Raw genomic sequence first — 111,176 nt, forward strand, 5'->3', positions numbered from 1 at the left:
TTGCTTTTCCCCGCCGCAATTCCGGACGCGAAACCGGGGACCACTCTCGCTGGAATTGCTTTGCCCTTACCGCAATTCCGGACGCGAAACCGGGGGCCACTTTCGCTGGATTTGCTTTGCCCTTACCGCAATTCCGGACGCGAAACCGGGGGCCACTTTCGCTGGAATTGCTTTGCCCCGCCGCAATTCCGGACGCGAAACCGGTGTCCACTTTCGCTGGAATTGCTCTAATCAATAGCCCTGAAGGCGGACAGCGCCTCGCCGACCAGCGGGTTCGGAAACCGCCGCTGCAGGGTGACCGCGCAGAAGGTCTCCGTGATTCCCTCGAGCCGGGCATATTCGACGAGCGCCCCACTGGCCAGTTCATCGCGCACGACGATGGGCGGAATCACCGCCAACCCGGCACGCGCCCGCGCCAGCAGACGCAGCATGGCCATGTCGTCGGCCTCGGCCGCGATCTTCGCAACCACGCCAAGCCGGGCCAGCAGGGCATCGAAGGATGCTCGCAGCGCCGATTCCGGCGTCGGCAGGATCAGCACTTCCCGTTCCAGCAGATCCTTCACGGTGCGGCCCGCCAGCCTGCTGTCGGGTGCGCCGATCAGGCTTACCGGCTGCTCCGCGAGCTTGTGCACCAGGTAGGGGCTGACGGCGTCGCGCGCCGGAACGAGATTGGTCAGAACCACGTCTATCGCCATGGCCTCCAGAGCGCGGAGAAGATCGGGCTGCGCACCGGAGCGCAGCACGACCTCGACATCGTCCCGCCCGATCACCGGGTCGAGGAAGGCGATCTGGAAGTTGCGCGACAGGGTCGCCAGGGCACCGATCCTCAGCGCCTGCCGCCTGGTCCCGGCGGTCCGGAGCGTCGCCGCCAGGTCTTCCGCGGCACGGAAGATTTCCTCGGCGTGGTCGAGCGCGATGCGGCCGGCCTCGGTCAGGACCAGGTTGCGTCCGCTGCGCTCGAACAGGTCGTGTCCCAGCGACCCTTCAAGGGCCTTGATCTGCGTTGAAACCGCCGACTGGGAGATGTTCAGGGCGCGCGCGGCCCCGGTGAGGGTCCCATCGCGCGCCACGGCGCGGAAAAGCCTGAGATGATGAAGGTTGAGCGTCGCCATTCTTCGATAATACAGAACGTTTCTGAAGATAATATGAAATTTTCTTGATGCTTTCCATTCCCTACAGAGGGGCACGCCATTCGTGTCACCAACCTGCCGGAGAGGGTTCATGGCATCCACCCTGTCGCTATCCTATCTCTCACCCCTCGTGCTCCTTCTCGTGGCCGTGCTCGCCTTCGCCCGTCCCGGGCGGCGCCCCGGCGGCCTGCCTCGCTGGTCGGAGATGGCGGCCTTCGCCGCGCTCGTGCTGACGGCCGCCGGGTTTTTCCAGTATCTTGCCAACGGCGCCTCGCGTCTCGGGATCCTCGACGGACCCGCCTTCACCGGCCTGCGGGCCGATTCCGTCAGCCTCGCGCTCGCCCTTCTCGTCTCGTTCATCGGCTGGATCGTGATCCGCTACAGCCGGACCTATCTCGACGGCGAGGACCGCGAAGGCGCGTTTCACGGCCTCATGCTGGCAACGCTGGCCGCGGTGCTCGTCTTCGTCCAGGCCGCCAGCCTTTCGGTGCTCTCCGCAGCCATGATCGCCGTCGGCCTGACGCTGCGGCGGCTGCTGGTGTTCTACCCCGCACGGCCGGAAGCGCGGCGGGCGGCCACCAAGTTCGCTCTGGCCTGGCACGCCGGGGATGCGGCGCTCGCCCTGGCCGCCGTGCTGATCGCCCTGTCCTTCGGCACGGGGGATCTCGCCGCGCTCGGCACCGCCGCGGCCTCCCACGGCACCGGCATCGGCGCGACGCTCGGGGTCGTGTTCCTGGTTCTTGGCGCAGCCCTCAAGACCGCAGCCTTTCCGCTTCACGGCTGGCTGACCGAGGTGATGGAAGCGCCCACACCCGTCTCGGCGCTGCTTCATGCCGGCGTCATCAATTCCGGCGGCGTGATCCTGATCTCCCTGGCCGGCGTGGTGCAGGCGAACCCCGGGGCCATGGCCGCGCTGGTGCTTGCCGGCGGCTTCACCGCGCTCTTCGGCGCCACCGTGATGCTGACGCAAAGCGCCATCAAGACCTCGCTTGCCTGGTCGACGGTCTCGCAGATGGGGTTCATGCTGCTTCAGTGCGGCATGGGCCTGTGGCCCCTCGCGCTGCTGCACATCATCGCCCATTCGCTTTACAAGGCCCATGCCTTCCTGTCGTCGGGCACTGCGGTGTCCTCGGTCGCGGCGCTTCGCCGTCCCGGCCCCGTGGCCATCCCGGGCCTGTCGGTCGTGGTCCGGTCCTTCGTGCTCGCCCTGGTTCTGTATGGCGCCATCGCGGCGCTGTTCACCTTCGTGCTCGGCCCGAAATCCGCCCAGGCCCTCGCGCTTGGCGCGATCCTCATCTTCGGCGTCGCCTATCTCGTCGCCCAGGGACTTGCCGACCTGGCGCCGGCCGACCTGACGCGACGCACGGTGCTGGCGTCCGTCGCCGCGGCCATCGCCTATTTCTCCTTCCAGGCCGCCGCCAAGGGCGTGTGGGGAAGCACGCTGCCCCCGGCCCCATCACCCGGCCCGCTGGAATGGGCGCTGATCGTGCTGGCGATCCTGTCCTTCGGCCTCGTCGCCTTCGCCCAGGCACTCTTTCCCCTTTGGGCCCATCACCCGGCCACGACCGGCCTGCGGGTGCATCTCGCCAACGGCCTCTACCTCAATGCCCTGCTGGACCGCGCCATTGGCGGCTTCCGCAAGGCCACCACCTGACCTGATGGAGACGATCATGTTCATGAACCATTCCCGGATCGTGCCGGCCCGGCTGGCCGAGATCATGAAGGCGGCAGAAGCCGCGGCCCGCGCGATCCCCCCGGCCTTCCCGCTGGAAGCCACGGTTGCCGTCAACCCGTTCCTCGGCCAGGCGGGCGAGGACCTGGCGACGGCCTCGGCAAGGCTGATGCGCGTTGCCGGCATCGAGGCGACGCAGAGCGCGACGGACCATGCCCGTGCGCTGGACGAGGGGCGGATCACCGATGGCGATCTCGCCGACGCGCTGGACGCCTCACCCCATGCCTCGAAGCCGGCCTCCGTCAATGCGCTGAAGGCGATGATCACAAGCCAGCGGGATGCCGAACCGGCCACGGCGCTGCCGACGATCGCCGACCTGGCAGCGGCCGCGACGGGCACGGACTGGCCAGCGCTCATCGAGAAGACCGTGGGGCTGTGGGCGGCCGGGCATTTCGACAAGGGCCAGGCCCTGTGGGCGCCCGCGCCCGGCGCCGATGCCTACGCGGCCTGGCGGACCTGGGCCATCCATGACCTGACGCCGGAGATCGCGGGCCTTGCCGGTTTCTGCGCCCATGTCAGCGCCGCGCCGGACACCGCCGAGCGCGCGATCCTGCGGGCTGCCGACACGATCGGCCTGAGCGATGCGGCCGCGGAAACGGCCTTCCACCGGCTCTACATGGACCTCGGCGGCTGGTCGCAGCATGCCCGCTGGCTCCTGTGGCGGGCAGAGATGGAGGGCGGTCACGACGAGACGCTCGCCGGCCTGCTCGCGATCCGCCTCCTCTGGGAAGAGGCCCTGCTGCGCCATGTGCCGGGTGTTGCCGACTCCTGGGCGCAGACGGTCGCCGCGCATGGTGAGCCTGTCCGGCCATCGGCCCGGCAGATCGCCCTGGCCATTTTCCAGGACGCGGCCGACCGGGCCCATCAGCGGCGCCTCGCCGCAGTGCTGGATGGCACCGCCACCGGCGCAGCGGGCGGAAAGAGCCGGCCGTTCCTGCAGGCGGCCTTCTGCATCGACGTGCGGTCGGAGGTGTTCCGCCGCGCACTGGAAAGCCTGGACCCGGGCATCGAGACGATCGGCTTTGCCGGTTTCTTCGGCCTGCCGGTCTCCCACAAGGCCAGCGGATCGGATGTCGCCGAGGCGCACCTGCCGGTACTGCTGGCGCCGTCCGTGCAGACGACGAGCCATTGCGGCGCGGCCTGCGAGCACGACGTGCGGATCGCGGCGCGCACGGTGCGGGCCTGGGGCCGTTTTCGGCAGGCCGCGGTCTCGTCCTTCGCCTTCGTGGAATCGGCCGGGCCGTATTACGCGGCAAACCTGGTGAAGGATGCACTTGGCCTCGCCGGCAAGACCGCGACCGCGGAACCGGCGCCGCGGATCAGCGGCAGCCTGCCGGCGGAGGAAAAGGCCGGCACGGCGGCCAGGGTGCTCAGGGCGATGGGCCTGACCGGCACCTTCGGCAAGGTGGTGCTGCTGCTCGGCCACGGCGCCCAGGCCAGGAACAATCCGCATGAGAGCGCCTATCACTGCGGCGCCTGCGGCGGGTATACCGGCGAGGTGTCCGCGCGGCTCCTCGCCGGGCTTCTCAACGATCCGGAAACGCGGAACGGGCTGACGGCCCACGGCATCGACATTCCCGGCGACACCCTGTTCGTTGCCGGGTTGCACAACACGACGACCGATGCGGTCATCCTTCACCGCGACGATGCCGCGTCCGGTCCTGGCGGCGACCTGCGGACCGTCGCCAACTGGCTGAACGAGGCCGGACGGATCGCTCGCGCCGAGCGGGCGCCGCGGCTGCCCGGTTCCTCGGCCGGGACGATTGCCGCCCGTGCCATGAACTGGGCGGAGGTGCGCCCGGAGTGGGGCCTCGCCGGCTGCGGCGCCTTCATTGCAGCCCCGCGCGCGGCGACGGCGGGCAGGAACCTTGGCGGCCGCGCCTTCCTGCACAGCTACGACTGGCAGGCCGACACCGGTTTCGGCACGCTCGAACTGATCCTGACCGCCCCGGTGGTCGTGGCAAGCTGGATCAGCCTGCAATACTACGGTTCCACCGTTGCGCCGTCCGTGTTCGGCGGCGGCAACAAGCTGATCCACAACGTGGTCGGCGGTATCGGCGTGACCGAGGGCAACGGCGGACGCCTGCGCCCCGGCCTGCCGCTGCAGGCGGTGCATGACGGCGACAGGCCGGTGCACGAACCGCTGCGCCTGACGGTGCTGATCGAGGCACCTCGCGAGGCCATCACGGACGTGCTGCGGCGGCACCCGGATGTCCGGGACCTGTTCGACAACGGCTGGCTGCATCTCTTCGCCCTGAAGAACGGGCGGATCGATGCCCGCTACCGGCCGGGGCTGCGGTGGTCAGGCGAGACACAAGAGGCAAAGGCGGCGTGATGCACCGCGTCTGCCCGGCGCATGGTGCGGCTTTGCCTGCGGGGCAATGAGCGGCATCAATGCCGGGCGGACGTTTGCTGTCATCATTTCCGGACATCCTGCCCCTGTTCCGGAGACGCACGTGGAGAAACGCTACACCTGGGTGAAACGCCCGCCGTTCGGCCGGAAGTTCCCCGCCACGCTCGCCGCCCTCGCCTGCGTGGCGATGGCCGCGCCGGCCCCACCGGCGCATGCCAATGCCTCGGTCGGTCACCTGGCAACCGGCGGCCTCGTGCTGTCGCGCACGGAAGCTATTGAAATGGCGTCGGAGGATCTTTTCATCTCGATGAAGGAAATCCGGGTCACCTACCGCTTCTTCAATCGCACGGACGCCGATGTCACGACCCTGGTCGCCTTTCCGCTTCCCGACATCCGCGTGCCGTCGCAGGAGGACAATTTCGTCATCCCGGAACCCGATGCCACGCAGAATTTCCTTGCCTTCGACGCCGAAGTTGATGGAAAAAGGATTGCCCTCCAGGTCGAACAGCGTGCCGAAGTCCTGGGCGTCGACCAGACCGTGCTGCTGCGAAGCCTGAACCTGCCGGTCTCCCCCTATGACGCAAAGTTGCCAGGGCTCCTCGCCCGGCTATCCGAACCCGCCCGGAAGCAATTGCGGGAAAACGGGCTGATCGACGATTCGAACCTGACCTCGGGCCTGCCGGTCGAGTTCCGCATCCGGCCGCTCTGGACCACCCGAACGACCTACTATTGGACGCAGACCTTTCCCGCCCGAAAGGACATCACCGTTGCCCTTCGCTACAAGCCTTCGGTCGGCGGCGCCGCGCAAAGCTATATCGGCGAGGACTACATGAGCAGCGAGAGCCGGCGCGCCTACGAGCAACGCTATTGCATCGGGGAAAGCCTCGTGAGCACGGTGCGGCGGGCGCGCTTGCGGGACAAGGGCCGCAAGCTGTTCTTCGCCGAGGAGTGGATCGAATACATCCTTTCGACAGGCGCCAACTGGGCCGGGCCGATCGGCACGTTCACGCTGACGGTCGACAAGGGCTCGACCGGGAACCTCGTCAGCCTCTGCATGGACGACATGCGAAAGGTCGGTCCGACGCTCTACCGCGCCGAAAAGAAGGATTTCCGGCCGCGACGCAATCTCGACGTGCTCTTCCTCGTGCCCCGCCGGCTGCCCTGAGCATCAACGCGGGCTGTCGCAACCAGCATTTCGAAGCTGCCTGGAGCATCTCCGGAGCCGTTCGTGCGCCCGATGTTCGCCCGCCGCGGTCTTTTTTTGCAGGACCGGGCAGGAAACCGGCGCCCGCCTTTGCCGGGATTGGCTTAACCTCTCCCGCGAGACACCTGACACTTCACCAGACCAAAGGAGACCCGATGGGACCCATCGACATCATCCCCGACATCCACGGCCAGCACGCCAAGCTGATGACCGCACTCGACGCCCTTGGCTGGCGGCGCACGCCGGCCGGCTGGATCCATCCCGACCCCGACCGGAGCATCGTCTTCCTGGGAGACTTCATCGACCGCGGCCCGAACAACGAGGCAGTCATCCGCACGGTCCGCGACCTCATCGACGCCGGAAAGGCCCGCGCCGTCATGGGAAACCATGAACTCAACGCCATTCACTACCACACGGTGAATCCGGTGGATGGCGAACCGCTGCGCCTCCACTCCCAAAAAAATGAAAAGCAGCACGGGAGCTTTCTCGCGGAATTCCCGTTCGACAGCGCCAAGGCGAAGGAGGCCATCGGCTGGATGCGCGGCCTGCCACTCTTCCTCGAGGACGACGGTTTCCGCGCGGTGCATGCCTCCTGGATGACGCCGACCATCGACCGGTTGCGCGACCTTACGACCACCGGCGTGCTGTCGGAAGAGCAGTTCATCGAGGCGGCAACAACAGACAACGAACTGTTTCATCTCGTCGAGGCCACCACCAAGGGACCGGAAGGCCGCCTTCCGGATGGCCATTCCTTCGAAGACAAGGATGGCCAGCTTCGCCACCACGTGCGGCTGCAGTGGTGGAAGGCCGACGCGGCGACCTGGCGCGACATCGCGATGTCGGTGCCCGATCCCGCTGTCCTGCCGGATGAGCCACTGACGGGCACCCTGCTGGAACAGACCTATGCAGCCGGAGACCGGCCGGTGTTTTTTGGCCACTACTGGCTGACGGGCGACCCGGTCCTGCAGGCGCACAACGCCCTCTGCCTCGACTATTCGGCCGGCAAGGACGGCCCGCTGGTGACCTACGAGTGGCTTCCCGGCGATGGCGCGCTGACGACCGACCGGATCCGCGTTCACGCAGCGAACAGGTGAACGAGACCGGTCCGGCACGGGCCGGCCACGCGGGATGCCACGCGGCCGGATCGAGGTATTATTGACCGGCACCGGGCAGCGTGACCCGGTAGAAGGGAAGCCGTGCGGCGCTGCTGTCCGCCACCGGTTCCTGCGCCGTGCCCGCTTCCGGTTCCAGCGAGCGGAGATAGGCCGCGATTGCCACGAGGTCATCCTCCTTCATCGCGGCATAGGCCGGGAAGGGCATGACCGGCGCGAGGACGAGGCCGTCCGGCGCCGTTCCCGTCCTCAGCGTGCGGATGATGTCGGCTTCGCTCCAGCCGGCAAGGCCGGACGCGTGGGGCGTCAGGTTGGATGGCCAGAACACGCCGAGGCCGGGTATCTCGAACCCCACCGTGCCGCCGCTGAGACCCGCGCCGGGGACCGGGGCACCACCCGGTCCGCGCGGTGCGTGGCACCCCGCGCAATCCATGATCGAGACGAGGTAGGCGCCGCGGGCCAGCCGGTCCGATTGCTCGCCGGCTCGCGGTGCCATGACCGGGAGTGCCAGGGCCGCAGCCGCGCAAAGCGCGATTCTCGCGATTGTTTTCATGCTGTCTGCTCCTTTTCGCGTCCGGGTTCAGGCTGCCGGCCGCGCAGCCGCCGGCCCGGTCAGCGAGCGGAAGCGGCCGTGCGGGTCATGGAGACGGCAAAGGGCGGCCAGGCGGGCCACCACGGCCGGCGAATGGATCGACACGGGACGGTCTGCGCGTTCGAGGTCGGATTCGCCGACGTAGGTTCCCGTCGCGACCGGTTCGATGGCGCCCATGGTCCGGCGCAGCCAGGACATGTTGGCCGCGTCGTCCGCTTCGCGGTCCCAGATGGTGTAGACGCTGGCGAACACCTCCCCGATGCGCGAAAAGGCGGCATCGCCGGGCGCCTTCGCGTTGGGCGAGCGCAGAGCCACCAGCGCGAAGGAGTGGGGCGACGGCCGGCGGGCATAGTCAGCGACCATGCTCGCCAGGATCCGGGCAAAGGACGCGTCGGACCAGAGCGTGTCGACGGCATAGCGCTTGCCTTCCGGCGTCGAGACCGAGGTCAACTGGTAGAGCACGTCGAAGGGTGTCGGCATGGCGTCCATGCGCTCCATGGCCGTGGCCGGCGCGTCGGCAAAGAGGCGGTCCAGGATGGCGCGGGCCTCCGCCTCGCTTGCCGCGAAGGCCGTGGCGATGACGGCCAGCACGAAGGCACCTTCCGGCGCGTTGGCTTCCGGCGGAGGGGCCGACACCTTGACGGTGAACTCGAGGTTGGCCGGCGCATGGCGCATTGCCCGTTCCGCCCATTCGCCCACGCCCGCGGCATCCCCCGGCGCATAGACATGGACGCTCGACAGGATGGCCTTCGGCGCCTCGAACAGGCGCACCTTGTATCCGGTCACGACGCCGAAGAATTCCGGGCCGGCGCCGCGCGCCGCCCAGAGAATGTCCGGGTGGTGTTCGTCGTCGGCGTGGACCAGCCTTCCATCGGCGAGCACGACATCGACGCCGACGACGGAAAAGCAGGCGATGCCCCACTCGCCCGCATTCCAGCCGACACCGCCACCCAAGAGATAGCCGCTGACCGGCACCGTGGCGCAGTGGCCAACGGGAAAGGCAAAGCCATGGCGCGCCAGCGCGGCGGCCAGGCGTTCGTTGGTCACGCCGGGACCGACGAGCGCGGTGCCCGCCCTGACATCGATCTGGAGATGATCGAGCGCGCTCACGTCGACGACGACCTCGCCCTTCAGGGCAATGCCGGTGAAATTGTGACCGCCGCCGCGCGGCGATACGGAGAGACCGTTGGCCGCGGCGAAGGCCATGGCCCTGGCGACATCGGCGGCTTCCGCGGCCCGGACCACGTAGCGGGGCCGGAGCTGCGGCTTGCGGCCGTTCCAGACGAGGTCATCGCAGATCTGGCGCGAGGCCGGGTCGAAGATTTCAATGGCGGCGCCACGCAGGCCGCGCTTCAGTTCCTGTATGTTCATTGTCTCGTTCCATGTCCTGACGGCAGCCGCCGGCAGCCGGATTCCGTCCGCCGCGCGCTGCGTTGCCGTGCTTGTTTTCAGGGAGATGCCGCATTGCTTTCGCCGCGGCACCGGCATCAGGACCCCTGCCAGAAGGCCGGCCCGATGCATGGCCGGAGAGATACAGCCGGCCGGCGACGGACGCCTGCTAAGAGATCCATCGTGAAATGCTAAAAGATTGCTATCCGGCGGAAAGCGTGCCGGCGGCGCTGAGGTTTTCCAGCTTCAGGCTGCACTGCGTGACGAGACGGAAGCGGCCGCGACCGCTCTTCTCGATCCGCAGGCAGGCCTGGCGCTCCTCCAGCCGCTTGCGCAGCAGGATGAGGCGCGCGTCGAGGTTCTCGGCGAATTCCGGCAGGCGCAGCGTCGGGTCGATGCGCAGTTCGCGGGTGGTGAATTCCGTCCGGCCGGTTTCCTTGAACTCGCCGAGCAGGCGCCAGAGGATGGCGCCCGCGACCCCCTTGATGAGGTAATCGTGACCGATGAAAATGCTCTGGTCGGGCGCGTGAAACCGCACGGCGACCGAGTTCTCGCCGGCCGCCGGTCCAGACACGGCCTCGACTTCCGCCACGGCGGCCTCGTCCTTCAGTGCGCCGATCAGGAGGCCGAGATGCCCGGCAAGCAGCAGCAGGGCATCCTCCTCGTCGTAGCCGAAGCGCATGGTCTCCTCGGCCTCGGCAAACAGGATGCCGAGCAGGTCATCCTTCAGGAGGATCGGCAGGGCGATCTGGCTGCGCGGGCTTTTCAGCCCCGGGAACGGGATTTCCGTCGGCACGCCGCTCAGGATGCCGGCGCGCCGCGCGGTATGCACCATGGCGGCGCCGTAGCGGTATTCCATGGTCATGTGGCCGATGCGGATCGGCGCCTTCTCGCGGGCTGCGACGCCGATGACGCCCTCGCCGAACGCCACTTCCGAGCCGACGCCGGAACTGGCATAGCCGCGGGAGGCAACGGTATAGAGGCGCTCCGTCCCGCCTTCGGCCATCAGTACCATGGCATAACGGATGGCGAAATGCTGCTCGAGGCCGGCGAGCGCCGTGTCCAGCAGGTCTTCCAGGTCGTCGCACCGGTCAAGCCCGGCCTGGCAGGCGCGCAGATCGGCCAGCAACTGGTGCTCCGGCGGCCCGGGCAGCAATTGCCAGCACGGCACCTCCTCAACGGAAAAGACCCGGTAGATATCGGCGCCGAGCAGGCGGAAGACACCATCCATGCCGTGATGCGACGCGATGCCTGCCAGCTTGGCCTTCATGGTTTCGAAGACCGCGCCCTGGCTGCGGGTCTCGAGGAACTCGAGCGCCAGGCGATGGGTGACCAGCGTCACCGGATCGGTGATCATCACCGACGCCTTGCGGGTTGCCAGGACGTTGCGGCGCGTCTTGTTGAAGAACTGGTAGCTGAGCGCAACGTGGCCGCTGTCGACGAAGTGAACCTGCGAGATCATCGACACGTTGGGCATGCCGTCGCCGTCGCAGGTGGTCAGCACGGATGCGACGATCCCCTCCATCGAGCGGCGCAGCGGCTTGAGATCGACCGCGGTCATGGTACGGACACCGGTGCGCCGGCGCCCGGTCCCGGCGTCTGCATGAAGGCCTGGCAAGGCCGGAAGGAGATCGCCACGACATCGGCCATGTCGGCATTGACCCAGCTGTTGGCGACCTGCGGCGGCAGGCCGATCTCGATCAGTTCATCGCGAAAGACCATGCACTGGCGCAGGATCTCGGGGTGATCGCCGGGATCGGCGTCGCGCACCCCGGCCCCGTGCGCCTTGACCTGGAAAGAGGCGTGATCGATGGCGCGGCTGAAGGTGACCGCCACTCTGGCCCCCTCGGCGATGGCGGCGAGCAAGGGCGCGTTGGTCGCCCTCTTGGCGAAGACGCGGATGCAGCCGGCCGGATCGATCCGCGCGCCGAGCCCGATGCCGGACAGCGGATTGCCGTGCCGGTCGCAGCAGCCGATGACCACGCTGACGCCGCCCTGGGCGAGCGCAACGAGGTCCGAGGGCAGGAGATCGTGCGCCGATCGGTTCGAAGGCGCGCTGCCGTCCTGGTCACTGGCAGGGTTTCCACCGTCTGTCATTCGTCACGACCATCCACCGTTGCCCGGAAGATGAATCTCTGCGTCGCTTTTCGCGCCTTGTCCATCGCTTTGTGGCGGGGGAGCGTTGCCGGGGTTTCAGACCCTGAGGACGAGCGACCCGGTTGTCCGGCCGGCTTCCAGCTCCCGGTGCGCATCGGCTGCCTGGTCGAGGGCAAACACGGTAGGCGGATCGACGACGAGGTGACCGGCGTCCAGGGCACGGAACAGCCGTTCGGCCTGCCGGGCCATCTCGGCACGGGTTCCGGTGTAGTGGCCATAGTTCGGACGCGACAGGGTCACCGACTTCGACGCCAGCGGACCGATCTCCCTTGGCCCGATATCGCCGGAGGCCTGGCCGAAGCTGACGAGATGGCCGCGCAGGGCGAGCGCGGCGATCGAGGCATCGAAACTGTCCCGCCCGATGGCGTCGAAGATGACGTCGGCACCGTGATCCTGCGTGATCTCCATCACCGCGTCGACAAAGCCGCCGCCGCGGCCGACGATCACCTCGTCCGCTCCCATCGCCCTGGCGCGCGCGGCCTTCTCGTGGGTCGACACCGTGGCGATGACGCGCAGGCCCAGCGCGCTTGCCCACTGGACCAGCAGGGAGCCGACCCCGCCGGCGGCGGCATGAACCACAGCGATCTCCCCGGCCCGCGCGACGTGCACGTCGTGGAGCAGGAAACCGGCCGTGACGCCTTTCAGGAGGCCCGCCGCGGCGATGGCGTCGGGAAGCGAGGCAGGCAGGCGGACGACGAGGTCTGCCGCCATGGTGCGGATGCTGGCATAGGCGCCGGTGGGTCCGCAGGCATAGGCGACGCGGTCGCCGGGCGAAAGGTGGTCCACCCCCTCGCCGACGGCCGTCACGGTGCCGGACGCTTCCATGCCGGGCACGCCGGGCGGACGGACGAGATCGAAATAGCCGGTCCGGCAGTAGATATCGATGAAATTGACGCCGATGAAGGATTGCCGGATCTGCACTTCGCCCGGTCCGGGCTGCACCGGGTCCAGCGGGCGCACCTGCAGCACGTCCGGACCGCCGTGGCGCTCCATGACGATGGCGCGTTCCGATGCCGCCCGCGGCGTGACAGGTGTTTCGCGCGGCGGCGTCCAGGGCGCGGTCCGCTCGTGGCTTCGCTCGACCGCCATGCCGCCGTTCGGCCGGGTCGGCGTTGGCCGTCCCTGCCGCAGCCATGTTTCCAGTGCCCGCATTCCCGCGAGGTAGATCCCGTTCGCGACGAGATCGCGCAATTCGGTCTCCCGTGCCGGGGGCGTACGGAAGCGGGATTCCCACTTCCAGAAGGTCTGGCCCGTATCCGTCACCGGCCTGAGCGTCACGGTGGCGACATAGCCGAACAGCGGCAGCGGGGCTTCCAGCAGGCAGTAGGAGAAGGTGCGCGCGCGGTCATCCAGCGAGATCAACTGCTCGCGCAGGAAGCCGCCATCGGCCAGCGTGAAGGCCCGCACGGCGCCGACCTGGTCGGCGGGATGACCGTCCTCGATGCGGCTGGTGGCGATGGCCGGGTGCCAGGCATGATGGCTGTTGAAGTCGCGCAGGATGCGCCACACCTCGTCGACGGGCGCATCGATCACAGCCGTCTGGCAGACCCTGACCATCGCTGCCCCCTATGCCCTCAAGACTGCCGTCCGGCCATCTGCCGTTTCAGGCTGGCGAAGGCGGCCTGGAACACGCCGTTGCCGATCTGCTGTTCCAGCTCGGCTTCCCGGCCGGGCGCGCAATCGAAATCGGCGGTCCACTCGGCAAAGGCCATGTTGCCATCGGTCACCGGCGTGACCGATAGGCGCGCGACGTAGTTCTCGACGCCCATCGGGCTTTCCAGGATCGAGTAGGTGCAGCTCATGTCGTAATCGGACAGGGCCAGCAGCTGCTCGCGGATCCGGCCGCCATCCTTCAGGGTGAAGTTGCGGATGCAGCCGACCTTGTCGGAGGGCTGCATCTGTTCGATGCGGCTGTCGGCGACAAAGGGCGTCCAGTTCGGGAGACCGTTGAAATCGCGGACGCGGTTCCAGACGGCGGCCGCAGGCGCCTCGATCACGGTGGAGACATAGACATGAGGCATGTCAGGTCTCCTACCGGTCGCGGTCGCGGTCATCGTCGTCGGACGCAGAACCGGCATCCTTGCCGGCCTTCCGGCCCTCCGCCTTGCTGACCAGGCTGGTCATGTCCTTGGCATCGCGCAGGACGTCGGTCATGCGGCCCATGGAACCGCCCTCGATGCCGATCTCCTTCATCAGGTTGTCGATCATCGGTGCCTGCACCCGGTACCGCAGGGCGGAGTCGATCACCTCGTCGGTGACGTTCTTCCGGCCTCCCTCGCCGCCGCCATGCATGCCATCGACGTGGAGGATCTTGATGCCGTCGATCTTCTCCATCGGACGCACGCTTTCGCGCACGATGCCTTCGAGGCGTTCCAGCAGCTTCTCGCGGATGCGGGCCTGGCGCGCCGGCTCGGACAGGGCGTTTTCCGACTCGTTGAGCGCGCGTGCGCCCTCGGCATCGACCTTGTAGCGCTCGGAGGCGGCCATGGCGGCGATCTTCTCGGCTTCCGCATTGGCCAGCGCGGCTATCTTCTGGGCCTCCGCCAGGCTCTTGGCGGCCTTCATCTCGGCATCGGCCCTGGCGGTGACGCGCAGCGCCTCGGCTTCCGATTCCCGCTGCGCGGAGATGATGTCGGTCAGCTTGCGCCGTTCGGCCACCTCCTTCTCGCGGGCGGTGAGCGCCTGCTCCTCGGCCTGCACGGCCTTGGCGCGGACCGCAGCAGCAGCAGCCGTCGCGGCCGAGCGCTCCTGCGACTTCTTGGCCAGTTCGATGACCTTGTCGACTTCCGCCATCTCGACCATGCGGTCGCGCTCGATGCCCGCGGTGCGGATCTCGCGCTCGTTGAGAATCCGGGCCTCCGCCACGGCGCGCTGCGTGGCGAGGCGGGCGCGCTCGACCTCTTCCTGCATGGCGATCTCGGCTTCCTCGAACGCCTGGCGCTTGGCCAGCTGCAGCGCGTCGAGCGTCTTCTCGCGTTCGATGCGGACGGCATCCAGCGCCTTGTCCTGGGCGATGCGCTCGGCCTCGGTGAGCTGGGCCTGGACGATCTCGTTGCGCTGTTTCTCGGCCTGTGCCGTGGCAAGGTCGATGGCCTTCTCGGCGATGGCGACCTGGCGCTCCAGCGCGTGGATCTCGATGGCCTTCTCGCGGGCGATCTCCATCTGGCGGGCCTCCAGTTCGCGCTGGATGCGGGCCTTCTCGATTTCCAGTTCCAGGGCGATCTGCTCGCGCTCGGTCTGTTCGCGGGCCTTGAGTTCCACCTCCTCGATGGCGCGGCGGCGGGCGATCTCGCGGCGCTGGGTGTCTTCCTCCGACTTGATGCGCTCCTCGGTGACGGCACGTTCCTGGGCAAGGCGCGCCTTCTCCACCGCCTCGCGGGCGGTCAGTTGCGCCTGTTCCGATTCCTGCTCGCGCTGGGCGCGTTCACGCGCCAGCTCGGCGCGCTGCTCGGCACGGCGGATCTCCAGTTCGCGTTCCTGCTGCAGGCGCGCATATTCCTGGTCGCGGTCGATCTCGTAGACCTGCTTCTGGGCGGTCAGGTTCTGGTTGCGGATCTCGACCAGCGTGCGCTGCTCGATCTCGTTGCGCATCTTGCGCCGCGCCTCGATGGATTCCGTGATCTGGGTCAGACCCTCGGCATCGAAGGCGTTGGACGGATCGAAGTATTCAAGGCCGGTCTGGTCGAGGTCGACCACGGCGACCGATTCCAGCTCGAGACCGTTGCCGGCCAGCGATTCGGCGGCGAGATCGCGCACGGCATTGGCGAAATCGCCGCGCTGCTCATGCATTTCCTCCAGCGACATGCGCGCGGCGACCGTGCGGATGGCGGAGGCGAACTTGCCTTCCAGCAGGCTGCGCAGACCGTCGTCCTGCATGGTCCGGCGGCCCAGCGTCTGGGCGGCGGCCGAGACGGCGTCCTTCGACGCGCCGACGCGGACGAAGAACTCCGCCTCGATATCGACCCGCATCCGGTTGCGCGTGATCAGCGCCTGCTCGTGCTCGCGCTTCAGGTCGATGCGCATGACGTTCATGTTGACGGGCGTGATCTCGTGCAGCACGGGGATGACCAGCGCACCGCCGTTGACCACGACCTTCTCGCCGAGAAAGCCAGTTCGCACGAAGGCGATGTCCTTGGTCGACCGGCGGTACAGCCAGCGCAGGATGTAGACCGCGATCACGATCGCGATGACGGCCAGGATCAGCCAGAGCAGTGCCGCTCCCAAGACTTCGCCAGACATTGTTGTCCTCCCTCAACACATGGGTGACCGAGGCCTTTGGCCTCAGAAGGTCACCGCCTTGAATTTCCGCGTCTGCTCGGTCAGGGCCACTTCCGTCGGAAGCCGCTCCATCGACGACGCGCCGTAGAATCCGTGACAGTTCCGCGTGCGGTTCAGCACGTAGCTGGCATCCTCCGGCGAGGAGACCGGCCCGCCGTGCACCAGCACCAGCACGTCCTTGTTGACCTTCAACGCCGCCTCGGCCCAACTGTCGACGAGAGCCGGGCAGTCCTCCAGCTTCAGCGCCGTTTCGGCACCGATCGAGCCGCCCGTGGTCAGGCCGAGGTGGCAAACGACGATGTCGGCGCCGGCGCTAGTCATTGCCGCGGCCTCTTCCTCGTTGAAGACGTAAGGCGTCGTCAGCAGGTCCAGGCTGTTGGCAAGGCGGATCATGTCCACTTCCAGGCCATAGGACATGCCGGTTTCCTCCAGGTTCGCCCGGAAGGTTCCGTCGATGAGGCCGACGGTGGGAAAGTTCTGGACGCCGGCAAAGCCGACATCCTTCACCTGGCGCAGGAAGTGATCGAAGTTGCAGAAGGGATCGGTTCCATTCACGCCGGCGAGCACGGGCGTCTTGCGGACGACGGGCAGGATCTCGTTCGCCATTTCCATGACGATCTCGTTGGCATTGCCATAGGCCAGCAGGCCGGACAGAGAACCGCGCCCGGCCATGCGGTAGCGGCCGGAATTGTAGATCACGATCAGGTCGATCCCGCCCTGCTCCTCGCACTTGGCCGAGAGCCCGGTGCCGGCGCCGCCGCCGATGATCGGCACGCGGTCGCGTTTCATCTGGTGGAGCCGTTCAAGGATTGCCTTGCGTTCGAACCTGGCCACTACGCTGTCCTCCTCAAGGGGTTGCAGACCGAAAGGAAGGCGCTCACCACGGCGGAGGAGAACGCCTCGTCATTGATATTCGCGTTGACGCGCACGATCCTGCGGCGCGCGGTCTGGCGCACGGTGCCCTCGAGCGCGTCGAAGAGTGCCTTGTCGGCGGCCGGGTCGTGGAAGGGGCCGCCCGGCTTGTCGAGCACCGAGACGCCGCCTTCGGGGATGAGGAAGATCGCCGGGCCTTCCATCTGGTTCATGCGCTCCCCGATCCACTGGCCGAAAGCGCGGTTTTCCTCGGCGGTGGTGCGCATCAGCGTCACGGTCGGGTTGTGAATGACGAAGTTGCGCCCGGAAAAGCGTTCGGGCACGGTCTCGCGCGCACCGAAATTGACCATGTCCAGCGCGCCGGCCGAGCCGACCCAGGGCAGGCCGGTCTCGATGGCGGCGCCGAAACGGTTCCGGTCTGCGGGGAACACGCCGCCGACCAGCATGTCGGCGACCTCGGTCGTCGTGAGATCGACGAAACCGGCCAGCAGGCCGGAATGGCCGAGCGCTTCCATGGCCCGCCCGCCGGTACCCGTGGCATGGAAGACGAGGCAGTCGAAATCGGGTTCTAGCGCCTTCGACACCGCCTGGACGCAGGGCGTGGTGACGCCGAACATGGTCAGGCCGACAGCCGGGCGGGCCGCCGCGCGCTTCGCCACCTGTTCGGCGCCGCCCGGAAGCCGCGCGATCATGCCGGCGAGCGCATGGGCGGCATTGGCCAGCACCCGCTCTGTGATCTGGTTGAGGCCCTGCACGTCGGCGACGGAGTGGAACATGTTGATGTCGGTTGCGCCGACATAGGGGCGCGTATCGCCCGCGGCGACCGTGGAGACCATGATCTTCGGAATGCCGACGGGAAGGACGCGCATGCCCGCCGTGGCGATGGAAGTGCCGCCGGACCCGCCGGCGGAAATCACGCCGCCGATATCGCGCTCCCGCGCCATCCAGCTGGCGAAGGCCTCCGCCATGGCGGACACCGAACGTCCGCGATCGTCGGTGAAAACGGCATTGGTGCCGCCGGGATGCATGGCCGCAACCTGCATGGGGGTGACATTGCAGCGCGACGGCTTGCCGGAGGTCGACAGGTCGACCGTCTTGACGCGGATGCCGACCTTCTTCAGCGCGTCGGCGATGAAGCCCAGTTCCTTTGCCTTCGTATCGAAGGTACCGGCGACAATGGCCGTCTTGCCGACCCGCTCGGCATAGGGAATGGCGAAGACCGCCTTGCCGGGATCATCAGGCTGGCTTTTCCCGACAGCCGCCTCGCGCAGGCTGCTGGCCGGCAGGCCCCAGCGGTTGGGCATGGACGACAGCGTCTGGAAGTTGTCGCGGCCCGCAGCCGCGCCCTTCTCCCGCTCGACCGTGTAGACCTGGGCGATCAGATCGCTCGCCGCCTCGCGCGGGGTTTCTTCGGGTGGCGGAGCGTCTTCCTCGTGGCGGCCGACACCCAGAAGGCGCTGCTGCAGGTCGCGGTCGGCCGCCAGCACGCTGGCTTCCATGATGCGGCTGATCCGGCCGTTGACCATGATGGCGACCGTATCGGACACGGAGGTCGCAACGCCGATGTTCTGCTCGATGACGAGGATGGACATGTCGCCCTCCTCGGCAAGGGTGACCAGCATGGCCTCGACCTGGTCGACGATGACCGGCGCCAGGCCCTCCGTCGGCTCGTCCATCACCAGAAGCTGCGGATTGGCCAGCAGGGCGCGGGAAATGGCCAGCATCTGCTGCTCGCCGCCGGAGAGCTGCGAGCCGCCGTTGTTGCGCCGTTCGGCGAGCCGCGGAAAGGTCTGGTAGACCCGGTCCAGCGTCCAGGCGGCATCCTCGCCGCGGGAGGCAACGAGGCGCAGGTGCTCGTCCACCGTCAGGCTCGGCCAGACGCGGCGTCCCTGCGGCACGTAGGCAATGCCGGCGCGATGGATCTGGTGCGGCTCCATCCGGCCGATCTCGCGGCCATGCACGCGGATGCTGCCCGAACGCGCCTCCTTGAGGCCGGTGATCGTGTTGCACAGCGTGGTCTTGCCCATGCCGTTGCGGCCGACGACGCTCATGACGCCGTGATCGAGGGTCAGCGACACGCCCTGCACGACATGGGCTTCGCCGTAATAGACGTGCAGGTCCTCGACGACGAGGGCGGCCTTGCGGGTCGGGGCGGTGCGCCGGTCAGCCATGGCCGCCTCCCAGGTAGATCTCCTGGACCTGGGGATCGTTCTCGATCTCCTCGGGCGTGCCCTCCTTGAAGAGACTGCCATTGTGCATCATCGAGACGTATTCGGAGACGCGCAGGGCGACATCGAGATCGTGCTCGATGATGATGTAGCCGATGTGCCCCGGCAGCGCGTTGAGAATGGCGATGAGGTCGCGCCGCTCGGTCGGCGACAGGCCGGCGGCCGGCTCGTCGAAGAGGATGAAGCGCGGCGCGCCGGCAAGCGCCAGAGCGATTTCGAGCTGGCGCTGCTGGCCATGCGACAGGGTGCCGACGAGCAGGCCGGCCTCGCCGTCGAGATGGACGGCGTGAATGATGGATTCGGCCTGTGCCATCGCCCCGTCCGAGGGCGACGGCCGCAGCAGCGAAAAGCGGTTGTTGGTCACGCCACGGCAGGCCAGGTAGACGGAATCGCGAATGCTGAGGTTCGTGAAAAGCTGGGAAATCTGGTAGGTGCGGCGCAGGCCGCGGCGGATGCGTTCATGGGCGGGAAGATGGGTGATCTCCTCGCCGAAGAAGCGGATCCTGCCGAAGCTCGGCAGGAAATCGCCGGTGATCGCGTTGAAGAGCGTGGTCTTGCCCGCGCCATTGGACCCGAGCACGGCGCGCCGCTCGCCGGCCCGGATCTTCATGGAAACGCCGGAGAGCGCGACCAGGGCGCCAAAATGCCGGCCGACATTGTCGAGTTCCAGCGCGTTGGCGCCGGTTCCCTGCAATCTCGATGCGGCAATGCTGACGTTCATGGTCGCGGTCTCCTTCAGGCTGCCGTCACGGGCAGCTCGGGTTGTCGCGGCTGACCTTGCCGAGCGCGCGGAAGTCCGCCTCGTCGATGCCGAGCGTCTGGTTGACCTGCGGCGTAACCTTGATGAGCTTGTTGAGCAGGGTGCCATCGGCGGCTTCGCTCACCTCGGTCAGGAACATGTCGGCGATCGCGTTGCGGTTCTTGTCGAGCGACACCTTGCCGGTCGGCGTTTCGAACGACAGGTTCGACAGGACCTCGCGGAACTTCTTGCCGCCGTCCGACAGGTCACCCTTCACCTCGTCGAGGGCGAGCAGGGCCGCCTTCATGTTGACGTAGTAGGCGTGGGCGAAGAGCGAGGGCGACGGGAATGCGCCATCCTGCTTCTTGTAGGCCTCGACGAAGGCCTTCCACTCGGGCGAGTCGTTGGTATCGGCCGTCGGGCCGGCCGCCGGCGTGCCGACCAGGATGTCGTGCAGGCGTCCCTTGGCCGTCAGCACCGTCTGGTCGACGGTGATGGACCCGCCGATCAGCGGCGCCTGGCCACCGGCCTGCTGATACTGGCTGAGGAAGTTGACCGCGTCGGCACCGCCGAGGGCCACGTAAATGGCGTCGACGTCATCGGGAATGGCGGCGATGACCGAGGAATAGTCCTTGTTGCCGATCGGCACCCACGACTTGGACGGAACCTTGCCGCCGGCCTTGCAGAACTCGGCCATGAAGCCGAAGACCTGCGTGTAGGGGAAGGAATAGTCTTCCGCCACGGTCGCGACCGTCTTGTAGCCCTTGTCGTTGTAGGCGTAGGTGCCGAGACCGGCCATCCACTGCGCACCGTCGGTGGAGAAGCGGAAGAAGTTTTCCGCCGGATCGCGGAACGTGGTGTCCTGCGCGGCCGAGGAGCCGTTGAGGAAGGTCACGTCGGGCTGGGTCTTGGCGTATTCCTTGACCGCGATGCCCTCGTCGCCGGAGAGCGGGCCGACGAGGATCTTCACGCCATCCTGCTCGACGAGCTTGCGCGCAGCGCGCACGGCGCTGTCGGGAGAGGCGTCGGAGGAACCGCGGATGATCTCGATGTCGTTTCCACCGGCCTTGCCGCCGAATTCCTGCACGGCGGTCAGCGCGCCGCGTTCGCTGTCCTCGCCCAGGACCGTGAAGGCCCCTTCAAAGGTGGCCAGCACGCCGATCTTCATGCTCTCGGCCTGCGCGATCGAGATCGCGGGAGCCGTCAGTCCGGTCGCGACAGCCAGCGCCAGCATTGTCCGTCTTGTCATGCTCATGTCATTCCTCCCATGGAAACCGTTCACTCCCGGACCCCGGACCGTTCCGGTCCCGGGCCCCATGCATCCCGGTCCGGACGCGGCTTCACGCGCTCCCAGAGTCCGAGAATTCCGTCTGGCGACAGGAAAACCACCGCCAGGAAAAACAGGCCGATCAGCGTGTTGAACCGTTCGGCACCGACGAGATCGATGGCGAAGGTCTGGATCAGCACCACGACCACGGCGCCGATGAACGGGCCGACGGGATGGCGCAGACCACCGATGATCGCGATGATGAGAATGTTGATGGCCGGGCCGACCGCGATGGAGCCGGGCGAGATGCGGCCGTTGAACCAGGCCAGCAGGACACCGGCCGCGCCAGCGATCAGGCCGGAAAGCCACCAGGCGAAAACCTTGTGCGCGGTGACGTTGTAGCCGATGGCGCGCATGCGGCGCGGGTTGTCGCGCACGGCCTGCAGCGTCAGGCCGAAGGTCGACCGGGCGCCATAGAGGACGGCGGCATAGGCCACCACCGCATTGGCCAGGCACAGGTAGTAGAAGGGCACGGGATCGCGCCAGTAGAGACCGAAGACCTCGGGAGCGCGCAGGCCGGAATAGCCGGGGAAGCCGTTGAACAGGGCGTAGTTCTGCTGCGTGAAATAGAAGCAGGCGGTGGCGATCGCCAGCGTGATCATGATCGTGTAGATGCCCTCTGTGCGCACCGCGACCCAGCCGAAGGCGGCCGAGAGCACCGAGGCGAAGAGGATGGCCATGGGCGTGATGACCCACCACGGCCAGGCGAAGCCGTGAACGCCGGAATTGTTCTCGCCGAAGATGGCGATGACATAGGCGGCAGCGCCCGCGATGGTGATCTGCGCCAGGCTGACCATGCCGCCGTAGCCGGCCAGCAGCATCAGCGACAGGGCGATCATGCCAAGGATCAGCGAATAGCCGCCGATCTGGGTGAGGAAAAAGTCCGACGCCATGGCCGGGTAGACCAGCAGGAAGAGCAGGAGCAGGCCATGGGCCGGCGTGACGAGCTCGCGCCAGCCGCTGCCGCGAAGCTTCTCCGTGCGCTGCGTCTCCACCAGGCTCATAGCGATTTCCCCATGATGCCCTGCGGGCGCACGCTGAGCGTCACCACCATGATGACGAAGGTGATGACGACGCCGTAGGTCGGGAAATAGACGAGCCCGATCTGCTCGGCGAGGCCGATGATCAGCGCACCGATGGCCGCGCCGGTCACCGATCCCATGCCGCCGACGATGACCACGACCAGCGAGGCCAGCAGGTAGCGGACGTCCTCGCCCGGCGCGACGGACAGGGCGGAACCGCCGACCACGCCGGCGAACCCGGCGAGGCCCGCGCCAATGGCAAACACCGCGGCAAAGACCAGGTGCACGTTCTTGCCCGAGGCGGCCAGCATGTCGCGGTCATCGACGCCGGCGCGGATCATCATGCCGATCCGCGTTCGGTTGAGCATCAGCCACAGCCCGATGCCGATGACGACGGCGATGGCGAGCACCACGAGGCGGTAATAGGGATAGACGAGATAGACGGCCGCGCCATTCGACCGGTAGGCGGTGATGACCGGCAGCTTGATGGCGCCGGTGAGCCACTCGGGCACCAGGATCTGGTAGGTCGTGCCGCCCCAGACCGCCAGCATGAGGTCGGCGGCGACGATGGAGATACCGATGGTCACCAGGGTCTGGCGCAGGTCATCGCCCTCGAGGCGGCGGAAGACCACGACCTGCATGACCAGGCCGATGACGGCCATGATGACGAAGCCCGCGGCGACGCCAAGCAGCCAGAAGCCGGTGCGGTCGGCGACCTCGTAGCCGACATAGGCGCCCAGCAGGTAGAGCGAGCCATGCGCCAGGTTGACGTTGCGCATGAGGCCGAAGACCAGCGTGAAGCCGCTGGCGACGAGGAAATAGAGTCCGGCGAGCGTCAGGCCGTTGAGGATGGCGCTCAGGAACGCCTTCTTGGAGATCAGGATCGCGTCCAGCCAGTCGGGCCACTGGGCGAAGACCAGCCACAGGAGAAGGGCCGCCACCAACAGGGCGACGACGCCCCACGCCTGGCGGCGTGAGGCGCGGGCACCCCGGAAAAGATCGTCGCGGTTGGTGTTCGACGCGTCGCTCATGCCGGCCTCAGGCGATCAGCCTGCGGCGGGCTTCGTTGACGCGCGGCGCCTTGTGGAACTTGCCGTCCTTCATGATGGCGAGCAGGCGGGTCTTGTCCTGCAGGATGCGCACGTCGGCCAGCGGGTCGCCGTCGACCAGCAGCAAGTCGGCAAGGTAGCCTTCCTTGACCAGGCCAAGCTCGTTTTCCATGTCCATGATCTGGCCACCGTACTTGGTGGCCGCCTGGATGGCCTCCATCGGCGTGAAGCCGAGCATCTCGACGAAGGTCTGCACGTCCCTGGCATTGGTGCCCTGCGGGGTCCAGGCAAAGCCGTAGTCGCCGCCGATGCAGATGCGGATGCCGCGGCGGTGCATTTTCTTCATCGTGTCGATGCACATGGCCAGTTCGCGTTCGTAGAGCTCGGTCAGCTCCGACCCGGGCTTGATGCCCCACTCGGCGGCATGGCGTGCGGTGTTGATCAGCCAGGCGATGCCGGGCGCCACGAAATGCCGGTCCTTGGCGGCTTCCAGCATGTCGAGCGCTTCCTCGTCGCAGAAGGACGCATGGTAGATGTTGCGAATGCCGTGGCGGACGCACTGCTTGACGGAATTGGCCGAGCGCGCATGGGCCGAAAGCACCTTGTTGCGGCACTTCGCCTCCTGCACGGCCATGGCCACCTCTTCCTCCGACATGGGCGTTTCCTCCGCCCCCATGCCGGTGATCTCCTCGCCCGACAGGTTCAGCTTGATGGAATCGACGCCGTACTTGATCAGCGTGCGCACCACGCGGCGCACCTCTTCGGGACCGGAGACCACGATGCCGAGGTTCAGGCCCTCGTGGGGGATGTGCGAGGGCGCGGAATCGCCGAGCCCGCCGACGGTGGTGATCTCGGGGCCGGCCGCCAGGTAGCGCGGTCCGGGGAAACGTCCCTCGTTGATGAAGCGCTTGGCGACGACATCGAGGCGCGGCTTGGCCGCGGCGGCGCCCCGTCCGGCCGTGAAGCCGGCGTCGAGCACCAGCTTGGCCATCTCCATGGTGACCAGCATGTGCTCCTCGAGTTCCATCATCTGGATCGGCTCGATGCCCGGCGCGTTGTTCCAGGACAGGTGCAGGTGCGCGTCGATCATGCCCGGCATCAGCGTGGCGCCCATGCCGTCAATCACCGTCGCGCCGCCATAGCCGGCCGACGAGGAAAAGCGCGACGAGCCGCGGGTGATCGACTTGATGCGGTTGCCCTGCACCAGGACATCGCCGCTGAAGGGCATTTCGCCGGTCGCGTCGAGGACGCGCACGTTGGTGAAGAGAACCGATCCGTTGCCGTTCATGCTGTCTGCCATGGTTCACTCCTCATTGCCTCCGGGGCCGGCCCGGACCGTGTCACTGATTCAGGCCTTCGCGCAAAAAGGCGGTCGCGATGCGCTTGCATTCGTCGGGTTTCTCCAGCGGGGCCCAATGGCCGCAGGCCGGCAGGATACGCACCGGGGCCCCGCCGATATCCTCCGACAGCTGCCAGGCGGCCTGGGGTGGCGAGACGCCGTCCTCCTCGCCCGTCACGATCATCACCGGCATGCGCAGGGCCGCGGGATCGGCGCGCCGGGCGCCGGCCAGGGCCTCGCAGGAGCGGGCAAATCCTTCCGCACTCTGGCGCATGTGGCTTTCGCGCACGAAGGCGAAGGCGGCGGCATCGGTTTCGGCCGCGCCGGTGGCCATGCCACCGGCCGTCACCTGGTCGGCCACGGCCGCCATGCCTTTTTCGCGCACCAGTTTCGCCCGTCCGCGCAGGCGTTCGCGTGCCGCGTCGGCCGGTTCGATGATCGGCCCGAACAGGAGCAGGCTTCGAACGAGGTCGGGGCGCTTCATGCCCAGGTGCTGTGCCACCAGCGTGCCGAAGGAATGACCCACAACGTGGGCCGAGGCGATGGCGAGATCGTCCAGCATCGCCGCCAGGCTGGAGACGAGCAGGGCCACGTCGATCGGACCGTCCGGAACGGCGGAGCGTCCGGCGCCGGGAAGGTCGGGCCGGATGACGTCCATTCCCGACAGGGCCGGCAGCAGCGGCTGCCAGGTGTTGGAAGTCCCGCCGAGGCCGTGGATCATGAGCACGGCATCGCCGTCCCCTTCCCGCTCCACCTGCATGCCGCGCGCGGTCAGCGTTGTCATGCCGCCGTCTCCAGGAAGCGGTTTTCCAGCGTGCCGATGCCCGCGATCTCGACGCGGACGACGTCGCCGTGCGCGAGATAGCGCGGCGGCTTGAAGCCGATCCCCACTCCTGCCGGCGTTCCAGTGGCAATGATGTCGCCGGGCAGCAGCGTGACGCCGGCGGAAATGGTCTCGATGATCTTCGGGACCGAGAAGATCAGATCGCGCGTGTTGGCATCCTGACGCAGCTCGCCGTTCACGTAGCAGCGGACGGCGGTGTCGGCGAGATCGATCCCGTCGGCGGTCACCGCGAACGGCCCCATCGGGCAGTAGGTGTCCTGGGACTTGCCGATAAGCCACTGGCTGTAGCGGCCCTGGAGGTCCCTGGCCGTGACGTCGTTGACGATCGTGTAGCCCCAGACATGGTCGAGCGCGTCTTCGGCGCGAATGCCGCGCCCGCCCCTGCCGATGATGACCGCGAGCTCGGCCTCGTAGTCCACCGCCGCCGTCACCGACGGATCGAGGCGGACCGGGCTGCCATGGGCGACCACGGTTTCCGGCACCTTGGAGAAAACGATCGGCTCCTTCGGGATCTCGCCGGCGGCAGCACTGGAATCGAAGCCGCTGGACGAGAACTCCCTGGCATGCTCGCGATAGTTCTTGCCGACGCAGAAGATGTTGCGGCGCGGCCGGGGAAACGGCGCCTCGAGGCGCACCTCGTCCAGGCGCACCGGCGAGAGGCGGTCGATCGCCCCGAGGTCCGCCTCCACGAGCGCGCCCAGACCGTTGCGGGCGGCATCGACCGACAGTGCGAGAGGCGTGATCTGCGTGCCGGCATCATCGACGATCCCGACGCGGCGCTCGTCACCGAGACTGAAACAAGCGAATTTCATCCACCCTCCCGACTGAACCATTTTTTTATTGGTTTACAGTTAAAACAAGGCTATTCTAGTTTTATCAGGCGTTCAAGAGGGAAATATTGAACCAATTTATCGGATTTTGCCTTGCAGCAAGTGCAGTGCAGCATTTCCTTTAATGCACCATTTATCTCTTGGTTCAATCAATGACTAAGATGCGACAAACAAAAGCGGATTCCATCGAAATCGATCTACGCAGCCGGATCGCAGCAGCGGAGTGGATGCCGGGCGACCAGCTTCCGGACGAACGGACGCTGGCCGATCATTACGGCGTCGCACGCAACACGATCCGGAAGGCCATCGGGCAGCTCGAAGCTGAAAACCTGCTGGAGCGGAAGGTCGGACGTGGCACGCATGTGCGCGAAAAGCCCGACGAGACGACCGACCGGATCCTGAAGAGCTTCCTCGAGGCCAGCCCGTCGGACATCCTGAACCTGCGCCTGTTCATCGAACCGCACGCGGCCTCGGCGGCGGCCCGCAACATCTGCGAGTCGGACCTGGAGGCCATCCGCCACGCGGCGCAGAAGGCCGAGGAGGCCGAGGACCTCGACGACTACGAATTCTGGGACAACGAGTTTCACCGGCTGATCAACACCGCGGCGGGCAACCGCTTCCTGGCCGATTTCTTCGCACTTCTGACCATCATCCGCTACACGCCGACGATGATGGAGATCCGCCGGCAATGGTTCACAGCCGAACGCCGGCTGGTCTACGACCGCGAACACCGCGACATTGTCGAAGCCCTGACGAACTGGGACGGCGAGCGGGCCGCCAGCGCCATGCGGAGCCACCTGCTGTCGCGGCGGCGCAACTATTTCGGCCAGTAGAACGAGGACCGGGACCATGTCGATGACGCGGATCATGCAGGCGGTCGCCGCCAGCCAGGGAAGTTCCGACCTGTTTGTCCTGCTGCGCCGGCTGATGGATGCGGGACCGACCGACACGCTGCTCGTGCGCCAGATCATCGAGCCGCAGGCCGCTGCGGCCGCGGTATCCAATGGCAACGGCGCCGATATCGAGGCCATCCGCGCGGCCCATGAAAAGGCCCTGAACGCGGCAACCCTGCATGACTTCGAGCATTGGGACGCGGTGCTTCACCGCAGCATCTTCGCCGCAACCCGCAACGAGCTCCTGATCAACCTCCAGGACGTGCTGGCCGCGATCCGTGAAAAGCCGTCCTGGCTCCGGATCAAGAACAAGGTGATCACGCGGGCCGTCCAGCAGAAATACACCCGCGAACACGGCGCCATCGTCGAGGCCATTGCCGCGCGCAACGCGCAGGCCGCCCATGATGCCATGAAGCTGCACCTGCAAAGCGTCACGCTCGACATGTTTCCGCAGTAGCCCGAACGCCGGCCAGAGACGGCCCGTGCGTCAACCCGGCATGGGCAGGAGGCCCGGGAGGGCTAGCGGGGCCTGCTTGAGCCACAGCGTGGCGCCGGAAGCGCCAACCGTTCCGGCAAGGTCCATCCCGGCCGGAAAACGGCCCCAGCTCTGCGCCTGCCACCGTTCCCCGGACAGGTCCAGGCTGCCGGCGAGGACCAGGACCTCCAGCCCTTCGCCGGTGGAAAGGTGCAGCGGCGCATCCGGGCGGCAGTCCTCCAGGGTCACGCGCTCGATGCCATCATCGAAAAGGACGCGGGCGGCGGCGACACCGGGGCGCAGCGGCGCCGGATCGCCCTCGCCCGGCTGGCGAACGAGCTGGAGGTCATCGGCCTCACGGAACTGCCAGAGACGGACGAAGATGGTGCAGCCGTCCGCCGAGGCCGGGCTGTGGGAGGTGCCGGGCGGATTGCGGAAATAGCTGCCGGCGGGATAGTCGGCGTGCTCGTCCTGGAAGGTGCCTTCCAGCACGAGGATTTCCTCGCCGCCATTGTGGACATGGGCCGGAAAGGCGCTGCCCCTGGCATAGCGCACGATCGACGTGGCGCGGGCAACCTCGCCGCCGACGCGGTAGAGCATGCGCCGGTCCACGCCCGCTGCGGGGCTCGGCACCCAGTCGAGCCGCCCCGCATGGACGATGACGGGCCGTGTCAGGTCGTCGTTGATCCGCATCGTTTCTCGCTCCCGGTTCGCTGATCAACCTAGGTTGCTGCCGCGCCGGGTCAAGGCGACAGCCGCCCTTCACCGCCCGGGGGCGCCGATCACCTCGAAGCGGTCGACGTCGACCATGCCGTGGTCAGTGATCTTGAGATGCGGGATCACCGGCAAGGCCAGGAAGGCGAGTTGCAGGAACGGCTCCTCCAGCGTCACGCCGAGATCGCGGGCGGCGGCGCGCAGGACGACGAGATCGTCGCGAACGGCCTCGAAGGGTTTCAGGCTCATCAGGCCGGCAATCGGCAGCGCCACCTCGGCGACGACCGTGCCGTCGCGCACGACGACGAAACCGCCCTCGATCTCGCCCAGACGGTTGGCTGCCAGTGCCATGTCGTCGTCGCTCGTGCCGACGACGGCGATGTTGTGGTGATCGTGGCAGACGGTGGAGCCGATCGCACCGCGTTCGAGGCCGAACCCCCTGACGAAGCCGGTAGCGCGATTGCCGTTGCGCCCGTGCCGCTCGATCACGGCGATCTTGGCGAGATCACGGGCCGGATCGGCCCGCTTGAGGCCGGCCTGCGGCACCATGTCCTCGACCAGGTGATGCGTGATGATCTTGCCCGGCTCGATGCCGATGACATGGGTTTCGGCGCTGTTGGCGCGGTGCGCCAGATCGCCCGCCTCGACGCGTCCGGCCCGGACCGAAGCGCGCGCGACCGGCTCGACGGTTTCCCTTGCGGCGAACAGCGCCTCGTCGACCACCCGGCCGGCCGAAAGCACCATGCCGGCATGGCAGTTTTCCAGGCTGTCGAGCACGACGAGGTCGGCGCGCCAGCCCGGGGCGACCAGCCCGCGGTCCTGCAGGCGAAAGGCACGTGCCGCCGAAATGGAAGCCGCGCGGTAGACGGCCAGCGGCGGCGCGCCGCAGGCGATGGCATGGCGGATCATGTAATCGAGGTGGCCGTGCTCGGCGATATCGAGCGGATTGCGATCGTCGGTGCACAGGGCGATGAAGGGTGAATTGCGCTCGGTGATAACCGGCATCAGCGCGTCGAGGTCCTTGGACACCGAGCCTTCGCGGATCAGCACGTGCATGCCCTTGGAAAGCTTCTCCATCGCCTCGTCTGCGGCCGTCGTCTCGTGGTCGGTCCGGATGCCTGCGGCGAGATAGCCGTTGAGCGCGAAGCCGCGCACCAGCGGGGCGTGGCCATCCTTGTGGCGGTCGGCAAAGGCCTCCAGCTTGGCCATGCAGGCCGGATCGCAGGCCAGGACGCCCGGGTAGTTCATGAACTCAGCCAGGCCTATGACCTTCGGGTGGTCCATGAAGGGCACGAGATCGGCCGCTTCCAGCCTCGCGCCGGAGGTTTCCATCTCGGTCGACGGGACGCAACTCGACAGTTGCACGCGCAGGTCCATGGCGACGCGTTCGGCGCAGTCGAGGAAATAGCGGATACCCGTCGTGCCGGCGACGTTGGCGATCTCGTGGGGATCGCAGATGGCCGTCGTCACGCCGCGCGGCAGGACGCAGCGATCGAACTCGAAGGGCGTGACGAGCGAGCTTTCGACGTGGAGGTGCGTGTCGATGAAACCCGGGACGACGATGCGCCCGGAGATGTCGATCTCGCGCTTGCCGTCGTAATGCGCGCAGGTGCCGACGATGGTGTCGCCGCAGATGGCGATATCGCCGGGCACCAGGTCACCGGTGACGAGATCGAAAAAGCGGCCACCCTTGAGGACAAGGTCCGCCTTTTCCGCGCCCTGCCCCTGCCGGATTCGCCTTGCCAGTCCGTTCGCGTCCATCACCTGAAGCCTTTCCTTGCCGCAACCACCCGGGCATTGGAGCGAAAAGGCGATGGGGGCGCAATGGCCGGATGCACGATCGCCAAAGAAAAAGCCCGGCTCCTCGCGGAGCCGGGCCTGGTCGTCCGATCCGTGATCGAAATCAGTTGACGGCGTCTTTCAGACCCTTGCCAGCCGAGAACTTCGGCACGTTGCGTGCCGGGATCTCGACGGCCTTGCCGGTCTGCGGGTTGCGGCCGGTGGTGGCCTCACGACGCGAAACGGAGAAGTTGCCGAAACCGACGAGGCGAACGTCGCCGCCGTTCTTCAGTTCAGCCGCAATGGCTTCAAAGACCGCATCCGTCGCGGACTGGGCATCGGCCTTCGAAAGGCCGGCCTTTTCGGCAACAGCAGCAACCAGTTCGTTCTTGTTCATTGGAAGTCCCTTTTAGTTAGTGCTCCTCGACCGGGATTACGACTCAACCGGCTGCGCAGGACCATATTCAGATGTGGCCGGCAAACAAAGCCGAAAACGCACGGGCGACGCCCCAAATCCCCGGATTTCTGGGGATTCCCAAGAGAAAAGCCGGATCGAAGACCCGGCTTTTCCTAATTTAGCTATGCAGTAGGCTCAATGGGCCACGCCGACCGGTTCGCCCTGGTCATCCGCCTTGGCCGGCGGCGCATCGACCGGTTCCTTCCACTCGATGGCTTCCGGCATGCGGACGAGGGCATGTTCGAGCACCTCGCCGGCCCGGCTGACGGGAACGATCTCCAGACCTTCCTTCACGTTGTCGGGAATGTCCGGCAGGTCCTTGGCGTTGTCCTCGGGGATCAGCACCTTCTTGATGCCGCCACGGTGGGCTGCCAGGAGCTTTTCCTTGAGACCGCCGATCGGCAGCACCCGGCCCCGCAGCGTGATCTCGCCCGTCATGGCGACATCCTTGTGCACGGGAATGCCGGTCAGGACCGACACGATGGCGGTCATCATGCCGATGCCGGCCGACGGGCCGTCCTTCGGTGTCGCGCCTTCCGGCACGTGGACGTGGATATCCCGCTTGTCGAAGAGCGGCGGCTCGATGCCGAAATCGATGGCGCGCGAGCGGACGTAGGAGGCCGCCGCCGAAATCGATTCCTTCATCACGTCACGCAGGTTGCCGGTGACGGTCATCTTGCCCTTGCCGGGCATCATGACCCCCTCGATCGTCAGCAGTTCGCCGCCGACCTCGGTCCAGGCCAGCCCGGTGACGACACCGACCTGGTCCTCGCCTTCGATCTGGCCGTAGCGGAAGCGCGGCACGCCGAGGAAATCGTCGAGATTGTCCTCCGTCACCTGAACGGACTTCTTGTTGTCCTTAAGGATGGTCGTGACGGCCTTGCGGGCCAGCGTCATCAGTTCCCGCTCGAGGTTCCGCACGCCCGCCTCGCGGGTGTAGGTGCGGATGATCCCGCGGATCGCCTCGTCGGTGACCGAGAACTCCTTGGGCTGCAGCGCATGGTCGCGCACGGCCTTGGGCAGGAGGTGGCGCTTGGCGATCTCCACCTTCTCGTCCTCGGTGTAGCCTGCGATGCGGATGATCTCCATGCGGTCCATCAGCGGCCCGGGAATGTTGAGCGTGTTGGCCGTGGTGATGAACATGACGGGCGACAGGTCGTATTCGACTTCAAGGTAGTGGTCCATGAAGTGCGAATTCTGTTCCGGGTCGAGCACCTCCAGCAGGGCCGACGACGGGTCGCCACGGAAATCCATGCCCATCTTGTCGATCTCGTCGAGCAGGAAGAGCGGATTGGCCTTGCCGGCCTTCTTCATCGACTGCATGACCTTGCCGGGCATGGAACCGATGTAGGTGCGGCGGTGACCGCGGATCTCGGCCTCGTCACGCACGCCGCCGAGCGCCATGCGGATGTACTCGCGGCCGGTCGCCCTGGCGATCGACTTGGCGAGCGAGGTCTTGCCGACGCCGGGCGGGCCGACGAGGCACAGGATCGGGCCTTTCAGCTTGTTCTGGCGCGACTGGACCGCGAGATACTCGACGATGCGGTCCTTGACCTTGTCGAGGCCGAAATGATCCTCGTCCAGCACGTCCTGGGCGAAGTTGAGGTCCTTCTTGACCTTGGACTTCTTGCCCCAGGGCAGCGAGAGCAGCGTATCGAGGTAGTTGCGCACCACGGTGGCTTCCGCCGACATGGGCGACATGGAGCGCAGCTTCTTCAGCTCGGCATGGGCCTTCTCGCGGGCTTCCTTGGAGAGCTTCGTCTTGGCGATGCGCTCCTCGATCTCGGATGCCTCGTCGCGGCCGTCCTCGCCTTCGCCGAGCTCCTTCTGGATCGCCTTCATCTGCTCGTTGAGATAGTACTCGCGCTGCGTCTTCTCCATCTGCCGCTTGACGCGGCTGCGGATGCGCTTCTCGACCTGGAGCACGGAAATCTCGGCTTCCATGAAGCCCATGGCCTTCTCGAGGCGCTCCTTGACGGAGAGCGTGGCCAGCATTTCCTGCTTCTCGTTGATCTTGACCGCGAGGTGGGAGGCGACCGTGTCGGCGAGCTTGGAGAAGTCCTCGATCTGCGACGCCGCGCCGACGACCTCCGGAGAGATCTTCTTGTTCAGCTTGACGTAATTCTCGAAGTCGGCGACCACCGAACGGGCCAGCGCCTCGAGCTCGATCTGCTCTTCTTCCGGTTCGGCCAGAACCTCGACGTCAGCCTCGTGGAAGTCCTCGCGGGCGGTGAACGCGGTCACCTTCGCGCGGGCACTGCCCTCGACCAGCACCTTGACGGTGCCATCGGGAAGCTTCAGCAGCTGCAGCACGGTGGCCAGCGTCCCGACGTCGTAAATACCGTCCGGACCCGGGTCATCGACCGAGGCATCCTTCTGGGTGGCAAGCAGGATCTGTTTGTCGCCCGCCATCACATCCTCGAGGGCGCGGATGGATTTCTCGCGGCCCACGAACAGCGGCACGATCATGTGGGGAAAGACCACGATGTCGCGCAGAGGCAAAACGGCGTAGCGGCCGTTTTCAGCCCCGGAACCTCCGGCTTGGGTCGTTTCTGCCATGTTCTTTTCCTTCCTGGCCCATCGGGCCCTGCTGCAACGCTTCAAGCCACCCCTTCTTGTTGCGGCGGCGGGCTTCCTGCGTCCAAACGGACCGGCGCTCCGGTCCCTGTTGCATAAGTGGAGAAGGCGTATCCTGTTTTCAAGGCGACGCACATACACGTGATTCCAAGACTACCCCGACAGCCAGCGAAGGCCAATTGATCCGGATCGCGAATTCACCGCCTTTGCAAGAAAAAGGCGGACCCATGGGCCCGCCTCGCATCGTTCGGTGTCCGGAGCCGATCAGGCCGAGGTCTTGCCCTTGGCCTCTTCGCGTTCGGCGTAGATGTAGAGCGGACGGGCATTGCCGGCCACCACCTCGTCGGAGATCACGACTTCCTGCACGCCTTCCAGCGACGGCAGTTCGAACATCGTGTCCAGCAGGATCGATTCCATGATCGAGCGGAGGCCGCGGGCGCCGGTCTTGCGCTCGATCGCCTTGCGGGCGATGGCGCGAAGCGCGTCCTCGTGGAAGGTCAGTTCCACGTTCTCCATCTCGAACAGGCGCTGGTACTGCTTGATCAGCGCGTTCTTCGGTTCCGACAGGATCTGGATCAGCGCGTCCTCGTCGAGGTCCTCAAGCGTCGCCAGGACCGGCAGGCGGCCGACGAACTCCGGGATGAGGCCGAACTTGAGCAGATCCTCCGGCTCGACAAGGCGGAACAGCTCGCCGGTGCGGCGGTCTTCCGGATTGTCGACGCTGGCGCCGAAGCCGATGGAGGTCTTGCGGCCACGATCGGAAATGATCTTGTCGAGGCCGGCAAAGGCGCCACCGCAGATGAACAGGATGTTGGACGTATCCACCTGCAGGAACTCCTGCTGCGGATGCTTGCGGCCACCCTGCGGGGGAACCGAGGCGACCGTGCCTTCCATGATCTTCAGCAGGGCCTGCTGCACGCCCTCGCCCGAGACATCACGCGTGATCGACGGGTTGTCCGACTTGCGCGAAATCTTGTCGATCTCGTCGATGTAGACGATGCCGCGCTGGGCACGCTCGACGTTGTAGTCGGCGGACTGGAGCAGCTTGAGAATGATGTTCTCGACGTCCTCGCCGACGTAGCCGGCCTCGGTCAGGGTCGTCGCGTCGGCCATTGTGAACGGCACGTCGATGATGCGGGCCAGCGTCTGGGCCAGCAGGGTCTTGCCGCAACCGGTCGGGCCGATCAGCAGGATGTTCGACTTGGCCAGTTCCACATCCTGGTTCTTCTGGGCGTGGGCGAGCCGCTTGTAATGGTTGTGCACGGCGACGGAGAGCACGCGCTTGGCATGGCCCTGGCCGATCACGTAGTCGTCGAGAACGTCAAGGATCTCCTGCGGGGTGGGAACACCCTCGGAGGACTTGACCATCGAGGACTTGTTCTCCTCGCGGATGATGTCCATGCACAGTTCGACGCACTCATCGCAGATGAAGACCGTCGGTCCTGCGATCAGCTTGCGCACCTCGTGCTGGCTCTTGCCGCAGAACGAACAGTAAAGCGTGTTCTTCGAATCGCCACTGTTGCCGCTGACTTTGCTCATATCACCTGTCCTTCCAAGCGCTCCGTCAGAGAGCCTGCCCATTTCGAAGTCAAACCTGAACGGCGAGACAACGGTATGGAATCACCTAATCTACGAGCCAAGCACAAATTCCGGAATCCGGCAATGACCCGCCCTTCAACCATGAAGCCTAGCGCTCCCGGTTTCAACATATACTTAACGTAGGCGTTTTGACGGCAAATGCCACCTTTGGCGGACGGCGCCGCCATCGGGGTTTCGGGCAGCCGCCGCGCGCGGGACGTGCCGGCCGCCTCCGTCGGGCCGGCGATCACTCGCCGGCACCGTCCACGGCATCGCGCGTGGTGATGACCCGGTCGATCAGGCCCCAGGCCTTCGCCTCGTCGGCCGTCATGAAATGGTCGCGGTCGAGCGTGTTCTCGACGGTGTCGTAATCGTTGCCGGTGTGCGTGACATAGACCTCGTTGAGGCGCTTCTTCAGCTTGATGATGTCCTGGGCATGGCGCTCGATGTCGGAGGCCTGGCCCTGGAAGCCGCCGGAGGGCTGGTGCACCATGATGCGCGCGTTCGGCGTGGCAAAGCGCATGTCCTTGTGACCGGCACACAGCAGCAGCGAACCCATGGACGCGGCTTGGCCGATGCAGAGCGTGGACACGGCCGGCTTGATGAACTGCATGGTGTCATAGATGGCCATGCCGGACGTCACGACGCCGCCGGGCGAATTGATGTAGAGGGAGATTTCCTTCTTCGGATTCTCCGCTTCCAGGAACAGGAGCTGGGCGCAGACCAGCGTAGCCATGCCGTCCTCGATGGGACCGGTGATGAAAATGATGCGCTCCTTCAGCAGGCGCGAAAAGATGTCATAGGCGCGCTCGCCGCGATTGGTCTGCTCCACGACCATCGGAACGAGGTTCATGGCGGTTTCGACGGGGTCCCTCATCGCGATCACTTTCCTTTGTCGGCTGGGCCGGACGGGCGGACGCCCGGGGCCATGAATCAAACTGTCTCTTGCTCTCCGGCCCTAGATAATGGCTCGGCCTACCGGGGCGCAAGGGCAGGCGGCAAGACCCGCGGCGAATAACGGTTCCCGCGGGGCCTGCCAAGCAGTTTCACGCAAGGAAAAACAACCGAAGGCTAATATTCGATGAATGGCGCCGCATCCATTCACGCCGTGCCGATCATGCCCCGGTCAGATCCCGCGCCGGACCCGTTCCGTTTCACCGGCGAAGGGGATATGACAGCGTCATGCGCGACCTGCCCTCCTCCTTCCGGCTTTCCGGGACCCGCCTTCACCTCGATCCGCACGACGATGCCTTCGTTCAGGACCCCTACCCGAGCTACGAACGGCTGCAGGCAGAAGCGCCCGTCTTCTACTGGGAAGACTACGGGCTGTGGTGCGCGGCCGGGTTCGCAACGGTCAACGCGCTGCTGCGCGACCGGCGGCTCGGCCGGGAAAACCGCTGGGGTGCGCCGCTGACCTGCGGCGCGGAACGGGCGCACCTGGCCGATTTCGACGCCGTGGAACGCCACTCGCTGCTGGAGCGCGAGCCGCCGGTGCACACGCGGCTGCGGGCGCTGGTCAACAAGGCCTTCGTGTCGCGCCAGGTGGAACGGCTGCGTCCGTCCATCCGGTCGCTGGCGGAAGAGCTGGCCGATGGGCTTCAACCGGGCGACGACCTGATCGCCCGCTTCGCGACGCCGATCCCGGTCGCGGTGATTTCCGACATGCTGGGCGTGCCAAGGGACATGGCCCCGCGCCTGCTGGACTGGTCGCACCGGATGGTGGCCATGTACATGCACGGGCGCAGCCGCGCCGACGAGGACAGCGCCAACCGCGCGGCGGCGGAGTTCTCACGCTTCCTGCGCGAACTGATCGCCGGGCAGGACCGCGGCCGGGGCGACGATCTCCTGTCGGTGCTCATGGCGGCCCGCGACCATGGCGAGAAGCTTTCGGAAGACGAGCTGGTGACCTCGGTCATCCTGCTGCTCAACGCCGGCCACGAGGCGACCGTTCACCAGGCCGGCAATGCCATCGCCACGCTCCTGGCGCAGGGCGGCGACCCGCGCCGGTTCTTCGCCTCGACGGTGCAGACAACAGCGACGGTCGAGGAGTGCCTGCGCTTCGATGCCCCGCTGCACATGTTCACACGCTTTGCCTACGAGCCCGTCGACCTCGGACCGGTGACGCTCGCGCCCGGCCAGCAGGTCGGCCTCCTGCTCGGCGCCGCCAACCGCGACGGGGCCGCCTTTGCCGAACCGCACCGGTTCCTGCCCGGGCGTGCGGACCAGAAGAACGTCACCTTCGGCGCAGGCATCCATTTCTGCATCGGTGCGCCGCTGGCCCGGCTGGAACTGCAGGAAGCGCTCGGCGTGCTGTTCGAACGTCATCCCGGTCTCGCGCTCGCCGGGCCGCCGCGCTATCGCGACGCCTATCATTTCCACGGGCTGGAACGGCTGATCATCGCCTGACGCGGACCGGATCCCCGGCCATTTGACGATGAAGACAAATTGGCCGGCCCGCATCAACGCGGAATTAATCCCGTCAGGGCATGTATTCTTTCGTGCGGGAAAGATGATCGGTGGAAACGCCGGGGGTAAGTCGTGTTTGGAAACAATCAGAAAATCTTCGACGTTGCTGTCGAACTGGTCGACGGCATGTCGCTGACGGGGAAGGTGGTGACCGCGGCGGGGTCCTCGCTGGAAGGCGTGCTGTCGCGCGAAACGCCGTTTCTCGATTTCACCGCCGCGGACGGACAACGGCAGTTCCTGGCCAAGCACCGCATTGCGGCCGTGACGCCGCTGGAACCGTTGCGCAAGCCGGAACTCAGGCCGGCCGATCCCGACCGGCTGGACTGTTTCGAGATGCTGGGGCTGACGCGCGGCGTTTCGCTGGACGATGCCCGCGAGGCATTTCACCGGTTGGCCAAACTCTACCATCCGGACCGGATATCCGGCATGGACCTGCCCGGCGAGGTGGTGCGCTACATGAACGAGATGTCGCGGCAGATCAACCTGGCCTTCCACGCGGTCAGGGCCGAGTACCAGTCGGGCCGGCGCGCGGCGCAATGATCACAGGCGGATCACGTAGTCCTTGCGTGTCGTTTCCAGCACTTCCCACGTCCCCCGGAAGCCGGGCCGCAGGATGAAGCTGTCGCCGGCCTCTACCCGCACGGCCTCGCCGCCCTCCTCCGCGATCACCGACACGCCTTCCAGGATGCGGCAATATTCCCATTCGTCGTAGGAAATGCGCCACGCGCCGGGCGTCGATTGCCAGATACCGCAGTAGAGGCCATCGCGCTCCTCGAGGTTCCAGGTGGTGTGGACCGGGTCCCCGGCGAGCACCTTTTCCGGATCCGGGCGGGAAACCTCGGGTTCGACGGACGGGACGACGGGACAAAAGTGCGGTTCTGGCATGACGGATCTCCGGAGGGTCGCCGCGGCAGCCTACCAGGGGATGGCAGCGCCGCGATGGTCATAGAGGCCGCCGGATTGCTCCGGCGTCAAGGCGTCGAGAACGGAAAGCAGGTCTTTCGCCGCCACTGCGGGCGGGCGCACGTCCAGACCTGCCTTGGCAAAAGGCTGCGACAGCAGGCTGTCGACCGTGCCCGGATGCAGGGCGACGCAGATGGCGTGCGGGTTGCGACGCGCCAGTTCAATGGACGCGGTGCGCACGAACTGGTTCAGCGCCGCCTTCGACGCGCGATAGGCATGCCAGCCTCCCAGACGGTTGTCGGAAATGGAGCCGACGCGGGCCGACAGCGTCGCAAAGGCGGATTTCCCGTCGCGCGGCAGCAGCGGCAGCATGTGCTTCATCAGGAGCCCGGGGCCGATGGCGTTGACAGCGAAGGCATGGGCCATATGCGCCGGGTCGACCTGACGCAGGGCCTTTTCGGGCATGAACCGGTCGTCGTGAAGGAAGCCGGTCGCATCAATGACGAGGCGCAGCGGCAGACCGGCTCCCGCCAACCAGGCCGCAGCGGCTGCGATCGAGGCTTCGTCGGTCAGGTCAATGCCGGGTGCCGAACGACGCGACAGCCGGATGACCCGCGAAAAACGGCCGGCCGCCTCCAGCCTGTCAGCAAGCGCTTTGCCGATCGCCCCCGTCGATCCGATCACGGCGGCCAGGCCGCCCGCAGGAAAGGTATCCATGCGAGCGACCTGGCGCCGGACCTCTCAAGGTCAAGCCTTGGCGAGCGCCTGCTCGATGTCGGCGATGATGTCGTCGGCATTCTCGATGCCGATGGACAGGCGGATGACGTCGTTGCCCGCACCGGCCGCCGCGCGCTGCTCATCGGAGAGCTGGCGGTGGGTGGTCGACGCCGGGTGGATGACAAGCGAACGCGTGTCGCCGATGTTGGCCAGGTGCGAGAGCATGTCGACGCCCTCGACGAAGCGGATACCCGCCTCGTAGCCGCCCTTGAGGCCGAAGGTGAAGACGGCGCCGGCGCCCTTGGGCGAATAGGACTTCTGCAGGGCGTGGTTCGGATCGTCGGCCAGGCCCGGATAGGAGACCCAGGCCACCTTGTCATGCTTCGTCAGCCAGGTGGCGACCTTCAGCGCGTTCTCGCAATGGCGATCCATCCGCAACGGCAGCGTCTCGATGCCCGTCAGGATCTGGAAGGCGTTGAAGGGCGAAATCGTCGGACCGAAATCGCGCAGGCCGAGGACGCGGCAGGCGATGGCGAAGGCGAAATTGCCGAAGGTCTCGTGCAGGACCATGCCGCCGTACTCGGGGCGCGGGCCGGACAGCATCGGGTACTTGCCGGAGGCCGACCAGTCGAAGGTGCCGCCATCGACGATGATGCCGCCCATGGAATTGCCGTGGCCGCCCATGAACTTGGTCAGCGAGTGGACGATGATGTCGGCGCCGTGCTCGAGCGGGCGGACGAGGTAAGGCGTCGCCATCGTGTTGTCGACGATGAGCGGCAGGCCGTGCTTGTGCGCCACCTCGGCGATCGCCGCAATGTCGGTGAAGGTGCCGCCGGGATTGGCAAGGCTCTCGATGAAGACCGCCTTGGTCTTGTCATCGATCTGCTTCTCGACGTCGGCGGGGTCCATGGCATCGGCCCAGCGCACTTCCCAACCGAAGTTCTTGAAGGAATGACCGAACTGGTTGATCGAGCCGCCGTAGAGGCGGCGCGCGGCGACGAAGTTCTCGCCCGGCTGCATGATGGTGTGGAAGACGAGAAGCTGGGCGGCATGGCCGGACGCCGTGGCCAGGGCCGCGGTACCGCCCTCCAGCGCGGCGACGCGCTCTTCCAGCACCGCCTGGGTGGGGTTCATGATGCGGGTGTAGATGTTGCCGAAAGCCTTCAGGCCGAACAGCGACGCGGCGTGGTCTGCGTCGTTGAAGACATAGGACGTGGTCTGGTAGATGGGCGTGGCGCGAGCGCCGGTCGCCGGGTCCGGCGCGGCGCCGGCATGAACGGCAAGGGTTTCGAAACCCGGTGTACGCTGAGACATGATCCCTCCCGAAAGGTACGATTGAAAACGCGTCGCAACCTTATCGGACAGAGTTGGCCCGAGGTCAAAGCCGATTGTGCGACCAGCCGCCCCCGGTACTGGAAGATCGTTCCATCGATCACACCCGGGACGCAAAAACGTTTCGGGAACCGCATCAGGACGAGGCGGCGGTTTCATATTCCTGTCATGCGCGGCACCTATGGTCCATGCAGCCGGATGCAGCAAGCCACGGATGAACTGGCAGCAGCGACCGGCACCTGGCCCGACGGATACGGGCCGGCGGGAAGCGGGGTCAGCCCCGCTTTTTTGCTTTTTTCGTCCCGGCCCTTGAAAAAGATGCCGCGCGTTAACATCTTGTTAACCAGACAGGCCGACACTGGCCTGACGATCTGCTGCGGCAAGTCACGGATGTACTGGCAGTCAGCGCAGATCGGCATCCGGATCCAAAATCCGGAGATCGGAAGCGGGGTTTGAAACAGCCCCGCTTTTTGTTTGCCCGGATTTCAGCCGAGCGACGGACGCGCAAGAGCGGCAATGGCGACGACCGCGAGCATGGCTGCGGCCATGCCGAAATTGATGACGCGATGGGTCCGGGGCGCGAGATCGAGCCGGTGCAACCAGGTGCCGGCGGTCAGCCAGAGTAGATGGACAGGAACCCAGAGCGCGTTGAGCAGCACCAGCTTGATGGCCGTTTCCATGGCGATGCTGCTGCCGGCAAAGGGAAAGCCCGTGAACAGCGCGGTGTTGACCACGTAGGCCTTCGGATTGACAAACTGCAGCAGGAAGCCGCCGATGAAACCCGGCGGCCGTTCGGAATGGATGAAGGCGATCCGCGATCCGGCGAAGGCGATCTTCGCGGCGAGGTAGAGCAGGTAGGTCGTGGAGACGGCGAAAAGGGCAAAGCGCAGCGCCGGATAGAGGTCCAGGAAGGCGGCCATGCCCGAGATGACGGCCAGGGCGACGATGTTGTTGCCCATGAAGAGGCCGGCGACATAGGCGAGGCCCGGGCGGAATCCATACCCGGCGCCGACGCCGGCCGTCGACAGCACGCCCGGTCCCGGCGTGATCAGCAGGAAGAAGACCGCCAGAAGAAATGCAGCCATGCGGCGCTCAGCCCTTGCGGATGCCGAAGCTCTGGAAGCCGGGCCGCAGCACCGGCCGGCGCGAGGAAATCTGGCCGGAATTGACGCCGTTCCAGCCGATCTCGCGGGCAAGGCGGGCATATTCGATCTTCGGACAGCGGTTCATCACCACCCGGATGCCGGCCTCTTCCAGCCGGGCAGCGCTTTCATCGTGACGCACGGTCAGTTGCATCCAGACCACTTTCGGCCGCCAGTCCAACGCCAGGATCTCGTCGGTGATGCCGGGCACGGCGGCCGAGGCGCGGAAGATATCGATCATGTCGACCGGCTCGGGCAGGTCGGCGAGCGTGGCATAGGTCATGGCCCGGTCGATGGTCTTGCCGGCATGGCCGGGATTGATGGCGTGGACCTCGTAGCCCTTGTCGATGAGATACTTGAGCACGAAGAAGGACGGGCGCACCTCGTTGGCCGAGGCGCCGACGATGGCGACCGACCTGACGTCGTTCAGGATGCCCTCGATGTAAGCGTCTTCATAGGTATCGTGGTTCATCGGATCCCTTCCGCTTGGCCTGCCCATCACCTGCACCGGCGCGGCCAAACCGTCAAGCCGTCGGATCAGCGCGGCAAGTGCATGAAGCCGTCGTCGCTGTTCGGCATGACCGGGTTGAAGGCCAGTTCCCACAGATGGCCGTCCGGGTCGGCGACATATCCGGAATAGCCGCCCCAGAACACCTTTTCCGGCGCCTTGACCGGGCTTGCGCCGCAATCGAGCGCGTGGGCGAAGGCAGCATCGACGTCGGCCTCGCTCATAAAGTTCTGTGCGATGGATACGCCGGAAAACCCGGGCGGGCTGTCGCTCACGCCGGCATCGGCGGCCAGGTCGGCGCGGCCGAAGAGCCCCAGCACCGTTCCGTCCATGCAAAAGAAGGTGACGCTGTCGTTGGAGACCGAGGATTTTTCAAAGCCGAGGCGCTCGTAGAAGGCGGTCGACGCGGCGACGTCGGAAACGCCGAGCGTGATCATGGTGATGCGGGGCGCGAAGGGCATGAGTTCCTCCTCGTTCTCAGGAACAAATAAGGAACATATGACCGTGGCACCTGGTGTGCAAGCGATTATTCGCCCTTCCACTCCGCTTCGCGCTTCTCGAAGAAGGCAGCGAGGCCCTCGTCGGAATCATGCGTCATGAAGCCGTCGACCATCACCCTGTTGGCATAGTCGTAGGCTTCCGAAAGGCGCATGTCGGCCTGCTCGTAGAAGGCCTGCTTGCCGCGCGCGATGGCCACCGGCGACTTGGACGCGATGGCGGCGGCGTATTTGTCCACTACCTGGTCGAGGTAATCGGCGGGCACGACGCGGTTGACGAGGCCAAAATCCCGCGCGGCCTGCGCATCGATCATCTCGCCGGTCAGCAGCATTTCCATGGCATGCTTGCGGCCTATGTTGCGCGACAGGGCCACCATGGGCGTGGAGCAGAAGCCGCCGAGGTTGACGCCCGGCGTGCAGAACGTGGACCGGTCGGAGGCGATCGCCAGGTCGCAGGAGGCGACGAGCTGACAGCCGGCCGCCGTGGCAATGCCATCGACCTTGGCGATGATGGGCTTGGGATGACGCACCACGGCCTTCATCATGGCCGAGCAGGCATGAAACAGGGTCTCGAGGAAAAGCCGGCCGCCGTCATCGTCGCTGGTGCGATGGGCCTTCATCTCCTTGAGGTCGTGGCCGGCGCAGAAAATCTTGCCGGACGCGGCGAGGACGATGACGTTGACGCCGCGGTCGAGGCGGGCCTCGTCCAGCGTGGCATGCAGTTTCGCGATCACGGTCGAGGACAGCGAATGGGCCGGCGGGTTGTCCAGCTCGATGGTCAGCACCTTGCCGGCGCGATGCGTGCGGATGAGTTCCGGGGCGGCCTTGGTCGCCTTTTGAGCCTGTGCCGTCATGTCGTCCTCCCGTTTCCGGTCCTTACCATAGAGCATTTCCGCCAAGCGCAAACGGCTCCAATGCTCTATCTCGTTGCTTTCCCGCAATTCCGGACGCGAAACCGGAAACCACTTTCGCTGGAATTGCTCTTCCCTTACCGCAATTCCGGACGCGAAACCGGAAGCCACTTTCGCTGGAATTGCTCTAGTTCGCGCCGAGCGCCGTTTCGAGACGTGCCAGGTAGGGACGCACGGCCTCCAGGTTCTCGTCCGTCGGCCGCATCCGGTCGATCTGGCCGCGCGCGTCCGCCAGGCTTGCCAGCAATTCCGCACGCACCTCGTCGTTGATATCGGTCATGGCGCGAATCTCCGCCTCGGCAGCATCCATGTCCTCGGCGTTGGGCGGATCGATGATCCACTGGCGGGCCATCATGACGGATTGCGCCGTCGCCAGCCAGTCCTGGAAGCCGGAAAAGCCGGCATCCCTGACCTTCTGCTCGAGCTTCGAGACGGCGGCCGCGTTCTCCGAAAGATAGATCAGCTCGTCCATGACAGTGTCAGGGTCGCCGGGTTCGTACTGCTCGTCAAGCTCGGTGAAAACCGCCGAGACGCGCGGCCAGGTCGCCAGAAAATGGTCGACGGAGGCACTGGTGAGGGGCACCTGGACGAATTCGCCCGGCTGCGCCTCGGAGACAGCCGCCATGGCCTCTTCCGCCGCCATGACGGGCGGGATGGCGGCCACGGCGCCGCCAAGGGCTGCAGCCACTGCAAGACCCAGAACAAATTTCCGCATAGATTGCCTCCCCTGGCGAAGCACACACCGATTGCGCGTCATCCGGGCAGAAGACTTACCGGGAGGAAGCCTGCTTGGAAAGCATGATTTTCGTGTTACCAATACGTCAACGGAAGCGGCGGACAGGCTGCCGGAGGGAGGGACGATGGCGAAGGTCGTGTATGAAAAGGATGGCCGGATCGGGCGGATCACACTCAACCGGCCGGAGGTGCTCAATGCGATCGACGACGAGCTGCCGCGCGAGCTGGCGGCCTGCGTCGAGGAGGCCAACGGCGACCCGCAGGTTCACGTGATCGTGCTGTCGGGCGCCGGCCGGGCGTTCTGCGCCGGTTACGACCTGACCTATTACGCGGAGGCTGCGGCGGGCGACGGCAATGCCGTGACCCAGGAAATGCCCTGGGACCCGATGAAGGACTACGCCTTCATGATGCGCAACACGGAGCTGTTCATGAGCCTGTGGCGCAGCTACAAGCCGGTGATCTGCAAGGTGCACGGCTTTGCCGTCGCGGGCGGCTCCGACATCGCGCTGTGTTCCGACATGATCGTGATGGCCGAGGACGCGGAGATCGGCTACATGCCGGTCCGCGTCTGGGGTTGCCCGACGACCGCCATGTGGGTCTACCGGCTGGGTCCGGAAAGGGCCAAGCACATGCTGTTCACCGGCGACAGGATTTCCGGCAGGGAAGCGGAACGGATGGGCCTCGTGCTGAAGGCCGTTCCCGCCGAGGCGCTGGATGCGGAGGTGGACCGGCTGGCCGAGCGCATGGCCACGGTTCCGGTCAACCAGCTGATGATGCAGAAGCTCGTCGTCAACCAGGCGATCGAGGCGATGGGGCTGAAGCAGACGCAGATGCTTGCCACCGTGTTCGACGGCATCACGCGCCATTCGCCGGAAGGGCTCAACTTCAAGCACCGCGCCGAGCAGACCGGCTGGAAGCAGGCGGTGCGCGAGCGCGACCTCGGCACGTTCGACTGGACTGAGAACCGCCCGATCAATCCCCGCGGCGGATCGGAGTGATCGAACCGGCCCCGCGGCCTTCCCCAGCCCGATTTCCCACCAGCAAGCAAAGACGCCGATGACCAAGCACTCCCTTGCGCCCGTGATGGACGCCGACGAACTCAACGCCTTCATGAAGGAGGTCTACCCGCAGCTCAACGACAGCTTCAATGCCTACGAGGTCACCGAGATCGGCCCCGGCACGGCACAGGTGCGGCTGAACGCGGACGACCGCCACCTGAGGCCCGGCAACACGGTCTCCGGCCCTGCCCTGTTCACGCTCGCCGACATCGGCGGCTATGCCTGCGTGCTGTCGCACATCGGGCGCGAGGCCCTGGCGGTGACGACCAATCTCAACATCAATTTCATGCGCAAGGCCGACGCCGGGCCCGTCGATGGCCTGTGCCGCATCCTCAAGCTCGGCCGCAGCCTCATGGTCTACGACATCGAAATGGTATCGGCCGGACACGTGGTGGCCCATGCGACGGGAACCTATTCGATACCGCCCAGGAAGGGTTGAGGAACCGGCTTCCCGATTGCGGTCAGACCGTCGCGAGTGATGCGACCAGATGGTCCACGAAGGCGCGGGCATTGGACAACGCCGTTCGCCTTTCCGTGTAGAGCGCGTGGACACCAACATCGGGCACACCCCACTCCGGGAGTACGACGGCCAGATCGCCATCGCGGACCGCCTCGCGGATCGTGAATTCCGGCAACAGCGCGTAGCCCTTTCCGTCGGCGAGCATCGAGCGGATGAGAGCGGCGTTGTTGACGACGATCTGGCGCTCCGGATCGAGCCGCGCCACGGCACCGGCATTGCCGTGCAGTTCGACGCCTGAGGGGGTGTTCGGCGAGCGTATCCAGACCAGCTTTTCAAGGTCGTCCAGCGTGTGAATGCCGCGCGCCGCGGCCGGAGCGCAGCAGATAACGCCGCGCGTGGCGAAGAGGCGGCGCGCGCGCCTGGCATCGTCGCCCGGATCACCGATCCGGATCGCGAGATCAACCTGTGCGGCGACGGGATCGACCGAGCGGTCGTCGAGGTCGATTTCCAGCCGAAGTGCCGGATGGTCGGCCGCGAACTGCGTCACCAGGCGCGCGAAGGCCGGACTGGCAAGCACTGTGGGCGCCGAGACGCGCAACTGGCCTGACAGGCGCCTTCGCCGGTCGCGCACGATCTCCATGCCGTCGGCAAATGCGTCTGCCATGGTGCGGGCAAAGGGCAGAAACGCCTCGCCATCGGCGGTGAGCGCGATACGGCGCGTGGAGCGGAAGAGAAGCTGTCGTCCGAGGCGCTCCTCCAGCTCCGAAACCATCTGGCTGACATAGGGCGGCGACAGGTTGAGGCGGTCAGCCGCCGCGCGGAAGCTGCCAAGATCGACAACGGTGGCGAAGGCAACTGTCGGCCGCAGAAGGTCGAGATCATTCATTGGTATTTGCAACTGGTTCGTTTGATAGATCGTAAATAGTCATATTCGTCGATCTCCTGCAACTTCGGTTCATCACCAACACGGGAGTGAACCATGCTGAAGACCCTGGCCCTTTCTGTCGCCGTCCTGCTGACGGCCGGTGTCGCCAACGCACAGGAGACGAAAATGACCGACCCGATCTACGAGATTGCCATTCAGGAGGTGAAGCCCGGCATGGACGCCGAATGGGCCGAGCGACGTGCCGCGTTTCTTAAGCTTCTCGGCAAGCGTGAGGGCAATGAGAAGGACTGGACCCTCAAGGCCTTCTTCACCTTTCCAGAGCCTGGGCCAAACCCGGTCTATGTCGGGCTGACGCGCTGGTCGCGCATGGCAGATTTTGGCGCATCCGCAGAAGCGCTGATGCCAACCGAAGAGGCAAAGCGTTTCTTCGAGACCGTCAACATGCAGGCCTTCGTCCAGGTTTCGCCGGCCGATGGCAAGGCCTTCGTACTCGAAGACCACATCAATGCGCCGGGCCAGGTGCTCGAAGTCGCCGTGCGCACGCCGAAAGCGGGCCATGAAGGTGAGTTCGATGCAGCGCGAGCCGGCTTCTTCGGGCGTGTTGCGGAACAGCCGGGCTACATCTTCGATCGCGAGTTCGTGACCGCGGACGGGCAACGCGTCGTCCTGATTGGCTGGAACAGTCAGGCCGAGTTCATGACGGCTCTTGGCAAGCTCTCAAAGATGCCGGAGATGGGCGCCTTCTTCGGGATCATCGACGCCAGCGCCTATCAGGCAGCCATCGTCGAGTAATTTCGGGCCAGCAGGATGACCGGAGCGCCGACCAGACCCGGCACTCCGGCAATCAAACCTGTTGTTTTGCGCGGTATCCAGATACCGTATTTTCAAGCCATTAATTTCATTGACTTTTCTCGCGCACCTCCGGAAAAAGCGCGCTTGACGCCCCACTCCGCTTCCCCTATAAGCCCGTTCAACTGCGGTCCGGGGTCCGGGCCGCCGTTTGTTTTGGTGCAGCGCGCACCGGAACGAAAGCAACAAGAATCGCCGCCGGCACGGGTACAAGGCCCGCCAAGGCGGACCAGTTGAGAGACACCACGATGAAAACCTTTTCGCAGAAGCCGGCGGAAGTGGAAAAGAAGTGGATCCTGATCGACGCCGAAGGGCTCGTTCTCGGCCGCCTCGCCTCCATCGTCGCCAACCGCCTGCGCGGCAAGCACAAGGCCACCTTCACCCCGCATGTCGATGACGGCGACAACGTCATCATCGTCAACGCCGAGAAGGTGAAGCTGACCGGCAAGAAGTACACCGACAAGATGTACTACTGGCACACCGGCCATCCCGGCGGCATCAAGGAGCGCAACGCGCGCCAGATCATCGAAGGCCGCTTCCCGGAGCGCGTCATCGAGAAGGCCGTCGAGCGCATGATCCCGCGCGGTCCGCTGGGCCGTCGCCAGATGAAGAACCTGCGCGTCTATGCCGGCACTTCCCATCCCCACGAGGCACAGCAGCCCGTCGCGCTCGACGTGGCCGCCATGTCTTCCAAGAACACGAAGGGCTGATTTCCATGGCCGAACTGAATTCGCTTGAAGAACTGGGTGAAGCCACCGGCGTCGTGACCGAAGAGGCCTCCGCCCCGGTTCACGTCCAGAAGCTCGACGCCCAGGGCCGCGCCTATGCCACCGGCAAGCGCAAGGACGCGATCGCCCGCGTCTGGGTCAAGCCCGGCTCCGGCAAGATCACCGTCAACGACAAGACCTACGAAGAGTATTTCGCTCGCCCGGTCCTGCAGATGGTGCTTCGTCAGCCGATCGTCGCGGCTGCCCGCGACGGCCAGTACGACATCATCGCCACCGTCAAGGGCGGCGGCCTGTCCGGCCAGGCCGGCGCGGTGCGTCACGGCATTTCCAAGGCCCTGACCCATTACGAGCCGGAACTGCGCGGCGTGCTGAAGAAGGGCGGCTTCCTGACCCGCGACAGCCGCGTCGTCGAGCGCAAGAAGTACGGCCGGGCCAAGGCTCGCCGCTCCTTCCAGTTCTCGAAGCGCTAAGCCGCACGGCAAGGCCTTCTTTCACGGATCGAAAAGCCCGGGCGTCACCGCCCGAGCTTTTTGTTTTTGTGCCCGTCACCGGTACCGGTTTCGTCCGTCCGGCCGGCTCCAGCCCCGCTGTACTGGCGCATGCCCGCTCTCAACCCGGTCGCACCGACCCCCTCCCTGCCTGGTCCTGCACAATTCAGGACGCGAAACCGGGGACCACGTTCGCCGGAATTCACTTCGCCCCATCGCGCAATTCCGGACGCGAAACCGGGGACCACGTTCGCTGGAATTGCCTTCGCCCAACGCGCAATTCCGGACGCGAAACCGGGGACCACTTTCGCTGGAATTCACTTCGCCTATCGCGCAATTCCGGACGCGAAACCGGGGACCACTTTCGCTGGAATTCACTTCGCCTATCGCGCAATTCCGGGCGCGAAACCGGGGACCACTTTCGCTGGAATTCACTTCGCCCAACGCGCAATTCCGGACGCGAAACCGGGGTCCATTTTCGCTGGAATTGCCTTCGCCCCATCGCGCAATTCCGGACGCGAAACCGGGGACCACTTTCGCTGGATTTGCTTTAGCGCGCCACGGAACGCCCGAAACGCCGCATCACCGGCATTTCGACGCCGCGAAAGAGCAGGAAGCTGCCGAGCGCGATCAGCGGGGCGGTCAGAAGGAAGACCGCAAGGGGTGGCGCCGATGACAGGCCGAGCGCCGGCAGAACGAGCTTGACGCCCGCCTGGATGACATAGACGTGCAGCAGGTAGGTCGAATAGGACCAGTCGCCGAGGCGGCCGAGCCATCCGATGCGGGCCGTGAAGCCGTGTACGCCGCCGGCAACGATCAGCGCGGCCGGGACGCCCCAGACGAGAAAACGCCATGCCTCCGGCTCGCTGCGGATCTGCAGGGCGAACAGCAGTGCACCCGACAGGATGGCGAGCCACGCAACGCCGGCGCTGAAGCGGGACGGCCGGCGCCGGAAGATCGTGTTGTAGAGGAAGATGCCCATGGCGAATTCCAGCACGATCGGGTCGGTGTAGAAGCGCAGCACGGTGCCCGGATTGTCGACGACCTGGCCCAGCAGGACCAGAAAAACCAGGAAGGCCATCAGGCCGAAAAGCCGGTTGTCGCCGCCCCAGCGGACAAAGATGAAAACGAGCAGGTAGAACGCCATCTCGTAGTTCAGCGTCCAGCCAAGCGCCAGGATGGGCTGGGCGCCGCCGGATGCCTCGCTGCCGGGCAGGAACAGGACGGAACAAAGCAGGCGCAGCGGATCGGCGGTGGCGCTGTAGAGCAGATGCGGCTCCACCAGCGCGATCACGAACAGCGCCAGCGTCATGAGGTAATAGAGCGGCGCGATCCGGAACCAGCGGCGCAGGAGGAAGCGGCGGTCCATGGTCTCGCCGCGATCGACCACCATGGTCATCAGGAATCCGGAGAGAACGAAGAAGATGTCCACGCCGATGGCGCCGGCTGCGAAGACCGGCGCGGTGCCGGTTTCGCGGGCGAGCGAGGCATAGACGTGGTAGAGGACGACGAGCCAGGCGGCGATGGCGCGCAGGTACTGGATCGAGTCCAGCATGGGCGCCTGGCGACCGGTCAACCGGGCCTGCGACCAGCGCGGCTTGGCGCCGACGGGCTGGTGTATCCTGTCCGGTATCAGGCCCTGTTGTCCCATTCGCAAACCCGCCTTGCCGCGCGGCGTCCCGTTTCCGGACGGAACCGCGCCGTTTCCATGACTTGACCTCTCTTCAGCAAGTCCGATGCCAAGGACGCGGTGACGGAACGATTTGGCCGCAGCCCCTTTTCAGACCCGCGGGCAATCGGGCATTGTCGCCGCAGACAAGCCGGGAGCCCGTCATGCCATCCAGTTCCATCGATCACGCCTTCACCGCGAAAAACCGTCTCGGCGCGGCCAGCGACCCGACCTATGCCGGGGCGCTGTCGTTCATGCGCCGGCCCTATTCGAAGACCCCGAAGGGCGCGGACGCGGTCGTCTGGGGCATTCCCTTCGATGCCGCCGTCTCCAACCGGCCGGGCGCACGGTTCGGGCCGCAGGCGATCCGCCGTGCCTCGGCCATCTTCGACAACGATCCGCAATACCCGTTCGACCGCGACCTGTTCGAGGCGATGGCCGTCATCGACTACGGCGACTGCCTGCTCGACTACGGCAATCACCAGAAGACACCGGCGACGATCGAGCGCGAGGCGGCGAAGATCCTGAAATCCGGCGCGTTCCTGCTGTCGCTGGGCGGCGATCACTTCGTCACCTGGCCGCTGCTCAAGGCCCATGCCGCCCTGCACGGCCCGCTGGCGCTGGTGCAGTTCGATGCCCACCAGGACACCTGGTACGACGACGGCAGGCGGATCGACCATGGCTCCTTCGTCGGCCGTGCGGTGCGCGACGGCGTCATCGACCCGGCGCATTCCATCCAGATCGGCATCCGCACCCATGCGCCGGAGGACTGCGGCATCGAGATCGTTCACGGCTACGAGGTGGAGGAGATGAGCGCCAAGGCCATCGCGGAGCGGATCGCCCGGCGCACGGCCGGACGCAAGGCCTATGTCACCTTCGACATCGATTGCCTCGACCCGGCGTTTGCGCCCGGCACCGGCACGCCGGTGGCCGGTGGGCCATCCTCGGCCCGGATGCTCTCGGTGCTTCGCCACATGGCTGCCATCGACATCGTGGGGGCCGACATCGTGGAAGTGGCGCCGGCCTATGACCATGCCGACATCACGGCCATCGCGGGAGCGACCATCGCCATGCATTACCTCGGCCTTCTTGCCGAGCGCCGCGCGGCGAAGTAAACAGCCCGCGACACCGCCCTCCCCGACCGCAGACAAGGCAGAGACCATGAGCGCGAGCATCTTCATCGACGGCGAACACGGCACGACCGGACTCCAGATCCGCGAGCGGCTCGCAGGACGGAGCGACATCACGCTCATGTCGATCCCGATGGAAGAGCGCCGCAACGAGGCGCTGCGCGAGCAGATGCTCAAGGATGCCGACGTTGCCATCCTGTGCCTGCCGGACGATGCGGCCCGCCAGGCCGTGGCGCTGGCAGCCGGTTCCGGCACGCGGTTCATCGATGCCTCGACGGCGCACCGGACGCATCCCGACTGGGTGTTCGGGTTCGCCGAGCTGGCGCCGGGCCAGGCGGGGCGCATCGCCGGGGCCCAGTTCGTTTCCAATCCGGGATGCTATTCGACCGGCGCCATCGCCATTCTCGCGCCGCTGGTGAAGGCCGGCCTGCTGCCGGCCGACTACCCGGTGACCATCAACGCGGTGTCGGGCTATTCCGGTGGCGGCAAGCAGATGATCGCGCAGATGGAAGACCAGACGCGCGACGATGCCATCACCGCCAATCACTTCGCCTACGCGCTGACGCTGGCCCACAAGCACGTGCCGGAAATCATGACGCATGGCGGCATCGAGCGGCGGCCGATCTTCACGCCGTCGGTCGGACGCTTCGACCAGGGCATGCTGGTCAACATCCCGCTGTTCACCGACCTGTTGCGCGGCACGCCCGCCATCGCGGCGATCCACGAGGCGCTGGCCGCCCACTACGAGGGCCAGGACATCGTCGAGGTGGTTGCACCGGCCGACGGCACCGCGAAGGCGCGCATCGATGCGGAAGAAATGCGGGGCACCGACCGGTTGAAGATCTACGTGCTTGGAACCGAGGGCATGGGCCAGGTAAACGTCATCGCCTCGCTCGACAACCTCGGCAAGGGCGCCTCGGGCGCCGCGGTGCAGAACCTCAACCTGATGATCGGCGCCTGACGCGCACGCGCTTGCCCGCCCGCATCGGCGGCGGGCCGGCGCGCGTTCAGTGGCGCACGACCACGCCGGTCTCCGGCACGTAGCTGCCGATCGTGCCGCGCCAGTGTGCCACGGCAAAACCGAGGACGACGAGCGCGGTGGCCTGGTGGATCAGCCCCCAGCCCAGCGGAACGTGCAGCAGCAGCGTCGTGATGCCGAAACTGGCCTGCAGGACCACCAGACCGGCCAGGATCAGGCTGCGCCGGGCATGCGTCGTTTCGGGCTCGCGCTTCATCGTCCGCAGCATGTGGATGATGGCGGCGGCCAGCACCAGGTAAGCGCCGCAGCGATGGATGAACTGCACGGTCTTGGGGTTCTCAAACGCGTTGATCCACCAGGGGTGCTGGATCCACAGGCCGCCCGGCACGACGGCGCCATCCATCAGCGGCCAGGTGTTGTAGGTGAAACCGGCGTCGAGGCCGGCGACCAGCGCGCCGAGATAGATCTGGAAAAGACCCAGGCCGACCATCCAGATCGCTCCGTTGCGGGTCTCGCGCGTTGCGCGGCCGCCGGAATGGACCGCGAGTCCGCGCGCCACGTACATGATCGAGGCGAAGATGATCGAGGCCAGCGTCAGGTGGATGGCGAGGCGGTATTGCGAGACGTCGGTGCGCTCGGTCAGGCCGGAGGCGACCATCCACCAGCCGACGGCGCCCTGCAGGCCGCCCAGCGCAAGCAATCCCAGCAGGCGCGGTTTCAGCCGCTGCTCCAGCCGGCCGGTGAGCCAGAAGAAGGCCAGGGGAATGGCAAAAAGGAAGCCGACGGAGCGGGCCAGGAACCGGTGCGCCCATTCCCACCAGAAAATCCCCTTGAACTCCTCCAGCGTCATGCCCTTGTTGATCTGCTGGTATTCCGGGATCTGCTGATACTTGACGAATTCTTCCTCCCACTCGGCCTGCGACAGCGGCGGAATGACGCCGTGAATGGGCTTCCACTCGGTGATCGACAGGCCGGAATCGGTCAGCCGCGTCGCTCCGCCCACCATCACCAGCGCGAACAGGCACAGCAGCACGATGTAGAGCCAGCGGCGGACGGTGGTGCGGTTGCGGGCCTGGCGGTCGACAATTTCCAGCGGGCGCGGCGTCGGCCCGGTGGCCATGGCAGCATCAGTCATGGGACGTCCGAATTCCTTTTCCATGAAAAGCGCTCCCTAACTGACGCAATGGCGCCGGGCTTTCAAGTGGCCATCCGGCGTGACAGGCTGTCGCGGCGGCAAGACGGTTTCCCTGGCGCGTCAATTCCAATAGACAACGGGCATCAAATCCTGGAAAAGGCCGCCATGCCCGTACGCCTGAAAAAACTCGTCGGAACCGTTCTGCTGGTGCTCCTGGTCGTGGTCTACGCGCTGGTCGCGACGACGATCGCGGCGGCACGGCTCAGCGAGTCCGGCCCGCTCGTCCACCTGGCCTATTTCCTGTTCACCGGGATCCTCTGGGTGCTGCCGGCCATGGGCATCATCAGCTGGATGGCGAAACCGCCGAAAAAGGGCTGAACCGCTCAGACGGTGACGAGGCGCTTGCCGCGGTTGGCGATCGGCGTCGTGATCCCGGTCAGCATGGTGCGCACGTAGCCGACCGACTGGTAGCGGCCGTTGATGGAAATGCGCGGCAGGGCCTGCATGTGCGCGCGATGGCCCGTGCCGAGCAGGCCGTGACGCGTGGTGGTCGCCGTGCGGAAGCCCGCCTTGCGGGCCAGTTCCACCTCGCGCGGCCCGACCGCGGCCTCGTAGCCATAGGGAAAGGCCATGTGGCGGGGGCGGAAACCCAGTTCCATCTCCAGGATGTCTGCCGCGTCGCAGATCTCGGCCATGGCCGTCCCGGCGTCGAGCCGGCGCAGGTTGTAGTGGTGGACCGTGTGGGCGCCGATGGTGACCAGCGGATGACCGGCGAAGGCGCGCAGTTCCTTCCAGGTCATGAGCGGATCGCCGTTCGGGCGCACCGGGTCGATCCCCGAGGAGACGGCGAGGTCGCGGACGATCCGGTCCTGGTCTTCCTCGGCGACATCCTGCGTCAGCCAGGCCTCGAGGCGCACATAGGCATCGCGCTTGGCGGCCATGGTCTCGCAGGCGACATGGGTCGCGACACCATCGACGTCGATGTAGAAGCCGTCGCGGCGCGCGACGACTTCCTCCAGGACATCCCACCAGAGGCAGACACGGCGGCTGATCTGGGCCGGCGCGGCGAAGACGGCGATCGGAACGTCATGGCGTTCGAGGACCGGCAAAGCCTCGCTGAAATTATCGCGGTAGGCATCGTCGGCGGTCAGGGCGAGGCTGCAGCCGTCAACCCGTCCGCGCTCGATCATGTCGGCCATCTCGTCCATGGACACGAAGCGGTAGCCGTCCTGCTTCAGGCCGGCCAGCAGGGCGTCGAGGAATTCCGGGGTCACCGACAGGTGGCTGTTGTATCCAAGCGGGGAAATCGGCGTGGTGGTGACACGGTGCAGCATCATGATGGCGCCGGCACAGGGCGTCACCGCCCTGTACAGTCGCGACAGGCCTGTCCATCTGACGCTATTGAGGATGACCTTGCGGATCACCTCGCCCCTGTCGAACATTCATTCACCTTTTTCCGGTACGACTTAAACAGCGTCGCGGACAAACAGTCTCACTAGATTAGCACCAAAGGATTGAAGGATGGTTGATGCTGCTGCTCGTATTCACGACTCCGGGCCGGCAGGCCAGGCAGGACTGAGCGCGCGCGTCGAAGCCGGGCCCGATGCCCATGCCCGGCATGCCGCCTTCTGCCGCAACGCCTTTCACGGCCCGGCACAGCATCCCTCCTGGGTGTCCCGGTGGGCCGCACACGTGAACGCGGACGTCCTTTTCGTCACAGTCTCGGCGGGTGGCGACGAGCTGTTGCGCCTGCCGCTGGAAACGGTTCCCGATGGCCTTGGCCGCATCGCCATCGCGGTCGGCGGCCGGCACGCCAACGGCAATTTTCCCGCCGTGGCCAAGGGCGCCGTGCTGCCGGAGCCGACGGCACTGGCCGCGGCCATCGCTACCGCGGTTCGCCGCGACCGGCCCGACATCAGCCTGCTTTCGCTGGAACGGTTGCAACCGGCAATCGGCGGGTGCGCCAATCCGCTGATCCTGCCGGATTCGCCGACCAGTCCCAACGTCGCCCTCGCGGTCGATCTTGCCGGCGGGTTCGAAGCGACGCTCCAGCGCCATTCGGGCAAGCGAAAGCGCAAGAAGCACCGGTCCAACGAACGCAAGTTCCAGGAACAGGGCGATGTCCGCGTCTACTGCGCACGCACGGCGGCTGAGGCCCGCCACCTGCTCGACGCCTTCTTCACCGTGAAAGCCGCGCGCTTTGCCAGCATGGGCATCCAGAACGTGTTCGGATCCACCGAGGTCCAGCGCTTCTTCCACGACCTGTTCGCCGATGCCCTGGCGGACGGGACCGGCAATTTCGTACTTCACGGCCTGGAAGTGGGGGGAACGGTGCGCGCGGTGACCGGCTCGAGCCTGTGCGACGACCGGATGATCTGCGAATTCTCCGGCTTCCTGCCGGACGAGACCACCAATACCAGCCCCGGCGACTACCTGTTCTTCGAAACGATCCGCTGGGCCTGCGAGAACGGCTTTGCCGTGCATGACTTCTCGGTCGGCGACGAACCCTACAAGCGGCTTTGGTGCGACATCGAGACGGTGCAGCACGACACCCTCATCGCGCTCAACACGCGCGGTCACGTTTCCGCCGCTGTGCAGAGCGGCGCCTCGGCCCTCAAGCGCACGGTCAAGAACTCCGCGCCGTTGTGGGCGGCCTACAAGGCCCTGCGCCGGATGCGCAACGGCAACTGACCTTCCCTCTGCGCTGCTCCTGACAGCAGAAAGGCCGCCCGGGGCGGCCCTTTCACCTTGCGGCCAAACCGTGCCGGCCTGCGTCAGGCCGCGCTGCGGCCGGTCCTTGGCGGCAGCGGCATGTTTGCAATGTCAGCCCGGCCGATAAGCAGGTTCTTGTAGCCGGCCGACACGAGATCCTCCACCGCGGCGGCGACCGTGGGGCTTGCCGGGTCGACCACGCTGAGCACGATTTCCGCCGTGGCATTGCAAACGCGCTCGATGCCGCCGGCGTCGGTCGGGCCGCATTCGATGACGATCATGTCATAGACCTGGGCCAGGGCATCGAGGATGATCGACAGGCGCTCGATGGCCCTCGCGACGCGGTCCGGCGCGCCCATGCCCGTCGGGATGACGTGGCAGTTGGAATAGAGATCGCCGTGGATGATCTCGGAGAAGGACGCCGTTCCCGCCAGGAGGTCGGTGATACCCGGGCGCGCGTTGCGCTCCAGCATGGGCAGCGATGCGGCGGCGTCGGCCGTCAGGTCGACAACGACGATGCGCAGGCCGGCATCCGCCATGGCGCGCGCGGTCAGCACGGCGGCGGCGGCCCCCTCGTCGCCTTCCGGCGAAACGAAAACGGCGCGACCGGCACCGGCGGCCATCAGGCGGCTGGCCAGTTCGTCGCTCGCCAGACCGGGATGACGGACGGCCGGGCGGACCGTCTCGCGCGCCTTGCGCGCCGCGGCCATGGATGCCCTCGTATCGGCTGCCGACATGGCCTTTTCCACGGCCTGGGCGGATTCGAACGTATCATGCCCGGGTTGGCGCCGGGGCTGAACGCGTGGCGCCGGCTCCGGCGGATCCTCGGCCACGATCGCCGCCACAGGCGTCTCAGGCGGCGGCGCCGCCACCCTGGCGGGGACCGGTTCGGCCCTGGCGACCACGGGCATGGCGATTTCGGTTGCCGGCGCTGGCGGGGCCGATACGGTGCGCATGGCGCGGCCCGACACCAGTTCACCAAGCAGGGTGGCGACGGTCATCAGCAGGAGCGCCCCGACGAAGGTGGCGCCAAGAATGGGGATCTTCTTGGGGAAATAGGGATCGCCGGGAACGATGGCGCGCGAGAAGACCCGCGCGTTGACCGGGCTGTAGGCCTTTTCCTTGCGCGACGCGGCCTCGCGGAAGCGCACGAGGTAGGATTCCAGGAGATCGCGCTGGGCCGCGGCCTCGCGTTCGAGGGCACGCAGTTCGACCTCGCTTTCCGAAACGCGGGCCGGTTCGGCCTTCAGCCGGTTCACGTCGGCAATGAGTTCGCGTTCACGCAGGCGGGCGGTCTCGGCTTCCGTCTTCAGGCCGGCGAGCACCTTGTTCGCCTCGGCCCGGATCTGGGTGTCGAGCTGGCCAAGCTGCGACCGGAGCGAACGGATGCGCGGATGATTGTCGAGCAGCGTCGTGGACAGGTCGGCGATCTCGGCGCGCAGGTCGACCTTCTTCTCGATCAGGCGCTGGATTAGCGACGACGTCTGGACTTCCGGAATGGCATCGACCGCGCCGCCGGTCTCCAGCGCGCTGCGGATGGACTGGGCGCGGGCCGCCGCGGCCGCCCGGCTGGCGCGGACGCGCGACAGTTCGGTGGAGATCTCGGAAAGCTGCTGGGTGGCCAGCGAGGCGTTGTTCTGGCCGACGGGAATGTCGTTGGCGGCGCGATAGTCGGCGACGCGGGCTTCCGCGGCCTTCACGCCCTCGCGCAGCTTGTCGATCTCCGGCTTCAGCCATTCGGTGGCCGTGGTGTCGGTTTCCAGCTTGGCCTTGCGCTGGAGCGCCATGTAGGCGTCGGCGATGGCATTGGGCACATCGGCGGCCAGTTTCGGATCCTTGGAGGAGAACTGGATCACGATGACCCGCGTGCCCTCGGTGCGGTAGACCTTGAGCCTTTCGCGCATGTTGCGCAGCACCCGTTCTTCCAGCGTGCCCTGCGAGGGCTCCGTCAGGAAAGGAATCGACAGGGAGGTGCTCTGGGTGAACTCGCTGCGCGACGCCAGCTTCAGCTTGTCGGCGACCTGCGACAGCAGCGCCGTTGAGGCAACCAGCTCGACCTGCGACTGGACGCTTTCCTGATCCAGCGACTTGTCCTCGCCCGGCTGAAGATTGGGCCGCGTGTAGACCGATTCCCGGGTCTCGATCAGGATCCGGGTTTCCGCCATGTACTTGGGGCTGAGAACCATCGTGACGGCAAGGGCTGCTGCCGTCGCGGCAAGGGCAACGAGGAGGATGCGACCCTTCCTGCGCCACAAGCCGGCGACGAGGGCCGGGAAATCGATATCAACGTCTTGAGCCGTTCCATTCACGCCGGACATGCGTTTACTCCGAATACTATCCGACGCACATGGTAAACGGGCTTGGTTTCCCACACGTTAAAATGAAAGACGTCGCTTAATCAGGTCCGAATAATGTCCCGGACCCGCGATGGCGGGCATACGCCCGGCCCGGCGCCCCATTGGAAAAGGCGTTTTCGAGGGCCGATGCGCGGCGGCTTTACCGGGCATTAACCCTAACAACAGATAAGTGGATGCCGATGAATGCGGACCGGTGCCCCGGCACTGCCGCTCCCATGAGGGTAAGAGTTCATGAACCGCCGCGTATTCGCCCTTGCCGCCCTTTCCGCCACCCTGGCAGCGACAACCGGGTGCACCGCCTATCGACCGACGCCGCCGGCGTTTCACAAGGCCCTGTACCAGCCGTACCGCCTGGATGCCGGTGACCGGGTCCGCATCACCGTGTTCGAGCAGGAGGGCCTGACAAACACCTATTCGGTCGACCAGTCGGGCTACATCGCCTTTCCGCTCGTCGGGCAGGTTCCGGCGCGCGGCCGCACCGTGACCGAACTCGAAGCCGCGATCGCGCAGGAACTGCGCGCCGGCTACATCCGCGATCCCGACGTCTCGGTCGAGATCGATCGCTACCGGCCGATCTTCGTCATGGGCGAGGTCGGCGCGGCCGGGCAATATTCCTACGTCCCCGGCCTGACGGTCCAGAAGGCGATCGCGCTCGCCGGCGGCTTCTCGGCACGGGCCAGCCAGGGCAGCGTCGACGTGACCCGCGCGATCAACGGCAAGGTCATGACCGGCCGCGTGCTGCTGTCCGATCCGCTCCTGCCCGGCGACACGGTCTACGTGCGCGAACGCTTCTTCTGACCCGAACATGTCCGATTCCCGGCCGCTGAACATTGTCCATTGCTTCCGTTCTCCGGTGGGCGGGATCTTCCGCCATGTGCGCGACCTCTCCCGGGCGCAGCAGGCGGAGGGGCACAGGGTCGGCATCATCTGCGATTCCACGACCGGCGGCGACTTCGAGGCACGCATGCTCGAAGCGCTCGAACCGGAACTGTCGCTCGGTGTCCAGCGCACCGCCATGCAACGTCACATCGGCCCCGGCGACCTCATGGCCGCGGCCAGAACATACAGTCTCATCAAGGAATTGAAGCCGGACGTGGTTCACGGCCACGGCGCCAAGGGTGGCGTCTATGCCCGTGCGTTCGGCTCGCTTCTGCGGGTTTCCAGGTCTCGCGTCGCCCGCCTCTATTCACCGCATGGCGGAAGCCTGCACTACGACCCCGACACCAAGACGGGCCGCTTCTTCTTCTTCCTGGAGAAACAGCTGTCGCGGCTGAGCGACTGCATCCTGTTCGTGTCGGAGCATGAGCGCCAGACCTTCCTGACCAAGGTCGGGCGGCCGCACTGCCGGTCGGAGCTGGTCTACAACGGGCTGACGCCGGGCGAATTCGAGCCCGTCGCGCCCGATCCGGACGCCACCGACTTCCTGTTCATGGGCATGCTGCGCGACCTGAAAGGGCCGGACATCTTCGTCGATGCCGTCCTCAAGGTGACGCGCCCGGATGGCACGCCCGCCAGCGCGACCGTTGTCGGCGAGGGCGAGGACCGCGCCATGCTGGTGGAGCGGGTGCGGGCGGCCGGCGCCACGGACCGGATTTCCTTTCACCCGCCGATGCCGGCCCGCGAGGCTTTCCGGCTGGGCCGCATCATGGTGCTGTCCTCGCGCGCCGAGGCGCTGCCCTACACGGTGCTGGAGACGCTTGCGGCCGGCAAGATCATGATCGCCAGCCGTGTCGGCGGCATTCCGGAGATGCTCGGCGAGACCTCCCCTGCCCTGACCGAACCCGACCCGCACCGGCTGGCGGCGACCATGCAGGCCGCCCTGGCCGACGAGGCCGGTTTCCATGCCGCCATGCCCGGGATCGAGACCCTGAAGGCGCGGTTTTCGTCCGACGTCATGGCGTGGCGGATCACCGGCCTCTACCGCGAAATCCTCGCCGCCTGATCAAGGGTTTCTTAGCAACCCGCTGATATAAAATCCCCCATGCCAGTATTCGGCAAAGCCTTGCTTGCAGGACCGGGATGAACCAGATCGATCCGAAAAAGACCTATTCGCCTGAGACGGTGCGCTCCTTTCAGCCGGAGGACAGCGACCGGGCCGAGGTGAAACGCGCACTCAACGCGATGGCGAAGACCGTGGCGGCGCAATATCGCGACGACTCGCTCTCTCCCAACCTGATCGGCGGGATCGTGCGCCTGTTCGAGTTCTACGTGATGTTCCTGACGGGTTTCGCCGTCTTCGCGAACTATCTCGGCTCGCCCTTCCTGCAGGTTCCGCTCTACGTCGCGGCCATCTTCGTCGGCTCGATCCTGACGGTGGTGATGTTCGAATTCGCCGAGGGCTACCGGATCAGCCGGCTGCGCCGTCCCTTCCTGCGTCTCGACCGCACGGTGCTGGCCTATGCCGGCACCTTCGGCCTGCTCGCGCTGACCTCCGTCTTCCTCAAGATCTCGGCGGATTTCTCCCGCGTCTGGTTCGGCACCTGGGCCGTGACCGGGTTTGTCGGGATCCTCGTGCTGCGGGCCGTCTTTGCCCGGCTGATTGCCCGCTGGTCGCGCAACGGCCGGATGGAGCGGCGCGCCGTCATCGTCGGCGGCGGCAAGGAGGCGGAGAAGCTGATCCGCTCGATCGAGCGCTCTCCGCACAACGACGTGCGCATCTGCGGCATCTTCGACGACCGCGACGACAGCCGCTCGCCGCCGATCGTGGCCGGCTATCCCAAGCTCGGCACCGTCGATGACCTGCTTGAATTCGCGCGCATCGCACGCATCGACATGATGATCGTCGCCCTGCCGCTGACCGCGGAACGGCGCGTGCTGACCATGCTCAAGAAGCTCTGGGTGCTGCCCGTCGACATCCGGCTTTCGGCCCATGCCAACATGCTGCAGTTCCGCCCGCGCTCCTATTCCTACGTCGGCAACGTGCCGATGCTGGACATTTTCGACAAGCCGATCACCGACTGGGATTCGGTGGCCAAGCGGATGTTCGACATCGTCTTCTCGGCGCTGGCGATCATCGCCTTCTCGCCGGTGATGCTGGCCACGGCCATCGCCATCAAGCTGGAGAGCAAGGGGCCGGTGCTTTTCAAGCAGAAGCGCCACGGCTTCAACAACGAGCCGATCGAGGTCTACAAGTTCCGCTCGATGTACACCGAGATGTGCGACCCGACGGCCAAGCAGGCGGTCACCAAGGACGATCCGCGCGTCACCCGGGTCGGCCGCTTCATCCGCAAGACGTCGATCGACGAGCTGCCGCAGTTCTTCAACGCGCTGTTCGGCTCGCTGTCGCTGGTCGGCCCGCGTCCGCACGCGGTGGCCGCACAGGCGCACAACCTGCTGTTCACCGAGGTGGTCGACGGCTATTTCGCCCGCCACCGGGTGAAGCCGGGCGTCACCGGCTGGGCGCAGATCAACGGCTGGCGCGGCGAGGTGGACAGCGACGAGAAGATCCAGCGGCGCACCGAGTTCGACCTCTACTACATCGAGAACTGGTCGCTGCTGTTCGATCTCAAGATCCTGTTCCTGACCCCGATCCGGCTGCTGAAAACGGACAACGCATATTGAGCGCGATTGCCCACGACATCCCGCGTTCGGCGATCAATGCCAAGCTGGCCGCCATGGCCGGCACGTTCTCGGTGGCCATCGCCACCGCCCTTGCGGGGTTCGTGATCCGGGAGCCGGCGCCCTACGAGATTTACATGGTCGGGCTGATCGCGCTGTGGGCCCTGTCCGGGGCACTCACCTTCTCGCGCTCGATCACGCCGCTGTTCACGCTCATCATCACCTTCAACATCGGCGGCTTCCTGTCGATGCTGACCATGGCGGAGATCCGCGACACGCCGCTCTACCTGGCCGTCTCGCTGTTCCTGGGCTTCTCGGCGATCTTCTACGCGGCGGTGCTGGAAACCCGCCCGCATTATTTCAGGCCGATGTTCACTGCCTGGGTGATCGGCGCCTCCGGCACGTCCCTGCTCGGCATCCTGGGCTATTTCCATGCCTTTCCGGGGGCGGAAATGTTCACGCTTTACGGCCGCGCGGCGGGTGCCTTCCAGGATCCCAACGTGTTCGGCCCCTATCTCGCGGCGCCCGGCTTCTACCTCGTCTACCGGCTCGTCGCGGGCCGGATCAGCGACATGGCGCGCGTCGCGCTGCCGCTGCTCCTGATCACGCTCGGCGTGTTCATGTCCTTCTCGCGCGGGGCCTGGGGGCTCTACGGGCTCGGCATCGCCGTCCTGGTGATGATGATGTTCATCCAGAACACGTCGACGCGATTCCGGCTGCGGATCATCATCATGACCGCGGTCGCGGTACTGCTGCTGATCGTGGCGATCGCGATCGCGCTGCAGATCCCCTCCGTGCACGAACTGTTCGAGACCCGCGCCAAGCTGGTGCAGGACTACGACGGCGCGCGGCTGGGCCGGTTCGCGCGCCACATCATCGGCTTCACCATGGCGCTGGAAAAGCCGCTCGGAATCGGGCCCCTGAATTTCGGGCTGATCTACGGCGAGGACACGCACAACATCTGGCTGAAAGCGCTGATGGACTACGGCTGGCTGGGCTTCTGCTCGCTGTTCCTGCTGGTGATCTGGACGCTGGCCGCCGGCGCGCGGATCCTGTTCAGGCCGCGGCCCTGGCAGCCCTTCTTCATGACCGCCTATGTCGCCTTTCTCGGCCACATCCTGCTCGGCACCGTGATCGACATCGACCACTGGCGCCATTTCTACATCCTGCTCGGCATGGTCTGGGGCGTCATCGGGCTGGAGCACAAGGTGCAGGCAGCGCGCGCCGCGGGGCGCGAGCACCCGGCGCTGGCGGCAGGCCGGGCATGAAATGACAGGGCCCGGTATTATTCCGGTTGCCAGCGGGGCCGTTGCCAGCTAGAAGGCCAACCGTCGGAGCGTAGCGCAGCCCGGTAGCGCACTTGACTGGGGGTCAAGGGGTCGTGGGTTCGAATCCCGCCGCTCCGACCATTTTCCTCACCGGATCAGACGACTGGCAGGCCACGCCTGCGACGGCCCGCCGTGCGTCGAAACGCAACGGTGTCAGTCGATTCCGTCGACGATGACCACCGTGCTCTTCGAATTGGCGTGGCGGATGGCGGCAACCGGGGCATATTCGTCGGAGCGTGCAAAGGCCTTGGCGCTTGCCATGTCCGGGAACTCGATGATCACCAGGCGGGTCGGTGTCCACAGCTCGCTGTCGACCACGTCCAGTTCACCGCCCCGGGCGCGGTAGCGGCCACCGTATTTTTCCGCCAGCGCCTTCGCCTTGGGCAGGTATTCCTTGTAGGCCTCCGCGTCGCGGATATCGACATCGGCGATGATGAATGCGGGCATGGTTTCCTCCAGGTTGGCGATCAGCGGACCTGATCGAGCAGGCGCTTGCATTCCAGGAGGTCGAACAGCGCCTCCTGCAGCAGGGCGCGATTGTCCTTCGACAGCTTGCCGGAGCCGGCATCGACCGGACCGTCGTCATCGGGACGGCCAAGACCGAAGAAGCGGCGCGGCTGCTTCGGGCGTGCCTCGCCGACGAGCTGGTCGTCATCGACCGGCGCTTCCGGCGCGGCATGGGGCTTCTGCGATTCCAGCTCGGTCTGCTTCTTCTGGGCGATCGCCTCGATGGCCGAGACATCGCCGCTGCCCAGCGCAACGACGAAGGGCACGCCGTTCTCCTTGACCAGGCGCTGCACGCCCTTGATCGTGTAGCCCTGATCGTAGAGCAGATGGCGGATGCCCTTGATCAGCTCCACGTCCTGTGGCCGGTAATAGCGACGGCCGCCGCCACGCTTCATCGGCTTGATCTGGACGAAACGGGTTTCCCAGAAGCGCAGGACATGCTGCGGAAGATCGAGATCCTCCGCCACTTCCGAAATCGTCCTGAAGGCGTCCGGGCTCTTTTCCATGGCTCACTCCCGATCAAGATCACGGCGACCCGGACCGGCGGCCACGAATCAACATCCCTCATCTGACCGCTGTCAGCGAACGGATGCAAGACCGGCGTCACCTCCCCTGCGGGTCAGTCTCCGCGGGATTGCTTGTGGGCGTCGATGATCTTGTTCTTGAGAACGTTGGAAGCCTTGAAGGTCATCACCTTGCGCGGAAGGATCGGGACTTCCTGGCCCGTCTTCGGGTTTCGACCGATCCGCTCGTTCTTGGAGCGAACCTGAAATGTCGCGAAGGATGACAGCTTGACCGTCTCGCCACGCACGATGGCGTCGCAGATTTCATCAAGCACCGATTCAACCAATTGGGCCGATTCCGTGCGGGACAATCCCACCTTGCGGTAGACCGCCTCCGCCAGATCAGCGCGAGTTATCGTTTTGCCGCTCATGCGCCGGTTCCAGCCCGTCCTCTCCCTGATAGCAGAAAACCTACCCGCGACAGGGAGGCAAGGTCAAGGTGAAATCCCACCCGATTCGCCCGCAAATCCTGACAGGAAAAGACGTTTTTCCTACATTCGGACCAGAACGGCGCCCCAGGTGAAGCCCCCGCCCATGGCTTCCAGCAATACGAGGTCGCCCTGCTTGATGCGTCCGTCGTTGATCGCTTCGGTCAGGGCAAGCGGCACCGAGGCCGCCGATGTGTTGCCATGATGATCGACGGTCACGACCGTCTTTTCCTCCGGGATTCCCAGCTTGCGGGCAGAGGCATCGATGATCCGCTTGTTGGCCTGGTGGGGCACGAACCAGTCGAGATCGTCGGCGGTGATCCCGGCCTGGGCGAAGACATCCTCGATCACGTCGGTGATCATGCCGACGGCGTGCTTGAACACCTCGCGTCCCTGCATGCGCAGGTGGCCGATGGTGCCGGTGGTGGAGACGCCGCCATCGACGTAGAGCTTGTCCTTGTGGCTGCCGTCGGAACGCAGCGAAGCCGCCAGGACGCCGCGGTCGCTGATCGCGCCGGTGCCTTCCCGCGCTTCGAGAACGACTGCGCCGGCACCGTCGCCGAACAGGACGCAGGTGGTCCGGTCATTCCAGTCGAGGATGCGGGAAAAGGTTTCCGAGCCGATGACCAGCGCACGCCTGGCCATGCCGCCGCGCAGGTGCAGGTCGGCGGTGTTGATGGCGAAGACGAAGCCGGAACAGACGGCCTGCATGTCGAAGGCATAGCCGTGGTGGATGCCGAGCCGCTCCTGGATTTCCACCGCCGTCGCCGGGAAGGTGTTGTTCGGCGTGGACGAGGCAAGCACGATGAGGTCGATGTCGCCGGGCTGCAGGCCGGCCGCCTTCAGCGCCGCGCGTGCCGCCGCCTCGCCCAGCGAGGCCGTCGTCTCGTCTTCCGAGGCGATATGGCGCTGGCGGATGCCGGTGCGCTGGATGATCCATTCATCCGACGTCTCGACGATATTCTCGAAGTCGGTGTTGGCCATGATGCGGCGCGGCAAGGACGAGCCTGCGCCGAGAATCACCGAACGGATCATGCATCTTCCCCCGTCGACGCCGTGCCCCCGGCCGCTGCGGGCTGTCGGGCATGGAAGCGTTCCAGATCGCGGCCGATCTGTTCGATCAGGCGGTTGCGAACCATGTCATATCCCAGTTCGACAGCGGCGGCGAAGCCTTCCGCGTCGGTTCCACCATGGCTCTTGACCACGATGCCGTTCAGGCCGAGGAACACCCCGCCATTGGCCTTTCGCACGTCCATCTTCTCGCGCAGGTAGGAAAAGGCGCCGCGGGCGAAGAAATAGCCGACCTTGGCCATGAAGGTGCGCTGCATGGCCGAGCGCAGGTAGCCGGCAATCTGCTTGGCGGTGCCTTCGGCCGTCTTCAGGGCGATGTTGCCGGAAAAGCCCTCGGTGACGACCACATCGGTGGTGCCCTTGCCGAGGTCGTCGCCCTCGACGAAGCCGTGGTAGGTCATCGACGGCAGCGCGGCATCGCGCAACATGCGGCCGGCCTCGCGGACCTCTTCCTGGCCCTTGATCTCTTCCACGCCCACGTTGAGCAGGCCGACGGACGGCCGCTCGACGCCGAACAGCGCACGCGCCATGGCAGCGCCGAGAATGGCGAAATCGGTCAGTTGCTGAGCGTCGGCGCCGATGGTGGCGCCGACGTCGAGCACGACGCTTTCGGAGCGGACCGTCGGCCAGATGGCGGCAATGGCGGGACGTTCGATGTTGGCCATGGTGCGCAGGCAGAATTTCGACATGGCCATGAGCGCGCCGGTGTTGCCGGCGGAGACGCACACGTCGGCCTCGCCCTTCTTCACCGCCTCGATGGCCCGCCACATGGAGGATTTCCAGCGACCGTTGCGCAGGGCCTGGCTCGGCTTGTCGTCCATGGCGACGGCCACTTCGCAATGGAAGAACTCGCTCTTCGCCTTCAGGCGGGGCAGGTCGTCGAGAACCGGCCGGACCGCTTCCTCGCGTCCATAGAGCAGGAACGTCACGTCGCCGCGGCGCTCCAGAACCTGTTCCAGCCCGGGCAGGACGACGGACGGGCCGAAATCGCCCCCCATGGCATCAATCGAAATGCGAATCACGCGTCTGGCTTTCCCGTCATGGCACGGCCTCTGGCGGGCCGATCTTTCGAAGTGCCGCGAAAATAGCGGTTTTGGCCGTTCGCACAATGGCCTTGAAGGCGATTTTCATGGCCACGGGTCGTCATTTCGGTTTGTCCCCTTTCAAAACGGCCAGTTTTGCAAAGGGGTTGGGCTTGTCTTCCGGTTGTGGCTCGACGTCCTGCGGCAAATGGGCATCGGGCTTGCGGGGATAGGGGTCGATCGCCAGTTCGAAATGCTCCTCGGCCAGCGCACCGACATCCACGCTGTCGCCGGCGAAGGGCTCGGGCGCATCCTCGCCCTCGGCATCGACCAGGATCTCGCCGGAGGGGTCTTCCATGCGCGCCAGCCGCGAGCCTTCCGGCACGAATACGGCGTTGATCTCTTCCTCGATGTGGTTTTTCAGCGGGTCGAGCGTGACCACGCACAGCTGCACGATGTCGGCGGTGACCGTGCCGGTGACCCGCACTCCGTCCTTCTTCCAGCGCGTTACCAACAGATCGACAGCGAAGGCATCGACGGCTTCAAGCCCGTGTTCCGCGGCAAGCGCGGCTCGGCTCTCCTCGTCGGCCGCCCAGGTCACGGGCATGCCCTTGTCGGGCAGGCGGGCGACATGGACGCGCCAGGAAACGGGGCTGCGGGTGTCCGTCGAGGTCATGTCCGGTCCTCCATGGTTCCGGCTTCGGGAAAGGCGACACGGCCGCCCTGGATGGCCTCGTCGGGCTGGCCGGCCAGGGCATCCTCCGCCGCCAGGACGTAGGCGGCCAGCGACGCGGCGGCCGGCCATTCGGCGGCATCGGGGCGGATGTTGCGTTTCAGGGCGGCGGCAAGCGCCGGTTCGTCGCGGGTGGCGACGGCATGTTCGTAGCTTTCGAGGCGGCCGAAATACATCCGCGCCAGCTTCTTCATCCGCTTGGGCACGGACGTGTCGCCAATGCCCAGTTCGCGCAGGGAATGGTCCACCTCCTTGAAGAAGACGTCGGTGACGTCCTGCGAGATGGCAGCGAGATGCCCCTCGTGCCCGCGGGTGCGGCGCAGGAAGAGGAACATGTGCAGGCCGATCATCTCGAACCGGCCAAGCGGCGTGTCCGGCACATCCCAGGCCGCATAAAAATGCGGCTGCCGCGCGGCTGCCACGATTTGCCCGTAGAGGCCATCGGTCAGATCGTGATTGACCCTGGCCTTGCGGCTGAACAGGCTTGCGAACATGGATCGGTTCTCCTGGTTTCACCGGTCGTGAAAGCGTGGGCCGGTTGCATCGGCGCTCAAGCTGGTTTACCGAGTTTCGGCACGGGCGCAAGCGAGACGAGCGCCCCAGCCCCGTGGACAGGTCCACGGGCCCAACGAAGGAGATTGCGTTGCGTTCCTCCGATTTCAAGCCCCGCGCCACCCGGCGCGTCGCGGTTCTGGCCGCTGGCCTTGCCGCCATCTCGGCCCTGGCCGGATGCAACACGGCGAATACGCTGAACCCGTCCGAGACGCTCAAGCAGGGCTACGTCATGGACGAGCAGGCGCTCGAACTGGTGCCGGTCGGCTCCTCGCGCGAGCAGGTGCTGCTGGCGCTTGGCACGCCGTCGACCACCTCGACGTTCCAGAACGAGGTCTTCTACTACATTTCCCAGACGCGCAAGCGCGCGGTGGCCTTCATGCAGCCCAAGCTGGTCGACCAGCGGATCCTGACGATCTATTTCGGCGAGGACGGACGCGTCTCGCAGATCGCCAACTACGGCCTGCAGGACGGCAAGGTGTTCGACTTCATGTCGCGCACGACCCCGGTCGCCAGCCGCGAGACCTCGTTCATCGGCCAGATGCTGACCGGTCTCGGCAAGGCGCCGCCGCGTCTGCCCGGCACCTGATATCCGGATATCTCCCGCGCGCCGGCCTGGCGCGGCCGGACAGAAAAAACCCCGCGGATCGCTCCGCGGGGTTTTCGTTTTTCGCTGACCCTGACGGGATCAGTGTGCCAGCACGGCGAGCAGCAGCAGCGCCATGATGTTGGTGATCTTGATCGCCGGGTTGACGGCCGGGCCGGCGGTGTCCTTGTAGGGGTCACCGACCGTGTCGCCGGTCACGGAGGCCTTGTGGGCTTCCGAACCCTTGACATGCTTGACGCCGTCCTTGTCGACAAAGCCGTCCTCGAAGGACTTCTTGGCGTTGTCCCAGGCGCCGCCGCCAGAGGTCATCGAGATGGCCACGAAGAGGCCGTTGACGATGACGCCGAGCAGCGAGGCACCGAGGGCGGCGAAGGCCGACGCCTTGGAGCCGGAGATCAGCAGCACGCCGAAGTAGACGACCAGCGGAGCCAGCACCGGCAGCAGCGACGGGATGATCATTTCCTTGATCGCGGCGCGGGTGAGCATGTCGACCGCACGGCCGTAATCCGGCTTCTCCTTGCCTTCCATGATGCCCGGCTTCTCGCGGAACTGCTTGCGCACTTCCTCGACAACCGCGCCGCCGGCGCGGCCGACCGCCGTCATGGCAATGCCGCCGAACAGGTAGGGGATCAGGCCGCCGAAGATCAGGCCCGCCACCACGTAGGGGTTGGACAGTTCGAAGGAGACCTGGCCGATATCGGCGAAGTAGGGGAACTTCTCCGGGTTCTGGGCGAAGTAGGTCAGGTCGTTCGAATAGGCGGCGAACAGCACCAGGGCGCCGAGGCCGGCCGAACCGATGGCATAGCCCTTGGTCACGGCCTTGGTGGTGTTGCCGACCGCGTCGAGGGCGTCGGTGGTCTGGCGCACTTCCGGCGGCAGGTCCGACATCTCGGCAATGCCGCCGGCGTTGTCGGTGACCGGGCCGAAGGCGTCGAGCGCGACGATCATGCCGGCGATGCCGAGCATGGCGGTGACCGCGATGCCGGTGCCGAACAGACCGGCGAGCTGGTAGGTGGCGATGATGCCGCCGACGATCACGATGGCCGGCAGCGCCGTCGATTCCAGCGAGACCGCGAGGCCCTGGATGACGTTGGTGCCGTGACCGGTGACCGAGGCCTGGCTGATCGAGTTGACCGGGCGCTTGTTGGTGCCGGTGTAGTACTCGGTGATCACCACGATCAGCGCGGTGACGATCAGGCCGATGACGCCGCAGATGAACAGGTTGGTGCCCGTGATCAGCATGCCGGCGACGGTACCGATCTCGCCCCAGCCGATGGTCAGCGACGTGGCGCCGCCAAGGCCGACGATGGAGAGCAGGCCGGTGACGACGAGGCCCTTGTAGAGGGCGCCCATGATCGAGCCGTTGGAGCCGAGCTTGACGAAGAAGGTGCCGATGATCGAGGTGATGATCGAGGCGCCGCAGATGAGCAGCGGGTAGATCATGACCGACGACAGCACTTCGGTGCCGGCGAAGAAGATGGCGCCGAGGACCATGGTGGCGACGACGGTCACCGCGTAGGTCTCGAACAGGTCGGCGGCCATGCCGGCGCAGTCGCCGACGTTGTCACCGACGTTGTCGGCGATGGTGGCCGGGTTGCGCGGATCGTCTTCCGGGATACCGGCTTCCACCTTGCCGACGAGGTCGCCGCCGACGTCCGCACCCTTGGTGAAGATGCCGCCGCCGAGACGGGCGAAGATGGAGATCAGCGAGGCGCCGAAGCCGAGCGAGACCATGGCGTCGATGACGGTGCGGTCGCCGGGCGCCAGGCCCATGGGGCCGACGAGGATGGTGTAGTAGACCGAAACGCCGAGCAGGGCGAGACCAGCCACCAGCATGCCGGTGATGGCGCCGGACTTGAAGGCGATGTCGAGACCGCCGGCCAGCGAATTGGCGGAGGCCTGCGCGGTGCGCACGTTGGCGCGAACCGACACGTGCATGCCGATAAAGCCGGCAGCGCCGGACAGGACGGCACCGATCAGGAAGCCGACGGCGGCGGTGGCCGACAGCAGCACCCAGGCAAGGATGAAGACCACGACGCCGACGATGGCGATGGTCGTGTACTGGCGGGTCAGGTAGGCCTGCGCGCCTTCACGCACGTAACCGGCAATTTCCTGCATGCGGGCGTTGCCCTGATCGGCGGCCAGCACCGAACGGGTTGCCCAGATCGCATAGACGATGGACAGCAGTCCGCATGCGATGACAACTAGTAGTATGGTCATTGAAGACTCTTCCTCCTCATGGCCGGCCCGCAGAACCCCCGGGGCCGACCCGTGACAATTTCCCGGGCCAGGCCAGGGCCTGCCCCTCCGGGACCGGGGCGGATCATGCGGATCACCCGGAGGCGCGTCAAGCACGCAAAAAGGCTCAATTCCCGGGTTTTTTCAGGAAACAGGCGGGGACGAGCGGTTTTGTCGGGGATTGGTGCCGCGCCGCCTCAGGAAAGGGCCTCGTCGCTGCGCTGGCGCAGGACGAGCAGAAGGGCGAGCGCGCCAAGGCAGAGGGCGACGACGGGGAAGATGATCCAGTTGAGCATGTCCCATCCGCCGGCGTTGTAGACCTGGCCGGACATCAGCGAGGCGAAGGCCACGGTGCCGAACAGGGCGAAGTCATGGGCGCCCTGGACCTTGTTCTTCTCGGCGGCGGTGTAGGTCTCGGCGACCATGGCGGTGGCGCCGATGAAGCCGAAGTTCCAGCCGATTCCGAGCAGGATCAGGGCCAGCCAGAACTGCCACAGGGCAATACCCGAGAGGGCGACGATGCCGCAGACGATCAGCAGGGCAAGCCCGGTCGCCACGATGGTCTCCTTGCCGAAACGGGCGATCAGGCGCCCGGTGAAGAAGGAGGGGGCGAACATGGCCATGACATGCCAGGAAATGCCGAGCGTGGCCTCGTCGGGCGTGAAGCCGCAGCCGACCATGGCGAGCGGCGCGCCGGTCATGACGAAGCTCATCAACGCGTAGGAGCCGATGGCGCAGATCAGGGCGACGAGGAAGCGGGGCTGACGCATGATCACCGGCAACGGCCTGGCCGGCTCGTTGTCATGGGCCGACGGTTCGACGACCTGGTCCTTCGGCAGGCGCAGGAAGGAATGGATGATCACGCCGAGGATGCCGAGCAGGATGATGCCGGTATAGGCGCCGGCAAAGCTGACCGGGGCGAAGGCATCGCGGGTGAAGATGACCATCTGCGGGCCGATGATGGCGGCGAAGACGCCGCCGCCGAGGACCCACGAAATGGCCTTCGGCTTGAACGCGTGCGGTGCATTGTCGGCAGCCGCGAAGCGGTACTGCTGGACGAAGGAGCCGCCGAGGCCGATCAGCAGCATGCAGAAGGCAAAGAACCAGAACGAGCTTTCGAAGATGGAGAGCGCGGCCAGGGCGCCGCCGAGCGCGGTGATGCCTGCGCCGGACATGAAGCCGTAACGGCGGCCGACGGCGCGCATGAGGGCGGCAGCCGGCAAGGCGCCAAGGGCGACGCCGAGGTTGTAGCCGGTGACGGGCGCCGTGGCGAGCGACTTGTCCGGGCCGAGCAGGTAGACACCGGTCAGCGCCCCCATGGAGATGGCGACCGGCGCGGCGGCACCGACGATCGACTGGGCGGAGGCCAGGATCAGGGCGGTGCGGCGCGCCTCCTGCTCGAAGGTCGAACTCATGCGCGCTTTCCCTGTCCTTCGCGGACCCGCCCGGCGACACGGTCCAGCACCGCGTTGACCAGTCCCGGCTCCTCGGCATCGTAGAAGGCCTTGGCGATGTCGACATATTCGGAGACGATCACCGCGACCGGCACATCCTGCTTCTTCATCAGTTCGAACACGCCCGCGCGCAGGATGGCGCGCAGCGTGGAATCGACTCGCGACAGCGGCCAGCTCTCCGGCAGGCTCTGGTGGATGACCGGGTCGATCTGGCGCTGGTTGTCCACCACGCCGGCGATGATCATGCGGAACCATTGCGGGTCGGCGTCGCGGTAGAGATCGCCGTCCAGTTCCTTGCCGAGACGGAAGGCCTCGTATTCCGAGGCGATCTCGAGCAGGCCGACGCCGGTCACATCCATCTGGTAGAGCGCCTGAACCGCTGCCAGGCGGGCCGCACCGCGCTTGTTGGCGGGCTTGATCTCGCGTTCCGGCTTGCCGTTGGTATCAGTCACGGATTCAGGCTCCGAATTTCTTCTTCAGGGCGATCATGGCAAGGGCCGCGCGCGCGGCAAAACCGCCCTTGTCGAGCTCGGACTTGCGCGCCCGGACCCAGGCCTGGTCGCCGTTCTCGGTGGTCAGGATGCCGTTGCCGATGGCCAGACGCTTGTCGACGGTCAGGTCCATGATGGCGCGGCAGGATTCGTTGGCGACGATGTCGAAATGGTAGGTCTCGCCCCGGATGACGACGCCCAGCGCCACGTAGCCGTCGTAGTCCTTGCGGCCCTTGGCGGCAAGCGCGATGGCACCGGGCGCTTCCAGCGCGCCCATGACGGTCACGATGTCCCATGTCGCGCCGACCTCTTCGAGCGCGGCGGTCGCGCCCTCGAGCAGGGCGTCGGACAGATCATCGTAGAAACGGGCCTCGACAATGAGGAGGTGTGGGGCTTTCGCCATGGACCGGGGGCTCCAGAGAGATGCATGACATTTCGGGCGCGGGGGCGCGAGGCGTCAATAGGACTCTTTGGCCGCCTCCGCAAGCCGCGCTGCATAGCGCGCCATGGTGTCGATCTCAAGATTGACCGCGTCACCCGCCTGGCGCTCGCCCCAGGTGGTCACGCCGAGCGTGTGGTCGATCAGGAGCACGTCGAAGCGGTTGCCCGCGACCCCGTTGACGGTCAGCGAGGTTCCGTCGAGCGCCACGGACCCCTTGGGCGCAATGAAGCGGGCAAATTCCGCCGGTGCCTCGATGGTGAAGCGGACCGCATCGCCTTCCCGCTCGCGCGCCACGATGGTGGCCCTGGCATCGACATGGCCGGAGACGATATGACCGCCGAGTTCGTCGCCCACCTTCAGCGCGCGTTCGAGGTTGACGCGGGTGCCCGGCTTCCACCCGCCGATCGTGGTCAGGCGCAGGGCTTCCTCCCAGGCTTCCACCTCGTACCAGCGTTCCGGATCACCCTGTTCCGGCAGGGCCACGACAGTGAGGCAGACACCGGCGTGGGCGATGGAGGCGCCCATGGCGATGCCGGCGGGGTCATAGGCGGTGGCAATCCGCAGGCGCACGCCGCCGTCGCGCGGTTCCACGCGCTCCACCCGTCCGACGTCGGTCACGATTCCGGTAAACATCAGCTCGTCCTCGTCCATTCGCTGTAGCTGTCATGGCCGAACACGGCCTGCCGGCGCAAGGTATAGCCGGCGGGCACGGTGGCCGCTACGAGCGGTGATTTCAGCCCGTCCCGGCCAATCCGCATCCCGCTCTCGAACAGGCAGATGCGGTCGACCAGCCCCTCGTCGAGAAAGCGGCGGGCGGTGATCGCCCCGCCTTCGACGAACAGCGTCGAGATGCCGCGGGCAGCCAGGTCCTCCAGCAGTTCCGGCAGGCAAATCCGGTCCTCCATCAGGTCGACGGCCAGGAAGTCGATGCCGCATTCCGCCAGGGCCTGGCGGCGCCCGGGATTGACATCGGCAGTCGCCGCGACCCAGACCGGCACCGTGCGGGCCGACCGGGCCAGGCGCGACGAGACCGGGGTGCGCAGCCCCTTGTCGAGAACGATGCGGATGGGCGAGCGGTCCTCCATGCCGGGCAGCCGGCAGGTCAGTTCCGGGTCGTCGGCAGCGACCGTGCCGGCGCCGACGAGAATGGCATCGGCCTCTGCCCGCATGGCATGGACCTGGGCGCGCGCCGTCTCGCCGGTGATGGCCACCTGCCCCCTGCCCTCCAGCCCGAGCATGCCGTCGGCGGACACGGCCAGCTTCAGCGTCACCTCGGGCCGATGTGCGGACGACCGCATCAGGTAGCCGGCCATCAGGTCGGCGGCTTCCCGCGCCAGGACGCCCTGGGTGACCTCCATCCCGGCATCGCGCAGGATCGCCGCGCCGCGTCCGGAGACGCGCGGATCGGGATCGCTGGCGGCGATCACCACGCGGGCGATGCCGGCATCGACCAGCGCATTGGCGCAAGGGGGCGTGCGCCCGTGGTGGGCGCAGGGTTCCAGCGTCACGTAGGCGGTGGCGCCGCGCGCCTTCGCACCAGCCTCCTCCAGCGCCTGCGGCTCGGCATGGGGGCGGCCGCCCAGGGCCGTCACGCCGCGGCCGACGGTCACCGCGCCGGCGCCATCGTCGCGCACGATCAGCGTTCCGACCGAGGGATTGGTGCCGGTCAGGCCGAGATGGCTGCGCGACAGGCGAATGGCCGCCGCCATGAACCGGCGATCCGCGGCTTCTCCCGGCGAGAACACGCCCGGCACCGGACTAGTCTCCCACGTCGCGCGCGGCGGCATCCTCGCCGCCCAGTTCGCCCAGCAGTTCATGGAAGTCGCGGGCCTCGCGGAAGTTGCGGTAGACCGACGCGTAGCGGACATAGGCCACGTCATCGAGCGCCTTGAGCGCATCCATGACGAGCTGGCCGATCTCGTCGGCCTTGACCTCGCTCTCGCCGGCGCTTTCAAGCTGCCGGACGATACCGGAGACGGCGCGCTCGACGCGGTCGGGCTCCACGTTGCGCTTGCGCAGGGCAATGTCGAAGGAGCGCAGCAGCTTGTCGCGATCGAAGGGCACCTTGCGGCCCGAGCGCTTGAGCACCACCAGGTCGCGCAACTGCACCCGCTCGAACGTGGTGAAGCGGCCGCCGCAATCCGGGCAGACGCGGCGGCGGCGGATCGCCGAGCCGTCTTCGGCGGGCCGGGAATCCTTCACCTGCGTGTCGACGGACTGGCAATAGGGGCAGCGCATGAAAAAGCCTCGCGGATGGGATCCCGCGAGGCTTTAGCCGGATTCGGCCGGTTTGGAAATGCCGGGGCGCCTCAGCCCATGTAGGGGTACATGGGGTAGCGGCCGGTCAGGGCGACGACCTTGTCGCGAACGGCGGCCTCGACAGCCGCGTTGCCCTCGTCGGAGTTGGCGGCCTTGAGACCGTCGAGCACTTCCGAGATCAGGTTGCCGATCTCGGTGAACTCGGCCTCGCCGAAGCCGCGCGTGGTGCCGGCGGGCGTGCCGAGACGGACGCCGGAGGTGACGAAGGGCTTTTCCGGATCGAAGGGAATGCCGTTCTTGTTGCAGGTGATGTTGGCACGGCCGAGGGCCGCCTCGGCGCGCTTGCCGGTGGCGTTCTTCGGCCGCAGGTCGACCAGCATCAGGTGGTTGTCGGTGCCGCCGGAGACGATGTCGAGGCCGTTGGCCTTCAGCGAGGCGGCAAGCGCCCTGGCGTTGGCCGTGACATTGGCGGCATAGGTCTTGAAGCCGGGCTCGAGCGCCTCCTTGAAGGCCACCGCCTTGGCGGCGATGACATGCATCAGCGGGCCGCCCTGAAGGCCGGGGAAGACGGCCGAGTTGATCTTCTTGGCGATCGCCTCGTCATTGGTCAGGATCAGGCCGCCGCGGGGACCGCGCAGCGACTTGTGCGTCGTCGAGGTGACCACGTGGGCATGGGGCACCGGCGACGGATGTGCGCCACCGGCCACGAGGCCGGCGATGTGGGCCATGTCGACCATCAGGTAGGCGCCGACGGAATCGGCGATCTCGCGGAAGCGTTTCCAGTCCCAGACGCGGGAATAGGCCGTGCCGCCGGCGATGATGAGCTTCGGCTTGAATTCCTCGGCCTTGGCGGCGATGTCGTCCATGTCGAGGCGGTGATCGTCCTGGCGCACGCCGTAGGAGACGACGTTGAACCACTTGCCCGACATGTTGACAGGGGAGCCGTGGGTCAGGTGGCCGCCGGAATTGAGGTCGAGGCCCATGAAGGTGTCGCCCGGCTGGAGCAGGGCCAGGAAGACGGCCTGGTTCATCTGCGAGCCGGAATTGGGCTGGACGTTGGCGTAGGCGGCGCCGAACAGCGCCTTGGCGCGCTCGATGGCCAGCGTCTCGGCGACGTCGACGAACTGGCAGCCGCCGTAGTAGCGCTTGCCCGGATAGCCCTCGGCGTACTTGTTGGTCATGATCGAGCCCTGGGCTTCCAGAACCGCGCGGCTGACGATGTTTTCAGACGCGATCAGTTCGATCTCGTGACGCTGGCGGCCCAGTTCGTCGCGGATGGCGCCAAAGATTTCCGGATCGATCTCTTCCAGCGGTGCGGAAAAGAAAGCGCGCGTATCGGACATGCTGTGTGGTCCCTTCCTGTCAATCGGCCTCGGGAGAAGCGAGAGCGCGCCATAACACACATTCTCGCCGTCTGCCACTTGCCCTCGCAGCAAACGACCGGCGCTTTTTCAACGCTCCCGACGTGAACTCTATCCAACGAAAAACGCCGCTCCGGATGGCGAAGCGGCGTTCCTAATCCTTTTTGCGACGCCCATGGCGCCGGCTGCTTCTCAGAGGGCCGAGGAGAGCTGCAATTCGTCGACGCCGTCGCGGCCGTAGATGTCATCGCGGAAGTGGACGACGCCGTCGCCGGTCGACCAGGCCGAGATGTAGGTGAAGTAGACCGGGACCGGCGTGGAAAGCTGGACCGGCGTGCTCTCACCGGACTTGATGGTCGCCTCGAAGCGCTGGCGGTCCCAGCCGGCGGTATCGCGCAGGAGCCAGGTGACGAGGTCGCGCACGTTCTGGACGCGCACGCAGCCGGAGCTCTCGAAGCGGGCCAGCCGGCCGAAGAGGCTCTGCTGGGGCGTATCGTGCATGTAGGTCGCGTGCGGATTGGGGAAGTTGATCTTCACCGACGCCATGGCGTTGATCTTGCCGGGATCCTGGCGCAGGCGATAGCTCACGGCCTCGTCCGTCGTCCAGTCGACCGTTTCCGGCGGAATCTCGTTGCCGTCCGGGCCGAAGATGCGGATGTGGTTGCGCGTCAGGTAGGTCGGATCCTTGCGCATCAGCGGGATGATGTCCTTGCGGATGATCGACTTCGGCGCGTTCCAGTAGGGATTGATGATGACTTCGTTGATCTTGGAATTCAGGATCGGGGTCTGGCGATCGACCTTGCCGACGATGGCGGTATGGCGCGACACCACGCGGCCGTTCTCCACCGCCTCGATCTGGGCGGCGGGAATGTTGACCATCACGTAGCGGTCGCCGAGGAAGCCGGACATGGAGCGCAGGCGCACCAGGTTGGTTTCCAGCTGGCCGAGACGGACGGCCGCCGACACGTTCATGGCGGCATAGGTGTAGCGGCCCATGACACCGTCGGACGGCAGGCCGTGACGGGCCTGGAACCGCTTCACGGCGGCATCGACATAGGTATCGAAAGCCGGGGAAATGCCGGCACGGGTCGACAGGTCGCCCGAGATCATCAGGCGGCGGCGCAGGGTCTCGACGGCCGGATCGACTACGCCGATCTTGAGCTTCTGCGTCGCCGGAACCACCGGCCAGCCACCCTGGGAGACAATGTTGCGATACTGCTCGATGGCCCGTTCGACGTAGGTGACCGTCTCGGGATTGAATACCGGCAGGTTCGAGGCAACGCGGCCATCCTGGCTCGCCCGGGCATCGAACTCGGTATCCCAGTTGCCGCGCCGCGGCGAATCGATGATCGCGCGGATCAGGTCCTCGGCGCGCGCGGAGCCGCCAAAGGCGGACAGCGTTGCCGCACCGGCACCGGCTAGAAAGAAGCGGCGGCTGGTTGCCATGGTCTCATTCCCTCGTCATCCAGGTCGTTCCGGAACCCGCGATTGCAGGCCGGGAGTATGGGAGGGCAGAGATTGCACGTCAACGTTAACAAAGCGCCAAGGTTGTTTCCAACCGTCGCCTTCGCGCGAGCCATGACAAGCCCCAGCCACCCTCTCCAAAGCCGATGGCACGGGATTATGGCCTGATTGTGAGCGCTGCGGCGGCGAGGCCGGCCGGCCTCGTTCCTTTCAGGCAAAACGGACGCCGGGGCATGCCCCGGCGTCCGCTCGCAAGTGATCCTGGAGGTCGAACCGCTTACATGCGATAGGCGATGGTGTCGTTCCAGAAGCGGTCCAGCCGCTGCAGGGCACGGTTCATCTGGCGGAACTCGTCGGCGCCGATACCGCCGACCTGCTCGATGGAGCCGATATGACGATGATAGAGCCCCGACACGATGCCGGCGATTTCCTTGCCCTTGGGCGTGAGGCTGACGCGGACCGACCGGCGGTCGACACGCGAGCGCTGGTGATGCAGGAAGCCCATGTCGACCATCTTCTTGAGGTTGTAGGAGACGTTGGATCCGAGGTAGTAGCCGCGGGTGCGCAGCTCGCCGGCGGTCAGCTCGCTGTCACCGATGTTGAAGAGCAGCAGGGCCTGGATGGCGTTGATGTCGGAGCGGCCATTGCGCTCGAACTCGTCCTTGACGACGTCGAGAAGCCGACGATGCAGACGTTCGACCAGATGCACCGATTCCATGTAGAGCGAATGGATCGCGTTTTCGGAGATGTCGACGGTTTCCGGCTGCCGGACAGCAGCACGACGTGCATTGTTCATTGTTTCTTGCCTTCTGTTTGACGCCTGGCGACTTGTTTTTATCCGTCACCTTGGCCCGAACATTATCGAAGGCGATTAAAATCCGACTTAAAAGCTTGCGTTAACAAACCCTTGCAGCCAGCAGAAGCATGCTTTTGGACAATGAAAGGTTAAGCCGGCCTCAGGCCTGCTCGCGGCTGCGGCGCAGCTCGATCCAGATCAGGAGGCGGAGAAGCAGCAGCGCCGCCAGTATCGCGACATGGGCGATGACGAGCAGGTCGGCACGGCCGAAAAGGCCCGGATAGACGGCGTGCATGACGATTTCCGACGCCGCGCAGACGAACCAGATCACCGGCCCCCAGGACGCCGGCAACCAGAGACCGACGGCGGCGAAGGGGTAAAGGACGGCGAGGCAGACACTGGCGACCTGCCAGTGCATGGGCATCAGGTCGAAGCGCCAGGCGGGGCCCGGCTCGAGCCCGATCAGGCGCAGCCAGTAGGCCAGGCCGTACCAGATCGAGACAACGGACAGGACGCGCATGAAAATGACGTAGGTCTGCTCGGCCCGGGACGGCTTGAACAGCGGTGGCTGTGTCGCGGCAATCATGGCAGGACCAGTTCCGCCGTTTCCAGCGGGGCGAAATAGGCGTCGACGGCGGCCGGCGCGACGGCTTCGAGGGTGGCCGGCTCCCAGGCGGGCGCGTTGTCCCGGTCGACCAGCACGGCCCGGATGCCCTCGTAGAAGTCATGCCCGGTTAACATGCGGTTGACGATGCGATATTCCATGCGCATGCAGTCGTCCATCGACAGGTCCGCGCCAAGCGCGAGCTGGCGGAAGGTGACCAGAAGCGACGTCGGCGAGCGCCCCTCCAGCGTGGAGAGCGTGCGGGTGGCGAAGTCTTCCCCGGCATCCGCCCCGGCCCGCAGGCCGGCCACCAGGCTATCCAGGCTCGGCGCCGCGAAATGGCGGTCGATGGCGGCGATGGTCGCGGCATCCGTTTCCGGTTCGGGACGGGCGGCGAAGCGCGCCAGGGTGGCGTCGGCATCGCCGCTGTCGCACAACGCCTGAAACAGGGATTCCATGTCATCGGAGGCCACGGCGTGGGTGGCCGCCCCCATGGCCAGGGCGTCGCCCTGCTTCACCCGTTCTCCGGTCAGGCCCATCCAGATGCCCTTGCAGCCCTTCAGGCGCGGCAGGAAATGGCTTCCGCCGACATCGGGAAAGAAGCCGATGCCCACCTCCGGCATGGCGATCACGCCCTTGTCACCGAAGACACGGTGGCTGCCGTTCATCGACACGCCGCAGCCGCCGCCCATGACGATGCCGTCGATCAGGGCGACCCAGGGCTTCGGAAAGCGGTGAACATGCGCGTTCAGCCGGTATTCCTCGTGGAAGAAGCCGCTGAGGACCTTTCCCTCGCGGCCCGCGCGGTAAACGTCCATGATGTCGCCACCGGCGCAGAAGGCCCGGCCCTCGCCGCGGATCACCACAAGCCGGATCGCGTCGTCGCCCTCCCAGGCCTGCATCGCCCGGGCCATCGCCTCGACCATGGACAGCGTCAGGGCGTTGAGCGCCTTGGGCCGCGTCATGGTGATGACGCCGGCCTTGCCCAGCTTTTCAAAGCGGATCTCGTCGCCGCCGCCGAAGTCGATCTCCATGCCGTGATGTCCCTCGCCCTTGCCTCGTATCGTCACCGGCTTACGTGGGGGCCCGGTTTTTTGTCAATGGCGCGGTTGCCGAGGCGGGGTTCCTGTGGTTCAACCAGCCAAAGATCCCTGATCCGGGAGGACCGACATCATGAACCACATGGACCGACCGCCCCTGCCCCGCTCCGTCGACGAAATCACCGGCTCGCGCCGGCTGCGCCGCATGCGCAAGGCGGACTGGTCGCGCCGCATGGTGCAGGAAACGCGGCTGACGGTGGACGACCTGATCTGGCCGATCTTCATCATCGAGGGCGAAAACCGCACCGAGGACATTGCCGCCATGCCGGGCGTGAAGCGCATGACGGTGGACCTGGCGGTGCGCGAAGCCGAACGGGCGGCGAAGCTCGGCATCCCGGCGCTGGCGACCTTCCCCAACATCGCGCTCGACAAGCGCGACCAGACCGGCTCGCACATTCTCGACGCCGACAACGTGATCAACAAGGCAAGCCGCGCCATCAAGGCGGCCGTGCCGGACATCGGCATCATCACCGACGTGGCGCTGGACCCGTTCACCAGCCACGGCCATGACGGCATCCTGCGCGACGGCATCATCGTCAACGACGAGACGGTGGAGCTTCTGGCTCGCGCGGCGGTCGGCCAGGCGGAGGCCGGCGCCGACATCATCGCGCCGTCCGACATGATGGACGGGCGCATCGGCGCCATCCGCGACGCGCTCGACGGCGCGGGATTCCAGGACGTGGCGATCATGTCCTATGCCACCAAGTTCGCGTCCGGCTTCTACGGCCCCTATCGCGAGGCGGTGGGCACCGGCGGCCTGCTGAAGGGTGACAAGAAGACCTATTACATCGATCCGTCGAACAGCGAGGAAGCGATCCGCGAGACGGAAGCCGACATCGCCGAGGGCGCCGACATGGTGATGGTCAAGCCCGGCATGCCCTATCTCGACATCTGCCGCCGGCTGAAGGACACGTTCGGCCTGCCGACCTTCGCCTACCAGGTGTCGGGCGAATACGCGATGATCAAGGCGGCGGCGGCCAACGGCTGGCTCGACCACGACCGGGCGATGATGGAAAGCCTGGCCGCCTTCAAGCGCGCCGGCTGCGACGGCATCCTGACCTATTTCGCACCGCAGGTGGCGGAGATGCTGAAGGGCTGACCGGCCCGCCGTTTCTTTCCGGCGGGTCCGGCGCGCACGCTTCAGGCAGCCCGGGTGCGGGTGCTGATCACGGTGTAGAGGAAGATCACCATCGACAGGAGGGTGAGCATCGAGCCGACCTTGGCCAGCGTCTCGCCCTGCTGCGTCACCGCCATGACAATGCCCGGCACAATGGTCAAGACGCCGAGCAGGGCAACGGCATAGTGCACTTTCGCGAGCATCCGGCCGGCCGCGTCCGGAACAAGGTGATAGTAGACTCCGAACAGCCCCATGGTCACCCAGCCGATCAGGTTGAGATGGGCATGTGCACTTCGCAGCATGTGATCGCCGCTGGCCGACATGTGAATGCCCCAAGCCATGCCGACGGTGACCCACAAGGCCGCCGTTGCAAAAAAGAGAAAAGCCACGCCACGCATTATCCGGTCCCTCCGTATTTCGTTGTCACCGGAGAACAAGGGAATGCCGCTGACCCGGCACGCCGACCAGCACCTGCAGCAACGCCCCGGCACGCACGGCCGGCAGGCCTATTTCCCAAACCCTCCGAAACGTTAGAATTTTTTAGAACAGGCAAGAACGCAACCGACCGGGAATTGCGGCCCACAGAAAAGATGAATCACGGAAGCGCCATTCATGCTTCCCGGTACGGCCGGAGGCCGGGCGGCGGTGTGTGCGCCTTGAATACGCAGGCGAAAATTCCCATGTGACCTGTCAAGAGCACGACCCTTTCAGGACAGAGGCAGGACAGCCGTGGCACATTCGATGGACAGCAGCATTCGGCAGGCAGACCGGGATGGCCCCTACGCCGATCTCGAGGACTGGCACCTCTACGAAGGTGTGCGGACACGGCGCATCTTCGCCTTCCTGATCGACTACGTGGTCATCCTGCTGCTGATGATCCCCTTCGCCATCCTGGTCTTCTTCCTCGGCATCGTCACGCTCGGGCTCGGCTGGATGCTGTTTGCGGTCTTCGGCCCCTTCGTCGCGCTGACCTACGTGTCGATGACGCTCGGCGGACGCCGGCAGGCGACCGTCGGCATGCAGATGATGGGCATCCGCCTGGCCCGGCTCGACGGCCTGAGGGTCGATCCGCTGCTGGCCATCGTGCACACGGTTCTCTTCTGGGCATTCAACGTGTTCACGTCCGGCCTCATCCTGCTGGCCACGCTGATCCTGGACCGCAAACGGACGGTACACGACCTGCTGCTCGGCACGGTCGTCGTGCGCGAGCAGGCGCTTTGACCGCCACATCCGTCCGCGACAATCTTCCCTCGCCATCGCGGGCCTGACGTCCTAAGGTGTCCGCGGACGACTTCTCGCCCGCGGACTCTGCATGGCCGATTTCCATACCTTTGCCACGTTTGCCATCATCGGCCTGACCGTCATCGCCTACGTGAGCGACCGCTTTGCGCTCGAATCGGTGGCCATCGGCTCGCTGGCCGCCTTTCTGGCGCTGTTCGCGGTCGCGCCTTACGAGAACGCGGCCGGTCAGGCGATCGGTCCGGAGCAACTGGTGGCGGGCTTCTCGAACCCGGCGCTGATCACCGTCATCGCGCTGCTGATCGTCGGCCAGGGCCTGTTCGCCACCGATGCCATGGACAAGCCGGCCCGCATGGTGGCCAAGGCCGGCGGCGCCTCGCCCTTCCGGGCGACGCTGATCACGCTGCTGGCGGCGGCCGCCCTGTCGGCCTTTCTCAACAACACGCCGGTCGTCGTCATCTTCATCCCCGTCATCACGGTGCTGGCCGCGCAGCACGCCTTTCCGGCCGCGCGCGCGCTGATGCCGCTGTCCTTCCTGTCAATCCTGGGCGGCATGACCACGATCATCGGGTCCTCGACCAACCTGCTGGTCGCCGGTGTGGCGCAGCGCAACGGGCACGAGGTCGGCTTCTTCGACATCACCGGGCCGGGCCTGATGCTGGCGGCGGCGGGAGCCGTCTACATCTTCTTCATCATGCCGCGCATCCTGGGTCGCGGCTCGGGCGCCGGCGAAGAACGCCGGCGGGCGGCAGGATCGCAGTTCATCGGCGAGATCACCGTGCGCGCCGGCCACCCGTTTCTCGGCATGGAATCGCGCGCCGGCCTGTTTCCGCGCCTCAAGGACCTGATGCCGCGGCTGATCATCCGCCGCGGGCTGGAGTTCGTGCCGCCGTTCGAGGACATGGTGATTTCCGAGGGCGACCGCGTGGTGGTGGCGGGTACGCGGCGGGCCTTCATGAACGCGCTGGCCCGCGGTTCGGCAACGCCGTCGACGGGCGAGGACGCGGAAGACGGCCCGCGGGTGAAGCCGGGGCCGGCCTATCACATCGCCGAAGCGGTGATCACGCCGGGATCGCGCCACGCCGGGCGGACCGTGCGCAATGCCGGCATCCAGTCCACCCACGGCGTGGACGTGCTCGGCATCCAGCGCAAGAGCCGCATGGGCCGGGCGCCGCTGGCCGACATCCGGCTGGAACCGGGCGACACGGTGCTCGTCGGCGCCGACGAGGAACACCTGCGCTCGATGCGCGACAGCCACGACCTGCTGCTGCTGGAATGGTCGGCGCAGGCGGTGCCGCAGCGCCAGAAGGCCTGGATCGCCTTCGTCATCTTCGCGCTGATCGTGCTGAGCGCAGCCACTTCGCTGGTGCCCATCGTCGCCAGCTCGGTGATCGGGGCGGCCGCCCTCATTGCCACGGGCTGCCTGACGCTGCAGCAGGCCGCGCGCGCCTTCGACCGGCAGATCTTCCTGCTCGTCGGCTCGTCGATCGCCGCGGCGACCGCGCTGGAGCAGACCGGCGGGGCGCGACTGATCGCCGAAACGGCGGTAACAACCATGGCCGGCCAGGGTCCTGTCGTGCTCCTTTCCGGACTGTTCCTCGTGATCGCCATCCTGACGAACTTCCTGTCGAACAACGCCACGGCGGTGCTGTTCACGCCGATCGCGCTCGACATGGCGGAACGGACCGGGCTGCCGGTGGCTGCCTTCATCGCCGCGGTCATCTTCGCGTCGAACGCATCCTTCGCCACGCCGGTCGGCTACCAGACGAACCTGCTGATCATGGGCCCGGGCGGCTACCGCTTCTCCGATTTCGTCAAGGCCGGGCTGCCGCTTGTCCTGCTGATGTGGTTGACGTTCACCGCCATCGCGCCATGGTATTACGGACTGTGACACGCGCCGTCGCCGCGCAGAAATTTCCTTTGGCGAATGGCGTGCCTGATATTATCCTCCACCAACATGACTCAGCAGCCCGTCCACAACCCGCAATTCTACCTGACCGCGCCGTCCGCCTGCCCCTACCTGGACGGGCAGTTCGAGCGCAAGGTGTTCACGCACCTGGTGGGCGACAAGGCCAGCGAGCTGAACGACCTGCTGACGCAGGGCGGCTTCCGCCGCTCGCAGAACATCGCCTACCGGCCGGCCTGCGAAACCTGCCGCGCCTGCGTGTCGGTGCGCATTCTTGCCAATGATTTCAAGCCGTCGAAGAACATGCGGCGGGTCCTGGCGACGAATAGCGACCTCGTCGGCACGGTGTACGAAGCCGAGCCGTCGACCGAGCAGTACAGCCTGTTCCGTACCTATCTCGATGCCCGCCACCGGCGCGGCGGCATGTCGGACATGACGGTGCTCGACTACGCGATGATGGTCGAGGACACGCATGTCGACACGCGAATCATCGAGTACCGCCGGCGCGGCCCCGACAGCTTCATGACCGGCAAGGGCGAGGGCGAACTGGTGGCCATCGCCCTGACGGACGTGATGGGCGACGGCCTGTCCATGGTCTATTCCTTCTTCAACCCGGACATGCAGGAGCGTTCGCTGGGCACCTACATGATCCTCGATCACATCGAACGCGCCCGCGCGATGGGCCTGCCGCATGTCTACCTGGGCTACTGGGTGCGCGGTTCGCGGAAGATGGATTACAAGATCCGCTTCCGGCCGCAGGAACACCTCAGCCCGACCGGCTGGGTCCGCTTCGAGGACTGAGGGCGTTTGACGGCTGAATCCGATCACATAAAGGGGCTCGCGATCACCGGCTTCGGCGGCATGGTGCTGACCTTCGACATCCCGCTGCTCCGGCTTGGCGACGGCGAATCCTGGTCCGTGATCTTCCTGCGGTCGGTCTGCTCGATCGTCGTGCTGCTGGTGGTCTGGTGGCTGCTCAAGCGCTTCGGGCGCAACCCGCCGCCGCTGATCCACGGGCGGATCGGCTGGATCGTCTGCGGCCTCTACGCGCTGACCGGCCTCTGCTTCCTGCTGGCCGTCTTCCTGACGCCGACGGCCAACCTGGTGTTCATCCTGGCGCTCAACCCGATGCTGGCGGCCCTGTTCGCGCGGATCTTCCTGGGCGAACGGCTCAGGCGGGAAACGCTGATCGCCATGGTCGTCATGGCGGCGGGCGTCTACATCATCGTTTCGGGCGGCATGACCGCCGGCAGCCTGGCCGGCAACCTGCTGGCCATGGGGGCCGCCGCCTCGCTGGCCGCGGCGCTGACCGTCTCGCGGGCGAGCGGCGAGGACATGGGCTTCTCCGCCGTCATGTCGTCGCTTTTCCTCATCGCCATCGCCGGGGTCATGGTGCTCTTCAACGGCTACCATATCGCCGATCCGGTCTGGATCGTCATCGACGGCGCCTTCCTGCTGCCGGTCACGATGTTCTGCCTGGCGACCGGGCCGCGATGGCTGACCGGGCCGGAGGTCGCCATGTTTTACATGCTGGAGACCGTGCTGGCGCCGATCTGGGTCTGGATGATCTTCGCGGAAGTACCCGAGCGCCATACCTTCATCGGCGGCGCCATCGTGCTGACGGCGCTTGTCACCCACACGGCCGTGCAGATTGCCCGGAACCGCCGGCGGCGGCTGGCAGCGCGGCCGATCTGACTTTTTTCACGACACGCTGAAACTCTTTTCGCGAACGGCTCGTGATCTTCCCGTCAACCAAACCTTACGGGAAGGACGCAAACATGAAACCGTTCAAGACGCTCGCCGCCTCCGCCATCTTCGTCGCCATCGCCGTTCCGGCTGCTTTCGCCATGGATCATCTCGCCGTCACCGGCGCGGACCAGGACATGTCGGGCGGGTCCGTCACGGCGAGCATGGTGACCGCGCCGGCGGACGGCTGGCTCGTCGTTCACCGCACCGACGACGCGATGAAGCCCGGCCCGGTGATTGGCCATGCCCGGCTTATGAAGGGCGAGAACATGAACGTCACCGCGCAACTCAGCGAGGCGGTGAAGCCCGGCGAGAAGGTCATGCTGATGCTGCACGGCGAGGACGGCGGCATGAAAGCCGGCGAATTCGAGTATTCGCTCGGCGCCAAGGAAGACGGGCCGGTGCGCGTCGACGGGAAGCTCGTCATGGCTGTCGTGACGGCCAAGTGACCCGGCGGGCGGCGTTCGGTCCCGGACGCCGCCCCTCCCCGACCGGACCTTGCGGGCGCGCTTTTCCGGGCCGCTTGTGTTGCAATGCAGCATAAACCGGTTTAGCAACGGCCAAAGCCGCGCGTTGACCGCGCCTTCCGCCTCCCGTTGACAAGGTTCCGACATGATCAAACCGACCCTTGCGGCCGTGGCCGGCCGTTTCGCGCCCGAGCGTCCGCGCGCGACCTTCTCCGACCTTTCCCCTGCCCGCATCAAGACCGAGGTGCTCTCCGGCCTCACCGTCGCGCTGGCCCTGGTGCCGGAGGCCGTGGCCTTCGCCTTCGTCGCCGGCGTGCATCCGCTGGTCGGCCTCTATGCCGCCTTCATCGTCGGCCTGATCACAGCCCTCATCGGCGGCAGGCCCGGCATGATCTCGGGCGCGACCGGCGCGCTGGCCGTCGTCATGGTCTCGCTGGTAGCGCAGCACGGCGTCGAATATCTCTTCGCCACCGTCGTGCTGATGGGCGTCCTGCAGGTGCTGGCCGGGATCTTCCACCTCGGCAAGTTCATCCGGCTGGTGCCGCATCCGGTCATGCTCGGCTTCGTCAACGGGCTGGCCATCGTCATCTTCCTGGCACAGCTGACGCAGTTCCAGGTGCCGGGTTCCGCCGAGACTGCCGGCCATGGCCTTGCCAACGGGCAGTGGCTGACCGGCGTCCCGCTCCTGACCATGCTGGCGCTGGTGGCGCTGACCATGGCGATCATCTGGGTCATGCCCCGCCTGACGAAGGCCATTCCCGCCCCGCTGGCAGGCATTGCCATCGTGGCCGGCCTCGTCATCGCCTTCGGCATCGACGTGCCACGGGTCGGCGACATGGCGTCCATCGAAGGCTCGCTGCCCTCGTTCCACGTGCCGATGGTGCCGATGACCCTGGAAACGCTGAAGATCATCGTGCCCTATGCGGTGATCCTTGCCGCCGTCGGCCTGATCGAAAGCCTGCTGACGCTGAACCTCGTCGGCGACATCACCGGGCAGCGCGGCGGCGCCTCGAAGGAATGCATCGCCCAGGGAACGGCGAACGTGGCGACCGGGTTCTTCGGCGGCATGGGCGGCTGCGCGATGATCGGCCAGTCGATGATCAACGTGAAATCCGGCGGACGGACGCGGCTGTCCGGCCTCGCCGCGGCACTGTTTCTGCTATCCTTCATCCTGTTTGCCGCGCCGCTGATCGAGCAGATCCCGCTCGCGGCGCTGGTGGGCGTGATGTTCATGGTGGTGATCGGCACGTTTGCCTGGAACTCGCTGACCATCCTGCGCAAGATCCCGCTGGCCGATGCCTTCGTCATCGTGCTGGTCACCGTGGTGACGGTGTGGACCGACCTGGCGACGGCGGTGGTCGTGGGCGTCATCGTCTCGGCGCTGACCTATGCCTGGCAGAATGCGACGCGCATTCACGCGCGCAGTTCCATCGGCGACGACGGGTCGAAGACCTATGCCATCGAGGGGCCGCTGTTCTTCGGTTCCACCGACGGCTTCCTCGACCTGTTCGATGCCGACCGCGATCCCGACACGGTGATCGTGGACTTCATGAACTCGCGCGTGGCCGACCAGTCGGCGCTGCAGGCCATCGAGACGGTCGCGCAGCGCTACGAGGCCCAGGGCAAGCGGCTGCAGCTGCGCCACCTGTCGCGCGACTGCCATTCGCTGCTGACGCGTGCCGGCCAGCTGATGATCGACAGCGAGGACGACCCGGACTACGGCGTGGCCGTCGATTACGACGTGCGCACGGGCTCGTTCGGCAAGGGCCACTGACCGCCGCGATCCGCGGGAAACGGAAAAGCAAAAGGCCGGGCGATTGCCCGGCCTTTCCTGTTTTTCGGTCCGCCGCTGCGCCTATTCGGCGGCTTCCGGCAGGCGGGCCGGCGCCAGTTCCAGCGGCTGGCGGGTGCCCTCGGCCGGCATTGCCTCTTCCTCCGGCTCGTCACGCTCGTTCGGCCGCAGCAGCTTGCGCACCATCCAGCTTACCCCCTTGCGCACATCGTCCATGATGGAGAAGAGCGACGGCACGAACAGCAGGCTCAGCACGGTGCCGACCAGCAGGCCGCCGATCACCGCGATGGCCATGGGCGCACGGAACTCGCCGCCGTCGCCATGGGCCAGCGACGCCGGGATCATGCCGGCGGACATGGCGATCGTCGTCATGATGATCGGCTGGGCCCGCTTGCGGCAGGCATCGAGAATTGCTTCCCGCTTGTCGATGCCCTGCTTGATCTCCTCGATGGCGAAATCGACCAGCATGATGGCGTTCTTGGTGACGATGCCCATCAGCATGAGGATGCCGATGACAACCGGCATGGAGATCGCCTTGTCGGTCAGCCAGAGCGCACCAACGACGCCACCGATCGACAGCGGCAGCGACAGCAGGATGGTGATGGTGTGGAAGATCGAGCCGAACAGCAGGATCAGCACCACCATGACCAGCATCAGGCCGGTGACCATGGCATTGCGGAAGGAGGTGAAGACATCGCCCATGACTTCCGCGTCGCCGGTCTCCTGGATGCGGACGCCGGCCGGCAGGTTCTTGACCTCCGGCAGGGCATAGATGACCTTCAGGCCTTCGCCGATCTCGGCATCGCCCGCCATGTCGACGCCGATGACCACACGGCGCTCACGGTTGAAGCGCTGGATCGAGGACGGTCCCTGGGCATAGTGGATGTCGGCGACCGCGGAGAGCGGCACCGAGCCGCCGGCGGCGAGCGGGACGGGAAGCTGCGAGAGAACCGACAGGTTGTCGCGCGCCTGTTCGTCGAGCTGGACGCGGATCGGGATCTGGCGCACGCCGTCGGTGAACTTGGCGAGGCGGGCATCGACGTCGCCGATGGTCGCGACGCGCAGGACCTCCGAGACGGCCGAGGTGGAGACGCCGAGTTGGGCCATGAGATCGCGGTTCGGTTCGACGATGATCTCCGGCCGGTCGAGCGCGGCGTTGGAGGTGATCGCCCGGAACATGCCGGTCTTGGCCATGGCGCTCTGGATCTTGCGCGCCTCGGTGTCGAGCACATCGCCGTCCGTGCTCATGACGCCGATCTCGAGCGCGCGCTGACCGCGGTCATTCACGTAGGAAGCGCGCAGGTCCGGGATCGTCTGCAGGATATCGAGGATCTTGTTCTCCAGCTGGTGCTGGGTGATCTCGCGCTCGCTCTTGTGCTGCAGGTCCACGACCATGGTGGCGCGGCGCAGTTCGAGCGTGCCGGTCGGGTTGGCGCCGCCGATGACATAGACATTCTCGACCTGCGGAATGGCGCGCACGGCCTCGGTGGCGCGGTCGGTCGCCCGGCCGGTGTCCTCGAGCCTGGCGCCGGGCGGCAGTTCCAGCGAATAGACGACGCGGGAGGCGTCCTGGCGCGGCACGAAGCCGGCCGGCAGCAGGCCCGTGGCCATGATCGCACCGACGAAGAAGGCGATGCCGGCCAGGAAGGTGATCCACCTGAAACGCAGGCTGACGCCCAGGAGGCCGAGGTAGCCGCGCATGACGAAGCCCGGACGATACTCATGGTCGCCATGGGAGCGCAGGAAATAGGCCGCCATCAAGGGTGTTATGAGACGCGCGACGAGCAGCGAGAAGAAGACGGCCACCGCGACGGTGAGGCCGAACTGCTTGAAGTACTGGCCGGCGACGCCCGACATGAAGGACACGGGCGCGAAGACCGCCATGATGGTGGCCGAGATCGCGATCACCGCGAGGCCGATCTCGTCGGCCGCCTCGAGCGAGGCGCGGTAAGGCGTCTTGCCCATCTTGATGTGCCGGACGATGTTCTCGATCTCGACGATGGCATCATCGACGAGAATGCCCGTCACCAGCGTGACGCCCAGCAGGCTGACCAGGTTCAGCGAGAAGCCGAGGTGGTCGAGCACCAGAAAGGTGGGGATGATCGACAGCGGCAGCGCCATGGCCGAGACCAGCGTGGCGCGGATGTCGCGCAGGAAGATAAAGACCACGATGACGGCCAGGAGTGCGCCCTCGATCAGGGTCTGCATGGCCGATTCATAGTTGCCGACCGTGTAGTCGACGGAGTTGTCGACGCGGTCGATGGTCACGTTCGGATAATCGGCGCGCAACTGGTCGACGGCCGCCGTGACACGCCGCGAAACGTCGACGTCGCTTTCGCCCTTGCCCCGGAAAACGCCCATGGAGACCACGGGCTCGCCGTTGACGCGGGCAAAGGAGCGCGGCTCGGCCCAGCTGTCGGTGACGGTGGCGATATCGGACAGGATGACGCGATGGCCGCCGGCCAGCGGGATTTCCAGCTTGCGCAGGGCCGCGATGTCGGAAACGCCACCCAGCGTGCGGATGGTCTGCTCGCGGCCGCCGATCTCGGTACGGCCGCCGGTCAGGTCGACGTTGGCGGCACGCAGGGCATTGTTCACCGCCGAGGCCGTCACGCCCAGCGCATTCATCCGGTCGGCATTGAGCTCGACCTTGATCTCGCGGTCGACGCCGCCGTAGCGGTCGACACGGGCGACGCCCTTGAGGCTCTGCAACTGGCGGATCGCCTTGTCCTCAACGAACCAGGACAGTTCCTCCAGCGTCATGGCCGGCGCGCGCACGGCATAGGTCAGGATGGCCTGGCCCTCGACGTCGATGCGGTTGATGATCGGCTGGTCGGCGGTGGCCGGCAGGTCGGAACGGATGCGCTCCACGGCGTCCTTCACGTCGGTGACGGCAGTCGCGGTATCGACCTCGAGGCGGAACTCGATGACGGTGGAGGAACGGCCCTCGGTGATCGTCGACATGACGTTCTTGACGCCGGTGACGTTGGCGACGGCATCCTCGACGCGCTTGGTGACCTGGGTTTCCAGTTCACTGGGCGCCACGCCGGGATCGGTGACGACGACCGAGACGATCGGGATATCGATGTTCGGGAAACGCGTGACCGGCAGGTGCGAGAAGCTCATCAGCCCCAGCACGCTGAGGACGATGAACAGCAGGACCGACGGCAGCGGGTTGCGGATCGACCAGGCGGAAATGTTCCACTTCATTGCGCGATGGCTCCCGTCGCCTCGTCAAGGACCGGGGTGATCGCGTCGCCGTCATTGACGAAGACGCCGGCGCGGGAGACGACCTGGTCGCCTTCGGCCACACCACCGGTCACCTCGACGATCCCGTCGACCCGGATCCCGAGGCTGACCGGCGTGGAGGCAACCTTGCCGTCGACCACCTTCTGGACGTAGGGCTCGCCGTTGCGGAACAGCACCGCGCTGGCCGGCAGGACGAGCGCCTGCTTGCTGACAAGCTCGATGCTGGCACTGGCGAAATTGCCGGCGCGAACGGGGCTGCCGGCCGGCAGCGTGATGAAGACGGTGCCGAGCCGCGTCGCCTTGCTGACCTCGGGCGCGACCATGCGGATCGTGCCTTCGAGCGGCTTGTCGACACCGGGCGCGCGCACCGAAACGGCCTGACCGGCCTTGAGCCGTGGCAGGTGCGTCTCGGACACGGTGGCCTGGAGTTCCAGGTCGTTGTCGATGGCGATGCGGAACAGCGGGCCGGCCGAAGCGCCAACCACGGCGCCGAGCATGGCGTTGCGGGCCAGCACCAGGCCATTGGCCGGCGATTTCACCTCGGTGCGGGCGATCTGGCGCTGCAGTTCGCGCACCTGGGCCTCGTTGACGCCGATCTGGGCCTCGGCGGCGACAACCGCCTTGCGGGCCGTCTCCAGCTTGGCGCGGGCGCTGTCGAGGCCGTTGACGGCATTGTCATACTGGGCCTGGGAGGCGACGCCCTTCTTGCGCAGCGCGTCGACGCGGTCGAGCGTTTCCTGCGCCTGGCGGACACCGACCTCGGCATCGGATATCTGCGCCTTGGCCTGGGCGGCCTGGGCGTCGATCTGGGCGCGCTGGGCCTTCGACTGCAGCAGCGTGAGCTCAAGGCCGGACTTGTCGAGGATGGCCAGCACCTGGCCCTGCTTCACCTCGTCGCCCTGGTCGGCGCGCAGTTCCAGCACCTTCAGGCCGTTGACGTCGACGCCGACGGCCGCTTCCTCGCGGGGAACGACCGTTCCGTTGACGGGAAGGGTATCCCTGATCTGCTGCCGGCTGGCGGCAACGACGCGAATGGCCGGGGCCGGCGCTTCCGCGGCCGGCTGCGCCGCCGGATCTGCGGCCTCGGCGGACAGCGTGGCCGTGCCGAGAAGGCCGGCGACCGCCAGCGTGGCGGCAAAGGATTTGAAAAGACGGGTCAACGGCATCGGAAACGTCCGGTTCAGTTTGCGACGGGGCAAAGATTGGCGGTGACGGAGGCGCGCACCATGTGCTCGACCTCGGCGAGGTTCACGCCCTTGGCGGGCAGGTCGTTGAGGATGATCCCCTCTCCGATGGAGATCATCACGGCCATCAGCGTTTCCACCGACACGGCCGGGCGGATCTGGCCGGCATCGATGGCCGCGCGGATCCGCCGGAAGATGAGTTCATGCACCTGGCTCATCGAGCATTCGCAGGTTTCCAGCACGGAGGGATTGCGCAGCGCCTCGGCACGGATCTCGGTGAACAGCGGCGCCATGTTGTTCTCGTGGCTGACCCGCATATGCGTCATCATGGCCTGAACGATGCCTTCCACGATGTCGGGATTGGCCAGCGCCTCGGCCAGAAGATCGGCGTCCTGGCGCCGGTCGGCCTCGGCAATGGCCTCGATGATGGCTTCCTTGGACGGGAAATAGCGGTAGAGCGCGCCCGGGCTCATCTCGGCTTCCTTGCAGATCTCGTGCATGGAAGCGCCCTGGAAGCCGGAGCGGACAAAGCATTTCTTCGCGGCGTCGAGAATGCGCGCCGTCTGTGCCTCACGGCGTTCCGCCCGGGTCATCGGCCCGGTGGTTTCGCCGTCGTCATCGGCACGGTGTTCGTCGTAGGCGCTTGCGCGCGCGGTATCGAGCGGAGAATTCATGATCTCTTAACAATGAGTGCGAACGTTCGTTCTCGCTAAATGCGAATGAACGTTCGCGATGTCAAGAGGTACGGATCAAAATGGTTTCGGATCAGTTGCGCGGCCGATGAACCCAGAGCGGCAGGACGAAGGCGAGGCAAGCGACGAGGAAAGCCAGGCTGGCGAACATGCCGACCCAGTCGCGGGCGCGCCAGGTGCTGGCGAGGAAGCCGAGCGCGGAGACCACGAAGAGGATCCAGCCGGTGAGGTTCAGGCGCCAGACGGTGCGCGGGCTCATGGCGTCGTCTCCCCTTCGGACCGCGACCGGCGCAGACGGATCAGCCGAACTTGCCGGTGCGCGGGAATCCCTTTGGCACCATGCGGCCGGCGGCGGCGCGGACGCCGATCCACTCGGTCAGTTCAGCCTCGCTCCGGGTGAAGGTGCGTTCCGCGCTGTCGGTCCAGGTCAGCCCGCCGGCCATGGCGAAGGTCTTGATGTCCGAGACGCCGCCATCCTTGTAGCGCTGCAGGCGGACGCCCTTGCCGCGGGTCATCTCGGGCACCTGCTCCAGCGGGAAGACGAGCAGCTTGCGGTTCTCGCCGACGATGGCGACATGGTCGCCGGAAACCGGCACGCAGAAGCGCGCCTCGTCGGGCGTCTTGACGTTCATCACCTGCTTGCCCTTGCGGGTGTTGGCGATCACGTCGGCTTCCGGCACAAGGAAACCGTTGCCGTCATGCGACACGACCAGGCGGCGGACCTGGGGATCATGCACGAAGGCGGTCACGATGTCCTGGTCGTTGTCCATGTCGACCATGATGCGGATCGGCTCGCCATGGCCGCGCCCGCCCGGCAGGCGGTCGGCGCCGATGGTGAAGATCTTGCCGCCGGTGGTGAGCACGAGGATCTTGTCGGTCGTCTGGGCGTGGAAGGCGAGCTTGAGCTTGTCGCCATCCTTGAAGGTGAGGCCGGAGAAATCGGCCAGGTGGCCCTTCATGGCCCGCAGCCAGCCCTTCTCGGAGACGATAACGGTGACCGGCTCCTTCTCGATCATCGCCTGCTGGATGGCTTCGAGATCGCGCTCCGGCGCCTCGGCAAAGGTGGTGCGGCGGCGGCCAAGCTCGGTCTCGGGGCCGAATGTCTTGCGGACGTCGGCCACTTCCCAGGCGACGGTCTTCCACTGAAGGGCCTCGGAGGCGAGCAGCTTCTCGATCTGCTCCTTCTCCTTCGTCAGGTCATCGAACTCCTTGCGGATCTCGAATTCCTCCAGCTTGCGCAGGTTGCGCAGCCGCATGTTGAGAATCGCCTCGGCCTGGTTGTCGGTCAGTTCGAAGGTGATCATCAACTGCTTCTTCGGCTCATCCTCCTCGCGGATGATGCGGATCACCTCGTCGATATTGAGATAGGCGATCAGGTAGCCGCCGAGGATCTCCAGGCGCCGCTCGATGACGCCGAGGCGGTGGCGCGAGCGGCGGATCAGCACGTCCTTGCGGTGGTCGAGCCATTGCTGCAGCACCTCGCGCAGCGACAGGACGTTGGGCACCTTGCCGTGGCTCAGCACGTTCATGTTGAGCGGGAAGCGGCTTTCAAGCTCGGTCAGCTTGAACAGCGATTCCATCAGCAGTTCGGGATCGACGGAGCGGCTCTTCGGCACGAGAACGACGCGAATGTCCTCGGCGCTTTCGTCGCGGATATCGTCGAGCAGCGGCAGCTTCTTGGCGATCAGCAGGTCGGCGACCTTCTCGATCAGCCGCGCCTTCTGGACCTGGTAGGGGATTTCGGTGACGACGATGACCCAGGTGCCGCGGCCGGTATCCTCCTGGTGCCAGCGGGAGCGGACGCGGAAACCGCCGCGCCCGGTGTCATAGGCCTCGGCGATGGACGCCTTGCCATCGACGATGATGCCCCCGGTCGGGAAGTCCGGCCCGGGCACGAACTGCATCAGGTCGGCGTTGGTGGCGTCGCGGTGCTCGATGAGATGGAGCGCGGCATCGCAGATCTCGGCGGCGTTGTGCGGCGGAATGTTGGTCGCCATACCCACGGCAATGCCAGAGGCACCGTTGGCGAGCAGGTTGGGAAAGGCGCCCGGCAGGACGACGGGTTCCTCGTCCTCCTCGTTGTAGGTCAGGCGGAAGTCGACGGAGTCCTCGGTGATGCCTTCCAGCAGCAGGGCCGCCACATCCGTCATGCGCGCCTCGGTGTAGCGCATGGCCGCGGCATTGTCGCCGTCGATGTTGCCGAAGTTGCCCTGCCCGTCGACGAGCGGGTAGCGGACCGCGAATTCCTGCGCCAGGCGGACGAGCGCGTCGTAGATCGCCTGGTCGCCGTGCGGGTGGAACTTGCCCATGACGTCGCCGACGATGCGGGCACACTTGGCGAAGCCGCGCTCCGGGTCGAGACGCAACAGGCGCATGGCGTGCATGATGCGGCGATGAACCGGCTTGAGCCCGTCGCGCACATCCGGCAGTGCCCGGTGCATGATGGTCGACAGGGCGTAGGCGAGGTAGCGTTCCTCGAGCGCACGCTTCAGGTCGACCGATTCAATATCCTTGCCGTCGCCCCCGCCGGGCGGATTCAGGCTTTTTCCCATAGCCCCGGTTAGCGAAACTGGTGATTCTAAGCAAGCCCGGCGTGCTGGCGGCCGTGTGGCGGCGATCACTGCCAGATCGCCGTCCACAGGCTAAATTATGCTACGCTGTCTGGACGCACATCACGCCCTCTGCCAAGAATGACGGGCGTTTTCCTGCCATGCAGCAGTCATGCCCGGCCGAACATCAAAGGATCCTGAAATGACCCGACCCCTCTTGAAGACTGTCAGCGTGCTTGCGCTCGTATCCCTCTTCCCTGGAATGGCCTGGGCCGAGGCGGATGCGCAGGGGCTGGCCGATGCCCTGAAACACCAGTTCAGCAAGAACGGCGCGACGCTGACGATCGGCTCCGCGACCGCCGACGGCGATGACGTGGTGCTGTCCGACATCACCATGAAGCCGGGCGAAGCCGAGCCGGCCAAGCTGGAGGAACTGCGCCTGCAGGATGTCAGCGAGAGCGACAACGGCTATCGCATCGGCAAGATCGAGGCGCCCGAGTTCAGCATGACCAAGGAAGGCAAGACGCTCGACTTCGGCGGCGCCGCGGTCACCGGCATCCAGGTGCCGAAGGAAAGCGAGACCGACCCGGTGCGCAACATTTCGGTGCTGGTCGAAGGCATGACCGTCGGACCGGTGAGCGTTTCGGAAGGCGACGCGGTGCTGTTCAAGATGGACGGCATCGTCTACACGTCCAGCCCCTACGAACCGGGCCAAGCGATCGATTCCGAGATGGAGATGACCGGCGTCGAGGCCGACATGACGAAACTGCCCGATCCCAAGGCGCGCGCCGTCATGCAGCAGCTCGGCTACGACATGCTTTCGGGCGGCATGAGCATGAAGGGCAGCTGGAACCCGAGCGACGGGCAGATGACCATCAGCGAGTGGATCCTCGACGTGACCGATGCCGCGGCGCTCAATCTTTCCATCGACCTCAGCGGCCTGACGAGCGAGTTCATGCAACAGGTGCAGGAGATCGCCGCCAAACAGGAGAGCGGCGAGATGAACGAGCAGGCCATGGGCTTCGCCATGATGGGCCTGATGCAGCAGCTGTCCTTCAACGGGGCCGAAATCGCGCTGCAGGATGCCTCGCTGACCGGCCGCGTTCTCGATTTCGTCGCCGCCCAGCAGGGTGCCAAGCGCCAGGACATCGTCAACATGGCCAAGGGCATGACGCCGCTGCTGCTCGCCCAGCTCCAGAACCCGGGTTTTGCCAAGATGGTGTCGGAGGCGGTCAACACCTACCTCGACGACCCGCAGTCGCTGACGGTGACGGCAGCGCCGGATGCGCCGGTGCCGGCGCCGCAGATCATGGGCGCGGCCATGGGCGCGCCGCAGACCATCCCGGACATTCTCGGCGTAACGGTGACCGCCAACGAATAAGGCGGCGCCCGATCGACAATCAACAGGCCCGGCAGCGATGCCGGGCCTTTTTCATGTCCGGCGCGTCCGCCAGGCCCGGGCGCAGGTGCCGAGGATGAGACGGGCGCCATCGAGCGCCTCGTCCGGCGAGAGCGGCTCGCCCTCGCCGACATGCGACGTGTGGATGAACCCGCTCATGGCGCCGGCGAGCGGCGGCAGCGTCGCGGCGCAGGAGCGGTAGAAGACGAAGTTGCAGAGATAACCGCCGGCATCGTCGGACCACTCGACGGGAAGCCCCCGCCCTGCGAGCGCCGCGTACACGGCATCGAGCGGCAACTGCGAGGCAACCGGGGCCCTGCCCGCGGTCCCGCGCGGCGCCGATTGGCCGGCATTGTCGGGCAGGGAATGGTCCTGGTGGTGGCTGGCCAGCCGTTCCAGCCGGAACCCGGCCGCCCCGGCTGCCAGGCCGAAGTGAATGGCAATGTCGGGACGGGCCCCGGCGGCCGCGGCATCGAGCGCGGGACCGGCCAGTGCGTAGTCGACCGGGAGGACGGCGGAGGCAAGGTCGTAGTCCGGGTGGCCGGCCTGCCGGGACAGTTCGGCGACCAGCCACTCGGTCGGATTTTCAGGCGCGCCCGGAAACGGGCCGAAGCCCGTCACCAGGATGCGCGGGGCCCGGGTCATTCCTTGGCGGGGGCCACGGTGCGCAGGTGCAGTTCGCGCAGCTGCGCCGGCATGGCCTCGGAGGGGGCGCCCATCAGCAGGTCCTGGGCCTGCTGGTTCATCGGGAAGAGCGTCACCTCGCGGAGGTTCTTCGCGCCGGCCAGCAGCATGACGATGCGGTCGACGCCGGCCGCCATGCCACCGTGCGGCGGGGCGCCGTAGTGGAAGGCGCGGAACAGGCCGCCGAAGCGCTCTTCCACCACGTTGGCGTCGAGGCCGACGATGCCAAAGGCCTTGACCATGACTTCCGGCAGGTGGTTGCGGATGCCGCCCGACGCGATCTCGAAGCCGTTGCAGACCAGGTCATACTGCCAGGCCTTGATGGCCAGCGGGTCCTCGTTCTCCAGCGCGCCGAGGCCGCCGCGCGGCATGGTGAAGGGGTTGTGGCCGAAATCCACCTTCTTGTTGTCCTCGTCCCATTCGAAGAACGGGAAGTCCACGATCCAGGCCAGTTCGAAGCGGTCGCGGTCGACCAGGTCGAGGTCCTCGCCCACGCGGGTGCGGGCATCGCCGGCAAAGCCAGAGAACTTCTTCGGGTCGCCGGCGGCGAAGAAGCAGGCATCGCCCGCCTTGAGGCCGAGCTGCAGGCGGATGGCCTCGGTGCGCTCCTCGCCGATGTTCTTGGCGATGGGGCCGGCGCCTTCCAGCTTGCCGCCCTCCTCGCGCCAGAAGATGTAGCCGAGGCCGGGCTGGCCCTGGCCCTGGGCCCAGGAGTTCATGCGGTCGCAGAACGCGCGGCTGCCGCCGGTGGGCGCGGGAATTGCCCAGACGGCGCCGGTCGGCGAATTGGCGAGGATGTTGGCGAAGACCTTGAAGCCGGAGCCGCGGAAATGCTCCGAGACGTCTTCCATGATGATCGGGTTGCGCAGGTCCGGCTTGTCGGAGCCGTATTTCGCGATCGCCTCGTCATAGGGAATGCGGGGGAATTCCTGCGTCACCGGCTTGCCGTCGGCGAAGGTCTCGAAGACGCGGCGCAGCACCGGCTCCATCGTGCCGAGGATGTCATCCTGCTCGACGAAGCTCATCTCCAGGTCGAGCTGGTAGAACTCACCCGGCAGGCGGTCGGCGCGCGGGTCCTCGTCGCGGAAGCAGGGCGCGATCTGGAAATAGCGGTCGAAGCCCGACATCATCAGGAGCTGCTTGTACTGCTGCGGCGCCTGCGGCAGGGCATAGAACTTGTTGGGGTGAATGCGGCTCGGCACCAGGAAGTCACGCGCGCCTTCCGGCGAGGAGGCCGTCAGGATGGGCGTGGAAAACTCGGTGAAGGCGGCTTCCTCCATCAGGCGGCGCATCTCGCGGATGATGCGCGTGCGCAGCATGATGTTGTTGTGCAGGGTCTCGCGGCGCAGGTCGAGGAAGCGGTAGCGCAGGCGGATGTCCTCGGGGTAGTCCGGCTCGCCGAACACCGGCAGCGGCAGTTCGGCGGCCTTGGACAGCACCTCGACCTCGCGCGCGAAAACCTCGATTTCGCCGGTCGGCAGGTTCGGGTTCACGGCCTCGTCGGCACGGGCCTTGACCAGGCCGTCGATGCGCAGCACCCATTCGCCACGGACGGTCTCGGCCACCTTGAAGGCGGGCGAATCCGGATCGGCGACCACCTGGGTGATGCCGAAATGGTCGCGCAGGTCGATGAAGAGGACGCCGCCGTGGTCGCGGACGCGGTGAACCCAGCCCGAAAGGCGGACGGTGGAGCCGGCGTCGGTTTTGCGAAGGGCGGCGCAATTGTGGCTGCGATAGCGATGCATGAATGTCAGGTCCGGTTGTGGCTCGTCTTGGAGGAGCGGCGGGTCGGGCCGTCGCCCGGTCAAAAATCCGCGCGACAAGCGCACGGGGCGGGCGGTTTGTCAAGGTTTGCCGCCCGCCGTGAACAGAAAGGAGACACGACCGCACCGGATCGCCGCCGCCTGGCCGGTGCGGGCGACCTAGCGCGAAACGTGAATCGGCGGCAGCTTGACCGCAATCGCGTCGGCCAGGCCGCGCATCATGTCGTCGGCGCCATTGGTCAGGCCGCCGCCGTTGTAGAAACCATCCCAGCCATAGAGGTTCGTCCAGTTCTTGCCCGGGCCGAAATAGGCGAAGATCTTGTTGTCCTGGTCGATCACGGACGGGTTGCTCCAGACGGCCTTCAGCGCGCTGTAGGTGGCCGGCATGTGCTCGGGGTAGCCTTCGCCGCCGCCGGTCCGGCTCTTCGGATCGCCGGGCGGCTGGTGGTTGGCATCGCTCCAGACCGCGACGATGGGATAGACGCTCGATGAGGTATCGGATTTTGCCCATCGCGACTTCATCGCCTGGTAGAGACATTCGAGGCCGGATTCCGGCTCGTCGCCACCGCCCCTCGCGACCTGCACGTTGACGAAGGAATTGTACGGCCCGCGCTCGTCCGGCAGGGCAAAGAAATGGCCGCTGTCGATGATGCCGCCTCCCCTTTCGACACTGAAGTCGCGGAAATAGATCGGCCGCACCCGGATGTTGCCGACACGGCGGTTCCGCTTCTCCAGTTCGGCCAGCAGCTTCTTGTCGAAATTCAGCGCGTTGACCTTCACCGCGGCAATGGTGTTGCCCATCGATCCCGTGGCGTCGATGCACATGGCAATGTCGAGGTTCAGGTCGCGCCCGCCGCCGCTGACCGTTGAAGAGAGCGTCATGTTGAACGTGTCGAGACTGACAATGGAGAGGAAACTGTTCTTCACGCTCACGTCGGCCGAGGCCGTGGCCGCGCCGGTCGCCATGTCCGCCGCAACCGTGAAGTTCGAGAGAATGACGCCGTGGCTGCCGGGATCGCCGAAATTGGCGATGAACATCTGCTCGCCCTTCCGCGTCAGATCGGTGCTGTCCCGGCTTCCTCCGCGGTAGGCGATGGCCGCTTCCAGGGCTGCGGCATCCAGCGACGCCTGGACCTGGCGCCGGATCATCTCGGCATTGGCATAGTCAAGAACACCGCCGGCTGCCAGAAGCAGCGGGATGATCGCCAGGCCCACGATGATCGCAAAATTGCCGCCACGATCGGATGCAAAGCGGATTGCCGTCTCGCGGCAAAGCCCAAGCCGTTTCATCAGAATGCCCCCGGTCTTCCATTTCCGACCGGCCGGAGAACCGCACGTCCATCCAGCCAATCAGCGCACACATGCATGACTGTACTCAAGCCGGGCTAAGATGGCGATAAACAAATGCGCCGCGTTTTAGGCATTCGCCGGCACCCCTTGACAAACGTGACGAAGGGTCCATACCCCCGAGGCACGAAACGAAATACAGAAAAGCGCTGGAATGCAGCTGATCACGACGACGCATGACCTCCGAAACACGGTCGACCTTCTAAGCAAGTCCGAATTCGTTACTGTCGATACGGAGTTCATCCGGGAAACGACCTTCTGGCCGGAGCTCTGCCTGATCCAGATGGCGACGCCCGACGAGACGGCCCTCGTCGATCCGCTGGCGCCCGGGCTCGACCTTCAACCCTTCTTCGACCTGATGGCCGACGAGCGGATCACCAAGGTGTTTCACGCCGCCCGGCAGGACATCGAGATCATCGTGCATCTCGGCGACCTGGTTCCGCACCCGGTCTTCGACACCCAGGTTGCCGCCATGGTCTGCGGCTTCGGCGATTCGGTCTCCTACGACCAGCTCGTGCAGAAGATCACCAAGGTGCAGATCGACAAGTCGTCGCGCTTCACCGACTGGCGCCGCCGGCCGCTGAGCGACAAACAGCTCACCTATGCCCTCGCCGACGTGACACACCTGCGCGATGTCTATGCCTATCTCGCCGCCGAGCTGGAGCGCGAAAACCGCGCCCACTGGCTGAAGGAGGAAATGGACGTCCTGACCTCGCGGGAAACCTACGAGCTGCATCCGGACGACGCCTGGCGGCGGCTGAAAATGCGCGTGCGCAAGCCGCTGGAACTGGCGGTGATGCAGAAGGTCGCTGCCTGGCGCGAACACGAGGCGCGCAACCGCAACGTTCCGCGCGGCCGCATCCTGAAGGACGACGGAATCTACGAGGTGGCGCAGCAGCGCCCGGAGACGGTGGAAGCGCTCGGCCGGCTGCGCTCGATCCCGAAGGGCTGGGAACGCTCGGGAGCCGCTCAGGGCCTTCTCGACGCGGTCAGGTCGGCCCTGTCCATCCCGCGCGACGACCTGCCGAAGGTGCCGCGGCCCGCGCAGCAGCCCGAAGGCACGGGCGCGGCCACGGAACTGCTCAAGGTCCTGCTCAAGCAGGTGGCGGAACAGGAAGGCGTCGCGGCCAAGGTTCTGGCGACCTCCGACGACATCGAGAAGCTGGCCGGTGAGGGCGAGAAGGCGGACGTGCCGGCCCTGCACGGCTGGCGGCGCGAGGCCTTCGGCGAAAAGGCGCTCAAGCTCATCCGCGGCGAGATCGGCATCCGGTTCGAGAACCGCAAGGTGCAGGTGTTCGAACTGGACTGAGCCTCAGCCGGCCCTGCGGACGGGCTGGCGGATGATCGTCTTCAGCTTCTCAGGCGCGGTGCGGCGCGGGTCGCCGAGATAGATTTCGTGGTGGTGCCCGTTCTCCACCAGGCCGGCACGCGGGATCACCTCGCCGTGCAGCCGGGCGATGACCGGCCCCTCGTCCTTGTAGGGCCCGGTATACATGATCTGCAGGCAGAGGCCTTCCTCGAAGGTCTCGACGCGAAGCGAGGGCGGCGGGTCGCCGAGCTTTGCCCCTGCCCGGTCCATGGCGTCCGCGATCATCCCCGGCGTGACCCAGTCCGGCTGGGCAATCATCATCGTCCATTTCCAGTTTTCCCGCCGGCCATCGACGAAGCTTTCCAGGTCATCGGCCCACCACAGGCCTTCCAGCGGATAGACCACGTAGTCCCTGCCGAGATCCTTCTTCGAGGCGAACTTGACCGGATAGGACACGGCGTAGAGCCATTCGACGGCCCTGGCATAGGCCGGCGCCGTGTTCGGATCGCCGCGGCCATCGACCATCAGGAACCGCATCGGCGGAACCGTGACGCGCGAGAACTCCCGGCCGGAGGGACGGTAGAGTTCCTTAAGGTTCTTTTTCCAGTCCTGCTTTTCCAACACCGTACCCGATCACGCCAAGCCGGAAGCATCCTGCCTACCCCGTGCGACGCCGGAACGCCATGACGGGTGTCAACCGGCGAACACCACCGCGTCACTCCGCGACGTCCTGCCCCGCGTCACTCCGCGACGTCCTGTCCCGCGTCACTCCGCGACGACAATCTCGATGTCGCGGCCGAGGAAACGGGACAGGTGCACCATGCGCGCCTTGGGCCGTTCGCCGAACAGCGCGGCATGCCCCTTGGGGATCACCAGTTGCAGCATGCCCTCCGGCACGATGCGCCAGGACAGGAGCGGGATGACGCCCGGCATGGAGGCGGACAGGAGGTAGACGACCCGCATCAGGGCGCCGAGCGCCTTGGCCCGCTCGACATAGCGCGGCGGCGCCAGCTTCAGCAGTTCCGGGCCGGCCGCGTCGTCGATGAGGCCCTCGTGACGGTAGAGGTTGGCGAGCGCCAGGTAGGCGCGGCCGGGATGGTCGATGCCGACGAAGGAGGCGTTGGAGATGATGTTGAGCGACTGGATGCCGCGATATTCCGGATGGGCACGCCAGCCGATATCGGCGACCAGGCAGGCCGCCTGGCGCAAGCGGTGCTCCTCCGGCGTCTCGTCGATTCCCAGCGCGGCAAAGGCGGTTCCGGTCCAGTCGGCCAGTTCGCGGGCATGGCGCTCGGAGCGGGAACGGAGGATGGCCATCTCGTCGGCGGCTGTCAGAAGCGGGTCGGCCTTGCGCCATTCGCCGGACAGTTGCTCGAACAGGAAGCCCTCACGCACGCCGGAGGCCGAGACGACGATGCGGGACGGCTTCATGGCGCGGATGACTTCCAGCATGACCGCCGCGCCGTAGGGCAGCAGACCGCGCCGGTTTTTCGAGACCCGCTTGATGCCTCTCATGCTGGCCGTGTCGTTGCGCGCCACCTGCATGAGGAAGGGCACGCAGTCCTCGGTCTCCATAACGTAGTGATGCATGACGTGCAGCGGGTAGTCGCGCTCCATCATGTGCAGGCGCGCCAGGTTACGCCAGGTGCCGCCCACCGCGTAGAACTCGCGGCCCTCGCCCTCCTTCAGCAGGTCGGCGCGCGTCATCTCTGCGGCGATGACGGCGGCGGCGTCCTCGGGCTTGCCGCCGGTGACTTCCTGCAGGCGCAGGCCGCCGAGCGGCAGGGTGATGCCGTCGCCGGTGTCGTGGCCGCGGATGTCGATGAGTTCGAGGCTGCCGCCGCCGAGGTCGCCGACGATGCCATCGGGCTTGTGAAAGCCGGACATGATGCCGTAGGCGGAATAGAGCGCCTCCTCGCGGCCGGACAGCACGCGGATCTCGGTGCCGAGGACCTCGCCGGCGCGTTCGATGAAGGCCGCGCCGTTTTCCGCCTCGCGGGCGGCCGCGGTGGCCAGCACATGCACTTCCTCGACGCCGGCCTGGTCGCAGAGGGCGCGAAAACGGCCGAACTCGCCCAGAGCGCGTTCGACGCCGGCCGGATCGAGCAGGCCGGTGGAGACGATCTGGCGGCCAAGACCGGCCAGCATCTTCTCGTTGAACAGGACGGTTGGCGAACGGGCGACGCCTTCGTAGATGACGAGACGGACCGAGTTCGATCCGATGTCGACGATGGCGACGGGCTTGCGGTCGTAGAGGCGACCCTGGGACAGGCGATCCATCACGGTGCGGCAGACTTGTCTTTCTTGCGGCGCTTGAAGTGGGCAATCCGCTTCGGCGCGTGCGACTTCAACGATTCACCCCGACCCGAAAGGCTCGGGTTGGTCATGAAATACTCCTGGGCGTTGAAAGGTTCCTCGCCCTCCTCGGGCTCGATCCGTCTCGACGTCCCGTCGGGCAGTACCTCAAAGCTCTGCTGGTTGTCCATCACGTTGGCCAGCATGATCTGGTCGAGGATCTGTTCATGCACCGTCGAGGCTTCGACCGGCACGATGACCTCCACGCGCCGGTCGAGATTGCGCGGCATGAGGTCGGCGGACCCGAAATAGACGATGGCCTCGTCGGACGGCAGGCCGTGGCCGTTGCCGAAGCACCAGATGCGGCTGTGTTCCAGGAAACGCCCGACAATGGACTTGACGCGGATGTTGTCCGACAGGCCCGGCACCTGCGGGCGCAGGCAGCAGATGCCGCGGATCACCAGGTCGATCTCGACGCCGGCGGCGCTGGCCTCGTAGAGGGCGTCGATGATCTCCGGATCGACCAGCGAATTCATCTTCATCCAGATCTGGCCCGGCCGGCCCGCCTTCACGTGGCCGATCTCGTCGCGGATGTGGCCGACGATGCGCGGGCGCAGCGTGTAGGGCGAATAGGCGAGCTTCATGCGGTCGGCCGGCTCGGCATAGCCGGTGATGAAGTTGAACACCTGGGCGACGTCGCGGGCGATCTGCGGATCGTCGGTGAAATAGGACAGGTCTGTGTAGATCTTCGCCGTGATCGGGTGGTAATTGCCGGTGCCGAGGTGGCAGTAGTTGCGCAGCTTCCCCTCTTCCCGGCGCACCACCAGCGAGAGCTTGGCGTGGGTCTTCAGCTCGATGAAGCCGAAGACCACCTGCACGCCGGCGCGCTCCAGGTCGCGGGCCCAGCGGATATTGGCTTCCTCGTCGAAGCGGGCCTTCAGTTCCACCAGCGCGGTCACCGACTTGCCGGCCTCGGCGGCATCGACGAGCGCACGCACGATGGGGCTGTCGTTGGAGGTGCGGTAGAGCGTCTGCTTGATGGCGACGACGTCCGGGTCGGCTGCGGCCTGGCGCAGGAACTGCACCACCACGTCGAAACTCTCGTAGGGATGGTGGACGAGGAAATCCTTCTCCCGGATCGTCGCCAGGCAATCGCCGGCATGTTCGCGGATGCGCTCGGGATAGCGCGGCGTGTAGGGCTGGAACTTCAGGTCTTCGCGCGGCAGCGATACGATCTCGGAGACGTGGTTGAGCGCCAGCGGCCCGGCCTGAATGGAAATGCGGTTGCCCTGCACGCCCAGTTCGTGGGCGACGAAATCACGCAGGCCCCGGGGCATGTCGGGGTCGAACTCGATGCGGATCACCTGGCCGCGGCGGCGCCGCTTCAGCGCCGTCTCGAACAGGCGCACCAGGTCCTCGGCCTCCTCCTCCACCTCGATGTCGGAGTCGCGGATGATGCGGAAGGTGCCCGACCCCAGCACGTCGTATCCGGGGAACAGCATGTTGATGAAGATGCCGACGACATCCTCCAGCGCGATGAACCGCGTCACCCCGCTGCGCTCCGGCAACTGGATGAAGCGGCTGAGCGCCACCGGCAGGCGCAGCAGGCCGGTCATCTCCTCGCCGTCGCGCCGGTTCTTCAGCGACAGGACCATGGAGAAGCCGAGGTTCGGGATGAAGGGGAACGGGTGGGCCGGATCGATGGAGAGCGGCGTCAGCACGGGGAAAATGGCTTCCATGAAGTGCTCTTCCAGCCAGGCCTTCTCGACCTTCGCCAGTCGTTCGGTGCGGATCAGTTCGACCTTCTCGGCCTGCATCAGCCCCATCAGGCCGTTGAGGCTCTTGTGCTGGTCGGCCTGCAGCTTGGTGACCTCAAGCAGGATCTGGTCGAGTTGCTCGGCCGGCGTGCGCCCGTCGGCGGACCGCTCGGTGATGTTCTCGCGCACCTGGCCGGCCAGGCCCGCCACGCGGACCATGAAGAACTCGTCGAGGTTGGTGGCCGAGATCGACAGGAAGCGCAGGCGCTCGAGCAGCGGGTGGTTGGGGTTCTGCGATTCCTCCAGCACACGGCGGTTGAACTGCAGCCAGGAGAACTCGCGGTTGACGAAGCGCTCCGGATCGCCCGGGGTCAGCCGCGCGGGAGCGGCGTTCTCGGTGAAATCGGTCCTTGCCGGCGTCAGTTCGTTCATGCGCGTGCGTCCTCGCCCAGGCAGTCTGGCCCCGGCGCCTGTTCTTTCATGCTTCAAAGCGGCGCTCAATAGCGCACAATGCCACCAGACGCCTTGCATTGAAAACGCAGATGATACAAACCACCAGCCAAGCCGACCGGCGGCCGACCGGCCGCCACCACGAACGGAGAGCAAGATGGCCGGACATTCCATTCCGCATTTCCAGAACGATGCGGGCCACAAGTCCATCGAGATCGGTGTGAAGGAATTCATGTGCGTGGGCGCCTTTCCGCCCTACGACCATCCGCATGTCTACCTCGACATGGGCGACGACAGCGAGAAAGTCTGCCCCTACTGCTCCACGCTCTTCCGTTACAATGCCGCCCTGAAGGCGGACGAGACCAAGCCGGAAGGCTGCACCTTCACGCCGAAGGCCGCCTGACCGCCCGCCGATCCGGGGGCATGACATGACCAGGCACGGACCCATCCTGATTGCCGGGGCCGGCATTGCCGGCCTGACGGCGGCGCTGGCGCTGGCGCGCGGCGGCCACGCGGTGCGCGTGTTCGAGCGGGCGCCCGAACTGAGCGAAGTGGGCGCCGGCCTGCAGCTTTCGCCCAATGCCACGCGGGTGCTGGCGGCCGTCGGCGTGACCGGGCGGCTGCTGTCAGCGGCCACGGCGCCCGACGCGGTGGTGCTGCGGCGCGGCCAGGCGATGCGCGAACTGACCCGCGTGCCATTGGGCGCGAAGGCCGAGGCGCGCTGGGGCGCGCCCTATCTCGTCATCCACCGGGCCGACCTGCACGGCGCGCTGACCGCGGCGGCGGCGCAGCAGCCGCTGATCGAGATCGTCACCGGGGCGACGGTGGCCGATTTCGCCAGCCATCCGCGCGGGCTGACGCTCTCGGTCGACCGCGACGGCCGCGTGGAGGAAACGGTGGGCCGGATGCTGGTGGCCGCCGACGGGGTCTGGTCGCGCCTGCGCGGGCTGGTGCCGGGCGCGGGCACGAGCGCGTTCACCGGCCACGTGGCCTGGCGGGCGACCATTCCCGCCGACGGCGACCTGGCCCGCTCGCTCGGCGACCTGCTCAGCCCGGCCCACGTGACCGCCTTCATGGCGCCCGAGGTGCATCTCGTCGCCTACCCGATCAGCGCCGGGCGGCGCATCAACCTCGTCGGCCTGATGACGGGCGAGGACTACGGTCAGAAATGGGCGGCGAGCGCCGACCCGTCCCCCTTCATCGCGGTGATGGACAAGGCGTCGCCGGCGCTCGGCCGGATGGCGCGCGAGGCCGGGCCCTGGGTAGCCTGGGCTCTGCATGCCGTCGGCCCCGGCGCCTGGCAGGACGGCAAGAAGGTGGTGCTGATCGGCGATGCCGCGCATGCCACGACGCCGTTCGCCGCCCAGGGCGCGGCCATGGCCATCGAGGATGCCGGGGCGCTGGCCCATGCGCTCAGCGAAGCGAAGGGCGATACGGCGGAGGCGCTGCCCCGCTGGGAAGCGGCGCGCAAGGCGCGCGTTGCCCGGGTGGTGCGCCGCGGCGCCTTCAACCACTTCACCTGGCATGCCAGGGGACCGATCGCACTCGGCCGCGACGTGGTCCTCAAGCTGCGCAAGCCGGAGCAACTGATGGCGGACTTCGACTGGCTCTACGGGTGGCGTGTGGGGGAATAGGCGCCCGCCCGTCAGGCCCGGGACAGGGCATTCACGGACCATGTTGACATAAATAGACCGGTAGTCTAAATCCCGAAACAGATTTAGACCACCAGTCCATACCGCGATCATGTCAGCAAGCACATCCAAATCACGTACCCGGTTCATCGCCCTGGACCCTCAATCACGCGCTCGCTGGCTCGACCCGGCCGAGCGGGAATTCTGCGTTCATGGCTTCGAGAATGCCTCGATGAATCGCATCCTCGCCGACGCCTCAGAGAGCAAGGGGCGGACCTATCATTACTTCGCCGACAAAGGCGAGTTGTTCCGTGCGACGCTTGAGCGGCGACTGGAGCCGATCACCGACTTCCACGCGATCCCCGACGAGGCCCGCGGATGGGGGGCCGGCGAATTCTGGGCGCGTCTCGGCAGCGTTTGCGACCGGCTGACCCGTGTCCTGCAAGACGACATGCAGCTTGCGTCCCTGATGCGCACCCTGCACGAGGAACGCGCCGCGCAGGCAGCCTGTGCTGACCTGCTCGACGCGTTGCGGAAGGGGATTGGCAGTCTCCTGACCGCTGGACAAGCTGTTGGCGCCGTGCGCGGCGACCTGCCCCTCGCACTGCTGAGTGCCATCACGCTGGACCTGGTCGTGGCAGTCGATCGCTGGTTTGCCCTCAATGCCGCCACCCTGTCAGCGGACGAGGAAGCCGACCTTTCGAGGCGCGCCTTCACGCTTCTGATGGCACCGCTTCTTCCACCACACTCCCTCAAAGGTTCCCTCCCATGACCCTTTCGCGCGCCGTTTCCGTTCTCCTTGCCGCCAGTGCCGTGAACCTGGCCTTGATGGTTCCCGGCGGATTTGTCGAAACCCGGAGTTTTCCCGGCTATGGCGTGGCTGTGCTGGGCGCTTTCAACATTTTTCTGACCTTGCTTGGCCTTGGCAGCCTCGTCCTCGCCTGGCGCGCCTTCCGCGCGCATCCGGTCGGGAAATGGGCCGTGCTGGCCGGCGTGGCCTTTGTGGCGGTCTATGGCCTGGATCTCGCCCATATCTTCCCGGTCGCAGCCGAACCCATGACCGGCCTGCTTGCCGCCATGGAATGGATCGGGACGGTCCTCGGCTTGGCGCTGATCGCGGCGGGATACCCGCTCAAGCACCAACAATCCCGTCAGCCTGTGCAAACATCGCCCCTGCCCCGATGGCTCTTCATCGCCATGGCCGCCGTGGGCGTTGCGATCATTGTCTTCGCGACGCAATCCGTGACCTGAGAATGCCGGTTCGAAGCGACGGCGATCGATTTCGGACGGCGCGACGCAACTCACCCTCCCCCGGCGTGGGGAGGGTCGTGAGCAAAGCGAGCGGGGGTGGGGGCACAAGAGCCTGGTTCACCCCCGCCCGCCAGCCTTCGGCTGTCGACCTCCCCCATCGAGGGGGAGGTGGTCGGCGGCGCAGAACTCCGCCTCGTCATCCCCGGGCTTCTCCCGGAACCCGGGCCGGAAACGGGATGCCAGGCAACAACCGTCGAGAACAACTGCTGCCGTGCGACGCAACTCACCCTCCCCCGGCGTGGGAAGGGTCGTGAGCAGAGCGAGCGGGGTGGGGGCACAAGAGCCTGGTTCACCCCCTCCCGCCAGCCTTCGGCTGTCGACCTCCCCCATCGAGGGGGAGGTGGGCGGCGGCGCAGAACTCCGCCTCGTCATCCCCGG

103 protein-coding genes and 1 tRNA gene are annotated in these 111,176 nt (G+C 66.3%); 37 read left to right on the forward strand and 67 right to left on the reverse strand.

Annotated features, from left to right (window positions below; genetic code table 11):
* Positions 1-227: 227 nt before the first annotated feature.
* Positions 228-1,112, reverse strand: a complete 885-nt coding sequence (locus CSC94_RS12065) for a LysR family transcriptional regulator (RefSeq protein WP_099306596.1) — start codon at positions 1,110-1,112, stop codon at positions 228-230.
* Between the two features lie 109 nt (positions 1,113-1,221).
* On the opposite strand from CSC94_RS12065, the gene CSC94_RS12070 reads away from it, so the two are divergent.
* From CSC94_RS12070 to CSC94_RS12085, 4 genes are all read left to right on the forward strand, one after another.
* Positions 1,222-2,784: a proton-conducting transporter transmembrane domain-containing protein gene (locus tag CSC94_RS12070; protein ID WP_099306597.1), complete on the forward strand. Its 1,563-nt coding sequence runs from the start codon at positions 1,222-1,224 to the stop codon at positions 2,782-2,784.
* A gap of 22 nt (positions 2,785-2,806) precedes the next feature.
* Positions 2,807-5,197, forward strand: coding sequence for a YbcC family protein (locus CSC94_RS12075; protein WP_205853302.1), 2,391 nt, complete (start codon positions 2,807-2,809; stop codon positions 5,195-5,197).
* Between the two features lie 121 nt (positions 5,198-5,318).
* On the forward strand, positions 5,319-6,380 hold the full coding sequence (locus tag CSC94_RS12080; protein WP_165784415.1) for a DUF4424 family protein: 1,062 nt from the start codon (positions 5,319-5,321) through the stop codon (positions 6,378-6,380).
* Between the two features lie 194 nt (positions 6,381-6,574).
* Positions 6,575-7,513 (forward strand): metallophosphoesterase, encoded by a 939-nt coding sequence (locus CSC94_RS12085; RefSeq protein ID WP_099306599.1) that lies wholly within the window; start codon positions 6,575-6,577, stop codon positions 7,511-7,513.
* Between the two features lie 58 nt (positions 7,514-7,571).
* On the opposite strand, the gene CSC94_RS12090 is transcribed toward CSC94_RS12085, so the two are convergent.
* From CSC94_RS12090 to CSC94_RS12165, 16 genes are all read right to left on the reverse strand, one after another.
* Positions 7,572-8,084 (reverse strand): c-type cytochrome, encoded by a 513-nt coding sequence (locus CSC94_RS12090; RefSeq protein WP_099306600.1) that lies wholly within the window; start codon positions 8,082-8,084, stop codon positions 7,572-7,574.
* Between the two features lie 27 nt (positions 8,085-8,111).
* On the reverse strand, positions 8,112-9,494 hold the full coding sequence (locus CSC94_RS12095; protein WP_165784416.1) for an FAD-binding oxidoreductase: 1,383 nt from the start codon (positions 9,492-9,494) through the stop codon (positions 8,112-8,114).
* 220 nt (positions 9,495-9,714) lie between these two features.
* On the reverse strand, positions 9,715-11,073 hold the full coding sequence (locus tag CSC94_RS12100) for a GAF domain-containing protein (protein ID WP_099306602.1): 1,359 nt from the start codon (positions 11,071-11,073) through the stop codon (positions 9,715-9,717).
* Positions 11,070-11,609 carry a hypothetical protein gene (locus CSC94_RS12105; protein ID WP_099306603.1) on the reverse strand — a complete coding sequence of 180 codons (540 nt, stop codon included), beginning with the start codon at positions 11,607-11,609 and terminating at the stop codon, positions 11,070-11,072. Before CSC94_RS12105 ends, CSC94_RS12100 begins: the two co-directional genes overlap by 4 nt.
* 96 nt (positions 11,610-11,705) lie before the next feature.
* Entirely contained in the window at positions 11,706-13,226 is a 1,521-nt protein-coding gene (locus CSC94_RS12110) for a zinc-binding dehydrogenase (protein ID WP_099306604.1), read from the reverse strand.
* A 17-nt stretch (positions 13,227-13,243) separates the two neighbouring features.
* On the reverse strand, positions 13,244-13,690 hold the full coding sequence (locus tag CSC94_RS12115) for an SRPBCC family protein (protein WP_099306605.1): 447 nt from the start codon (positions 13,688-13,690) through the stop codon (positions 13,244-13,246).
* A 10-nt stretch (positions 13,691-13,700) separates the two neighbouring features.
* On the reverse strand, positions 13,701-15,908 hold the full coding sequence (locus CSC94_RS12120) for a flotillin family protein (protein ID WP_099306606.1): 2,208 nt from the start codon (positions 15,906-15,908) through the stop codon (positions 13,701-13,703).
* A 42-nt stretch (positions 15,909-15,950) separates the two neighbouring features.
* On the reverse strand, positions 15,951-16,781 hold the full coding sequence (locus CSC94_RS12125) for a phosphoenolpyruvate hydrolase family protein (protein ID WP_099306607.1): 831 nt from the start codon (positions 16,779-16,781) through the stop codon (positions 15,951-15,953).
* Positions 16,781-18,991: an ABC transporter permease gene (locus CSC94_RS12130; protein WP_099306608.1), complete on the reverse strand. Its 2,211-nt coding sequence runs from the start codon at positions 18,989-18,991 to the stop codon at positions 16,781-16,783. The genes CSC94_RS12125 and CSC94_RS12130 overlap by 1 nt, the downstream gene beginning before the upstream one ends.
* Positions 18,984-19,769 carry an ABC transporter ATP-binding protein gene (locus tag CSC94_RS12135; RefSeq protein ID WP_099306609.1) on the reverse strand — a complete coding sequence of 262 codons (786 nt, stop codon included), beginning with the start codon at positions 19,767-19,769 and terminating at the stop codon, positions 18,984-18,986. The genes CSC94_RS12130 and CSC94_RS12135 overlap by 8 nt, the downstream gene beginning before the upstream one ends.
* Before the next feature lie 25 nt (positions 19,770-19,794).
* Positions 19,795-21,042: an ABC transporter substrate-binding protein gene (locus CSC94_RS12140; RefSeq protein ID WP_099306610.1), complete on the reverse strand. Its 1,248-nt coding sequence runs from the start codon at positions 21,040-21,042 to the stop codon at positions 19,795-19,797.
* A gap of 23 nt (positions 21,043-21,065) precedes the next feature.
* On the reverse strand, positions 21,066-22,118 hold the full coding sequence (locus CSC94_RS12145; RefSeq protein ID WP_099306611.1) for a branched-chain amino acid ABC transporter permease: 1,053 nt from the start codon (positions 22,116-22,118) through the stop codon (positions 21,066-21,068).
* On the reverse strand, positions 22,115-23,167 hold the full coding sequence (locus CSC94_RS12150; RefSeq protein WP_099306612.1) for a branched-chain amino acid ABC transporter permease: 1,053 nt from the start codon (positions 23,165-23,167) through the stop codon (positions 22,115-22,117). The genes CSC94_RS12145 and CSC94_RS12150 overlap by 4 nt, the downstream gene beginning before the upstream one ends.
* Positions 23,168-23,174: 7 nt before the next feature.
* The gene (locus CSC94_RS12155) at positions 23,175-24,485 is read right to left on the reverse strand and encodes a metal-dependent hydrolase family protein (protein WP_099306613.1); all 1,311 of its coding nucleotides are present in this window, start codon (positions 24,483-24,485) and stop codon (positions 23,175-23,177) included.
* A gap of 40 nt (positions 24,486-24,525) precedes the next feature.
* Positions 24,526-25,308, reverse strand: a complete 783-nt coding sequence (locus tag CSC94_RS12160; protein ID WP_099306614.1) for an alpha/beta fold hydrolase — start codon at positions 25,306-25,308, stop codon at positions 24,526-24,528.
* Entirely contained in the window at positions 25,305-26,180 is an 876-nt protein-coding gene (locus CSC94_RS12165) for a fumarylacetoacetate hydrolase family protein (protein ID WP_099306615.1), read from the reverse strand. Before CSC94_RS12165 ends, CSC94_RS12160 begins: the two co-directional genes overlap by 4 nt.
* A gap of 179 nt (positions 26,181-26,359) precedes the next feature.
* On the opposite strand from CSC94_RS12165, the gene CSC94_RS12170 reads away from it, so the two are divergent.
* On the forward strand, positions 26,360-27,031 hold the full coding sequence (locus tag CSC94_RS12170) for a FadR/GntR family transcriptional regulator (protein ID WP_165784417.1): 672 nt from the start codon (positions 26,360-26,362) through the stop codon (positions 27,029-27,031).
* A 16-nt stretch (positions 27,032-27,047) separates the two neighbouring features.
* Positions 27,048-27,548, forward strand: coding sequence for a FadR/GntR family transcriptional regulator (locus tag CSC94_RS12175; protein WP_099306617.1), 501 nt, complete (start codon positions 27,048-27,050; stop codon positions 27,546-27,548).
* A 30-nt stretch (positions 27,549-27,578) separates the two neighbouring features.
* Here CSC94_RS12175 and CSC94_RS12180 read toward each other — a convergent pair whose 3' ends face one another.
* The 6 genes from CSC94_RS12180 to CSC94_RS12205 all read right to left on the reverse strand — a co-directional run bounded on the left by CSC94_RS12180 (position 27,579) and on the right by CSC94_RS12205 (position 35,548).
* Entirely contained in the window at positions 27,579-28,259 is a 681-nt protein-coding gene (locus tag CSC94_RS12180) for a cupin domain-containing protein (protein WP_099306618.1), read from the reverse strand.
* A 69-nt stretch (positions 28,260-28,328) separates the two neighbouring features.
* A complete protein-coding gene (gene ade, locus CSC94_RS12185) occupies positions 28,329-30,041 on the reverse strand; it encodes an adenine deaminase (protein ID WP_099306619.1) in 1,713 nt (570 codons plus the stop codon).
* Positions 30,042-30,183: 142 nt separating this feature from the next.
* Positions 30,184-30,456, reverse strand: coding sequence for a DNA-binding protein HupB (gene hupB, locus CSC94_RS12190; protein ID WP_099306620.1), 273 nt, complete (start codon positions 30,454-30,456; stop codon positions 30,184-30,186).
* Between the two features lie 195 nt (positions 30,457-30,651).
* Complete coding sequence (gene lon / locus CSC94_RS12195) at positions 30,652-33,075, reverse strand: endopeptidase La (RefSeq protein WP_099306621.1); 2,424 nt, start codon at positions 33,073-33,075, stop codon at positions 30,652-30,654.
* A 282-nt stretch (positions 33,076-33,357) separates the two neighbouring features.
* Positions 33,358-34,632 carry an ATP-dependent Clp protease ATP-binding subunit ClpX gene (clpX, locus tag CSC94_RS12200; protein ID WP_099306622.1) on the reverse strand — a complete coding sequence of 425 codons (1,275 nt, stop codon included), beginning with the start codon at positions 34,630-34,632 and terminating at the stop codon, positions 33,358-33,360.
* A 286-nt stretch (positions 34,633-34,918) separates the two neighbouring features.
* On the reverse strand, positions 34,919-35,548 hold the full coding sequence (locus CSC94_RS12205; protein ID WP_099306623.1) for an ATP-dependent Clp protease proteolytic subunit: 630 nt from the start codon (positions 35,546-35,548) through the stop codon (positions 34,919-34,921).
* Positions 35,549-35,853: 305 nt separating this feature from the next.
* On the opposite strand from CSC94_RS12205, the gene CSC94_RS12210 reads away from it, so the two are divergent.
* Positions 35,854-37,077 (forward strand): cytochrome P450, encoded by a 1,224-nt coding sequence (locus tag CSC94_RS12210; protein WP_099306624.1) that lies wholly within the window; start codon positions 35,854-35,856, stop codon positions 37,075-37,077.
* A 132-nt stretch (positions 37,078-37,209) separates the two neighbouring features.
* Positions 37,210-37,677 carry a J domain-containing protein gene (locus tag CSC94_RS12215; protein ID WP_099306625.1) on the forward strand — a complete coding sequence of 156 codons (468 nt, stop codon included), beginning with the start codon at positions 37,210-37,212 and terminating at the stop codon, positions 37,675-37,677.
* On the opposite strand, the gene CSC94_RS12220 is transcribed toward CSC94_RS12215, so the two are convergent.
* From CSC94_RS12220 to CSC94_RS12230, 3 genes are read right to left on the reverse strand one after another with little or no spacing between them, the layout of a single operon-like run.
* Positions 37,678-38,022, reverse strand: coding sequence for a cupin domain-containing protein (locus tag CSC94_RS12220; protein ID WP_099306626.1), 345 nt, complete (start codon positions 38,020-38,022; stop codon positions 37,678-37,680). It abuts the gene before it with no gap.
* A 30-nt stretch (positions 38,023-38,052) separates the two neighbouring features.
* The gene (locus tag CSC94_RS12225; protein WP_099306627.1) at positions 38,053-38,757 is read right to left on the reverse strand and encodes an SDR family oxidoreductase; all 705 of its coding nucleotides are present in this window, start codon (positions 38,755-38,757) and stop codon (positions 38,053-38,055) included.
* 30 nt (positions 38,758-38,787) lie between these two features.
* Positions 38,788-40,071: an O-acetylhomoserine aminocarboxypropyltransferase gene (locus CSC94_RS12230; protein ID WP_099306628.1), complete on the reverse strand. Its 1,284-nt coding sequence runs from the start codon at positions 40,069-40,071 to the stop codon at positions 38,788-38,790.
* 21 nt (positions 40,072-40,092) lie between these two features.
* Here CSC94_RS12230 and CSC94_RS24220 point away from each other — a divergent pair, with 21 nt between their 5' ends.
* The gene (locus tag CSC94_RS24220) at positions 40,093-40,545 is read left to right on the forward strand and encodes a hypothetical protein (RefSeq protein ID WP_133122880.1); all 453 of its coding nucleotides are present in this window, start codon (positions 40,093-40,095) and stop codon (positions 40,543-40,545) included.
* Between the two features lie 29 nt (positions 40,546-40,574).
* On the opposite strand, the gene CSC94_RS12235 is transcribed toward CSC94_RS24220, so the two are convergent.
* The 5 genes from CSC94_RS12235 to CSC94_RS12255 all read right to left on the reverse strand — a co-directional run bounded on the left by CSC94_RS12235 (position 40,575) and on the right by CSC94_RS12255 (position 43,862).
* Complete coding sequence (locus tag CSC94_RS12235) at positions 40,575-41,174, reverse strand: LysE family translocator (RefSeq protein ID WP_099306629.1); 600 nt, start codon at positions 41,172-41,174, stop codon at positions 40,575-40,577.
* A gap of 7 nt (positions 41,175-41,181) precedes the next feature.
* The gene (locus CSC94_RS12240; RefSeq protein ID WP_099306630.1) at positions 41,182-41,703 is read right to left on the reverse strand and encodes a CoA-binding protein; all 522 of its coding nucleotides are present in this window, start codon (positions 41,701-41,703) and stop codon (positions 41,182-41,184) included.
* 65 nt (positions 41,704-41,768) lie between these two features.
* Positions 41,769-42,200, reverse strand: coding sequence for a VOC family protein (locus CSC94_RS12245; protein ID WP_099306631.1), 432 nt, complete (start codon positions 42,198-42,200; stop codon positions 41,769-41,771).
* A gap of 65 nt (positions 42,201-42,265) precedes the next feature.
* Positions 42,266-43,090 carry an enoyl-CoA hydratase gene (locus CSC94_RS12250; RefSeq protein WP_099306700.1) on the reverse strand — a complete coding sequence of 275 codons (825 nt, stop codon included), beginning with the start codon at positions 43,088-43,090 and terminating at the stop codon, positions 42,266-42,268.
* A gap of 184 nt (positions 43,091-43,274) precedes the next feature.
* Positions 43,275-43,862 (reverse strand): hypothetical protein, encoded by a 588-nt coding sequence (locus CSC94_RS12255; RefSeq protein WP_099306632.1) that lies wholly within the window; start codon positions 43,860-43,862, stop codon positions 43,275-43,277.
* Positions 43,863-44,007: 145 nt separating this feature from the next.
* On the opposite strand from CSC94_RS12255, the gene CSC94_RS12260 reads away from it, so the two are divergent.
* Complete coding sequence (locus CSC94_RS12260) at positions 44,008-44,880, forward strand: crotonase/enoyl-CoA hydratase family protein (RefSeq protein ID WP_099306633.1); 873 nt, start codon at positions 44,008-44,010, stop codon at positions 44,878-44,880.
* 58 nt (positions 44,881-44,938) lie between these two features.
* Positions 44,939-45,379, forward strand: coding sequence for a PaaI family thioesterase (locus CSC94_RS12265; RefSeq protein ID WP_245408337.1), 441 nt, complete (start codon positions 44,939-44,941; stop codon positions 45,377-45,379).
* Between the two features lie 22 nt (positions 45,380-45,401).
* On the opposite strand, the gene CSC94_RS12270 is transcribed toward CSC94_RS12265, so the two are convergent.
* Positions 45,402-46,286 (reverse strand): LysR family transcriptional regulator, encoded by an 885-nt coding sequence (locus CSC94_RS12270; protein WP_099306634.1) that lies wholly within the window; start codon positions 46,284-46,286, stop codon positions 45,402-45,404.
* A 93-nt stretch (positions 46,287-46,379) separates the two neighbouring features.
* On the opposite strand from CSC94_RS12270, the gene CSC94_RS12275 reads away from it, so the two are divergent.
* From CSC94_RS12275 to rpsI, 3 genes are all read left to right on the forward strand, one after another.
* Complete coding sequence (locus tag CSC94_RS12275; protein WP_099306635.1) at positions 46,380-47,078, forward strand: hypothetical protein; 699 nt, start codon at positions 46,380-46,382, stop codon at positions 47,076-47,078.
* Between the two features lie 305 nt (positions 47,079-47,383).
* On the forward strand, positions 47,384-47,845 hold the full coding sequence (gene rplM / locus CSC94_RS12280; RefSeq protein ID WP_099306636.1) for a 50S ribosomal protein L13: 462 nt from the start codon (positions 47,384-47,386) through the stop codon (positions 47,843-47,845).
* Between the two features lie 5 nt (positions 47,846-47,850).
* Complete coding sequence (gene rpsI / locus CSC94_RS12285) at positions 47,851-48,333, forward strand: 30S ribosomal protein S9 (RefSeq protein ID WP_099306637.1); 483 nt, start codon at positions 47,851-47,853, stop codon at positions 48,331-48,333.
* Between the two features lie 568 nt (positions 48,334-48,901).
* Here rpsI and CSC94_RS12290 read toward each other — a convergent pair.
* A complete protein-coding gene (locus CSC94_RS12290; protein WP_099306638.1) occupies positions 48,902-50,002 on the reverse strand; it encodes an acyltransferase family protein in 1,101 nt (366 codons plus the stop codon).
* Between the two features lie 182 nt (positions 50,003-50,184).
* Between CSC94_RS12290 and speB the strand changes: the two genes are divergently transcribed.
* Together speB and argC are read left to right on the forward strand one after the other, a co-directional pair.
* Entirely contained in the window at positions 50,185-51,135 is a 951-nt protein-coding gene (gene speB / locus CSC94_RS12295; protein WP_099306639.1) for an agmatinase, read from the forward strand.
* Between the two features lie 46 nt (positions 51,136-51,181).
* Entirely contained in the window at positions 51,182-52,111 is a 930-nt protein-coding gene (gene argC / locus CSC94_RS12300) for an N-acetyl-gamma-glutamyl-phosphate reductase (protein ID WP_099306640.1), read from the forward strand.
* A 46-nt stretch (positions 52,112-52,157) separates the two neighbouring features.
* Here argC and CSC94_RS12305 read toward each other — a convergent pair whose 3' ends face one another.
* Positions 52,158-53,264, reverse strand: coding sequence for a COX15/CtaA family protein (locus tag CSC94_RS12305; RefSeq protein WP_099306702.1), 1,107 nt, complete (start codon positions 53,262-53,264; stop codon positions 52,158-52,160).
* Positions 53,265-53,429: 165 nt separating this feature from the next.
* Between CSC94_RS12305 and CSC94_RS12310 the strand changes: the two genes are divergently transcribed.
* Positions 53,430-53,642, forward strand: a complete 213-nt coding sequence (locus CSC94_RS12310; protein ID WP_099306641.1) for a DUF2842 domain-containing protein — start codon at positions 53,430-53,432, stop codon at positions 53,640-53,642.
* Positions 53,643-53,647: 5 nt separating this feature from the next.
* On the opposite strand, the gene CSC94_RS12315 is transcribed toward CSC94_RS12310, so the two are convergent.
* Positions 53,648-54,706, reverse strand: coding sequence for a polysaccharide deacetylase family protein (locus CSC94_RS12315; protein ID WP_099306642.1), 1,059 nt, complete (start codon positions 54,704-54,706; stop codon positions 53,648-53,650).
* A gap of 79 nt (positions 54,707-54,785) precedes the next feature.
* Between CSC94_RS12315 and CSC94_RS12320 the strand changes: the two genes are divergently transcribed.
* Positions 54,786-55,955, forward strand: a complete 1,170-nt coding sequence (locus CSC94_RS12320) for a GNAT family N-acetyltransferase (protein ID WP_099306643.1) — start codon at positions 54,786-54,788, stop codon at positions 55,953-55,955.
* 83 nt (positions 55,956-56,038) lie between these two features.
* Here CSC94_RS12320 and CSC94_RS12325 read toward each other — a convergent pair whose 3' ends face one another.
* Positions 56,039-58,294, reverse strand: a complete 2,256-nt coding sequence (locus CSC94_RS12325; RefSeq protein ID WP_099306644.1) for a Wzz/FepE/Etk N-terminal domain-containing protein — start codon at positions 58,292-58,294, stop codon at positions 56,039-56,041.
* Between the two features lie 270 nt (positions 58,295-58,564).
* Here CSC94_RS12325 and CSC94_RS12330 point away from each other — a divergent pair, with 270 nt between their 5' ends.
* The 5 genes from CSC94_RS12330 to CSC94_RS12350 all read left to right on the forward strand — a co-directional run bounded on the left by CSC94_RS12330 (position 58,565) and on the right by CSC94_RS12350 (position 63,300).
* Positions 58,565-59,131, forward strand: a complete 567-nt coding sequence (locus CSC94_RS12330; RefSeq protein ID WP_099306645.1) for a polysaccharide biosynthesis/export family protein — start codon at positions 58,565-58,567, stop codon at positions 59,129-59,131.
* Positions 59,132-59,138: 7 nt separating this feature from the next.
* Complete coding sequence (locus tag CSC94_RS12335; RefSeq protein WP_099306646.1) at positions 59,139-60,275, forward strand: glycosyltransferase family 4 protein; 1,137 nt, start codon at positions 59,139-59,141, stop codon at positions 60,273-60,275.
* A 77-nt stretch (positions 60,276-60,352) separates the two neighbouring features.
* A complete protein-coding gene (locus CSC94_RS12340) occupies positions 60,353-61,894 on the forward strand; it encodes an undecaprenyl-phosphate glucose phosphotransferase (protein ID WP_099306647.1) in 1,542 nt (513 codons plus the stop codon).
* On the forward strand, positions 61,891-63,159 hold the full coding sequence (locus CSC94_RS12345; RefSeq protein WP_099306648.1) for an O-antigen ligase family protein: 1,269 nt from the start codon (positions 61,891-61,893) through the stop codon (positions 63,157-63,159). The genes CSC94_RS12340 and CSC94_RS12345 overlap by 4 nt, the downstream gene beginning before the upstream one ends.
* A 64-nt stretch (positions 63,160-63,223) precedes the next feature.
* Positions 63,224-63,300, forward strand: a tRNA-Pro gene (locus CSC94_RS12350).
* A 72-nt stretch (positions 63,301-63,372) separates the two neighbouring features.
* Here CSC94_RS12350 and CSC94_RS12355 read toward each other — a convergent pair.
* The 7 genes from CSC94_RS12355 to CSC94_RS12385 form a co-directional block, all read right to left on the reverse strand.
* A complete protein-coding gene (locus CSC94_RS12355) occupies positions 63,373-63,666 on the reverse strand; it encodes a DUF1330 domain-containing protein (RefSeq protein WP_099306649.1) in 294 nt (97 codons plus the stop codon).
* 20 nt (positions 63,667-63,686) lie between these two features.
* Positions 63,687-64,232, reverse strand: a complete 546-nt coding sequence (locus CSC94_RS12360) for a MerR family transcriptional regulator (protein ID WP_099306650.1) — start codon at positions 64,230-64,232, stop codon at positions 63,687-63,689.
* A gap of 113 nt (positions 64,233-64,345) precedes the next feature.
* Positions 64,346-64,660: an integration host factor subunit alpha gene (locus CSC94_RS12365; RefSeq protein ID WP_099306651.1), complete on the reverse strand. Its 315-nt coding sequence runs from the start codon at positions 64,658-64,660 to the stop codon at positions 64,346-64,348.
* A gap of 120 nt (positions 64,661-64,780) precedes the next feature.
* The gene (locus CSC94_RS12370) at positions 64,781-65,752 is read right to left on the reverse strand and encodes a beta-ketoacyl-ACP synthase III (RefSeq protein ID WP_099306652.1); all 972 of its coding nucleotides are present in this window, start codon (positions 65,750-65,752) and stop codon (positions 64,781-64,783) included.
* Complete coding sequence (gene plsX / locus CSC94_RS12375; protein WP_099306653.1) at positions 65,749-66,810, reverse strand: phosphate acyltransferase PlsX; 1,062 nt, start codon at positions 66,808-66,810, stop codon at positions 65,749-65,751. The genes CSC94_RS12370 and plsX overlap by 4 nt, the downstream gene beginning before the upstream one ends.
* 121 nt (positions 66,811-66,931) lie before the next feature.
* The gene (locus tag CSC94_RS12380; RefSeq protein ID WP_099306654.1) at positions 66,932-67,486 is read right to left on the reverse strand and encodes a YceD family protein; all 555 of its coding nucleotides are present in this window, start codon (positions 67,484-67,486) and stop codon (positions 66,932-66,934) included.
* Complete coding sequence (locus CSC94_RS12385) at positions 67,483-68,037, reverse strand: ubiquinol-cytochrome C chaperone family protein (RefSeq protein WP_099306655.1); 555 nt, start codon at positions 68,035-68,037, stop codon at positions 67,483-67,485. Before CSC94_RS12385 ends, CSC94_RS12380 begins: the two co-directional genes overlap by 4 nt.
* Before the next feature lie 149 nt (positions 68,038-68,186).
* Between CSC94_RS12385 and CSC94_RS12390 the strand changes: the two genes are divergently transcribed.
* Entirely contained in the window at positions 68,187-68,684 is a 498-nt protein-coding gene (locus CSC94_RS12390; RefSeq protein ID WP_099306656.1) for an outer membrane protein assembly factor BamE, read from the forward strand.
* Positions 68,685-68,783: 99 nt separating this feature from the next.
* Here CSC94_RS12390 and CSC94_RS12395 read toward each other — a convergent pair whose 3' ends face one another.
* From CSC94_RS12395 to CSC94_RS12450, 12 genes are all read right to left on the reverse strand, one after another.
* Complete coding sequence (locus CSC94_RS12395) at positions 68,784-70,922, reverse strand: sodium-translocating pyrophosphatase (RefSeq protein WP_099306657.1); 2,139 nt, start codon at positions 70,920-70,922, stop codon at positions 68,784-68,786.
* Positions 70,923-71,137: 215 nt separating this feature from the next.
* Positions 71,138-72,355 (reverse strand): MFS transporter, encoded by a 1,218-nt coding sequence (locus CSC94_RS12400; RefSeq protein WP_099306658.1) that lies wholly within the window; start codon positions 72,353-72,355, stop codon positions 71,138-71,140.
* Positions 72,352-72,846 (reverse strand): transcription antitermination factor NusB, encoded by a 495-nt coding sequence (gene nusB, locus CSC94_RS12405; RefSeq protein WP_099306659.1) that lies wholly within the window; start codon positions 72,844-72,846, stop codon positions 72,352-72,354. Before nusB ends, CSC94_RS12400 begins: the two co-directional genes overlap by 4 nt.
* Positions 72,847-72,850: 4 nt before the next feature.
* Entirely contained in the window at positions 72,851-73,288 is a 438-nt protein-coding gene (ribH, locus tag CSC94_RS12410; RefSeq protein WP_099306660.1) for a 6,7-dimethyl-8-ribityllumazine synthase, read from the reverse strand.
* 54 nt (positions 73,289-73,342) lie between these two features.
* Positions 73,343-73,960, reverse strand: coding sequence for a riboflavin synthase (locus CSC94_RS12415; protein ID WP_099306703.1), 618 nt, complete (start codon positions 73,958-73,960; stop codon positions 73,343-73,345).
* Positions 73,960-75,036: a bifunctional diaminohydroxyphosphoribosylaminopyrimidine deaminase/5-amino-6-(5-phosphoribosylamino)uracil reductase RibD gene (ribD, locus tag CSC94_RS12420; RefSeq protein WP_245408342.1), complete on the reverse strand. Its 1,077-nt coding sequence runs from the start codon at positions 75,034-75,036 to the stop codon at positions 73,960-73,962. The genes CSC94_RS12415 and ribD overlap by 1 nt, the downstream gene beginning before the upstream one ends.
* A gap of 49 nt (positions 75,037-75,085) precedes the next feature.
* Entirely contained in the window at positions 75,086-75,565 is a 480-nt protein-coding gene (nrdR, locus tag CSC94_RS12425) for a transcriptional regulator NrdR (RefSeq protein ID WP_099306662.1), read from the reverse strand.
* Between the two features lie 71 nt (positions 75,566-75,636).
* Entirely contained in the window at positions 75,637-76,929 is a 1,293-nt protein-coding gene (gene glyA / locus CSC94_RS12430) for a serine hydroxymethyltransferase (RefSeq protein ID WP_099306663.1), read from the reverse strand.
* 210 nt (positions 76,930-77,139) lie between these two features.
* Positions 77,140-78,393 carry a L,D-transpeptidase family protein gene (locus CSC94_RS12435; RefSeq protein WP_099306664.1) on the reverse strand — a complete coding sequence of 418 codons (1,254 nt, stop codon included), beginning with the start codon at positions 78,391-78,393 and terminating at the stop codon, positions 77,140-77,142.
* Positions 78,394-78,688: 295 nt separating this feature from the next.
* Positions 78,689-79,207, reverse strand: a complete 519-nt coding sequence (gene ldtR, locus CSC94_RS12440; protein WP_099306665.1) for a transcriptional regulator LdtR — start codon at positions 79,205-79,207, stop codon at positions 78,689-78,691.
* A gap of 160 nt (positions 79,208-79,367) precedes the next feature.
* The gene (locus tag CSC94_RS12445; RefSeq protein WP_099306666.1) at positions 79,368-79,793 is read right to left on the reverse strand and encodes a DUF6163 family protein; all 426 of its coding nucleotides are present in this window, start codon (positions 79,791-79,793) and stop codon (positions 79,368-79,370) included.
* Positions 79,790-80,845, reverse strand: a complete 1,056-nt coding sequence (locus CSC94_RS12450; RefSeq protein WP_342585957.1) for an enoyl-CoA hydratase/isomerase family protein — start codon at positions 80,843-80,845, stop codon at positions 79,790-79,792. Before CSC94_RS12450 ends, CSC94_RS12445 begins: the two co-directional genes overlap by 4 nt.
* A 139-nt stretch (positions 80,846-80,984) precedes the next feature.
* Between CSC94_RS12450 and hemB the strand changes: the two genes are divergently transcribed.
* Complete coding sequence (gene hemB, locus CSC94_RS12455) at positions 80,985-82,010, forward strand: porphobilinogen synthase (protein WP_099306667.1); 1,026 nt, start codon at positions 80,985-80,987, stop codon at positions 82,008-82,010.
* Between the two features lie 41 nt (positions 82,011-82,051).
* Here hemB and CSC94_RS12460 read toward each other — a convergent pair whose 3' ends face one another.
* Positions 82,052-82,426 (reverse strand): hypothetical protein, encoded by a 375-nt coding sequence (locus CSC94_RS12460; protein WP_099306668.1) that lies wholly within the window; start codon positions 82,424-82,426, stop codon positions 82,052-82,054.
* Between the two features lie 343 nt (positions 82,427-82,769).
* Here CSC94_RS12460 and CSC94_RS12465 point away from each other — a divergent pair, with 343 nt between their 5' ends.
* The 6 genes from CSC94_RS12465 to CSC94_RS12490 all read left to right on the forward strand — a co-directional run bounded on the left by CSC94_RS12465 (position 82,770) and on the right by CSC94_RS12490 (position 89,160).
* Positions 82,770-83,249, forward strand: coding sequence for an RDD family protein (locus CSC94_RS12465; protein WP_099306669.1), 480 nt, complete (start codon positions 82,770-82,772; stop codon positions 83,247-83,249).
* Between the two features lie 91 nt (positions 83,250-83,340).
* Positions 83,341-85,158, forward strand: a complete 1,818-nt coding sequence (locus tag CSC94_RS12470; RefSeq protein ID WP_099306670.1) for an SLC13 family permease — start codon at positions 83,341-83,343, stop codon at positions 85,156-85,158.
* A gap of 66 nt (positions 85,159-85,224) precedes the next feature.
* Positions 85,225-85,974, forward strand: a complete 750-nt coding sequence (locus tag CSC94_RS12475) for an arginyltransferase (protein ID WP_099306671.1) — start codon at positions 85,225-85,227, stop codon at positions 85,972-85,974.
* Positions 85,975-85,980: 6 nt separating this feature from the next.
* Positions 85,981-86,868, forward strand: coding sequence for a DMT family transporter (locus CSC94_RS12480; RefSeq protein WP_245408338.1), 888 nt, complete (start codon positions 85,981-85,983; stop codon positions 86,866-86,868).
* A gap of 83 nt (positions 86,869-86,951) precedes the next feature.
* Complete coding sequence (locus CSC94_RS12485; RefSeq protein ID WP_099306672.1) at positions 86,952-87,368, forward strand: DUF7282 domain-containing protein; 417 nt, start codon at positions 86,952-86,954, stop codon at positions 87,366-87,368.
* A gap of 163 nt (positions 87,369-87,531) precedes the next feature.
* Entirely contained in the window at positions 87,532-89,160 is a 1,629-nt protein-coding gene (locus CSC94_RS12490; protein WP_099306673.1) for a SulP family inorganic anion transporter, read from the forward strand.
* 81 nt (positions 89,161-89,241) lie between these two features.
* Here the strand turns inward: CSC94_RS12490 and CSC94_RS12495 are convergent, their stop codons facing one another.
* The 5 genes from CSC94_RS12495 to parC form a co-directional block, all read right to left on the reverse strand.
* Entirely contained in the window at positions 89,242-92,388 is a 3,147-nt protein-coding gene (locus CSC94_RS12495) for an efflux RND transporter permease subunit (protein WP_099306674.1), read from the reverse strand.
* Complete coding sequence (locus CSC94_RS12500; RefSeq protein ID WP_099306675.1) at positions 92,385-93,593, reverse strand: efflux RND transporter periplasmic adaptor subunit; 1,209 nt, start codon at positions 93,591-93,593, stop codon at positions 92,385-92,387. Before CSC94_RS12500 ends, CSC94_RS12495 begins: the two co-directional genes overlap by 4 nt.
* Before the next feature lie 14 nt (positions 93,594-93,607).
* Positions 93,608-94,285, reverse strand: a complete 678-nt coding sequence (locus CSC94_RS12505) for a TetR/AcrR family transcriptional regulator (RefSeq protein WP_099306676.1) — start codon at positions 94,283-94,285, stop codon at positions 93,608-93,610.
* A gap of 91 nt (positions 94,286-94,376) precedes the next feature.
* The gene (locus CSC94_RS12510; protein ID WP_099306677.1) at positions 94,377-94,562 is read right to left on the reverse strand and encodes a cytochrome oxidase subunit III; all 186 of its coding nucleotides are present in this window, start codon (positions 94,560-94,562) and stop codon (positions 94,377-94,379) included.
* 40 nt (positions 94,563-94,602) lie between these two features.
* On the reverse strand, positions 94,603-96,855 hold the full coding sequence (gene parC, locus CSC94_RS12515; RefSeq protein WP_099306678.1) for a DNA topoisomerase IV subunit A: 2,253 nt from the start codon (positions 96,853-96,855) through the stop codon (positions 94,603-94,605).
* Positions 96,856-97,054: 199 nt separating this feature from the next.
* Here parC and CSC94_RS12520 point away from each other — a divergent pair, with 199 nt between their 5' ends.
* Entirely contained in the window at positions 97,055-98,233 is a 1,179-nt protein-coding gene (locus tag CSC94_RS12520) for a YdgA family protein (RefSeq protein ID WP_133122881.1), read from the forward strand.
* 51 nt (positions 98,234-98,284) lie between these two features.
* Here the strand turns inward: CSC94_RS12520 and CSC94_RS12525 are convergent, their stop codons facing one another.
* The 3 genes from CSC94_RS12525 to CSC94_RS12535 all read right to left on the reverse strand — a co-directional run bounded on the left by CSC94_RS12525 (position 98,285) and on the right by CSC94_RS12535 (position 101,988).
* A complete protein-coding gene (locus CSC94_RS12525) occupies positions 98,285-98,896 on the reverse strand; it encodes a pyroglutamyl-peptidase I (RefSeq protein ID WP_099306680.1) in 612 nt (203 codons plus the stop codon).
* The gene (gene aspS / locus CSC94_RS12530) at positions 98,893-100,680 is read right to left on the reverse strand and encodes an aspartate--tRNA ligase (protein WP_099306681.1); all 1,788 of its coding nucleotides are present in this window, start codon (positions 100,678-100,680) and stop codon (positions 98,893-98,895) included. The genes CSC94_RS12525 and aspS overlap by 4 nt, the downstream gene beginning before the upstream one ends.
* Positions 100,681-100,857: 177 nt before the next feature.
* Entirely contained in the window at positions 100,858-101,988 is a 1,131-nt protein-coding gene (locus CSC94_RS12535) for a TadE/TadG family type IV pilus assembly protein (RefSeq protein ID WP_099306682.1), read from the reverse strand.
* Positions 101,989-102,199: 211 nt separating this feature from the next.
* On the opposite strand from CSC94_RS12535, the gene rnd reads away from it, so the two are divergent.
* Entirely contained in the window at positions 102,200-103,354 is a 1,155-nt protein-coding gene (gene rnd, locus CSC94_RS12540) for a ribonuclease D (RefSeq protein WP_099306683.1), read from the forward strand.
* 3 nt (positions 103,355-103,357) lie between these two features.
* On the opposite strand, the gene CSC94_RS12545 is transcribed toward rnd, so the two are convergent.
* The 3 genes from CSC94_RS12545 to CSC94_RS12555 form a co-directional block, all read right to left on the reverse strand.
* Positions 103,358-103,975 (reverse strand): GyrI-like domain-containing protein, encoded by a 618-nt coding sequence (locus tag CSC94_RS12545; protein ID WP_099306684.1) that lies wholly within the window; start codon positions 103,973-103,975, stop codon positions 103,358-103,360.
* A 144-nt stretch (positions 103,976-104,119) separates the two neighbouring features.
* On the reverse strand, positions 104,120-105,634 hold the full coding sequence (ppx, locus tag CSC94_RS12550) for an exopolyphosphatase (RefSeq protein WP_099306685.1): 1,515 nt from the start codon (positions 105,632-105,634) through the stop codon (positions 104,120-104,122).
* Complete coding sequence (locus CSC94_RS12555) at positions 105,634-107,838, reverse strand: RNA degradosome polyphosphate kinase (protein ID WP_099306686.1); 2,205 nt, start codon at positions 107,836-107,838, stop codon at positions 105,634-105,636. Before CSC94_RS12555 ends, ppx begins: the two co-directional genes overlap by 1 nt.
* 175 nt (positions 107,839-108,013) lie before the next feature.
* Between CSC94_RS12555 and CSC94_RS12560 the strand changes: the two genes are divergently transcribed.
* The 4 genes from CSC94_RS12560 (at position 108,014) to CSC94_RS12575 (ending at position 110,738) form a co-directional block, all read left to right on the forward strand.
* The gene (locus tag CSC94_RS12560) at positions 108,014-108,259 is read left to right on the forward strand and encodes a zinc-finger domain-containing protein (RefSeq protein ID WP_099306687.1); all 246 of its coding nucleotides are present in this window, start codon (positions 108,014-108,016) and stop codon (positions 108,257-108,259) included.
* Between the two features lie 25 nt (positions 108,260-108,284).
* Positions 108,285-109,490, forward strand: a complete 1,206-nt coding sequence (locus CSC94_RS12565) for an FAD-dependent monooxygenase (protein WP_099306688.1) — start codon at positions 108,285-108,287, stop codon at positions 109,488-109,490.
* 109 nt (positions 109,491-109,599) lie between these two features.
* Positions 109,600-110,259 (forward strand): TetR/AcrR family transcriptional regulator, encoded by a 660-nt coding sequence (locus CSC94_RS12570; protein ID WP_099306689.1) that lies wholly within the window; start codon positions 109,600-109,602, stop codon positions 110,257-110,259.
* Entirely contained in the window at positions 110,256-110,738 is a 483-nt protein-coding gene (locus tag CSC94_RS12575; RefSeq protein ID WP_099306690.1) for a DUF8051 family protein, read from the forward strand. Before CSC94_RS12570 ends, CSC94_RS12575 begins: the two co-directional genes overlap by 4 nt.
* The last annotated feature ends 438 nt before the right edge of the window (positions 110,739-111,176 follow it).

The organism is Zhengella mangrovi, assembly GCF_002727065.1.
GTDB classification, from domain to species: Bacteria; Pseudomonadota; Alphaproteobacteria; order Rhizobiales; family Rhizobiaceae; genus Zhengella; species Zhengella mangrovi.

Coding starts and splice junctions, on each gene's coding strand:
- CSC94_RS12270 (WP_099306634.1), bottom strand. CDS start 46,286: ATGAATGATCTCGACCTTCTGCGGCCGACAGTTGCCTTCGCCACCGTT.
- CSC94_RS12435 (WP_099306664.1), bottom strand. CDS start 78,393: ATGGCAACCAGCCGCCGCTTCTTTCTAGCCGGTGCCGGTGCGGCAACG.
- argC (WP_099306640.1), top strand. CDS start 51,182: ATGAGCGCGAGCATCTTCATCGACGGCGAACACGGCACGACCGGACTC.
- CSC94_RS12120 (WP_099306606.1), bottom strand. CDS start 15,908: ATGTCTGGCGAAGTCTTGGGAGCGGCACTGCTCTGGCTGATCCTGGCC.
- CSC94_RS12315 (WP_099306642.1), bottom strand. CDS start 54,706: ATGTTCGACAGGGGCGAGGTGATCCGCAAGGTCATCCTCAATAGCGTC.
- CSC94_RS12485 (WP_099306672.1), top strand. CDS start 86,952: ATGAAACCGTTCAAGACGCTCGCCGCCTCCGCCATCTTCGTCGCCATC.
- CSC94_RS12175 (WP_099306617.1), top strand. CDS start 27,048: ATGTCGATGACGCGGATCATGCAGGCGGTCGCCGCCAGCCAGGGAAGT.
- CSC94_RS12090 (WP_099306600.1), bottom strand. CDS start 8,084: ATGAAAACAATCGCGAGAATCGCGCTTTGCGCGGCTGCGGCCCTGGCA.
- hemB (WP_099306667.1), top strand. CDS start 80,985: ATGAACCACATGGACCGACCGCCCCTGCCCCGCTCCGTCGACGAAATC.
- CSC94_RS12555 (WP_099306686.1), bottom strand. CDS start 107,838: ATGAACGAACTGACGCCGGCAAGGACCGATTTCACCGAGAACGCCGCT.
- CSC94_RS12525 (WP_099306680.1), bottom strand. CDS start 98,896: ATGACCCGGGCCCCGCGCATCCTGGTGACGGGCTTCGGCCCGTTTCCG.
- CSC94_RS12065 (WP_099306596.1), bottom strand. CDS start 1,112: ATGGCGACGCTCAACCTTCATCATCTCAGGCTTTTCCGCGCCGTGGCG.
- CSC94_RS12415 (WP_099306703.1), bottom strand. CDS start 73,960: ATGTTTACCGGAATCGTGACCGACGTCGGACGGGTGGAGCGCGTGGAA.
- CSC94_RS12380 (WP_099306654.1), bottom strand. CDS start 67,486: ATGACCTCGACGGACACCCGCAGCCCCGTTTCCTGGCGCGTCCATGTC.
- glyA (WP_099306663.1), bottom strand. CDS start 76,929: ATGTCCGATACGCGCGCTTTCTTTTCCGCACCGCTGGAAGAGATCGAT.
- CSC94_RS12105 (WP_099306603.1), bottom strand. CDS start 11,609: ATGACAGACGGTGGAAACCCTGCCAGTGACCAGGACGGCAGCGCGCCT.
- CSC94_RS12165 (WP_099306615.1), bottom strand. CDS start 26,180: ATGAAATTCGCTTGTTTCAGTCTCGGTGACGAGCGCCGCGTCGGGATC.
- hupB (WP_099306620.1), bottom strand. CDS start 30,456: ATGAACAAGAACGAACTGGTTGCTGCTGTTGCCGAAAAGGCCGGCCTT.
- CSC94_RS12145 (WP_099306611.1), bottom strand. CDS start 22,118: ATGAGCCTGGTGGAGACGCAGCGCACGGAGAAGCTTCGCGGCAGCGGC.
- CSC94_RS12330 (WP_099306645.1), top strand. CDS start 58,565: ATGAACCGCCGCGTATTCGCCCTTGCCGCCCTTTCCGCCACCCTGGCA.
- CSC94_RS12100 (WP_099306602.1), bottom strand. CDS start 11,073: ATGACCGCGGTCGATCTCAAGCCGCTGCGCCGCTCGATGGAGGGGATC.
- CSC94_RS12465 (WP_099306669.1), top strand. CDS start 82,770: ATGGACAGCAGCATTCGGCAGGCAGACCGGGATGGCCCCTACGCCGAT.
- CSC94_RS12340 (WP_099306647.1), top strand. CDS start 60,353: ATGAACCAGATCGATCCGAAAAAGACCTATTCGCCTGAGACGGTGCGC.
- speB (WP_099306639.1), top strand. CDS start 50,185: ATGCCATCCAGTTCCATCGATCACGCCTTCACCGCGAAAAACCGTCTC.
- CSC94_RS12275 (WP_099306635.1), top strand. CDS start 46,380: ATGCTGAAGACCCTGGCCCTTTCTGTCGCCGTCCTGCTGACGGCCGGT.
- CSC94_RS12070 (WP_099306597.1), top strand. CDS start 1,222: ATGGCATCCACCCTGTCGCTATCCTATCTCTCACCCCTCGTGCTCCTT.
- ppx (WP_099306685.1), bottom strand. CDS start 105,634: ATGGATCGCCTGTCCCAGGGTCGCCTCTACGACCGCAAGCCCGTCGCC.
- CSC94_RS12290 (WP_099306638.1), bottom strand. CDS start 50,002: ATGGGACAACAGGGCCTGATACCGGACAGGATACACCAGCCCGTCGGC.
- CSC94_RS12220 (WP_099306626.1), bottom strand. CDS start 38,022: ATGCCAGAACCGCACTTTTGTCCCGTCGTCCCGTCCGTCGAACCCGAG.
- CSC94_RS12095 (WP_165784416.1), bottom strand. CDS start 9,494: ATGAACATACAGGAACTGAAGCGCGGCCTGCGTGGCGCCGCCATTGAA.
- CSC94_RS12085 (WP_099306599.1), top strand. CDS start 6,575: ATGGGACCCATCGACATCATCCCCGACATCCACGGCCAGCACGCCAAG.
- CSC94_RS12400 (WP_099306658.1), bottom strand. CDS start 72,355: ATGAGTTCGACCTTCGAGCAGGAGGCGCGCCGCACCGCCCTGATCCTG.
- CSC94_RS12450 (WP_342585957.1), bottom strand. CDS start 80,845: ATGGAGATCGACTTCGGCGGCGGCGACGAGATCCGCTTTGAAAAGCTG.
- CSC94_RS12320 (WP_099306643.1), top strand. CDS start 54,786: ATGGTTGATGCTGCTGCTCGTATTCACGACTCCGGGCCGGCAGGCCAG.
- ribH (WP_099306660.1), bottom strand. CDS start 73,288: ATGGCGAAAGCCCCACACCTCCTCATTGTCGAGGCCCGTTTCTACGAT.
- CSC94_RS12370 (WP_099306652.1), bottom strand. CDS start 65,752: ATGATCCGTTCGGTGATTCTCGGCGCAGGCTCGTCCTTGCCGCGCCGC.
- CSC94_RS12560 (WP_099306687.1), top strand. CDS start 108,014: ATGGCCGGACATTCCATTCCGCATTTCCAGAACGATGCGGGCCACAAG.
- nrdR (WP_099306662.1), bottom strand. CDS start 75,565: ATGCGCTGCCCCTATTGCCAGTCCGTCGACACGCAGGTGAAGGATTCC.
- aspS (WP_099306681.1), bottom strand. CDS start 100,680: ATGCATCGCTATCGCAGCCACAATTGCGCCGCCCTTCGCAAAACCGAC.
- CSC94_RS12230 (WP_099306628.1), bottom strand. CDS start 40,071: ATGTCTCAGCGTACACCGGGTTTCGAAACCCTTGCCGTTCATGCCGGC.
- CSC94_RS12445 (WP_099306666.1), bottom strand. CDS start 79,793: ATGATTGCCGCGACACAGCCACCGCTGTTCAAGCCGTCCCGGGCCGAG.
- CSC94_RS12115 (WP_099306605.1), bottom strand. CDS start 13,690: ATGCCTCATGTCTATGTCTCCACCGTGATCGAGGCGCCTGCGGCCGCC.
- CSC94_RS12235 (WP_099306629.1), bottom strand. CDS start 41,174: ATGGCTGCATTTCTTCTGGCGGTCTTCTTCCTGCTGATCACGCCGGGA.
- CSC94_RS12565 (WP_099306688.1), top strand. CDS start 108,285: ATGACCAGGCACGGACCCATCCTGATTGCCGGGGCCGGCATTGCCGGC.
- CSC94_RS12520 (WP_133122881.1), top strand. CDS start 97,055: ATGACCCGACCCCTCTTGAAGACTGTCAGCGTGCTTGCGCTCGTATCC.
- rplM (WP_099306636.1), top strand. CDS start 47,384: ATGAAAACCTTTTCGCAGAAGCCGGCGGAAGTGGAAAAGAAGTGGATC.
- CSC94_RS12305 (WP_099306702.1), bottom strand. CDS start 53,264: ATGACTGATGCTGCCATGGCCACCGGGCCGACGCCGCGCCCGCTGGAA.
- CSC94_RS12170 (WP_165784417.1), top strand. CDS start 26,360: ATGCGACAAACAAAAGCGGATTCCATCGAAATCGATCTACGCAGCCGG.
- clpX (WP_099306622.1), bottom strand. CDS start 34,632: ATGAGCAAAGTCAGCGGCAACAGTGGCGATTCGAAGAACACGCTTTAC.
- CSC94_RS12490 (WP_099306673.1), top strand. CDS start 87,532: ATGATCAAACCGACCCTTGCGGCCGTGGCCGGCCGTTTCGCGCCCGAG.
- CSC94_RS12255 (WP_099306632.1), bottom strand. CDS start 43,862: ATGCGGAAATTTGTTCTGGGTCTTGCAGTGGCTGCAGCCCTTGGCGGC.
- ldtR (WP_099306665.1), bottom strand. CDS start 79,207: ATGAACAATGCACGTCGTGCTGCTGTCCGGCAGCCGGAAACCGTCGAC.
- CSC94_RS12360 (WP_099306650.1), bottom strand. CDS start 64,232: ATGGAAAAGAGCCCGGACGCCTTCAGGACGATTTCGGAAGTGGCGGAG.
- CSC94_RS12240 (WP_099306630.1), bottom strand. CDS start 41,703: ATGAACCACGATACCTATGAAGACGCTTACATCGAGGGCATCCTGAAC.
- CSC94_RS12470 (WP_099306670.1), top strand. CDS start 83,341: ATGGCCGATTTCCATACCTTTGCCACGTTTGCCATCATCGGCCTGACC.
- CSC94_RS12325 (WP_099306644.1), bottom strand. CDS start 58,294: ATGTCCGGCGTGAATGGAACGGCTCAAGACGTTGATATCGATTTCCCG.
- CSC94_RS12505 (WP_099306676.1), bottom strand. CDS start 94,285: ATGAATTCTCCGCTCGATACCGCGCGCGCAAGCGCCTACGACGAACAC.
- CSC94_RS12250 (WP_099306700.1), bottom strand. CDS start 43,090: ATGACGGCACAGGCTCAAAAGGCGACCAAGGCCGCCCCGGAACTCATC.
- CSC94_RS12500 (WP_099306675.1), bottom strand. CDS start 93,593: ATGCCGTTGACCCGTCTTTTCAAATCCTTTGCCGCCACGCTGGCGGTC.
- CSC94_RS12395 (WP_099306657.1), bottom strand. CDS start 70,922: ATGACCATACTACTAGTTGTCATCGCATGCGGACTGCTGTCCATCGTC.
- CSC94_RS12210 (WP_099306624.1), top strand. CDS start 35,854: ATGCGCGACCTGCCCTCCTCCTTCCGGCTTTCCGGGACCCGCCTTCAC.
- CSC94_RS12075 (WP_205853302.1), top strand. CDS start 2,807: ATGAACCATTCCCGGATCGTGCCGGCCCGGCTGGCCGAGATCATGAAG.
- CSC94_RS12475 (WP_099306671.1), top strand. CDS start 85,225: ATGACTCAGCAGCCCGTCCACAACCCGCAATTCTACCTGACCGCGCCG.
- CSC94_RS12150 (WP_099306612.1), bottom strand. CDS start 23,167: ATGAGCGACGCGTCGAACACCAACCGCGACGATCTTTTCCGGGGTGCC.
- CSC94_RS12365 (WP_099306651.1), bottom strand. CDS start 64,660: ATGAGCGGCAAAACGATAACTCGCGCTGATCTGGCGGAGGCGGTCTAC.
- rpsI (WP_099306637.1), top strand. CDS start 47,851: ATGGCCGAACTGAATTCGCTTGAAGAACTGGGTGAAGCCACCGGCGTC.
- CSC94_RS12535 (WP_099306682.1), bottom strand. CDS start 101,988: ATGAAACGGCTTGGGCTTTGCCGCGAGACGGCAATCCGCTTTGCATCC.
- CSC94_RS12245 (WP_099306631.1), bottom strand. CDS start 42,200: ATGCCCTTCGCGCCCCGCATCACCATGATCACGCTCGGCGTTTCCGAC.
- ribD (WP_245408342.1), bottom strand. CDS start 75,036: ATGGCGGCGGCCATTCGCCTGTCGCGCAGCCATCTCGGCCTGACCGGC.
- CSC94_RS12335 (WP_099306646.1), top strand. CDS start 59,139: ATGTCCGATTCCCGGCCGCTGAACATTGTCCATTGCTTCCGTTCTCCG.
- CSC94_RS12260 (WP_099306633.1), top strand. CDS start 44,008: ATGGCGAAGGTCGTGTATGAAAAGGATGGCCGGATCGGGCGGATCACA.
- CSC94_RS12110 (WP_099306604.1), bottom strand. CDS start 13,226: ATGGTCAGGGTCTGCCAGACGGCTGTGATCGATGCGCCCGTCGACGAG.
- CSC94_RS12460 (WP_099306668.1), bottom strand. CDS start 82,426: ATGCGTGGCGTGGCTTTTCTCTTTTTTGCAACGGCGGCCTTGTGGGTC.
- CSC94_RS12510 (WP_099306677.1), bottom strand. CDS start 94,562: ATGAGCCCGCGCACCGTCTGGCGCCTGAACCTCACCGGCTGGATCCTC.
- CSC94_RS12265 (WP_245408337.1), top strand. CDS start 44,939: ATGACCAAGCACTCCCTTGCGCCCGTGATGGACGCCGACGAACTCAAC.
- CSC94_RS12385 (WP_099306655.1), bottom strand. CDS start 68,037: ATGTTCGCAAGCCTGTTCAGCCGCAAGGCCAGGGTCAATCACGATCTG.
- CSC94_RS12130 (WP_099306608.1), bottom strand. CDS start 18,991: ATGGCTGACCGGCGCACCGCCCCGACCCGCAAGGCCGCCCTCGTCGTC.
- CSC94_RS12180 (WP_099306618.1), bottom strand. CDS start 28,259: ATGCGGATCAACGACGACCTGACACGGCCCGTCATCGTCCATGCGGGG.
- CSC94_RS12575 (WP_099306690.1), top strand. CDS start 110,256: ATGACCCTTTCGCGCGCCGTTTCCGTTCTCCTTGCCGCCAGTGCCGTG.
- CSC94_RS12140 (WP_099306610.1), bottom strand. CDS start 21,042: ATGAGCATGACAAGACGGACAATGCTGGCGCTGGCTGTCGCGACCGGA.
- CSC94_RS12495 (WP_099306674.1), bottom strand. CDS start 92,388: ATGAAGTGGAACATTTCCGCCTGGTCGATCCGCAACCCGCTGCCGTCG.
- parC (WP_099306678.1), bottom strand. CDS start 96,855: ATGGGAAAAAGCCTGAATCCGCCCGGCGGGGGCGACGGCAAGGATATT.
- rnd (WP_099306683.1), top strand. CDS start 102,200: ATGCAGCTGATCACGACGACGCATGACCTCCGAAACACGGTCGACCTT.
- CSC94_RS12155 (WP_099306613.1), bottom strand. CDS start 24,485: ATGGCAGACAGCATGAACGGCAACGGATCGGTTCTCTTCACCAACGTG.
- CSC94_RS12310 (WP_099306641.1), top strand. CDS start 53,430: ATGCCCGTACGCCTGAAAAAACTCGTCGGAACCGTTCTGCTGGTGCTC.
- CSC94_RS12160 (WP_099306614.1), bottom strand. CDS start 25,308: ATGACAACGCTGACCGCGCGCGGCATGCAGGTGGAGCGGGAAGGGGAC.
- ade (WP_099306619.1), bottom strand. CDS start 30,041: ATGGACGCGAACGGACTGGCAAGGCGAATCCGGCAGGGGCAGGGCGCG.
- CSC94_RS12355 (WP_099306649.1), bottom strand. CDS start 63,666: ATGCCCGCATTCATCATCGCCGATGTCGATATCCGCGACGCGGAGGCC.
- CSC94_RS12570 (WP_099306689.1), top strand. CDS start 109,600: ATGTCAGCAAGCACATCCAAATCACGTACCCGGTTCATCGCCCTGGAC.
- CSC94_RS12225 (WP_099306627.1), bottom strand. CDS start 38,757: ATGGATACCTTTCCTGCGGGCGGCCTGGCCGCCGTGATCGGATCGACG.
- lon (WP_099306621.1), bottom strand. CDS start 33,075: ATGGCAGAAACGACCCAAGCCGGAGGTTCCGGGGCTGAAAACGGCCGC.
- CSC94_RS12205 (WP_099306623.1), bottom strand. CDS start 35,548: ATGAGGGACCCCGTCGAAACCGCCATGAACCTCGTTCCGATGGTCGTG.
- CSC94_RS12135 (WP_099306609.1), bottom strand. CDS start 19,769: ATGAACGTCAGCATTGCCGCATCGAGATTGCAGGGAACCGGCGCCAAC.